Annotated in this window: 110 protein-coding genes, 11 tRNA genes, 1 pseudogene and 1 riboswitch (2 of these 123 cut by a window edge); of the genes and pseudogenes, 63 read left to right on the forward strand and 59 right to left on the reverse strand. The window is 42.1% G+C overall.

The features are described 5' to 3' along the window. The 6 genes from DXX94_RS00230 to DXX94_RS00255 form a co-directional block, all read right to left on the reverse strand. On the reverse strand, positions 1-2619 hold the 5' portion of the coding sequence (locus DXX94_RS00230) for an efflux RND transporter permease subunit (protein WP_116013100.1). 489 nt of this gene lie to the left of the window's left edge; only the first 2619 of its 3108 coding nucleotides appear in the window; it begins with the start codon at positions 2617-2619; its stop codon lies off the left edge, out of view. Beyond that, a complete protein-coding gene (locus DXX94_RS00235; RefSeq protein WP_116013102.1) occupies positions 2619-3758 on the reverse strand; it encodes an efflux RND transporter periplasmic adaptor subunit in 1140 nt (379 codons plus the stop codon). Before DXX94_RS00235 ends, DXX94_RS00230 begins: the two co-directional genes overlap by 1 nt. A 29-nt stretch (positions 3759-3787) precedes the next feature. Then, positions 3788-4513: a TetR/AcrR family transcriptional regulator gene (locus DXX94_RS00240; RefSeq protein WP_116013103.1), complete on the reverse strand. Its 726-nt coding sequence runs from the start codon at positions 4511-4513 to the stop codon at positions 3788-3790. 431 nt (positions 4514-4944) lie between these two features. Next, positions 4945-5613 (reverse strand): hypothetical protein, encoded by a 669-nt coding sequence (locus tag DXX94_RS00245; RefSeq protein ID WP_116013105.1) that lies wholly within the window; start codon positions 5611-5613, stop codon positions 4945-4947. Positions 5614-5819: 206 nt separating this feature from the next. Then, complete coding sequence (yfbR, locus tag DXX94_RS00250) at positions 5820-6422, reverse strand: 5'-deoxynucleotidase (protein ID WP_116013106.1); 603 nt, start codon at positions 6420-6422, stop codon at positions 5820-5822. A gap of 35 nt (positions 6423-6457) precedes the next feature. After that, complete coding sequence (locus DXX94_RS00255) at positions 6458-7675, reverse strand: pyridoxal phosphate-dependent aminotransferase (RefSeq protein WP_116018185.1); 1218 nt, start codon at positions 7673-7675, stop codon at positions 6458-6460. Between the two features lie 295 nt (positions 7676-7970). On the opposite strand from DXX94_RS00255, the gene DXX94_RS00260 reads away from it, so the two are divergent. Together DXX94_RS00260 and DXX94_RS00265 are read left to right on the forward strand one after the other, a co-directional pair. Next, positions 7971-8573 (forward strand): hypothetical protein, encoded by a 603-nt coding sequence (locus DXX94_RS00260; RefSeq protein ID WP_147302224.1) that lies wholly within the window; start codon positions 7971-7973, stop codon positions 8571-8573. Between the two features lie 158 nt (positions 8574-8731). After that, the gene (locus tag DXX94_RS00265) at positions 8732-10054 is read left to right on the forward strand and encodes a hypothetical protein (protein WP_116013110.1); all 1323 of its coding nucleotides are present in this window, start codon (positions 8732-8734) and stop codon (positions 10052-10054) included. Between the two features lie 185 nt (positions 10055-10239). Here DXX94_RS00265 and DXX94_RS00270 read toward each other — a convergent pair whose 3' ends face one another. After that, complete coding sequence (locus DXX94_RS00270; RefSeq protein WP_116013111.1) at positions 10240-11949, reverse strand: proline--tRNA ligase; 1710 nt, start codon at positions 11947-11949, stop codon at positions 10240-10242. 210 nt (positions 11950-12159) lie between these two features. Beyond that, positions 12160-13218 carry a Kelch repeat-containing protein gene (locus DXX94_RS00275; RefSeq protein ID WP_374188842.1) on the reverse strand — a complete coding sequence of 353 codons (1059 nt, stop codon included), beginning with the start codon at positions 13216-13218 and terminating at the stop codon, positions 12160-12162. A gap of 442 nt (positions 13219-13660) precedes the next feature. Between DXX94_RS00275 and DXX94_RS00280 the strand changes: the two genes are divergently transcribed. The 4 genes from DXX94_RS00280 (at position 13661) to DXX94_RS00295 (ending at position 16028) form a co-directional block, all read left to right on the forward strand. Further along, positions 13661-14149 (forward strand): GFA family protein, encoded by a 489-nt coding sequence (locus DXX94_RS00280; RefSeq protein WP_116013113.1) that lies wholly within the window; start codon positions 13661-13663, stop codon positions 14147-14149. A 121-nt stretch (positions 14150-14270) separates the two neighbouring features. Further along, positions 14271-14696: an HIT family protein gene (locus DXX94_RS00285; protein ID WP_116013114.1), complete on the forward strand. Its 426-nt coding sequence runs from the start codon at positions 14271-14273 to the stop codon at positions 14694-14696. 74 nt (positions 14697-14770) lie between these two features. Beyond that, complete coding sequence (locus DXX94_RS00290; RefSeq protein WP_116013116.1) at positions 14771-15157, forward strand: tautomerase family protein; 387 nt, start codon at positions 14771-14773, stop codon at positions 15155-15157. 34 nt (positions 15158-15191) lie between these two features. Next, the gene (locus DXX94_RS00295; protein WP_116013117.1) at positions 15192-16028 is read left to right on the forward strand and encodes a PhzF family phenazine biosynthesis protein; all 837 of its coding nucleotides are present in this window, start codon (positions 15192-15194) and stop codon (positions 16026-16028) included. 20 nt (positions 16029-16048) lie between these two features. Here the strand turns inward: DXX94_RS00295 and DXX94_RS00300 are convergent, their stop codons facing one another. Further along, positions 16049-16942, reverse strand: a complete 894-nt coding sequence (locus DXX94_RS00300) for a LysR family transcriptional regulator (protein WP_116013119.1) — start codon at positions 16940-16942, stop codon at positions 16049-16051. A 192-nt stretch (positions 16943-17134) separates the two neighbouring features. Between DXX94_RS00300 and DXX94_RS00305 the strand changes: the two genes are divergently transcribed. The 3 genes from DXX94_RS00305 to DXX94_RS00315 all read left to right on the forward strand — a co-directional run bounded on the left by DXX94_RS00305 (position 17135) and on the right by DXX94_RS00315 (position 19843). Then, entirely contained in the window at positions 17135-18283 is a 1149-nt protein-coding gene (locus DXX94_RS00305) for an S-(hydroxymethyl)glutathione dehydrogenase/class III alcohol dehydrogenase (protein WP_116013120.1), read from the forward strand. A gap of 137 nt (positions 18284-18420) precedes the next feature. Continuing rightward, positions 18421-19257 (forward strand): S-formylglutathione hydrolase, encoded by an 837-nt coding sequence (fghA, locus tag DXX94_RS00310; RefSeq protein ID WP_116013122.1) that lies wholly within the window; start codon positions 18421-18423, stop codon positions 19255-19257. Between the two features lie 100 nt (positions 19258-19357). Beyond that, the gene (locus tag DXX94_RS00315; RefSeq protein WP_116013123.1) at positions 19358-19843 is read left to right on the forward strand and encodes a GNAT family N-acetyltransferase; all 486 of its coding nucleotides are present in this window, start codon (positions 19358-19360) and stop codon (positions 19841-19843) included. Positions 19844-19894: 51 nt separating this feature from the next. Here the strand turns inward: DXX94_RS00315 and DXX94_RS00320 are convergent, their stop codons facing one another. Then, positions 19895-20500, reverse strand: coding sequence for an RNA-binding S4 domain-containing protein (locus tag DXX94_RS00320; RefSeq protein ID WP_258872053.1), 606 nt, complete (start codon positions 20498-20500; stop codon positions 19895-19897). Between the two features lie 109 nt (positions 20501-20609). Beyond that, positions 20610-20721, forward strand: a riboswitch (cyclic di-GMP riboswitch). A gap of 73 nt (positions 20722-20794) precedes the next feature. Between DXX94_RS00320 and DXX94_RS00325 the strand changes: the two genes are divergently transcribed. After that, positions 20795-21142, forward strand: a complete 348-nt coding sequence (locus DXX94_RS00325) for a DUF3718 domain-containing protein (RefSeq protein WP_116013125.1) — start codon at positions 20795-20797, stop codon at positions 21140-21142. A 98-nt stretch (positions 21143-21240) separates the two neighbouring features. Here the strand turns inward: DXX94_RS00325 and DXX94_RS00330 are convergent, their stop codons facing one another. From DXX94_RS00330 to DXX94_RS00380, 11 genes are all read right to left on the reverse strand, one after another. Next, complete coding sequence (locus DXX94_RS00330) at positions 21241-21678, reverse strand: YeeE/YedE family protein (protein ID WP_116013126.1); 438 nt, start codon at positions 21676-21678, stop codon at positions 21241-21243. Positions 21679-21733: 55 nt separating this feature from the next. After that, positions 21734-22171, reverse strand: a complete 438-nt coding sequence (locus tag DXX94_RS00335; protein ID WP_116013128.1) for a YeeE/YedE family protein — start codon at positions 22169-22171, stop codon at positions 21734-21736. Further along, positions 22147-22515, reverse strand: coding sequence for a rhodanese-like domain-containing protein (locus DXX94_RS00340; RefSeq protein WP_220347999.1), 369 nt, complete (start codon positions 22513-22515; stop codon positions 22147-22149). Before DXX94_RS00340 ends, DXX94_RS00335 begins: the two co-directional genes overlap by 25 nt. 8 nt (positions 22516-22523) lie before the next feature. After that, entirely contained in the window at positions 22524-22835 is a 312-nt protein-coding gene (locus DXX94_RS00345; protein ID WP_116013129.1) for an ArsR/SmtB family transcription factor, read from the reverse strand. 217 nt (positions 22836-23052) lie between these two features. After that, complete coding sequence (locus DXX94_RS00350; RefSeq protein ID WP_116013131.1) at positions 23053-23973, reverse strand: LysR family transcriptional regulator; 921 nt, start codon at positions 23971-23973, stop codon at positions 23053-23055. 204 nt (positions 23974-24177) lie between these two features. Beyond that, positions 24178-24600 carry a hypothetical protein gene (locus DXX94_RS00355; RefSeq protein WP_116013133.1) on the reverse strand — a complete coding sequence of 141 codons (423 nt, stop codon included), beginning with the start codon at positions 24598-24600 and terminating at the stop codon, positions 24178-24180. A gap of 549 nt (positions 24601-25149) precedes the next feature. Then, positions 25150-25225, reverse strand: a tRNA-Val gene (locus DXX94_RS00360). 46 nt (positions 25226-25271) lie between these two features. After that, a tRNA-Val gene (locus tag DXX94_RS00365) sits at positions 25272-25347 on the reverse strand. A 46-nt stretch (positions 25348-25393) separates the two neighbouring features. Beyond that, a tRNA-Val gene (locus DXX94_RS00370) sits at positions 25394-25469 on the reverse strand. Between the two features lie 46 nt (positions 25470-25515). Further along, positions 25516-25591 (reverse strand) — tRNA-Val (locus DXX94_RS00375). 75 nt (positions 25592-25666) lie between these two features. Next, positions 25667-25742, reverse strand: a tRNA-Val gene (locus DXX94_RS00380). Positions 25743-26026: 284 nt separating this feature from the next. On the opposite strand from DXX94_RS00380, the gene gltX reads away from it, so the two are divergent. The 3 genes from gltX (at position 26027) to DXX94_RS00395 (ending at position 29662) form a co-directional block, all read left to right on the forward strand. After that, complete coding sequence (gene gltX, locus DXX94_RS00385) at positions 26027-27439, forward strand: glutamate--tRNA ligase (RefSeq protein WP_116013134.1); 1413 nt, start codon at positions 26027-26029, stop codon at positions 27437-27439. 195 nt (positions 27440-27634) lie between these two features. Beyond that, positions 27635-29002 carry a DEAD/DEAH box helicase gene (locus tag DXX94_RS00390; protein WP_116013135.1) on the forward strand — a complete coding sequence of 456 codons (1368 nt, stop codon included), beginning with the start codon at positions 27635-27637 and terminating at the stop codon, positions 29000-29002. 36 nt (positions 29003-29038) lie between these two features. After that, positions 29039-29662: a hypothetical protein gene (locus tag DXX94_RS00395; protein ID WP_116018193.1), complete on the forward strand. Its 624-nt coding sequence runs from the start codon at positions 29039-29041 to the stop codon at positions 29660-29662. A gap of 74 nt (positions 29663-29736) precedes the next feature. Here the strand turns inward: DXX94_RS00395 and DXX94_RS00400 are convergent, their stop codons facing one another. Further along, positions 29737-29964 (reverse strand): hypothetical protein, encoded by a 228-nt coding sequence (locus tag DXX94_RS00400; protein ID WP_116013137.1) that lies wholly within the window; start codon positions 29962-29964, stop codon positions 29737-29739. 304 nt (positions 29965-30268) lie between these two features. Here DXX94_RS00400 and imuA point away from each other — a divergent pair, with 304 nt between their 5' ends. The 5 genes from imuA (at position 30269) to DXX94_RS00425 (ending at position 37126) form a co-directional block, all read left to right on the forward strand. Further along, on the forward strand, positions 30269-30997 hold the full coding sequence (imuA, locus tag DXX94_RS00405) for a translesion DNA synthesis-associated protein ImuA (RefSeq protein WP_116013139.1): 729 nt from the start codon (positions 30269-30271) through the stop codon (positions 30995-30997). Positions 30998-30999: 2 nt separating this feature from the next. Then, the gene (locus tag DXX94_RS00410; RefSeq protein ID WP_116013140.1) at positions 31000-32406 is read left to right on the forward strand and encodes a Y-family DNA polymerase; all 1407 of its coding nucleotides are present in this window, start codon (positions 31000-31002) and stop codon (positions 32404-32406) included. Between the two features lie 15 nt (positions 32407-32421). Then, positions 32422-35547 (forward strand): error-prone DNA polymerase, encoded by a 3126-nt coding sequence (locus tag DXX94_RS00415; protein ID WP_116013142.1) that lies wholly within the window; start codon positions 32422-32424, stop codon positions 35545-35547. Next, positions 35547-35963: a hypothetical protein gene (locus tag DXX94_RS00420; RefSeq protein WP_258872054.1), complete on the forward strand. Its 417-nt coding sequence runs from the start codon at positions 35547-35549 to the stop codon at positions 35961-35963. Before DXX94_RS00415 ends, DXX94_RS00420 begins: the two co-directional genes overlap by 1 nt. A 191-nt stretch (positions 35964-36154) precedes the next feature. Then, positions 36155-37126 carry a S8 family peptidase gene (locus DXX94_RS00425; RefSeq protein WP_116013143.1) on the forward strand — a complete coding sequence of 324 codons (972 nt, stop codon included), beginning with the start codon at positions 36155-36157 and terminating at the stop codon, positions 37124-37126. 35 nt (positions 37127-37161) lie between these two features. Here DXX94_RS00425 and DXX94_RS00430 read toward each other — a convergent pair whose 3' ends face one another. Next, complete coding sequence (locus DXX94_RS00430) at positions 37162-37578, reverse strand: DUF1801 domain-containing protein (RefSeq protein ID WP_116013145.1); 417 nt, start codon at positions 37576-37578, stop codon at positions 37162-37164. Positions 37579-37631: 53 nt separating this feature from the next. Further along, positions 37632-38060, reverse strand: coding sequence for a VOC family protein (locus DXX94_RS00435; RefSeq protein WP_116013146.1), 429 nt, complete (start codon positions 38058-38060; stop codon positions 37632-37634). A gap of 69 nt (positions 38061-38129) precedes the next feature. On the opposite strand from DXX94_RS00435, the gene DXX94_RS00440 reads away from it, so the two are divergent. Then, positions 38130-38396: a hypothetical protein gene (locus DXX94_RS00440; protein ID WP_116013148.1), complete on the forward strand. Its 267-nt coding sequence runs from the start codon at positions 38130-38132 to the stop codon at positions 38394-38396. A 239-nt stretch (positions 38397-38635) separates the two neighbouring features. Beyond that, on the forward strand, positions 38636-39001 hold the full coding sequence (locus tag DXX94_RS00445) for a DUF1496 domain-containing protein (RefSeq protein ID WP_147302225.1): 366 nt from the start codon (positions 38636-38638) through the stop codon (positions 38999-39001). Positions 39002-39040: 39 nt separating this feature from the next. On the opposite strand, the gene DXX94_RS00450 is transcribed toward DXX94_RS00445, so the two are convergent. Further along, on the reverse strand, positions 39041-39697 hold the full coding sequence (locus DXX94_RS00450) for a Crp/Fnr family transcriptional regulator (RefSeq protein WP_181901444.1): 657 nt from the start codon (positions 39695-39697) through the stop codon (positions 39041-39043). Positions 39698-39845: 148 nt separating this feature from the next. On the opposite strand from DXX94_RS00450, the gene DXX94_RS00455 reads away from it, so the two are divergent. After that, positions 39846-41870: an alkyl/aryl-sulfatase gene (locus DXX94_RS00455; protein ID WP_258872055.1), complete on the forward strand. Its 2025-nt coding sequence runs from the start codon at positions 39846-39848 to the stop codon at positions 41868-41870. Positions 41871-42255: 385 nt separating this feature from the next. Next, the gene (locus tag DXX94_RS00460) at positions 42256-43122 is read left to right on the forward strand and encodes an AraC family transcriptional regulator (protein WP_116013153.1); all 867 of its coding nucleotides are present in this window, start codon (positions 42256-42258) and stop codon (positions 43120-43122) included. A gap of 316 nt (positions 43123-43438) precedes the next feature. Here DXX94_RS00460 and DXX94_RS00465 read toward each other — a convergent pair whose 3' ends face one another. Continuing rightward, complete coding sequence (locus DXX94_RS00465; protein ID WP_116013154.1) at positions 43439-44995, reverse strand: amidohydrolase family protein; 1557 nt, start codon at positions 44993-44995, stop codon at positions 43439-43441. 131 nt (positions 44996-45126) lie between these two features. On the opposite strand from DXX94_RS00465, the gene DXX94_RS00470 reads away from it, so the two are divergent. Both DXX94_RS00470 and DXX94_RS00475 read left to right on the forward strand, forming a co-directional pair. Further along, on the forward strand, positions 45127-46941 hold the full coding sequence (locus tag DXX94_RS00470; protein ID WP_116013156.1) for a winged helix-turn-helix domain-containing protein: 1815 nt from the start codon (positions 45127-45129) through the stop codon (positions 46939-46941). A 394-nt stretch (positions 46942-47335) separates the two neighbouring features. Further along, positions 47336-49570 (forward strand): TonB-dependent receptor, encoded by a 2235-nt coding sequence (locus tag DXX94_RS00475; protein WP_116013157.1) that lies wholly within the window; start codon positions 47336-47338, stop codon positions 49568-49570. Between the two features lie 134 nt (positions 49571-49704). On the opposite strand, the gene DXX94_RS00480 is transcribed toward DXX94_RS00475, so the two are convergent. The 4 genes from DXX94_RS00480 to DXX94_RS00490 all read right to left on the reverse strand — a co-directional run bounded on the left by DXX94_RS00480 (position 49705) and on the right by DXX94_RS00490 (position 51083). Then, on the reverse strand, positions 49705-50106 hold the full coding sequence (locus DXX94_RS00480; RefSeq protein ID WP_181901445.1) for a thioesterase family protein: 402 nt from the start codon (positions 50104-50106) through the stop codon (positions 49705-49707). A gap of 107 nt (positions 50107-50213) precedes the next feature. Then, positions 50214-50498, reverse strand: a complete 285-nt coding sequence (locus DXX94_RS19370) for an HAD family hydrolase (protein ID WP_258872216.1) — start codon at positions 50496-50498, stop codon at positions 50214-50216. 3 nt (positions 50499-50501) lie between these two features. After that, entirely contained in the window at positions 50502-50684 is a 183-nt protein-coding gene (locus tag DXX94_RS19375) for a hypothetical protein (RefSeq protein ID WP_220348003.1), read from the reverse strand. 33 nt (positions 50685-50717) lie between these two features. Beyond that, entirely contained in the window at positions 50718-51083 is a 366-nt protein-coding gene (locus tag DXX94_RS00490) for a VOC family protein (protein WP_220348005.1), read from the reverse strand. Between the two features lie 403 nt (positions 51084-51486). Here DXX94_RS00490 and DXX94_RS00495 point away from each other — a divergent pair, with 403 nt between their 5' ends. Further along, on the forward strand, positions 51487-52689 hold the full coding sequence (locus tag DXX94_RS00495) for a serine hydrolase domain-containing protein (RefSeq protein ID WP_116013161.1): 1203 nt from the start codon (positions 51487-51489) through the stop codon (positions 52687-52689). A 100-nt stretch (positions 52690-52789) separates the two neighbouring features. Here DXX94_RS00495 and DXX94_RS00500 read toward each other — a convergent pair whose 3' ends face one another. From DXX94_RS00500 to DXX94_RS00530, 7 genes are all read right to left on the reverse strand, one after another. After that, positions 52790-53293 (reverse strand): nuclear transport factor 2 family protein, encoded by a 504-nt coding sequence (locus DXX94_RS00500; RefSeq protein WP_116013162.1) that lies wholly within the window; start codon positions 53291-53293, stop codon positions 52790-52792. 90 nt (positions 53294-53383) lie between these two features. Beyond that, positions 53384-53803: a VOC family protein gene (locus tag DXX94_RS00505; protein WP_116013164.1), complete on the reverse strand. Its 420-nt coding sequence runs from the start codon at positions 53801-53803 to the stop codon at positions 53384-53386. A 107-nt stretch (positions 53804-53910) separates the two neighbouring features. Then, entirely contained in the window at positions 53911-54747 is an 837-nt protein-coding gene (locus DXX94_RS00510; RefSeq protein ID WP_116013165.1) for a 23S rRNA (adenine(2030)-N(6))-methyltransferase RlmJ, read from the reverse strand. A gap of 9 nt (positions 54748-54756) precedes the next feature. Beyond that, a complete protein-coding gene (locus DXX94_RS00515) occupies positions 54757-55611 on the reverse strand; it encodes a class D beta-lactamase (RefSeq protein WP_116013166.1) in 855 nt (284 codons plus the stop codon). Between the two features lie 76 nt (positions 55612-55687). After that, positions 55688-56260 carry a tRNA-(ms[2]io[6]A)-hydroxylase gene (locus tag DXX94_RS00520; RefSeq protein WP_116013168.1) on the reverse strand — a complete coding sequence of 191 codons (573 nt, stop codon included), beginning with the start codon at positions 56258-56260 and terminating at the stop codon, positions 55688-55690. A gap of 129 nt (positions 56261-56389) precedes the next feature. Next, entirely contained in the window at positions 56390-56965 is a 576-nt protein-coding gene (locus tag DXX94_RS00525; RefSeq protein WP_258872217.1) for a sulfotransferase, read from the reverse strand. A 319-nt stretch (positions 56966-57284) separates the two neighbouring features. Next, complete coding sequence (locus DXX94_RS00530) at positions 57285-57752, reverse strand: methyltransferase family protein (protein ID WP_116013170.1); 468 nt, start codon at positions 57750-57752, stop codon at positions 57285-57287. A 299-nt stretch (positions 57753-58051) separates the two neighbouring features. Here DXX94_RS00530 and DXX94_RS00535 point away from each other — a divergent pair, with 299 nt between their 5' ends. The 5 genes from DXX94_RS00535 to DXX94_RS00555 all read left to right on the forward strand — a co-directional run bounded on the left by DXX94_RS00535 (position 58052) and on the right by DXX94_RS00555 (position 64896). Further along, complete coding sequence (locus DXX94_RS00535; protein ID WP_374188843.1) at positions 58052-59647, forward strand: M28 family metallopeptidase; 1596 nt, start codon at positions 58052-58054, stop codon at positions 59645-59647. Between the two features lie 245 nt (positions 59648-59892). After that, entirely contained in the window at positions 59893-60546 is a 654-nt protein-coding gene (locus DXX94_RS00540; RefSeq protein WP_116013173.1) for an ABC transporter ATP-binding protein, read from the forward strand. Beyond that, a complete protein-coding gene (locus DXX94_RS00545) occupies positions 60539-63157 on the forward strand; it encodes an FtsX-like permease family protein (RefSeq protein ID WP_258872056.1) in 2619 nt (872 codons plus the stop codon). The genes DXX94_RS00540 and DXX94_RS00545 overlap by 8 nt, the downstream gene beginning before the upstream one ends. Before the next feature lie 45 nt (positions 63158-63202). Continuing rightward, a complete protein-coding gene (locus DXX94_RS00550; protein ID WP_258872219.1) occupies positions 63203-64360 on the forward strand; it encodes a lipocalin-like domain-containing protein in 1158 nt (385 codons plus the stop codon). A gap of 113 nt (positions 64361-64473) precedes the next feature. Then, positions 64474-64896 (forward strand): BLUF domain-containing protein, encoded by a 423-nt coding sequence (locus tag DXX94_RS00555; protein ID WP_116013178.1) that lies wholly within the window; start codon positions 64474-64476, stop codon positions 64894-64896. Positions 64897-65125: 229 nt separating this feature from the next. Here the strand turns inward: DXX94_RS00555 and DXX94_RS00560 are convergent, their stop codons facing one another. Both DXX94_RS00560 and DXX94_RS00565 read right to left on the reverse strand, forming a co-directional pair. Continuing rightward, positions 65126-65491 carry a hypothetical protein gene (locus DXX94_RS00560; RefSeq protein ID WP_116013179.1) on the reverse strand — a complete coding sequence of 122 codons (366 nt, stop codon included), beginning with the start codon at positions 65489-65491 and terminating at the stop codon, positions 65126-65128. A gap of 42 nt (positions 65492-65533) precedes the next feature. After that, positions 65534-66181, reverse strand: a complete 648-nt coding sequence (locus DXX94_RS00565) for a hypothetical protein (RefSeq protein WP_147302226.1) — start codon at positions 66179-66181, stop codon at positions 65534-65536. A 558-nt stretch (positions 66182-66739) separates the two neighbouring features. Between DXX94_RS00565 and DXX94_RS00570 the strand changes: the two genes are divergently transcribed. Both DXX94_RS00570 and DXX94_RS00575 read left to right on the forward strand, forming a co-directional pair. Then, positions 66740-68068, forward strand: coding sequence for an aldehyde dehydrogenase family protein (locus DXX94_RS00570; RefSeq protein ID WP_116013183.1), 1329 nt, complete (start codon positions 66740-66742; stop codon positions 68066-68068). 64 nt (positions 68069-68132) lie between these two features. Next, positions 68133-68903, forward strand: coding sequence for a 2OG-Fe(II) oxygenase (locus tag DXX94_RS00575; RefSeq protein ID WP_116013184.1), 771 nt, complete (start codon positions 68133-68135; stop codon positions 68901-68903). Positions 68904-69000: 97 nt separating this feature from the next. On the opposite strand, the gene DXX94_RS00580 is transcribed toward DXX94_RS00575, so the two are convergent. After that, positions 69001-69618: a DsbA family protein gene (locus DXX94_RS00580; RefSeq protein ID WP_116013186.1), complete on the reverse strand. Its 618-nt coding sequence runs from the start codon at positions 69616-69618 to the stop codon at positions 69001-69003. A 107-nt stretch (positions 69619-69725) separates the two neighbouring features. After that, complete coding sequence (locus DXX94_RS00585; protein ID WP_181901447.1) at positions 69726-70568, reverse strand: substrate-binding domain-containing protein; 843 nt, start codon at positions 70566-70568, stop codon at positions 69726-69728. Positions 70569-70791: 223 nt separating this feature from the next. On the opposite strand from DXX94_RS00585, the gene DXX94_RS00590 reads away from it, so the two are divergent. Together DXX94_RS00590 and DXX94_RS00595 are read left to right on the forward strand one after the other, a co-directional pair. Beyond that, positions 70792-71013: a TA system antitoxin ParD family protein gene (locus DXX94_RS00590; protein WP_116013189.1), complete on the forward strand. Its 222-nt coding sequence runs from the start codon at positions 70792-70794 to the stop codon at positions 71011-71013. Next, a complete protein-coding gene (locus tag DXX94_RS00595) occupies positions 71006-71185 on the forward strand; it encodes a type II toxin-antitoxin system RelE/ParE family toxin (protein ID WP_116013190.1) in 180 nt (59 codons plus the stop codon). The genes DXX94_RS00590 and DXX94_RS00595 overlap by 8 nt, the downstream gene beginning before the upstream one ends. Positions 71186-71218: 33 nt before the next feature. On the opposite strand, the gene DXX94_RS00600 is transcribed toward DXX94_RS00595, so the two are convergent. Continuing rightward, positions 71219-72259 carry an IS481 family transposase gene (locus DXX94_RS00600; protein WP_116013192.1) on the reverse strand — a complete coding sequence of 347 codons (1041 nt, stop codon included), beginning with the start codon at positions 72257-72259 and terminating at the stop codon, positions 71219-71221. Between the two features lie 111 nt (positions 72260-72370). Here DXX94_RS00600 and DXX94_RS00605 point away from each other — a divergent pair, with 111 nt between their 5' ends. After that, complete coding sequence (locus tag DXX94_RS00605) at positions 72371-72508, forward strand: type II toxin-antitoxin system RelE/ParE family toxin (protein ID WP_258872220.1); 138 nt, start codon at positions 72371-72373, stop codon at positions 72506-72508. 106 nt (positions 72509-72614) lie between these two features. Here the strand turns inward: DXX94_RS00605 and DXX94_RS00610 are convergent, their stop codons facing one another. Further along, a complete protein-coding gene (locus tag DXX94_RS00610; protein ID WP_116013195.1) occupies positions 72615-73064 on the reverse strand; it encodes a DUF7832 domain-containing protein in 450 nt (149 codons plus the stop codon). A 179-nt stretch (positions 73065-73243) separates the two neighbouring features. Here DXX94_RS00610 and DXX94_RS00615 point away from each other — a divergent pair, with 179 nt between their 5' ends. From DXX94_RS00615 to DXX94_RS00630, 4 genes are all read left to right on the forward strand, one after another. Continuing rightward, positions 73244-73480 (forward strand): type II toxin-antitoxin system ParD family antitoxin, encoded by a 237-nt coding sequence (locus tag DXX94_RS00615; protein WP_116013197.1) that lies wholly within the window; start codon positions 73244-73246, stop codon positions 73478-73480. 2 nt (positions 73481-73482) lie between these two features. Beyond that, a complete protein-coding gene (locus tag DXX94_RS00620) occupies positions 73483-73782 on the forward strand; it encodes a type II toxin-antitoxin system RelE/ParE family toxin (RefSeq protein WP_116013198.1) in 300 nt (99 codons plus the stop codon). A gap of 89 nt (positions 73783-73871) precedes the next feature. Further along, on the forward strand, positions 73872-74897 hold the full coding sequence (locus tag DXX94_RS00625) for an IS110 family transposase (RefSeq protein ID WP_116013199.1): 1026 nt from the start codon (positions 73872-73874) through the stop codon (positions 74895-74897). 593 nt (positions 74898-75490) lie between these two features. After that, positions 75491-76441 carry an IS110 family transposase gene (locus DXX94_RS00630; protein WP_116013201.1) on the forward strand — a complete coding sequence of 317 codons (951 nt, stop codon included), beginning with the start codon at positions 75491-75493 and terminating at the stop codon, positions 76439-76441. Between the two features lie 84 nt (positions 76442-76525). On the opposite strand, the gene DXX94_RS00635 is transcribed toward DXX94_RS00630, so the two are convergent. The 3 genes and pseudogenes from DXX94_RS00635 to DXX94_RS00645 form a co-directional block, all read right to left on the reverse strand. Beyond that, on the reverse strand, positions 76526-77566 hold the full coding sequence (locus DXX94_RS00635) for an IS481 family transposase (RefSeq protein WP_116013192.1): 1041 nt from the start codon (positions 77564-77566) through the stop codon (positions 76526-76528). A 160-nt stretch (positions 77567-77726) separates the two neighbouring features. Beyond that, positions 77727-78206, reverse strand: a pseudogene (locus DXX94_RS00640) (helix-turn-helix domain-containing protein); the annotation flags it as partial. Between the two features lie 135 nt (positions 78207-78341). Beyond that, positions 78342-79697 carry a Fic family protein gene (locus DXX94_RS00645; RefSeq protein ID WP_116013202.1) on the reverse strand — a complete coding sequence of 452 codons (1356 nt, stop codon included), beginning with the start codon at positions 79695-79697 and terminating at the stop codon, positions 78342-78344. Positions 79698-80224: 527 nt separating this feature from the next. Here DXX94_RS00645 and DXX94_RS00650 point away from each other — a divergent pair. Beyond that, the gene (locus DXX94_RS00650) at positions 80225-81181 is read left to right on the forward strand and encodes an IS110 family transposase (RefSeq protein ID WP_116013204.1); all 957 of its coding nucleotides are present in this window, start codon (positions 80225-80227) and stop codon (positions 81179-81181) included. Between the two features lie 33 nt (positions 81182-81214). Here the strand turns inward: DXX94_RS00650 and DXX94_RS19230 are convergent, their stop codons facing one another. Then, positions 81215-81547, reverse strand: coding sequence for a hypothetical protein (locus DXX94_RS19230; RefSeq protein WP_181901448.1), 333 nt, complete (start codon positions 81545-81547; stop codon positions 81215-81217). Positions 81548-81660: 113 nt separating this feature from the next. Continuing rightward, positions 81661-82221, reverse strand: coding sequence for a hypothetical protein (locus DXX94_RS00660; RefSeq protein WP_116013207.1), 561 nt, complete (start codon positions 82219-82221; stop codon positions 81661-81663). Between the two features lie 272 nt (positions 82222-82493). Between DXX94_RS00660 and DXX94_RS00665 the strand changes: the two genes are divergently transcribed. Beyond that, positions 82494-83456 carry an integron integrase gene (locus DXX94_RS00665; protein ID WP_116013209.1) on the forward strand — a complete coding sequence of 321 codons (963 nt, stop codon included), beginning with the start codon at positions 82494-82496 and terminating at the stop codon, positions 83454-83456. Between the two features lie 112 nt (positions 83457-83568). On the opposite strand, the gene DXX94_RS00670 is transcribed toward DXX94_RS00665, so the two are convergent. Beyond that, positions 83569-85158, reverse strand: a complete 1590-nt coding sequence (locus tag DXX94_RS00670) for an ABC-F family ATPase (RefSeq protein ID WP_116013211.1) — start codon at positions 85156-85158, stop codon at positions 83569-83571. Positions 85159-85260: 102 nt separating this feature from the next. Beyond that, positions 85261-87675, reverse strand: a complete 2415-nt coding sequence (locus DXX94_RS00675) for a YgiQ family radical SAM protein (protein WP_116013212.1) — start codon at positions 87673-87675, stop codon at positions 85261-85263. A 368-nt stretch (positions 87676-88043) separates the two neighbouring features. Here DXX94_RS00675 and DXX94_RS00680 point away from each other — a divergent pair, with 368 nt between their 5' ends. The 4 genes from DXX94_RS00680 to DXX94_RS00695 all read left to right on the forward strand — a co-directional run bounded on the left by DXX94_RS00680 (position 88044) and on the right by DXX94_RS00695 (position 91548). Continuing rightward, positions 88044-89255, forward strand: a complete 1212-nt coding sequence (locus DXX94_RS00680) for an EAL and HDOD domain-containing protein (RefSeq protein WP_116013214.1) — start codon at positions 88044-88046, stop codon at positions 89253-89255. Positions 89256-89554: 299 nt separating this feature from the next. Then, positions 89555-90283 (forward strand): substrate-binding periplasmic protein, encoded by a 729-nt coding sequence (locus DXX94_RS00685; protein WP_181901449.1) that lies wholly within the window; start codon positions 89555-89557, stop codon positions 90281-90283. Between the two features lie 99 nt (positions 90284-90382). Beyond that, complete coding sequence (locus DXX94_RS00690) at positions 90383-90847, forward strand: CidA/LrgA family protein (RefSeq protein WP_116013217.1); 465 nt, start codon at positions 90383-90385, stop codon at positions 90845-90847. Next, positions 90844-91548 carry an LrgB family protein gene (locus tag DXX94_RS00695; RefSeq protein WP_116013218.1) on the forward strand — a complete coding sequence of 235 codons (705 nt, stop codon included), beginning with the start codon at positions 90844-90846 and terminating at the stop codon, positions 91546-91548. Before DXX94_RS00690 ends, DXX94_RS00695 begins: the two co-directional genes overlap by 4 nt. Before the next feature lie 99 nt (positions 91549-91647). On the opposite strand, the gene rrtA is transcribed toward DXX94_RS00695, so the two are convergent. Beyond that, positions 91648-92274: a rhombosortase gene (gene rrtA / locus DXX94_RS00700; protein ID WP_258872057.1), complete on the reverse strand. Its 627-nt coding sequence runs from the start codon at positions 92272-92274 to the stop codon at positions 91648-91650. Positions 92275-92317: 43 nt separating this feature from the next. Here rrtA and DXX94_RS00705 point away from each other — a divergent pair, with 43 nt between their 5' ends. Next, a complete protein-coding gene (locus tag DXX94_RS00705) occupies positions 92318-92929 on the forward strand; it encodes a tRNA-uridine aminocarboxypropyltransferase (RefSeq protein ID WP_116013220.1) in 612 nt (203 codons plus the stop codon). Between the two features lie 105 nt (positions 92930-93034). Continuing rightward, positions 93035-94792: a gamma-glutamyltransferase gene (gene ggt / locus DXX94_RS00710; protein ID WP_116013221.1), complete on the forward strand. Its 1758-nt coding sequence runs from the start codon at positions 93035-93037 to the stop codon at positions 94790-94792. 90 nt (positions 94793-94882) lie between these two features. Here ggt and DXX94_RS00715 read toward each other — a convergent pair whose 3' ends face one another. Both DXX94_RS00715 and cysK read right to left on the reverse strand, forming a co-directional pair. Further along, positions 94883-95311: a hypothetical protein gene (locus tag DXX94_RS00715; protein WP_116000067.1), complete on the reverse strand. Its 429-nt coding sequence runs from the start codon at positions 95309-95311 to the stop codon at positions 94883-94885. A 136-nt stretch (positions 95312-95447) separates the two neighbouring features. Continuing rightward, a complete protein-coding gene (cysK, locus tag DXX94_RS00720; RefSeq protein ID WP_116000068.1) occupies positions 95448-96416 on the reverse strand; it encodes a cysteine synthase A in 969 nt (322 codons plus the stop codon). 161 nt (positions 96417-96577) lie between these two features. Between cysK and DXX94_RS00725 the strand changes: the two genes are divergently transcribed. From DXX94_RS00725 to DXX94_RS00745, 5 genes are all read left to right on the forward strand, one after another. Next, the gene (locus tag DXX94_RS00725; RefSeq protein ID WP_116013223.1) at positions 96578-97423 is read left to right on the forward strand and encodes an AAA family ATPase; all 846 of its coding nucleotides are present in this window, start codon (positions 96578-96580) and stop codon (positions 97421-97423) included. Positions 97424-97426: 3 nt separating this feature from the next. Further along, positions 97427-98599: a vWA domain-containing protein gene (locus DXX94_RS00730; RefSeq protein WP_116000070.1), complete on the forward strand. Its 1173-nt coding sequence runs from the start codon at positions 97427-97429 to the stop codon at positions 98597-98599. Positions 98600-98725: 126 nt separating this feature from the next. Next, positions 98726-100195, forward strand: coding sequence for an RDD family protein (locus tag DXX94_RS00735; protein ID WP_116013224.1), 1470 nt, complete (start codon positions 98726-98728; stop codon positions 100193-100195). A gap of 96 nt (positions 100196-100291) precedes the next feature. Further along, positions 100292-100792: a hypothetical protein gene (locus tag DXX94_RS00740; RefSeq protein WP_116018203.1), complete on the forward strand. Its 501-nt coding sequence runs from the start codon at positions 100292-100294 to the stop codon at positions 100790-100792. Between the two features lie 82 nt (positions 100793-100874). Then, positions 100875-101621, forward strand: coding sequence for a hypothetical protein (locus tag DXX94_RS00745; RefSeq protein ID WP_116013226.1), 747 nt, complete (start codon positions 100875-100877; stop codon positions 101619-101621). A gap of 115 nt (positions 101622-101736) precedes the next feature. On the opposite strand, the gene DXX94_RS00750 is transcribed toward DXX94_RS00745, so the two are convergent. From DXX94_RS00750 to DXX94_RS00760, 3 genes are all read right to left on the reverse strand, one after another. Next, entirely contained in the window at positions 101737-102246 is a 510-nt protein-coding gene (locus tag DXX94_RS00750) for a prepilin-type N-terminal cleavage/methylation domain-containing protein (protein ID WP_116018205.1), read from the reverse strand. Positions 102247-102528: 282 nt separating this feature from the next. Next, positions 102529-103398, reverse strand: a complete 870-nt coding sequence (locus DXX94_RS00755; protein ID WP_116013227.1) for a substrate-binding periplasmic protein — start codon at positions 103396-103398, stop codon at positions 102529-102531. A gap of 89 nt (positions 103399-103487) precedes the next feature. Further along, the gene (locus DXX94_RS00760) at positions 103488-105800 is read right to left on the reverse strand and encodes a carbohydrate binding family 9 domain-containing protein (RefSeq protein ID WP_181901450.1); all 2313 of its coding nucleotides are present in this window, start codon (positions 105798-105800) and stop codon (positions 103488-103490) included. Between the two features lie 166 nt (positions 105801-105966). On the opposite strand from DXX94_RS00760, the gene DXX94_RS00765 reads away from it, so the two are divergent. Together DXX94_RS00765 and DXX94_RS00770 are read left to right on the forward strand one after the other, a co-directional pair. Further along, positions 105967-106722, forward strand: a complete 756-nt coding sequence (locus tag DXX94_RS00765) for a DUF599 domain-containing protein (RefSeq protein ID WP_116013230.1) — start codon at positions 105967-105969, stop codon at positions 106720-106722. Positions 106723-106752: 30 nt separating this feature from the next. Then, positions 106753-107241 carry a DUF2919 family protein gene (locus tag DXX94_RS00770; RefSeq protein WP_116013232.1) on the forward strand — a complete coding sequence of 163 codons (489 nt, stop codon included), beginning with the start codon at positions 106753-106755 and terminating at the stop codon, positions 107239-107241. 17 nt (positions 107242-107258) lie between these two features. Here the strand turns inward: DXX94_RS00770 and rnhA are convergent, their stop codons facing one another. Next, positions 107259-107723, reverse strand: a complete 465-nt coding sequence (gene rnhA, locus DXX94_RS00775; protein ID WP_116013233.1) for a ribonuclease HI — start codon at positions 107721-107723, stop codon at positions 107259-107261. Positions 107724-107927: 204 nt separating this feature from the next. On the opposite strand from rnhA, the gene dnaQ reads away from it, so the two are divergent. The 9 genes from dnaQ (at position 107928) to DXX94_RS00820 (ending at position 113484) form a co-directional block, all read left to right on the forward strand. After that, positions 107928-108653, forward strand: a complete 726-nt coding sequence (gene dnaQ, locus DXX94_RS00780) for a DNA polymerase III subunit epsilon (RefSeq protein ID WP_116000077.1) — start codon at positions 107928-107930, stop codon at positions 108651-108653. After that, positions 108641-110092: a TIGR03503 family protein gene (locus DXX94_RS00785; RefSeq protein ID WP_116013235.1), complete on the forward strand. Its 1452-nt coding sequence runs from the start codon at positions 108641-108643 to the stop codon at positions 110090-110092. Before dnaQ ends, DXX94_RS00785 begins: the two co-directional genes overlap by 13 nt. Positions 110093-110244: 152 nt before the next feature. Further along, a tRNA-Asp gene (locus DXX94_RS00790) sits at positions 110245-110321 on the forward strand. A gap of 28 nt (positions 110322-110349) precedes the next feature. Continuing rightward, positions 110350-110426, forward strand: a tRNA-Asp gene (locus tag DXX94_RS00795). 69 nt (positions 110427-110495) lie between these two features. After that, positions 110496-110572 (forward strand) — tRNA-Asp (locus tag DXX94_RS00800). 74 nt (positions 110573-110646) lie between these two features. Beyond that, positions 110647-110723, forward strand: a tRNA-Asp gene (locus tag DXX94_RS00805). Between the two features lie 73 nt (positions 110724-110796). Beyond that, positions 110797-110873 (forward strand) — tRNA-Asp (locus DXX94_RS00810). Between the two features lie 114 nt (positions 110874-110987). Then, a tRNA-Asp gene (locus DXX94_RS00815) sits at positions 110988-111064 on the forward strand. 386 nt (positions 111065-111450) lie between these two features. Continuing rightward, positions 111451-113484: a methyl-accepting chemotaxis protein gene (locus tag DXX94_RS00820; RefSeq protein WP_116013236.1), complete on the forward strand. Its 2034-nt coding sequence runs from the start codon at positions 111451-111453 to the stop codon at positions 113482-113484. Between the two features lie 264 nt (positions 113485-113748). Here DXX94_RS00820 and DXX94_RS00825 read toward each other — a convergent pair whose 3' ends face one another. After that, a complete protein-coding gene (locus DXX94_RS00825) occupies positions 113749-114693 on the reverse strand; it encodes an acyltransferase (RefSeq protein WP_116013238.1) in 945 nt (314 codons plus the stop codon). Between the two features lie 264 nt (positions 114694-114957). Next, positions 114958-115343 carry the end of an acyl-CoA dehydrogenase FadE gene (gene fadE / locus DXX94_RS00830; RefSeq protein ID WP_116013240.1) on the reverse strand. It continues 2077 nt past the right edge of the window, so the window shows 386 of its 2463 coding nt (coding positions 2078-2463); its start codon lies beyond the right edge, outside the window; it ends in the stop codon at positions 114958-114960.

A 115343-nucleotide genomic window follows, 5' to 3' on the forward strand; every position in this document is an offset into this window, starting at 1 on the left:
ATTAAACTGAATCGTTAAGACAAAGTACACTACCACCATGGAAATCAGCAGTACACCAACCATAGTATTGCCTTCTTTGCGCAGTTGACGAGACTCGCCCGCATAATCTACCGAGTAATTCTTTGGTACGATATTAGTAGCAATTTGTTCAATGCTCGCTAGTCCTTGCTCTTTGGTTACATGCGGTAAAATACCAGCAAAAATACGGAATGATTTTTGTTGGTTAAAGGAACCTAAAACACGCGGCGCAGTAATAGCGCGAATACTGGCAAAGCTAGCAACAGGGACAAGTGTGCCATCGGCAGTCGCGATCTGCATACCTAACACATCTTCTGGGTTAAATTTCTGCTGATTGCCAACTACCGGGATAACGCGGTACGCCTTGCCTTCGTTGTTAAAACGATTAACATAGTTATTGCTCATTAACACGCTAAGCTGATCGTTTACATCCGAGAGGTTTAAACCGAGATCTGCCACTAAGGTTTTATCAATAACTAACTCAGATTGTGGCAAATCGATTTTTAAATCGGTATCAACAAACATAAAGTTACCCGATTGATAAGCTTGACCAATAATTTGCTCGGCGTAGTTACGCATTGTGCCGTAATCGTCGTTAGTGCGGATCACCACTTCTACATCGAACTGGCCAGCCGTTGGCAACGCCGCTGGTAATACCGGCAATAAATTTAGCTCTGAAATTTGACCGAGCTGGCCATACAGTGCTGGCAAACTTTCATGCACGCTTTGCTCTCGCTGTTCAAAGCTTGCCAATTCAATACCACCAAAACCGGCATTTTTAGTGAGGATTTGCCAAACAAACTTACCACCGTCGGTTGCTTTTAAGGTATCAACCACTTGGTTCATATTGTTAGTGGTGTAACTCATTGACGCTTCTGGCGGCGCTTCCACCACCACGTTGATGCTGTTTTGATCTTCCACAGGCGCTAATTCTTTTTGCGAAAACAGGTAAAACGGCACCACTAATAAACTAAAGACAATGGCGACAAAGATGATTGGGGCTTTGAATGCAAAAATGCTGTCCAGTAGTTTTAGATACTTGGCTTGTAAGCGCTCAAAACCACCATTAACATTCTTCGTCAAGCGTCCTTCTTTACCACCTTCTGGCGATACATAGGCGCTCATCACAGGTGACAGGGTAATTGCCACTAGGCCAGAAATTAAAACGGCAACTGCTAGGGTAAAAGCGAATTCACGAAATAGATAACCAGTTAAGCCAGATAAGAAACCAATCGGCGCGTAAACCGCTGCGAGCGTAAGTGTCATGGCAATTACCGGCACTAATAATTGACGTGAGCTAATCAGTGCGGCGTTGAATCGTGATTTACCTTCCCGCATATGGCGAGCGACATTTTCTACAACGACAATAGCGTCATCAACCACTAACCCCACAGTAAGCACAATTGCCAGTATGGTCAGCAGGTTGAGGGAAAAGCCCATCAGCGACATAACGGCAATAGCACCTAAAATTGAAATAGGAATAGTGATCAGCGGTACTAGCGCGGTTCTAAATGAACCCATCATGGCGATCACAACAATACCAACCAGTAATACGGTTTCAATTAATGTTGTGAAAATCTCTTTAATGGCATCACGCATATACAAAGTACCATCGTAGCCAATGTCGATGCTCATACCATCAGGTAAAGTGGTATTTACGCGCTCTAGTTTTTGATAAAGGGCATCACCAATGGAAATTTCATTAGCTCCCGGAAGCGGCCATACTGCTAAGAAAATCGTATTTTGGTGATCTAAACGCGCGGTGACAAAGCCTTCTTCTTCACCCAATTCTACATAGGCAATATCGCGCAGGCGAATGGTAGCGCCATCCATTTCTTTGATCACTAACTGCTCGAAATCTTCAACTGTTTGCAAGGTAGTGTTGGCCAGTAAATCAATACGTTGGCGACTATTTTCACTATAACCTAAAGTGGCAATGGTATTGTTACCTTGCAGTGCTCGTTGCACGTCGTTGGCGTTAAGGTTAAAAACCGCTAGTTTGTCGGCATCTATCCAAACGCGCATGGCTGGGTTTCTGCCACCTTCAAGGGTGACTTTTTGCACGCCGGGTATATCGCTTAATACTGGCGTGATATTACGACTTAAATAGTCAGTGACTTGGCTACGAGCTTTACCTTCAGCATGCACATTAAGGTAGAAAATTGCGTATGGACTATCAGCACGGCGCACGGAAACAGCCGGATCTTCAGCACCTGCTGGTAATTCAAAGCTGATTTGGCCAAGGCGTGTGGTCAGTTCAGCCAGTGCGTCTGTCGTATCGTGATTGAGTTGCAGCCACGCAGTAACTTTACTGCTCCCAGCTAAGGTTTGCGAGTCAACATAATCAACGCCGGGCACGGTGGAAGCAACACGCTCAATTGGTTCGGTAACATAGCCTTTAACCACTTCAGCAGAAGCGCCTGTGTAGGTGGTATTAATTTCAAGCGAAGCACTTTCAATGCGCGGAAATTGCTGCACTGAGATTTTATATGCGGAGTTAAGACCAGCTAAAACAATCAGCAGTGATAGCACAATAGCGAGCGCTGGGCGGCTAACGAAAATATCCATTAGCGATGGTTTGTTTTCATGCAGAGCGCTCATTAGTTTAGCTCCACAGTGTTTCTTGGCATTTTTATGAGGGCAGCACTGAGCGAGTTGTCATCGGTCATTTCTGGATACACCAATAGACCCGGGCGTAGCTTAAACGAGCCTTCGGTGGCGACTAAGGTGCCAACCTCCAAACCAGCAAGAATCACTTGTTCATCACCTAAACGCTCACCTAAGCTAACCACTAATTTTTGTGCACGGTATGCCTTGTTATCATCTTGCACTAATTGATAGACAAACGACTCTAGTTGATTGCGAACAACGGCAGAATTTGGCACAACGACGACTTGTTGTGCTTGTGCGTTAATAGTGATTTTCACTAGCTCATTATGGCGAAAATGGGTGGCACCATCGTTGATCTCTGCGCGGTAAATCATATGGCGCGAGCTCGCTTGCATTTGAGCATTTTGGCCGACGATTTTGGCAGCAAAACGCTGAGTTTGACTGCTTTTGCCAATGGCGGTGACCACGACCGTTTCATTTAAATTTAAGCGGCGTTTTGTTTGCGGAACCTGAAAATCTACCCAAATATTGGCATCGTCACCGACGATAGTAGTAATAGCAGAATTGCTCGGTAAAAACTGGCCGACTTGGTAGGTATCTAGGCCAACCACACCGGTAAACGGCGCGAAAATTTGCTTTTTCGCGATAATACTTTGCAAGTTTTCTATGTTGGATTTGGCGATATCCATTTCTGCTTCGGCTAAATCAAATTCTTGCTGGCTCACCTTATTTTGCTTCACTAAGGTGGCCATACGGGCAAAATTACTTTTACGCAGCTTTAAGGTCGCTTTAGCAGAAGCAAGCTGTGCTTGCTCTTCACTGGTGTTCAGTGACAACAATAGGTCGCCTTGATTAACTTTATCGCCGCCAGCATAGTTCACTTGGTAAATAATACCCGGTAGTTCGTTTTGCAATTGCACGATCTGCTTAGCAACGATTTGACCATTGACTTGATAGCTTGGCACATACTCGCGCGATTGGGTGATATGGGTTTTTACTGCTGCCGATGGCTCAGGGAAAGCTTCAGCCATCGCCATTGCCGCTTGAATTTGTTGGAATTTGAAAAAGCCAAGCCCGCCTATGGTAATAACGATAATTAGCAGGGCAGTTAGCCAGGATTTAATATGCATTTTGTCTCTTCCTAAAAACTTTGTGTTCACTATCTCAGACCGAGTTTGACTAATAAGGCGCTGGCTTTATCAATGCCTTCAGGCGTCAGTGGGGTTTGCCATTCATAGCTATTCAGTAAACGAGCAACACTTTTAACAATAAGCGAGTCAGTTGGGGTGGGTTCGCGCAAGGTGTCGGTACCCTCTGAAATAAGGCGAGTTTGCGTAACACGTTGCACATATTTGTGGCCTTCCATTAGCGCCCAACAGCTTAAATTGATTTCTTCAATCATTTGCTCTGTGTTGCCATTAAGCTTTAGCTCGCCACTAAATGCTGCTTTGTGCATACATTTACTAAAAATAGCTTCGCATCGCTCGTGCTTACGTAGCATGCGCTCGGTCCATAGTGGGGAAGCGCGGCGTATAACGACTTCATTTGCAGCGAAGCCATCAAGGTCGGTATCAAATGGGTAAACTTGCACTTTTACTGGGTCGAACAAACCAATCGCGACAATTTTCTCAGGTGTTGTCAAAGGCAGTTCGAATACCTGTTCGAATAGGTTACTCCAGTGCTCAAATAGGCGAGTAGCGAGGGCAAAGATAATGTCTTCTTTACATTGTACATGCTTGTAGATTGAGCCCATTGAAAGTCCGGCAGCTTTGGAAATTGCCGACATGGTAAAATCTAAAACTGACGTTTCGGCAATACAATTTGCCGCCGCATTGAGAATTAATTCTTCTTGCTCTTGCGGGCTATATTTAGGTGCTGGCGCCATAAAATTCCTTAAATGTTAGCAAGCTATCAAATTAGCTTTGCCGTCGAAATTAATTATGTGTTGAGCTTAGTTTTAACTGCTCAAAATAAACGAGAACACCAAGCTAATCCTTAATCACACTTCTTTTGACTTGTATTCGAATAAAGTTCGAATGCGGTTATTTTAGTTGGTGTCGGTGATTTGTCAATTGAAAGAATTGCTTTTAAGCGCTCACTAATCACAAGGGAATAAATAAAAAGACAACTATTTCAATTGGTTAACTGATTAGCTATTAGTTGGAAAAAGTCTATCGCCAATTAATAGCGACAGTGACTGTCACTGACAGTAAAGAAAGTGTTTTAGCTTAAACTACAAAGTCATTAACAAAGGCAAAAGCTCAGCTTTTGGGAGGCAATTATCGCTGAGCTTGTTCGGTAGGCTAGCGGGATATTTTATAGGTAATTGGTGTTATTAAGGGTTTTAGCAATCAATTTACTTTTATGGCATGTCGTTAACAAGGCAAGCAGTGCCAATAGAAAAATCAATGAAGTTTTGGGTTCGGGTATATCTGTTGGTGGCGCAGTAAATTGCAGGGCATCAATACCAAATACGGCATTTGCATTTGATGAGGTGGTAAAGCCGGTTAAGGTAAATGAAGTTAAGGCAACGTCACTCGTTACGCCAAAGAAGGTACTGGCATTCCAAATATCGGTAACTGTTAAGGCGTCAGCTAACTCATTACCAAGGCTGTCGGTATAGTTTAAGTTGGTTGAATTGAGCTCGTTGACAAATAACCCAAAAGCAAAAACTTCGTGATCAAATTGAAACGTCACCGAGTTTTTCTCCTTTAGTGTGAGTGCACGGTCACCTTCAGAGACTAAACTGCTGTTTGTTCGATAGCGAATATAGCCAGATTCCACGTCAACCAGCTCTAAGGCATTATCGTTAAAGCCCTCAAAGGCAAGTGGTGAACTCACTGCCGACTCAAACACCTCTTGGTCGGAATAAATGATTAAGCCGGCATTAGCGCTTAAAGAAAAAAGGGTAGAGACAAATGCCAAGATACGCAAAGAAGCACGTAACACTTTACTTGGCATTAAACGGTTAAACATCGACAACATAAGTCCCTCTATTTACGAAAGCTTTAAATAAGTTACCTGAGCCACGGAATCTTTAGCTGAAGTAGCACAAGCCCCAGCAAAAGAAATAGGTCAGATAAAATTGATAACACTAGGGTAGCGTCAGATTGTGAGGAAAATATGAGTTTAATGAAGGTGTTAATAAAAAATGTTGCCGTTAGCGTTAAAAATAATTACGGAACGGAGGGCTAGTGATCGTCTTGTGCTAACTTATCAACACTGACAAAGCAGTGCTCTTCAAAGGTATCTAAGAAAAACGCAACTTCTGGTAATTCTTGCTTGTATTGCTCGAGCATGCCCAACAACCGAGTTTTAACATGACTAAACTCTTTGTTGCCATAAGAAATTTCATCATTTGCTTTGAGATATGCGGAGATCAAATCAGCGGCTTTCACTAACTTTTTATAGTCGCTGTCTACTTGCGATTGCACCAGCAGCGGCTTGAAGGTTTCGCGCAGTGGCTCAGGTAGGCTATGTAAACATTCAAGCTCTGCTAATTCTTCTAACTTTTTGAATTCTTTGGTTAAGGCTGGGTTATGGTATTTCGTGACATGATTAATGTCTTGCAGTTTGGTTTCTGAAACTTCGTGGTAGAGTGCAATTGTGGCAGCACGCTCTGGGCTGAGCGTACCGTTGAAGTACTGCTTGCGGATCACCGCCAGTAAATGGGCAATAACGGCCACTTGATGAGAATGCTCAGCGATATTTTCTTTCTTCACTGAATGCATTAGTGCCCACCTTTTGATCAGCGGCATACGTAAAATCCAAGCTAAAAAAGTACTTTTGATCATCAGTTCTCTTTTCTCCCGAATTGAAACTTGTATTGCTAGTCTTGGCGATAAGTATTGAAAAAGTGCCCCATGCGCTCAATTGCTGGCACAAGTTCATCTACATGTGGCAAAAACACTAAGCGGAAATAATTACTTTCTTCAATATTGAAAGCACGACCATGCACGAGCAAAATTTTCTCTTGCTTGAGTAAATCTAGCACCATTTTTTCATCGTCTTTGATATTGAACTTTTCCATATCTACTTTTACAAAAAGATAAAGAGCGCCCATGGCAGGTTGGCAAGACAATCCGTCAATGGCGTTGATCATCTCGTAGGCGGTATTGCGCTGTTTAAGTAAACGCCCATCACCGTTAATTAGCTCGTTAATACTTTGATAACCACCTAATGCGGTTTGAATCGCATGCTGACAAGGCACGTTTGCACACAAACGCATACTAGACAGCATATTTAAGCCTTCAATATAATCTTCAGCGAGTAGCTTAGGGCCTGAAATTACCATCCAGCCCGCGCGAAATCCGGCAATACGATAGTTTTTTGAAAGGCCGCCCATGGTCATAATCAGCACATCTTCCGCTAAACGAGCTGTCGGTGTGTGAACTGCACCATCGTACAGAATTTTATCGTAAATCTCGTCACTAAAAACAATCAAACCATGTTTGCGCGCCAGCGCTAAAATGCCTTGCAAGATCTCTTCTGAATACACTGCGCCCGTTGGATTATTCGGGTTGATTAAGACAATGGCACGCGTTTTTTTGGTAATTTTGCTTTCCATATCTTCAAGATTGGGAAACCAATGGTTTTCTTCATCACATTTGTAATGCACGGCTTTACCGCCAGATAGCGATACCGCTGCTGTCCAAAGCGGGTAGTCAGGCGCTGGGATCAACACTTGATCGCCATCTTCTAACAATGCTTGCATTGCCATCACAATAAGTTCGCTAACGCCATTGCCGATAAATATATCGTCTACGTTAACGCCTAAAATGCCTTGTTGCTGGAAGTACTGCATTACGGCAACGCGCGCAGAATAAATACCTTTTGAGTCGCTGTACCCTTGCGCGGTTGGAAGGTTGTGAATGACATCTTTTAAGATGTCGTCTGGTGCTTCAAAGCCAAACGGGGCAGGGTTACCAATGTTGAGTTTGAGAATTTTATAACCTTCATCTTCTAGACGCTTGGCTTCGGCGGCGATTTGTCCTCTGATCTCATAACTGACATTGTTGAGCTTTGAGGATTTAGTCACTGTTTTCATGATTACTGCCACCGAATAATTAATGTTGTTAGAAAATTGGGTAAGGCAGTTAATGTAACAGTATTTGTGGTTTTTGAAACAGTTACTTGCAACTTTTTTATCGCTTTTTAACAGGGTTTCAATCACATTGTGTATAAGCGCTCAGCGACTTGATAAATCAGGTGTGGGCTTGGCTATACTCAAGCCAAAGGTCAGTCATTAATTTAACGAATGAGTGTTTAACAAAAGCAAGTTTAGACAATAATGGGTGATACTGTTTTTACTTATTTTTGTTAGCGGTATCAGTGGAGGTGTTATGCCAATTCCTTTTTTCTGGTTAGGTGCGGCGGCAGTGTCCGCTTTAGCGGTAAAAGAGCTAGTGAGCGACGATAGGAAAAAGCAGCAGCTAAAGCGCAGGCAGTCTCCTAGTGCTAAACGACTTGATGAATACAATGAGCGCGGCGAAAAGTCTTCTGCAGTTGCAATCTACCCATCTGAGCTATTTAATACTGACCAAGTTGCTAAGCCTGCGATTGGTGCAATAGTGTGTTGCGGTATAGGCGGGGTGTTAGACCATACCGGTATCTGGGTCGGCGATGATACTATTATCGAACTCGGCGGAAATGGTTTAATTAAACCTGTCTCACCTGCGCGGTTTACGCAGGAGCGCTCTGGTAAAAGAGTTTTTATTGCGTGCGATTCTACTGCAATGCCGCTCGTTAGCGAGCTTGCGGCGCAGCGAGCAATTGAACAAATTTACCAATACCGCGACTATCATCTAATCGAAAATAATTGCCATCAATTTATTTGGCAGTGTATTGAGCCTAATAGTGAGCCACTAACCACGTTTAGAGAACTCAACAAGCGGCTCGCTAAGCGCCACAATAAGCAAGTGTATTGGGATTTATGCTTGCTTTGATAAACAGCTTGGCCAACTGCTAAGTCTTACCAACTGCTTTTTTTTTAACTAACACCAATGATTTTTCGTAACTAATAACGACAATACCGCTGTACTCCAAGCCCAACAACCGCTATAAATTTAGCATTAAAAAATTTTGTAAATCGGTTATTCCCTTCTTGAAGCAACTCGTAAAATTTATTCTCTTGCTACCTTTACTATTGCTAGTCGGCATCTTTTCCTTGGCGCTGCTGTTAGTTGATAGCGAACCTTTGATTTACCAGCAACACCAAATTTCTGCTAGCCATGCTGATAACAGTAAGCGCCTTGCTAAGCGCATAGCTGATACCTGGCGTAATGGCGAGCAACAAACCAAGCTGGTATTAACGCAAGCCGAAATAAATGGCCTAACAGCGCTTTTTCACCGCGCGGTACCAAATTCAGCGCTTAATATTACATTGTCTGAACACGGCGCAGTGCTGCTTGGTTCCGTTGGTTTACCTAAGCCGCTAAATCAACAGTTTGTTAATGTTAGTGCGACGTTGTTGCCATCGGAAACAGGGCTTGAGCTGGCAGGAGTTCAGTTTGGTGGGTTGTCGCTAAGTGGTACTAACACCATTCGTTTAATGCGCTGGCTAGTTGATTATTATGTTGGTGAGGGAGCTACAGATAAGCTCCTAAACACCGTTACACAAGTTGCCATATCACCCAATCAGTTGGTGGTTGGTTTAAATGTTGATAAAGAAGTGCTTGCGCTGCGTCAAGATGCATCTTTACTTGCCAAGGTGCGCGATGAGCTAGCGCTATTTGGCGATAAAGCAATGATCACCATGTACTATCAAGAGCTATTGACATTCGCCAATCATCAACCCATTAATGGCAAAGTTCATCATTATATCAATCATATTTTTAACTATGCCAACGAGCAAAATCAGCTAGCGTTGCCGACATCATATATTGAGCAAAACAAAGCGCTTTTAGTGGCATTGGTGCTGTATTTCGGTGATGACCGAATGGCCTTGCTAGTAGGTGATATTGCTCAGCTTGATTGGCGACAACGGGTTAGGCAGGCGCGCCATCGCCAAGTGATTACCTTAGCGGGTCGGGGTGATTTACAGCAGCACTTTATTTATTCGATAGCACTGCAATTATTAAGCAATGACCAGGCAAGCGACGCGCTGGGCGAGTTCAAAGAGTTTTTGGATATCAACCAAGGGGGTAGTGGTTTTAGCTTTGCCGATCTAATGGCTGACCGAGCAGGTACACGCTTAGCAATGATGGCAACTTACTCAGAGGCACAAGCTCAACAGTTACAGACTGTTTTAGCTAAGGTCGGCGATCAAGAGCTGTTACCAACCATTCAAGGCTTAGCTGAAGGGATGGACGAACAACGTTTTAGCAAAGATTACCAAGGAGTAAGCTCTAGTAACTATCAGCAAATGCTGACACATATCGATAGCCGACTAAAAACCTTAAGCCTATACCAGCATCACTGGCGTTAAAGGTTGCTAATATAAAGAAAAATTGAAGGCATTAAAAAGCCAGCATTATGCCTTATAAAAAAAGTAAGGCTTATGCTGGCTTTGTTTGCCCAGCGTATTTGCTTCGCTAGTTTGTATTAGTCAGAAATTCTAACTATGCAAACTCACTATTCAAGCGAACTACTCAAGCTCACTATGCAAAGTCACTACGCAAAATAGGACATCACATCTGCAATCGCAACCATCGTTTTTTCACCAGTGATACGGTTTTTCACTTCGATTTCTTGATTGTCTAAGTTGCGCTCACCAATAACCAGTAATAATGGTGTTCCCATCAGCTCATGATCGGCAAACATAACACCTGGGCGCTCTTTGCGATCATCAAATAGCACTTCGATACCAGCTTGTTGCAATTGGCTGTAAAGCTGCTCAGCAGTTTCTTGTACGCGTGCTGATTTGTGCATATTCATCGGAACGATTGCCGCTTGGAAAGGCGCAATCGCTGCAGGCCATTTAATACCGTATTTGTCGTGGTTTTGCTCAATAGCAGCCGCAACAATACGAGAAACACCAATACCGTAACAACCCATGGTTAATGTTTCGTGCTTGCCATTTTCTGTTAGTACGCCACAGTTCATGGCATCAGCATACTTCTTACCAAGTTGGAAGATATGACCGACTTCAATACCACGCTTGATCACTATGTTACCTTGGCCACATGGGCTAGGGTCGCCTTCAACCACGTTGCGAATATCTTCAACTGTGTAGTTGGTTGCGTCGCGATCCCAGTTAGCGCCAGTGAAGTGGTAACCATCTTCGTTTGCACCACAAACAAAGTCAGCTAGGTGAGTAGCACTGTGATCAACAATCACAGGAATATCAAGGTTAACTGGGCCAATTGAACCAGCATTGCAACCTGCTGCCGCTAAAATTTGCTCGTCTGTAGCAAACGTTAATGGCGCAGCAATTTGCGGTAAGTTTTCTGCTTTAACTTCGTTAAGCTCGTGATCACCACGCAAGACTAATGCGATAACAGGTGCTTGTTCGCCTTCTTCTGCCGCGCCAAGTACCAATAAGGTTTTCACCGTTGACGTTGCTGGAACCTTTAAGAATTCCGCTACTGCTGCAATAGTTTTTGCATCAGGTGTTTCTACCTTAGTTAATTCTGCGTTTGCTGCTGGGCGCTCGCCCGCAGGCGCTAATGCTTCTGCTTTTTCAATATTGGCCGCAAAATCACTAGCATCACTGAACGCGATATCGTCTTCACCGCTATCGGCAAGTACGTGGAACTCGTGTGAACCTTCACCACCAATTGAACCGTTATCAGCAATTACTGGGCGGAATTCTAAGCCTAAACGCTCAAAAATGCGGCAGTATGCATCAAACATTACTTGGTAGGTTGCTTTTAAACACTCATCTGTAGTGTGGAATGAGTAAGCGTCTTTCATTAAGAATTCGCGGCCACGCATAACACCGAAGCGAGGGCGAATTTCGTCTCGGAACTTAGTTTGAATTTGGAACAAGTTCAGTGGTAATTGTTTGTACGAAGCAATCTCGTTGCTAATCAGCTTAGTGATCACTTCTTCGTGCGTTGGGCCTAATACGAATGGACGCTGATGACGGTCGTTCAGACGCAGTAGCTCTGGGCCATAGTCGTCCCAACGGCCAGATTCTTCCCATAGATCCGCTGGCTGTACCATCGGCATTAAGGTTTCAATAGCGCCAGCACGTTCCATTTCTTCACGGACGATATTTTCGACTTTGCGCAATACCTTTAAACCTGTCGGCAGCCAAGTGTATAAGCCAGAAGCAACGTTTCTGACTAAACCCGCTCGTAACATTAATTGATGACTGACCACCTCAGCGCTGGCTGGGGTTTCTTTTAGTGTAGAAACTAAATATTGACTGGTACGCATTGAAAATTTTTCCGAAAAGCGAGGGTAAAAAAAGTGGCGTTATTCTAGCAGGGCAAACAAGGAAAAAAAATGCCGATAATCAGATTTATCGGCATTTCTGTGATTTATGCTAACGCAGGCTAAAGCTTGGGCAAGTGATTGTTGTGGCTATTGTTTAACCTGCAATGTTTAAGCCGTTGTTGCCTGGCCTTTACAATACCTAGATAAACATTATTTACTTAGGTTTGCCTGCACAATCACCTTATCGGTAACTTCCTGGCCTTTAAGCATGCCGCCAACCGTTAGCAATTGACCTTGATGTTTCACTAGCATGCGATGGTCCATGGTCGCGGTTTTCGTATTGCTAAGCTGCCATTGTTTATCGCTAAACTTAAACTGCCAAACTTTGCTATCTGGCTCACTTGGTACGCCGTTATAGCCAATACCTGAATAATTGTAAGGATTGTCGCTTCCACCGACAAAATACGCCGAATTCGTAGCATCGTCACCAATGGCAGCCATACGATAGCGAGCAGTTCCTGTTGGGTGCTCAACTTTACGCCAGTCAATTTTATAAGGGGATTTGTCACCGATTTTGCCTAGATAACACGCTGGTTCGGCAGCGTATGAGCGGCGTTTTTCTAGGTGGACATCAACTCGCACGCCATCACAAACAATCATCTGATTGTTGGCAATTGCACCTGCTTGACCAAATACCGGGCGGCCAGGATACGGGCTCGCTTGTTGCCATGTGTCGTTTTTAACATCATAAACTTGTACTAAATTAACATTGCCATCGTTATGCCAACCACTGACTAAATAGATGTAACGATCTTGATAGGGCAGTGCGACGCTATCATCAACAGGTACTGGCATGGGGGCTAATTGACGATAGGATTTACTTAGTGGGTTAAATGAATAAACATCCGGCACCGACACTTCACTGTGATCTTTTGCCACCGTATAACCACCGAACACGTAAGCTTTACCGTTAATACTGGTCGCGACCGATGCTAACCGACCAACTAAGCCATTCACCGGCGTTTCAATTGGCACAGGCTTAATGGTTTGCCAGTTGTTATCGCCAACTTTAAGCATAAAGGCTTTATTGGTGACCGCTTGATAGTCTTTACCAGAGGTTAGCCCATTAAACGAGAGAAAATAGTCATGGCCTTTAGCGGTTATTTTAGTTACGGCATTATTGGCAATAGGCTCTGGCAGGCTGGGTAAATTTGCAGCACTAGCAGTAAACGATAAACTCCCTAAGGCAAGTGCTAAGGCAGAAAAAATACCCGAGCTGCAATTAGGGTGAAAAGTTAATGAAGTAGAAATCGGTAAGCCGCTTTGAATAGTTGAGTTTTGACTAGTTGATTTTCGAATAGTTGATTTTCGAATAGTTGAGTTTTGTTTAATCACGGTATCGTTTTATCTTTATTCTTTTCCGTAATTTAAGTTAAGTTTTAGTGAAAGTTAAACTGACTTAAATCGGCTAGCGTTTAACGCTACATTAATAATTATCTGCACCTTACCATTTTTCCCTTGAAAATGCTTATCTTGACAACTTGTATGACTTGTTTTCAGAGACTAGTCATTGCACCAGAACTATTGTCAGCCACTTTTAATATTGCTAACGTACTCAAACTACTAGCAAAAGTGATAGCCATTTCGACAAGCCCCAAAAATATGGTAACAAATGTAGGGTATGTAAAGCGATGCATCATGGAAGTGTTAAATGCAAACTGAAAATCAAATAGGCTATCAATACGGATGCCAATGCGGGTGCCAATGTGGTGAGGTTAGCTATCAGGTAACTGGTAAACCTTTGCTGAGGGCAATTTGCCATTGCACAATTTGCCAAGCGGCGAATAAAGCCGCTTATTCCGATATTTTGCTTTTTCGCGTGCATGATGTGACGCAACCAGCAGAAGGGACAGTGGATTACCGCTCAGTGAAATTCCCTCCTATTTTGCAGCGTGGCTACTGTCATGCGTGTCAGCAGTTATCGATTGAGTACTTGCAGCTTTTTCCCATTCCTAAAACGATTTTTGTGCCAACGAGGCGTATTGCTGATCAAAGCATAGTGCCAGCGCCATCTTTGCATATTTTTTATGATAAACGCGTCGCGGATATTGATGACGCATTACCTAAATACCAAGGATATCTGGCTAGTCAGCTAGCGTTTGCAAAACATCTGATTCCCGCACTCTGGCGCGGACAATAGTGACCGAGATAAGGCGGCGCAGATAAGAGCGAAATAAAAGCCTATGCTAATGGGCGAATCTTCATAAGCCAAATTAAAGCGACAAAATTTAACGCTATTAATTCAAACAGAGAAATTTTCAATGAGCTACGACAATAACAATATTTTTGCCAAAATTCTTCGTGATGAAGCGCCGTGCATCACGGTGTATGAAGACGATAAAACACTGGCATTTATGGATATTATGCCGCAAATGCCCGGCCATACCTTGGTCATTCCCAAAGAAGCTGCAATGACAGTGCATGAATTATCGGATGAAGCATCACTAGCCTGCATGAAAACCGTGCAAAAGGTAGGCAAGGCGGTAGAGCAAGCAATGGGCGTAACTGGCTTTACCTTGTTCCAATTAAATGGCGCGGAAGTAGGGCAAACGGTGCCACATTTCCACTTTCATATTTTACCGGGCTCAATTTTAAATGCGACCGGGATTAAAGGACATGCGGTAGAGATGGGCGATCAGCAAGAGCTAACTACAATTGCTGATAAAATTAAACGTTTTTTAGCGTAGCTAGCGTCGAAATCGCCCAAATTTTATCTACCGTAATTATTCAAAAGCATGACTATTTTTAATCGGTACAGAGCATGATTGTTATTTATGGCATTAAAGAGCGTTTGAATCCAATCAAAGCTGAGCTTTCAGACATTGTGCATCAATGTATGCAAAGTGTGCTGGGTATGCCGGAAGATAAACGCGCACAACGTTTTATTCCATTAGCAAAAGAAGATTATTACTATCCTGCTGGCCGCAGCGATGCTTACACTGTTATTGAGATTAATATGATGTCGGGTCGACAGCCAGAGACACAAAAACGATTAATCAAGACGCTGTTTCACCTGTTGGAAACTAAGCTAAATATTGCGCCAATCGATATTGAAATTACCATCAAAGAACAAGCGCCTTACCAATGGGGCTTTCGCGGTATGACAGGTGATGAAGTGCAAGATCTTTCCTACAAAGTACAAGTGTAATAAAAAGAATTTAAGGTTTTAGGAGAAGTTATTTGTGAAGCTTACTATCAACATTGTCGATGCCTTTGCCGAGCAACAGTTTGGCGGTAATTCAGCGGCAGTGATCATTACTGATAGCTGGTTGTCAGAAGAACTAATGCAGTCGATTGCCGCGGAAAACAATCTCTCAGAAACTGCCTTTTTAGTGCCAGAATGCAAAAATTCGGGTAAGCACAATCATTATGCCATTCGTTGGTTTTCACCACTGATGGAAATCGACTTTTGCGGTCATGCCACCTTAGCATCCGCTTGGGTGATCTTCTCCAAAAATCCAGAATTTACCGAATGTTCAATTTCTGCGCCTGCAGTTGGTGCTATGGTGATTAGGCAAGGTGCAGACGGTTATATTGATATGGACTTTCCAAACCGCATGCCAACGCCTGTTAGTGAAGTACCTGATGCATTGCTTAATGGCCTATCGCTCGCGCCTGAGAAAGTATTAAAGAATCAACAAGCTTATATCGCAGTTTATAAGACGGAAGCAGAGGTTAAAGCGGTTAGCCAATACAGCCCGTTGATTAAACAACTCGCGCCATACGATGTGGTGGTAACGGCGCCCAGTGCCGATAACCTAGCTGACTACGATTTTGTCTCACGATATTTTTGGCCAGCCAATGGCGGTGACGAAGACCCAGTGACTGGCTCAATTCATACGGCATTGGCACCGTTTTGGGCGGAACAGCTGGGTAAAACTGAGCTTATTGCTTATCAAGCGTCGAAACGGGGCGGCATATTAAAATGCCGACTAGAGACGAATAAGTTAACAGGTGAGCGAGTCATTATCTCAGGTAAAGTCGTACCTTATCTTGAGGGGACAATTACTGTTTATTAACCGCTTCAAGCTTAGGGGTGCTATCCTATTGGTGTTGTTACGGGCTTTCCAATTTGCTCGGCAAGAAAATCAATCAGCAACCTGACTTTAGGTGATAAATTTCGATTTTTGGGATACAGCGCCCAGATGCCTTCTTTGTCGTCACGATACTGATGCAGCACTTCAATTAATTCACCAGATTGTAATGCGTCTTTTATGTAGTAATCTGGCAGTTGCACTAACCCAAGTCCTTGCTTAGCCGCATCAAGTAGTGCGTTGCCACTGTTACATTTTAGTCTGCCAGCAACGCGAATTGATTTTTCCCTAGCGTTTTCCTGAAAGCGCCAATGCTCAACGGAGCCAACCAAACACTGGTGATGTGCCAGTTCAGATAAACTATGGGGTTCACCATGGCGCTCAAGGTATTTTTTACTGGCACAAACATAAAGCTGGCGAGAGGCGAGGCGTTTGGCAATCATAGTGGAATCAGTTAGCCGACCCAAACGCACTGCTAAATCTATCCCCGCTTCCAGCAAATCTAATCGTTGATTGGTTAAGTTAAGATCAATATTAACTTGCGGATAACGGGCTAAAAACTGGTTAAGCAATGGTGCTAAGTGTTGCTCACCATAAGTGACAGGAGCGGTCACTTTAACTAAGCCTTTTGGGGAGGTTTGCATTTGCGTGACGGCTAGCTCTGCCATTTCTAGCCCTTCCACTAAGTGTTTACATTGCTGAAAATAAACTTGCCCAGCTTCACTTAGTGTGACTTTTCGCGTGGTTCTGTGTAGCAATTTTACTGCTAATCGCTCTTCTAACGCCGATACTCGTCGACTAACCTGTGCGACTGAGGTTGAGAGTTTATTGGCTGCCAAGGTAAAGCTAGCTGTTTCTGCCACGGCAACATACTCACTTACTCCTTCCCAATTTGCCATATCAATGATTTCGCCTAGCGTTTATTTAGCAAAAGCTTAACTGATTATTACAAATGCGTAAAAATAAATTGTGAAATAGGTGGATTATTAATAAATAAGAAATAGCTATACTATGCAATATAGACTGAGCTTTAGTTAGCAAAGCACGTTAGCTCGCACATAGCGTAAGCAAAATATTAAAAGGAAACCCTTATGGCACTTGATATCAAACCTGGACAAGAATTTATTAAATCTAAAGCCGCAGTCGCTTGGGCGGCAGGCGAACCGCTAAAAATGGAAGAGGTGGATGTGCAGTTGCCAAAAGCGGGCGAAGTGTTAGTGCGCATTGTCGCCACGGGCGTTTGCCATACCGATGCCTTTACGTTATCAGGTGAAGACCCGGAAGGTATTTTTCCATCAATTTTAGGTCACGAAGGTGGCGGTATTGTTGAAATGGTCGGTGAAGGTGTCACTAGCGTAGCCGTTGGCGATCACGTTATTCCACTGTATACCGCAGAATGTCGTGAATGTAAGTTCTGTAAATCAGGTAAAACTAACTTGTGTCAGGCGGTGCGTGAAACTCAAGGTAAAGGCTTAATGCCAGATGGCACCACACGTTTTTACATAGATGGTGAGCCAATTTATCACTACATGGGGTGCTCAACCTTTTCTGAATACACGGTATTACCTGAAATTTCATTGGCGAAAGTGAATAAAGATGCACCACTGGAAGAAGTATGTTTACTTGGCTGTGGTGTTACCACTGGCATGGGCGCTGTGCTGAATACTGCCAAAGTAGAACAAGGTGATACGGTGGCCATATTTGGTTTAGGTGGTATTGGTTTGTCAGCGATTATTGGTGCACGTATGGCGGGCGCAAGCCGCATTATTGGCGTCGATATTAACGACAGTAAATTTGAGCTGGCAAAACAATTGGGCGCTACTGATGTGATTAACCCGCAAGAGTTTGATAAGCCAATTCAAGAAGTAATTGTTGAAATGACGGATGGCGGCGTTGATTATTCATTTGAATGCATCGGTAACGTTAACGTGATGCGCCAAGCGTTAGAGTGTTGTCACAAAGGCTGGGGTGAGTCAGTGATTATTGGTGTGGTGGGTGCTGGTCAAGAAATCTCTACCCGCCCGTTCCAGTTAGTCACTGGCCGTGTATGGCGTGGTACGGCATTCGGCGGTGTGAAAGGGCGCACTGAGTTGCCAGAAATTGTTGAGCGTTACATGGCTGGCGAATTTGGTTTACAAGAGTTTATTACGCATACCATGGGCTTAGATGAAGTCAATCACGCGTTTGATTTAATGCATGAAGGGAAAAGTATTCGTTCGGTCGTTCATATGAATAAATAAGATGAATAAAGAAGGTGAATGGACAATCGAGCCATATAAATCGATGGTTAATATGATTTAGATTTATTAAAAACTCAGATGTTAGCGATTAGCCTCTGAGTTTTTTATTACAAGAATTCCATCTAAGGACATCAAAAATGATTGAAAATATCAGTCAAAACAAAGTATTTAACGGTTGGCAAAAACAATATACGCACGACTCGAACAGCCTTAATTGCGCTATGCGTTTTGCTATTTACTTGCCGCCACAGGCAAGCGCAAACAGCCCTGTTCCTGTGCTTTATTGGCTATCGGGCCTAACTTGCACTGATGAAAACTTTATGCACAAAGCCGGAGCGTTTCGCAAAGCCGCAGAGTTGGGCATTGCCATTGTTGCCCCTGATACCAGCCCGCGCGGTGAAAACGTGGCAAATGTTGACGGCTATGATTTAGGGCAGGGGGCAGGTTTTTACCTCAACGCCACACAAGCGCCTTGGTCTGCACATTACCAAATGTATGATTACGTCACTCAAGAGTTGCCAGCATTAATCGAAGCGAACTTTCCAGTTACGTCAGTGAAATCAATCTCTGGGCATAGCATGGGGGGCCATGGTGCACTTACCATAGGTTTGAAAAATCAATCGGCCTATCGCTCAATTTCGGCATTCAGCCCAATTGCTAACCCAATGCGCTGCCCTTGGGGCCAAAAAGCGTTTAGTGCTTACTTAGGCACTGATAAATCAACTTGGCAAAACTATGATGCCAGTTACTTACTCACCCAAGATAAAGCTGAACTGCCTATGCTAGTGGATCAAGGTGATGCCGATCAGTTTTTAACTGAACAGCTAATGCCTGAGGCACTAAGTGCTGCGGCTGAACAACATGGCTCCAAGTTAACCTTGCGTATGCAGCCGGGCTACGATCACAGTTATTACTTTATCGCCAGCTTTATTGATGACCATTTAATATTTCACGCCAAGCATTTGCAAGGTTAGCAGTTGGTTTAGTCGCTGAGTTAGCCTAGTGAAGGGTTGACAATCTGTGCTAAGCAGGTAGCTTATTTGCGATAATATTACTGTTTTTAAATAGAAATTTATGACAATCGAAATATGTAAGGTCGATTATCACAACGCACAGCAAATGGCAGAGCTGATAGCATTACTAGATCAATATGCTCAAGACCCCATGGGGGGGGGTGAAGCGTTATCACCGGATACTAAGCAAAATTTGGCGGCAGCATTGCAACAGCGCAACTTTATGACCAGCTTGATCGCCTATGTGGATGACCAGCCAGCGGGCTTAGCCAACTGTATTGAAAGCTTCTCTACCTTTGCTTGCAAGCCTATCCTTAATATTCACGATATGGCGGTAAATAGCGAATTTCGTGGTTTAGGCTTAAGCCAAAAATTATTGGCTGCGGTTGAAACACTTGCCAGAGAAAAAGGCTGTAGCAAAGTGACACTCGAAGTACTTTCAGGCAATAAAGTGGCGATGAATGCCTATGAAAAGTTTGGCTTTACTGGCTATGAGTTAGATCCTGCAATGGGCAAAGCCGAATTTTGGGAGAAAAAGCTTAAATAGCTTATTTTGCAATTTAAGCCTAGCCCATTGGAGCTTTAAATAGTTGGCGTGTTAAAACGAAATAGCGCGCCTTTTCCCTGAGTTTTTATCCGTTTTTTGGTCTGGCTCTTTCGCTGCTTTTTTCTTATTCCCTTTATTGTTAGCGGAACTTTTTGGTTTAGTTGCTTTTGATTTAGGTGCTTTTGATTTGTCGCCGCCTTTTTTATTGCTAGATGCTTGCTGTTTAGTTACTGCTTGGTGTGGTTTAGGCTCGTTATTTTGATAGGCAAATGGTTCATCTCCGTCGCTGGTTTTTTGCTCGCTTTCTGCTAGCTCATTTTCTTGCAAAGCAGATTCAACTAACTGTGGTTCATACTCAGGCGCAACATATTGCACTTCAATGATGTTATCGCCCAGTTGGATATAATCACCATCGTAAACTTTTTTACGCTTTTGAAATTCCACTTCATTATTTAGCAACACGTAACCTTCTGCGATCAATACTTTTGCTTCGCCACCACCAGACACTAAATCGGCAATTTTTAGGAGTTTATAGAGTTCGATAGGTTGTTGATCAATTTCAACTAAGTAGACGTTTGCCATATTTTTATCAGCGATATAAAAAATTTTTCGCATTTTATCACAGGGGTCAAAATGCTGCATTGCTAATAAACTCATGAGGTTGAGTGAAAAGTAGACAAGTTTTTTGGTAAAACATTGAGATAAAACAGTAAAAATATGTAAAAAACTGCTTGCTAAATAAACTACCTTGCGTATAATTGCGCGCCGCAAGAAACGGCAAGGTATCTGAAAGGGTGCTACGCAAAGTTATCGGTCTAAGGTTTTTATTTAAAAGGCTTTTTTGTTGAATAAACTACTACGACAGCGGTACTACCTAATGCAGCAGGGACCTTTTGTGCGTTTCAAGTACTTACTTATATTTTTGACTTGTTGTGTAAAGGTTTTTAATCCATGAAAAAATTATTGCTAGTTCCTGCAATCGCGTTAATCTCTTCTGTATCTGTTACTCCAGCGGCAAACGCTTCAGACGTTGCTCAAAGCCTATGTGAGTATGTGTCAGCAGATAACAAAAAGCGTTTACGTTCTTTCCTAAAAAGTAATAACCTTAAAATTCGTTCAGTATTTGACGGTGTTCAGTGTAACGGTCAAAACCTATTAGAATTTGCTTCATCAAAGAATGCTGTAAAAACAGGTGCTTTAATGATTAGCAAGTTACCAAAATCAAAAGTAAAAGGTACAATGGCATCAATTACTGACGCTACTTTGATTGAAGCTGCTAACAAGCGTGTAAACGGCTAATATCAAAAAAAAGATTCTAAAAAAAGCGAGCTCAATACTCGCTTTTTTTATGCCTAGAGTTCTGCCGCGTATTTGCATTTGGGAATTTAGCTATGTGACTACTGGGCTATTTTAACTTTACGCTGAGTTTCAACGCTGAGGTGATGAGCTTTAACGCCGACGAACATGGCCAGTATAAAAATGAGGCTTTCTCTTGGGTTAATTGTGATTCCTGCTATCGCTGGCCCTGGACAGTAACCACTTAACCCCCAACCCACGCCGAACATTATTGAACCTATGATAAGTTGACTGTCGATGTTACTTTTATTGGGTAAACGAAATTTAAGCGATAGCAAAGGCTTATCGAGTTTACTGAATAAAATACGATAGCCAACTAACGTAACAAGTAGTGCCGCACACATAACAAAGGCAAGTCGAATATCCCATTTTCCTGTGATATCTAAAAAGCGAATAACGGCTAGTGGGTTGGTCATTTGTGCCAGGGTTAAACCAAAGCCAAATAAGACTCCAATACTTAGTGCAATGATCGGTTTCATTCTGCTGCTTCCAAATCAAATATTTTTAGTAGTATTTTTCTAGTTAAGTGTCCATTTAGAGCTTAACTAAGTACACGGTAACTATTGAGCTTCCCATAAACAGACAAGTGGCTAGGATAGAACGTATCGATAATCGGGCGATGCCACAAACGCCGTGACCGCTGGTACAACCGTTGCCAAGTTGTGTACCAAAACCGACCAATATTCCTGAAAGAATAAGCAAGCTAGTGGAGAAATTTTCTCGCATGTCGAAGTTAATACCGAAAGCTTTACTATACAGCCAGCCACCAAGTGCCAAACCAATAAGAAAGTAGAACTGCCAGCTTGATGCGGCCGTTTTCAATGAGCCTTTGCTAATCGTTATCAGTTGACCAAATGCACCGCTAATTCCAGCTATTTTTCCAAATAGCAGCATCATTAAAACGGCGCTTAAACCAATGAGTGCACCACCAGAAAGAGCGCTGACGATTACTTGGCTGTTAATTTCAACCATTCGTTATAGCCTCCCGCAAGTGAAGTTACATTGTTAAAGCCCATATTCATAAGTGATTGAGCAGCAAGCGCTGAGCGCCCACCTGACTGGCAATAAAGTAAAATATTTGCTGCTGCTTTTTCTATATCGTTTAACTTAATAAGTTTTGGATGATTCAAGATTTGAAATTCCAATAGACCTCTAGAAATATGACTGGCGCCTGGTAATTGTCCTTTGTCTAGCTCGTTTACATCTCTAACATCGATGACTAGAAAGTCTTCTGCATTTTGTTGCCATTGCTCAATACTAATTTCATTGATTGCTTGGCGAGCTTGGTCGACAAGGCCTGCTGGTGTCATTTTCATAAAGTTACTCATTCGCTTGTAGGACAAAAAATTTCGTGGAGCACATCAATTATTTTGATGCAGTGTTTATCTGCTAGTGAATAGAAAATGGTTTGAGATTCACGTCTTGTGCTCACTAAACCATGTTCGCGTAGTACCGCGAGGTGCTGTGAAAGAGCGGATTGGCTAACATTGGTAAGTTCACTTAACTCACTGAGCTCGCTAACTGAACGTTCACCTTCTACCAGCGTACATAGCACCAGCAACCTGACGGGATGACTTAAACGTTTTAAATAGCTACTTGCAAGAGTAACTTGTTGGTGCAATTGTTCAGGGTTCATTTTCATACCAAAGTTTCATATTAGTGGTTTCTATTGTTAGAAATAACTATGTTAGGAAAATATAAATTAGAAAAGTCTAAATTAGATATTACTAATATAGTAATGTATAAAATTGGTTAGTGCCAACGTAATCTTTGATTTAAATTGGCACTATTGTGTAATTGGTCAAAAATTATTTTTTAAATATTTCAAACCTAGCTAAGTTGGCGATAGTTGGTTATACGAGATGGCCAGAACTGCGCAATTCGTCAAGTAATTGCTGGCATCGCTGGGTAATGTGGTCACGAAGTAAACGCACTGCAGGTGTAATTAATTGGCGAGAAGGGCAGATCAGCCAAAGCTCTTTAGGGCTTGGAGAATATTCAGGCATTAAATTGACTACTCGACCAGTAAGTAAATCGGTCGACATATCTAACACCGATTTCGTCGCAACGCCATAACCTGCTACACACCAGCGTCTAACTATTTCGGCGTCATTGACAACACGGTTACTAGGGACTTTAACTTTAAAGGTCTCGTCACCTTTAGAAAACTCCCATGTATTGTTAACTAAATCTCGAATTTGGTAGCACAAACCATTTAGTTTCGTTAGATCGTTAGGGTGCTTAGGTGGTGTAACTTTGTTGAGATATGACGGGGCTGCACATAATATTCGTGGCACGTCACATATTTTAAAACCAAACATGTTTGAATCTTTTGGCACGCCGTAACGTAGGGCAACGTCTACTGGATCGCGATAAAAGTCTGTGTTTCGATCCCCGATATTTAGTTTAATGCTGAGTTTTAGGTGTTCCTCAATAAACTCATCTAACCACGGCAGTAAGATATTACGACCCAAATCTGAAGGCACAGCAAGGCGTAATTCGCCATCAACGAGATTGAGTTCATCCTGAGCGCTTTGACCTATTTGATTTAGGGTTATTACCGCTTGTTCGATACGCGGAATATATTTTTCACCGGCGGAAGATAAACGCAATTGTCTTGTCGAGCGCACGAACAGTTCAATGCCGTAATGTTTTTCTACTCGTTTAACTGCTGTACTTGCAGTCGCTACGCGGATATCTAAACTGTCGGCAGCCTGTTTAATACTTTGAAATTCAGCAACTTTTAGTACAACTTGTAAATCGTCTACTAGCATATTGTTTAATACTATTTGATAATCTTTGAATAATTATCTGGCATTATAGACTTAAACTAGCCATTTACTAAGCGAGATATGGTGTTTACTCAGCATTTGGGAACAAATAAAGGAGTACTCTAAAAGTAAGGGCGAACTTTACGCTATGGAAGGCTTTTTAGTAACAAGGCTATAGTTGTTAACCTTCCATAGTATCGATAGTGATCAAGCTTGGTGAAGAATGCTGAAGTTTTTTCTCATCGCACTCACAATGAAGCCAACTAATAACTTAAAAATTTTAGCTTCTATGATTTCTGGGATGTAGGGAATATCAAACTTCTTGTTAAGTCTTTCGGTTAAGGTAGCTTCAAGCTCTTTGGCTTCGTCATCAGAGATGCCGTCTTGTGAGTCTTTAACTAAACCGTACAACTCATTTGGCAAGTTTCTATAGAGCAGGCGATCAAATTTTTTCACCGTTTTGACTAAGATCATTTGTTCCTTTTTCTCTCTAACGAAGGGAATATTGACCTTGTCATTGATCTTACTTGCGAGTACCTCAACTTCTTCGTCACTCAGCATTTCTACTTGGTTTTCAAAATCCTGCTTAATTGCTTTGCGCTGTTCTTCGGTTAATGTGATTGTAGCCATTGGATATTTCCTATACGTAAGTGTCCCTTACAACTACTAGGTAGAGATGGGAAGTCTACCTAACCACACATTTTATTTAATCAAAATAAAGTCATTAAAAAATAACGATAGCACATATTTGGGCGAGTAATTTGAAGCAAGTTTTGATGAATAGACAGAAGTAATTACGAGTCGTAATAAATGAAGTTTGGAAAACAGAATTTATTATGGAATAAGAGCGCGTGACAACTCATTTAGTTTTGACGATCGCGTACAAAATTAGAATGGTTTCTGTGCGTTTAAGTCCTTAGCTAGAGGGCTATTAGTGTTGGTAACGTAATAGCGTAGTGTGTTGGCAAACCGTACAAAGTGTTTTTAGAACAAAGTAAAGCATTAAGAAGAAAATTAAAAGCAGCTGAAAGTGCAGGGCTTGAACTAATGCATTGGTATAGGTTTTAAAGAGTAAAGAGTTCTCTTTGCTTACCAGTATTTAAAGGAATAAAACTTACAGGACTAGATTAAGGGATAAACGAATAAATGGATAAATTAAGAGGATATAACTTTAAGAAGTGGTGGACGGTACTGGGCTTGAACCAGTGACCCCCGCCTTGTAAGGGCGGTGCTCTCCCAACTGAGCTAACCGTCCGGGTCGTTGAGTTATCTTTGTTTAGCCACTCGTTTCTCAAAAGAAGTGGTGGACGATACTGGGCTTGAACCAGTGACCCCCGCCTTGTAAGGGCGGTGCTCTCCCAACTGAGCTAACCGTCCGGGTCGTTGAATTATCTTTGTTTAGCCACTCGTTTCTCAAAAGAAGTGGTGGACGGTACTGGGCTTGAACCAGTGACCCCCGCCTTGTAAGGGCGGTGCTCTCCCAACTGAGCTAACCGTCCGGGTTATTGAGTTATCTTTGTTTAGCCACTCGTTTCTCAAAAGAAGTGGTGGACGGTACTGGGCTTGAACCAGTGACCCCCGCCTTGTAAGGGCGGTGCTCTCCCAACTGAGCTAACCGTCCGGGTCATTATTTACTTATTTAGTCACTGAGTAATAAAGTGATTGAGACCTAACACTTAAAACCTGATGTGAGAAGTGGTGGACGGTACTGGGCTTGAACCAGTGACCCCCGCCTTGTAAGGGCGGTGCTCTCCCAACTGAGCTAACCGTCCGTCTCTGTGGGGGCGTATTATAGGGAGCTTTGATTTACTGTCAACACATAAAAGTCGATTTTTATGAAAATCGCCAGCATTTTAGATGGTTTGCGGGAATATTCGGCAATGTGTTGGTTTTACATACTTTTCTTAGCACTTAAACAGTATTCACCACAATAAAAGCTAGTATATAAGGCTGTTATATAAGGCATAGCGCTGATAAAATAGCGCGCAATTTTTTAAGAATAACGAATAGGCAAACCGCGCTTTGTCTGTTCGCTCAATTAGTTGGTGAATTACTTATGACTTTAACTACGCGTTTTGCGCCAAGCCCAACCGGTTACCTTCACGTTGGCGGTGCTCGTACTGCTTTATATAGCTGGTTATATGCAAAGAAAAATGGCGGCGACTTTATCCTACGTATCGAAGATACCGATTTAGAGCGTTCAACTCAGGAATCGGTTGACGCCATTATGGATGGTATGAACTGGTTAAAGTTAGATTGGACCAAAGGCCCTTACTTCCAAACTGAGCGATTTGACCGTTATAAAGAAGTGATTGCGCAGTTAATTGAATCTGGCAATGCTTACCGCTGTTACTGTACACCAGAAGAAGTTGAAACGATGCGTGAAGCAGCGCGTGAAAAAGGTGAAAAAGAAAAGTACAACGGCATGTGGCGTGAGCGCACAGATTGGCCTGAACATAAGCCTTACGTAATTCGCTTTAAAAACCCATTAGAGGGTGAAGTGGTGATCAAAGACTTGGTTAAAGGCGAGATTGTGATTGCTAACCAAGAGCTTGATGACTTAATTATCGCACGTTCAGACGGCAGCCCAACGTATAACTTAACGGTTGTTGTTGATGACTGGGATATGGGTGTAACTCACGTGGTTCGCGGTGACGATCACGTAAACAATACGCCGCGTCAAATCAACATCTTAAATGCGTTAGGCGCAACCTTGCCTGAGTATGCGCACATCCCGATGATCTTAGGTGATGACGGCAAACGTCTATCTAAGCGTCATGGCGCTGTTAGCGTAATGCAATATCGCGATGAAGGTTACCTACCAGAAGCGTTATTAAACTACTTAGTGCGTTTAGGTTGGTCACACGGCGACCAAGAAATTTTCTCAATTGATGAAATGATTGAGCTTTTCGACTTAACCGGTTGTAACCGCGCACCATCGGCGTTTAACACAGACAAGCTTATCTGGGTAAACCAGCACTACATGAAAACCATGGATCCAGAATATGTCGCTGAGCACTTAGCATGGCACATGACTGACCAAGGTATTAGTACTGACAATGGGCCAGCACTTGCTGAAATCGTTAAAGTACAAGCAGATCGCGTTAAGACCCTAAAAGAAATGGCGCAAATTTCTAGCTACTTCTACCAAGATTTCACCGAGTTTGATGCCACAGCGGCGAAAAAACACTTACGCCCAGTGGCGGCCGAGCCGTTAACTTTAGTGAAAGAAAAGCTAGCTGCGCTTGAAAACTGGGTAGCAGCAGACATTCACGCTGCGATTAACGGCACAGCAGAAGAGCTTGGTTTAGGCATGGGTAAAGTGGGTATGCCACTTCGCGTTGCGGCAACGGGCGCAGGTAACTCACCATCGCTTGATATCACACTAGAGCTTTTACCAAAAGAAAAAGTATTAGCGCGTATTGATATGGCGTTAGCGGTTATTGCTGAGCGCGTAGCAAACAGTTAATTAATTGTTTATTTGAAGGCTACGATGGCCGCAAACATGTAGTCATTATCTTTTTGAATGCTGAGCTGCTAGTTCTATAAATGTGGCAGCTCAGCATTTTTAGTTTTATTAGTTACATCGACTTTGTTAGTTAAGTTGTCGCGGTCAGAGCAACTATAATGAGGTCATTCAAGATTTTATTTTTAGGAGACAGTATTGAATTTTAGCAATTTTGGTTTAGATAAACGTTTAATGGAAAGTATTGAACATCAAGGGTTTACTGAACCTACCGAAATTCAAACTAAAGCCATTCCGGTTGCAGTGGCAGGTCACGACTTAATTGCGTCTTCTAAAACTGGCTCGGGTAAAACCTTAGCCTTTATTCTGCCAGCCATTCAACGTGTCAGCACCCAACGCGCTTTGTCAAAGAAAGATCCGCGTGTATTGATTTTGGCGCCTACGCGTGAATTAGCGAAACAAGTGTATGGACAACTGCGCTTATTTACCGCCAATACCCAATTTAAAACGGTATTAATTTTAGGTGGTGAAAACTTTAACGATCAGGTCAAAACCTTAAGTAAAGATCCTCACTTTATTGTGGCGACTCCAGGTCGATTAGCGGATCACTTAGACCAAGGGCATTTCTACCTACAAGGCTTAGAGCTTTTAGTGCTCGATGAAGCCGATCGCATGCTCGACTTAGGTTTTGCTGAGCAATTAGCGAAAATAAATAAGGCAGCCGATCACCGTAAACGCCAAACCTTGCTGTTTTCAGCTACCTTAGACCATGCGCAAGTCAATGACTTTGCTGCTGATTTGCTGAAATCACCAAAGCGCATCGCGATTGAACACGGTCACACTGAGCATCAAGGTATCAACAAACGTTTTTATCTCGTCGATAATCTAGATCACAAGCAAGCTATGCTGAGCCATGTGCTGAAAAACGAAGACATTCAGCAGCTAATTATCTTCACTGCAACTCGCAGCGATACTGAACGTTTGGCAGGTGAGCTAAGCGAGCAGGACATAGACGCCATTGCCCTAAGTGGTGATTTAAATCAAAGTAAGCGCAACCAGATTATGGAAAGCTTTGCCAAAGGTCGCCATAAAGTATTGATCACAACAGACCTTGCTTCGCGTGGCCTAGATTTAATGAATGTTTCGCATGTGATCAACTTTGATATGCCAAAGCATACCGAAGAGTTTGTCCATCGCATTGGCCGTACAGGTCGCGCGGGCAACAAAGGTGACGCTATCTCCTTTGTCGGTCCTAAAGACTGGTTAAGCTTTAAAAACGTGGAAGGCTTTTTACAGCAAACCATCAGCTTTGATGAGATTGATGGTTTAAAAGCCAAGTTTAAAGGCTTAAAACCTAAGCCGAAGAAAAAGCCAGTGAAAAAAGCGCAGCCAAAAAAAGCTGCTAATAAAGCTACAGCGCCAAAAGCCAAACGCGTGAATAAGAAAACCATGTTTACGCTGCAAGATGCGGGTGATATGCCAATTATGCGTAAAGGTCCTAAGTTAGCGCCCAACGAAATAGATCGCGAGATAGCTCAAGAAATAGACAAGCAGGACGAAGAATAAGGCTAGGTATTTTTGCGTGTTTAAGGGAATATGCAGGTGACGATAGTACTGGTAAGCGATATCTTCGGTCGCACACCTGCGTTTGAAGCGCTTGCTAATTCACTTGCCGATATAACAGGCTCACAAACAATCTTGTTTGATCCATACCAAGGTGAAAACCTTAATTTCACGGACGAGCAAGCTGCCTACCAATACTTTTCTCAGCATATTGGCGTTGAAACTTACGCTGATATGCTGGTTAAATTTCTAACCTCATTAAATCAAGATGAACAAGCAAAGCCTTTAACAGTGTTAGGTTTTAGCGTTGGTGCATCTGTCGCTTGGTTACTGGCATGCCATTCGAGTAACACGGGTTTGTTGCCTGACAAAAAGCTATCTAATAATAATCTACCGGAAATAAAGCAGGTTATCGGTATTTATGGTGGTCAAATTCGCAACTATAGCGCGCTAGAACCTGATGTAGAAACAAGGCTAATTTTTCCTCAATCTGAGTCTCATTTTGAGGTAACCGCACTTACTGAAAAGTTAGCCACGAAAGAAAATGTTAGCGCCTATCAAGTGCCGTATTTGCATGGTTATTTAAACTCACATTCAAAAAATTACAATCAGGTTGGCTATGATAGCTTTTTAGCAGACTTTAATTGTTTAATCAGTGAATAAAAAATAAAGTGTGCCTTGTGCTAGACCTATTTAAAAAAAGCGCTAAGTACATAAGCAATTTAAAAATTAATAAACTAGTTTTTGTCACTATCTGACTTAGTTGATCCTACAACGGCTTCTCTCTCTTTTTTGTATTCTTGATAAGGCTTTTCTGCTTGATGACAAGCCTGATATTCTTCACCTGACTGGGCGTTATTAACACATTCACTTTTTTGGTAGCCTTGGCCAAGCTCATAAAGCGCTTTGTTGCTGCAACCAATAGCAACTATCAGTAAAAATACGACTGTAAATAGTCTTAACATGTTCTTCCTCTTTATTTTTATTACCTTCTTTACTAATCGCCTAATCGCCTAATCGCGTTCAACAGTTAGTATGACTATCACCCTAGGTTTTAGTTCGCCATGCTCTTAAAGCATTTGTGGTGGTGCTGAAATAAAATATTCAAAAGTAAGCTGATTCAAGATTCATAGGTACCTAAAAGCTTTTAACTTGCTTATTGGTTGCATTGTAGGCAGACATTGCTAATGGATTAGATGTCTACAAGCTAATTTCCATTGGTAAATTATCATTTAACTATTATACTGTAAAAATATACAGGCAAAAGAAATGAATAATTTAATCGACTTACTCCAAAACCAAGATTTAGTATGGCAAGGCAATGCCAAAAAAGCTCATTCGCCAGTGTGTTTGCCATCTGGATTTGCCCCCCTTGATCAACAGCTAGGTGGTGGTTTCCCGCAAGGTGTTAACGAAATCCAAAGTGTTAGCGGTATTGGCGAGTTGCGTTTGTTAATTCCTGCATTAATGGCTGCGGCGGTAGAACAACGTTTAATCGTGTTTATTGCCTCCATGGGCACTATTTGCTCAGAAATGCTTACTGAGCAAGGGATTGAGCTTGAGCAGGTGCTAGTTCTCTCTTTAGATGAGCACCAACAAGCATTATGGGCTGCTGAACAATGCTTACGCAGCGGTGCTTGTCATAGTGTTGTAATGTGGACCCAAGCGTCGTTAGCGATACACCAAGTTAAACGGTTGCAAGTTGCATGTGACGTTGGCAACAGCTTTCACTTTATTTTACGTGAAAAAAAGTTAGAGGGAGTTACCTTACCTTTTGATTTAAGTTTATCCCTAGTACCTCATCAACAAGGAGTGTTAGCAAAGATAAATAAACGCAAGCGTGGTTGGCCTTCTGCACCTTTTCTCATTGATATGAGTGACTTATGGCCTGCATTAACCTTTGCTGACTCCGCTGTGGATTCATCAAATTCTGTGCCTTATTCTTCATCAAACAACGTGTTGCCATTTTCTAGTGGTGGTCATGTGCAAGTTGTCTAGCTATGTCACTTTGGCTTTATTTACACTTTCCTCAACTACAGTTAGATACTATTTATCAGGCGGCTGAGCATCAACAGACCCCATTAATTATTGTTAACGATAAAAACAATGAGGTTCTACAACTTAATCAACTTGCTAAGAATCAGGGGATAACTCTGGGCATGGGGCTTGGTACGGCAGCATCTTTGACCGACAATATACAAGTTAAAGTATATGAACCAGATATAGAAACACAGCGGCTTAAGCATATTGCTCATTGGCTTTATGCAGTAAGCGCAGATATAGCGTTATATCCGCCTAATGGCTTATTACTCCGGGTAAGTAATATGCTTAGTTTGTACCGTGATCTGGCTCATTATTGGCAGGAGCTATCAGCGCAATTAAGAGCATTAGCCGTTAATTTTCACTATGCAACGGGTTATTCTCCTAATGCAGCACGTTTATTAGCACGACAGCAATTAGATCAGCTCTCTGATAATAAACCTTGGTTGCTTGCTCAGCTAAAACAGCAAAAGCTAATTAATAGTGATTTAGATAAACAAATCATTGTGCGATTACAAAGAGTGGGCGTGCATAAGTTAGCAGATCTACTTAGCCTGTCTTTACCTGAATTGGCGAAACGCTTCACTATTGAAGTAGTTAACTACATTGGCCAGTTAACCGGAGATCTGCAACATCAGGTTGTTTTTTATATTCCGCCAGAGCAGTTTGAACAATATTTAGAGTTGTATTTCGAAGTTAGTAACCAGCAGTATTTAACGAAGCCACTAGCTAAGTTGTATGGGTTATTAGAAAACTATTTAGTACGTAGAGACAAGCTGGTAACTGAAGTTAGGTTATTACTACACCAACGTGATCATGCAGATCTCTGCATACAAATAGGTGCAGCCCAAGGTGAATATAAAACCGACAAATGGTTACAGCTTACACACCTTAAACTAACATCTATCGCTTTAGCAGCGCCTGTTATTGGCATTAGTTTAACCGCTAAGCAGATTGTTAATAAATATGGACAACATCAGGATTTATTTAAGGGGTCACAAGGAAGTACTACAGCAGCAGAGTTAGTGTCTGTTCTTAGTGCGAAATTAGGAGAAGATAAAGTAAAAGGGCTGGGTATTGAGCAAGATGCCAGACCTGAAGTTGCTAATCGGCTATGTCCACCATTCACTGCATTGAAAGAAACCACAGTAGCCTTAAAGCTGCGTCCGAGTATCCTATTACCAGTACCGTTACCGCTCCAAGAACAAGTAAAAGTCATGTCACCGCCAGAGCGTATCGTTACCGGTTGGTGGGATGATGCCCCTATAAATCGTGACTACTTTGTTGCCTGTAGTAAACAAGGTCGATGGCTATGGTTGTTTAGAGATAAACAGCAACGCTGGTTTGTGCATGGCTTATTTAGTTAGTGGGACTTACCGCAAATGAGTTATAGCGAATTATTTTGCCAAAGTAACTTTTCTTTCTTACAAGGAGCATCGCATCCAGAAGAGCTGATACTCCAGGCTCGCTTTCTTGGTTATGAAGCGCTGGCGATAACTGATGAGTGCTCGGTTGCAGGAGTAGTTCGTGCATATACGGCGAGTAAAGAACATGAACTCAATATTAAGTTAATTGTTGGCAGTATGTTTTGGCTTAATAGCGAGCTACAGCTTCTTTTATTATGTCCTAGTCGTGTCGCTTATGCTGAGTTATGTCGAGTTATCACTAACGCTCGTCGACGCAGTGAAAAAGGTGAATACGATCTACAGGAATGGGATCTAATGTCACTTAAGCACTGCTTGATTATCTGGCTACCAACAGGGCAGGTATGTGATCAACATTGGGGGAGTTGGCTAGTAAAATATCACGGTAAAAGACTTTGGTTAGGTGTACAGCGTCATTTACTTAACAATGAACAAGCTTACCTTAGTCATTGCGAACAACTCGCCGATAAGCTCGAACTCTCTATCACAGCTTGCGGTGGTGTGCTTATGCATACATCAGAGCGGTTGGTTTTACAGCACACGTTAGCGGCAATTAGCGCAGGTACAACTGTCAAGGAATTAGGTGATAAGCGCTTGCCTAATTGTGAGCGGGCAATGCGCTCTTTAGCCAAACTTAGCAAGTTGTTTAAACCAGAATGGCTTAGAAGTTCATTAATTATTAGCGAACTATGCCAATTTAACTTAAGTGAGCTTAGATACGAGTATCCGGCAGAATTAGTGCCTAAAAAGCAGAAGCCTATGGATTATTTAAGATCACTGGTAAAGCAAGGCATAGCAGGGCGCTTCCCAGAAGGTATCAGCACGGAGATCAGTGACACTATTGAAAAAGAGCTGACTCTGATTGAAGAGCTTAATTATCCCTATTACTTTTTGACCATTCATGATGTGGTCATGTTTGCTAAACGCCAAGGTATTTTGTTCCAAGGACGTGGCTCGGCAGCTAACTCTATTGTTTGCTATTGCTTGGGCATCACCTCGGTTGATCCTAGGCAAATTAGTGTTCTATTTGAGCGCTTTATCAGTAAAGAGCGTGACGAACCGCCTGATATTGACGTTGATTTTGAGCATGAACGACGTGAAGAAGTTATTCAGTACATTTATCAAAAGTATGGACGCGAGCGTACTGCTATTGCTGCAACAGTGATCACTTACCGTTTAAAAAGTGCCATCCGCGAGGTAGGCAAAGCACTTGGTATTAATATTACGCAACTCGAATTTTTTATTAAAAACATAAATCGCCGTGACAGAGGACTTAGCTGGGAATCTCAGGTGATTGAGCTTGGTTTAAACCCGAAATCAACTAAAGGCCAACAATTTATTAGTCTAGTAAATGAAATCAGAGGGTTTCCAAGACATTTGTCTCAGCATGTTGGTGGTTTTGTTATCTCAGCGGGCCCTCTGTACGAACTCGTACCAATAGAAAATGCCAGTATGACAGACCGTACAGTAATCCAGTGGGATAAAGACGACTTAGAATCACTCGGTTTGTTAAAAGTGGATGTATTAGCGCTTGGTATGCTGAGCGCGATTCGTAAGTGCTTTGATTTAGTAAAAGATCATTATCAAAGATCGCTCAGTATTGCTGAGATTACTAAGCTAAAAGACGACCCCAAGGTTTACAAGTTAATCCAGCAGGCAGATACAGTTGGCTTATTTCAAATTGAGTCAAGGGCTCAAATGAGTATGTTGCCACGACTAAAGCCTGCTAATTATTATGACCTAGTCATTCAAATTGCCATTGTTCGCCCTGGGCCAATTCAGGGAGATATGGTTCATCCATTTTTAAAACGACGTGATGGCGTTGAAGCCATTGAATATCCATCAGAAGAAGTCAAAGAGGTGCTCTCTCGCACCTTAGGTGTGCCGATTTTTCAAGAACAAGTTATCAAATTGGCAATGGTGGCTGCAGGTTTCACGGGGGGCGAAGCTGATCAGCTACGCCGTGCAATGGCTAGCTGGAAGAAAAACGGTAAGCTACTGCAATTTAAAAATAAACTAATCAGTGGTATGCAAGCACGTGGCTACCAAGCTGAGTTTGCTGAACAAATTTTTAATCAAATACTCGGATTTGGCGAATATGGCTTTCCAGAAAGTCACTCAGCATCTTTTGCCGTATTAGCTTATGTTTCTGCTTGGCTTAAATGCTATTATCCGGCGCTTTTTTACGCCTCATTATTGAATAGCTTGCCAATGGGCTTTTATTCCGCTTCACAACTTATCCAAGATGCTAAGCGGCATAAAATTACAATTTTGCCAGTGTGTGTTAATCACTCGTACTACGACCATAAAGTGGTTGACTATTTAGGTGAGAAAGGATTGCGCCTAGGACTACGTATTGTTAAAGGTTTTTCTCAGCAATCAGCTAATATTTTGCTATCAAGTAGGCCTGAACAAGGCTTTAAATCGATCAATCACATCAAAAAGTTAGGACTAAATCGTTATTCCCTTGAGCAATTGGCGAGTGCCAATGCTTTTCACTTGCTAACAGGTAATCGCTATCAAACTCGCTGGCAATTGATGAATCAGGAAGACGAAATGCCATTGTTCTCCAGCCTACATTCAGAGCCAACTCGTACAGAAGAAATAGCAGTAAGTTCAATAGCGGAAAGCGCTCCAGAGCAAGTCAGCTTTGAGTTTACGCCAAATGAAATTGATGATCTAACTGAAGACTATGCTGCTACTGGATTAACACTCGGCAAGCACCCCATTACCTTGCTAGCGGAGTCTGGCAAGCTACCCAAATTCACCCGAATGGTAGAGCTTACAAATAAGGCTCATAAATCTATGATCACCGTTATTGGCGTAGTTACAGGTAAGCAGGCTCCGGGCACTGCTGGAGGCGTCACTTTTGTTACCCTTGAAGATGATACTGGTAATATTAACGTAGTGGTCTGGGCCGCCACCTCTAGAGCACAAAAGCAACCCTATATCACGGCTAAAATATTAAAAGTTACTGGCATATTAGAGCGCGAGGGAGAAGTGATTCATGTTATTGCTGGTAAGCTAACTGATCTGACTCATGAGCTGGCCAATTTAGATACTAAGTCGAGGGATTTTCATTGATGAGCAGCTATTACAGTAAAACCAGCAAACGCGATAGACGCCGAAATAAACTTTATTCAATAAAGAAAACAGGCATAAAAGATGAAAATATTGACCGTCAAATTATCGCTATTCATAAAGCAATAGCCATTAAATTGCTGGCGAGAACGGAGTTACTTGAACAAGTTAAACAACGCTTAAAAGATAATCGAGAGTTGGGAAAAATCAATTATAGCCAGTTCATTAATTGGTATAGCATTATTGAAATGATCGATGATCCTGAAACTTTTATAAATGCTATGACAGAAGATACCCCCTATATGCGTAAAATACGGCGTAAAACACCTTTCATTGGCATACTCACAGAAGAAGAACGGCGAATTGCTATCGAACAAGATGCAATTGGAGTAACTGCGTCAATAGAGACATTGCTATAGCAATCTGCCAACACACCCTAGTAAAAGAGGGACAAAACACTAGACTTACTAAGGCATTATCAGGACATGTGATGCTGATGTAGCGTCGGCTTTGTCAAGGTTAACTAACAAAGCACCGCGAGTAATAGCATGTATTCACACGTACATACGTCAATTACACATCATTTACTTCTAATGAGAGGGAGGTCACTATGGCTGATAAAAACTTATCCAAGCCAACACCAATCACCCAAAAACCTTGTGCGATTCCTAAGCACACCATATCGCGTGTTGCCAACAGTGAAGCGGAATTGAAAACCGTGGCTGATGCTCAGCGTGAACGTACTAATTGGGCAGGTTCAATCTTAGGTATTCCACAAGTTTGGCAAGTCACTCAAGGCGAGGGCGTTAAGGTCGCCGTGCTTGATACCGGTATCGATACCGACCACCAAGATTTAGCTGCGGCAATTACCAATACGGCCGACTTTACTGGTGACGGTATTGAAGATGCTAATGGTCATGGCACCCATTGCGCGGGTGTTATTGGTGCAAGGCTAAACGGCGTAGGCTTTGTTGGGGTTGCACCAAAATCAGAATTATTAGTAGCGAAAGTGCTGGCTAATAATGGTAGTGGAGCGTACGAATGGATTGCCAATGGCGTTTATTGGGCAGTAGATAATGGCGCTGATATTATCTCAATGTCTTTGGGCGGCCCTGCTTCAGACCCTGAACTTTATCGCGCTATTCAGTATGCTCTATTTTATGGCGTGCATGTGATCTGCGCGGCGGGTAATGACGGTGGCTTGGGAACCAATACCATAGGCTACCCTGGCCGTTATGGCGGCGTGATAACTGTTGCTTCACATGATCGCAATGGTAATCCATCAGGCTTTTCATCAAAAGGTGGCGAAGTGGATGTGATGGCACCTGGCAGCGATATTTGGTCCACCTATAAAAACGGCAGCTATGCGGAGCTTTCTGGTACCTCAATGGCAACGCCATTTGTCGCGGGGCTAGCGGCATTAATCGTTGCCAAGCATAAGCAATCTGGTAGCCACAATACGCCATTGCACAACAATGAAGACTTGAAAAACCATTTATTGTTTATGGCTGCACACCCAGGATATCACGATAATCGCGCTGGCTATGGGCCATTAAATCCATTTAGCTACTTTGCCCAGTAAAGCAAGCAATGTTTTGGTGACAATGGATCACGGCGCTATTCGCAAGGGTAGCGCTGCTCCATGATTCGAATAGATTTAGTGACAATGGTTTTGAGCACGTCGAGGTCAATGTCTGCCAGCTTATTGATATATAAACAAGACTTTCCCAACTTATGTTTACCTAAGCGTTTAAGCTCCTCTGAAAACTCATCAAAGCCCGGCATAATATAAACACTGAGTGCTGTTTTACGTGGCGAAAAGCCAGTTATCGGCCATGCTCCGCCGCCACTGGTATTTTGATAGGTATACTTGCCAAAGCCGACAATACTATTGCCCCACATTTTGGCATGTTTGCCCGTCATTTTTGTCATCAGTTCAAGTAGTGCTAAGCCATCGGTAACTTTTTGAGGGTGTCCAACACTTTCTATAAAGGTTTTAACATCCGCATCATTTTCTTGCGTTTTTAATACCATTTATCCTTCCTTGTTATTTCTAATATTGCTGCCTTTATTGCTACAAGTAATAGCTATAAATTTTCCTGTTTGGCGCCGGGGCCGAGTGGCTGACCATAACTAAATTCAACAAAATTGCCATCGGGGTCTTTAATACCGCAATAGTAACCAACAGGGTAGGGTTCTTGTTTGCACGGCCACACTAAAATACCTTCGCAACTGGCTTGTTCGGCAATGTTATCGACTTCTGTTTTACTAGCTAGGGCAAAACCTAAGTGAGAAAAATCATTTTCCTGTTGGGCTTTTTCTGGTCCACCGGGCAGCACCACAATAATAAACTCATTAGCCTTGCTTGGCTCTGCTAACCAAACAATGCGCTTGCCGTCTGGCCCATGTGGTCGACGATCACGGACTATGCTAAGTCCAGCGTAGCGCTGATAAAAATCAATACAGGCTTCTAAGTTTGCCACATGCAAGGCGATATGGGTTAGACTGGCGTTCATAGCAGCTCCGAAACCATAATTAACGGCACTAATTTAGTGTATTTGAATTGATATTAAGTATAGAAACGAATGCCTGATAACCTGAACTATACCTTTAAAATACTTGCTCGAGACTGGCATAAAAGGCGCGCCCCCAATCTGAAAACGGTTGAACCAGTGACGGTTGATATTCCCAATTTTAAGCAAGAGCACAATCATATGTGCACTATGATTGTTACCTACAGTGATAATTCCACCAAAGAGCTAATCGCACGAGTGATACATAATCAACTGGCCAAGCGGTGGACGGTTGATGGTATGGAGCTAGCAGTCGAAGTGGTTATCAATGAAGTGTAAATCACACTGGAAAAATAATGACTGATTGCTATCTAAGCGCAAAGCTATCTACAATAGCAAACTGATTGATTATCAAACTGTTAAGGACGACTGTGTTGAATTTGTTAAATTGTGACTTTAAAAGCCGTTTGAGTTACTACCTTTCTGTTTTTTCTACCCGCTCAATTATTAACTTTTGCTTTGGCAATTCAAAAGCAGTGCTATTCGCTATATGGGTTAGTAGTTATTGTAATACCTCATTGGCAACAGACTTTGTTGAGGCAAAAGACGGCGTAAATTTAACGGATAATAACTTTCCTTGGCACTTAGTGATGGATCGCGGCAAAATTCTCGGCTGCATTTATGATAATAAACACTACTCACTTGGCTCCATTTTAGTACTTGAATCCTTGCCTAGAAAGTGTGGGCAAGCCTCCGATCGCAATGGTGTTTGGCAACAGTTGTCTGAATCTGAACTAGCACTGTTTAAGCAGAATATAGAGTCTCAACAACAACTTGAGCGTGAATCCACCTATATTGGCGCAGAGCCAATAAATCGCGAAGAGGCACGATTAATTCGTTATTTGCGCCGAGTCAAAGAGTTCGCTGAAAAGTCGCAAGAGTAGTTACGCACTTTTAATTATTCGAATTGCTACCGGAGCGCTTTAGGAAAGCGACAACGTTTGGCTTTGCTGTTCAAGCCATTTAGCTAAATTTTTAGCATCCAGAATATGTACAGTGTGATAACCGGGCTTAATAAAGCCTAACTTGGTTAATTGCTTAAGGCTTTTGGAGACAGATATTCGACTGACACCCAGCTGTGCGGCAATTTGCTCTTGGGATACCGCAACGTAACTGGTGTTATTAGTTTCGTTGGCCATAATCAGTAATAATTTAGCCAACCTTGCTGCTAGCGGTAAGCGTTTAAGATCGTCAATTGCTTCTAAACTTTGATGTAGTCGCGTTGACAACGACACCAGCAAATCATAAGCAATGGTGGGGGATTGTAGTAATACCTTATTGAGCTTTTCCGAGGAAATATAACCTAGCTCTGTTTCGCCTACAGCCTCTGCCGTATGGGTTCGAGGTAGATTCGCAAAAACAACAAACTCGCCAAAGCTTTCCCCAGGGAACAGTAGTTTGCTCAGAAAATATCGCCCATCTCGACCATAGTTCCCCATTTTTACTGCCCCAGAAAGTATGATGCTCAGTCCATCTCCGCTTTCACCACGTTGATGAACCACTTCGCCATCACTAAAGCACTGTCGTAATTGCACTGACGCAAGCTGATTTAAGGTACGCTCAGGCAGGGAGCCCATCATGAGCTGCTCATCAGGCCTGCTTCTAGCTTTAAGGTTCGTCATTTGATCACGTTATATAAATGTAAACTAGTTAACATTTATAAGTCAGTATGCCTGCTATAACAAGTCACATATCTTGGATTACCTGCAAAATTTACTAGGAATAAGCATGATAAAGCGAAAGGCACTTGAATTTATCCCAAATTGGCGAGCTGTTGAGGCAATGCCCTCAATGTGTAAAACATTATTGCTTTCAACACTATTACTTGCGTCACTAGCGAGTGGCTGCGATAGCTCTGGCAATGACGAGCAAGCTGCAAGCTCGTATACTCAAGAGCATAACGATGCAGTGCTTGATAGTTTGCCTTTTGACGATGTGACTGATTTTAAGCAAGCAGAACGTGGTTTAATTGCCCGAGATCCGCAGTTAATGATTAAAAGCGACAGTGGTGAAGTGCTTTGGCAAACAAGCGACTATGATTTTGTACATGGTGAAGCGCCAGATTCAGTTAATCCTAGTTTATGGCGGCAGGCCAAACTTAACGGTATGCATGGACTCTATAAAGTCACGGAAGGGATTTACCAAATTCGCGGCTATGATATTGCCAATATGTCGCTGATCAAAGGGCATACTGGTTGGATTATTGTTGACCCGTTAACCGCCTTTGAGTCTGCACAAGCGGCGATGGCAATGGCGCAAAAACACCTTGGTGAGGTAAAAGTCACGGGCTTAATTCTTACCCATAGCCATATTGATCACTTTGGCGGTGCACTGGCAATTATCAATCCGGAACAACAGCCAAACGTTCCTGTGATCGCGCCTAAACATTTTATGGCGGAAGCGACATCAGAGAATATTCTTGCTGGTGTTACCATGGCGCGTCGTGCGGGTTATATGTATGGTCGTAACTTAGCGAAAAGTGTAACGGGTAAAGTCGATTCTGGCCTAGGTAAAGGCTCTGTATTTGGGCGCATGGGCGTGGTTCCGCCGAATCAGTTAATCGACCAAACTGGGCAAACATTAACGATTGATGGGGTTGAATTTCAATTTCAATACACGCCAAACTCGGAAGCGCCCGCAGAGCTAACGTTCTACTTACCTCAGCACAAAGCCTTTGCTGGCGCAGAATTAGTCTCTCGTCATATGCATAACCTTTATACCTTGCGTGGTGCGAAAGTTCGAGATGCGCTTTCTTGGAGTAATCATATTGAAGACGCGCGCAGGTTGTTTGGTCATGCGGAAGTGTATTTTGGCAGCCATCATTGGCCAATTTGGGGCAGTGAGGCAATCGACCAATTTTTGCGTGGTCAGCGAGATATTTACAAGTTTATTCACGATCAAACGCTGCGCTTTAGTTATAAAGGTTTTACCCCTAGTGAAATTGCCGAAGAATTAGCATTGCCACCATCGCTTGCGCAATCGTTTTCCAACCGAGGTTACTACGGCACGGTTAGCCATAATGCGAAAGCTGTCTATCAAGCTTACTACGGATGGTACGATGGCAACCCTGCCAACCTAAATCCGCTGCCACCCAAAGCAAGTGCACAAAAATATATTGCGGCGATGGGGGGCGAGGAAGCTGTGCTCAAATTAAGTCAAACAGCGATAGACAATGGCGAGTATCGCTGGGCTGCAGAGTTGCTTAATCACTTGGTGTTTGATCAAGGCAGTGCTGAGGCAAAAACAATGTTAGCACAAGCTTATCGTCAGTTGGCATATCAAGCAGAATCAGCACCTTGGCGTGACTCTTATTTAAGTGCCGCACAGGAGCTTACTCAAGGTAAAAGCACAAATATTATCAGTTTATCCATGATGCGAGACCTGCTTGAACATGCACCTGTGCCAAGATTTTTTGATGCGATGGCGGCGACATTAAATGCTGAAGATGCGCGGGGTGAAGTACTAAGCTTTGTTTTCGAACTAACCGATCGCAACGAAAAGCATGTGCTATGGCTTGAAAATTCGGTATTGCATCATCGCCCTTATGATGGGCAAGAGGCGCTAGAATTCGAGGTAAACGCGCAAATTAGCATTAGTCATTCGCTGTTTATGGACATTGTCTTGGGCGAAGCTAGCTTGTTAGGTTTAGCGGGGTCAGACGAATTGGCAATTAAAGGCAGTACCATAGATTTAGTGGGCTTTTTAGCTATGCTCGACAAGCAAAAAGACGCCTTTGATATTGTTGAGCCATAACGGTTCTACGTTGCCAGCACTAGGCTGCTGGTTCTATGCTAATGGTGAAACCTTTATTTAACCATTAACCCAGCATTTCAATAACACTTGGTTAGTTAATGCTTATAAATTAGAGCTGATAATTTCAGCTCTAATTTTTTAGTTAGCCAAAGCCTTTTAATACATACCCCTTTCAATACAAATGCCTTCCCATCTCAGGCTAATTTTCGCTTTTACATCTTATCTCTGTATTTTTTATATGGAAATAAGTATGTTATCGCGTCATTTGGCTTTAAGCTGTTTGCCCCTAAAAAATAGCGCGAATAAACTTGGTAAAGCGCAATTTCGGTCAAGAATTACTTGCCAGCGAGATTTAGTATGTCAGCGTTAAAGAGAGAAAAGTACTATGTCTAACCATCAACATCGTTTTATTGAAGTCGTGCGCTATATCGAAGCAAATCTTGATACCGATATCAATATCGATAAGCTTTGCCATTTGGTACATCTGTCGAAATTTCACTTTCATCGACAGTGTTCTGCGTATTTTGGCATGTCGGTGATATCGCTTGCTCGGCTATTGCGATTAAAACGAGCCGCTTATCAATTGGCTTATCGCGATGAAAAGAATGTGTTAGATGTTGCGTTGGCGAATGGCTATGAGAGTCATGAAGCATTTTCTCGGGCGTTCAAAAAGCACTTTGATATGCGCCCGTCCCAGTTTAGGAAAACGCCTAATTGGGATCTTTGGCAAACTCAATATGAACCTATATTAACGCTGAGGAATAAAATCGTGAAAAAACAACAAGCATTTCAAGTAGATATCGTCGATTTCCCCAAAACTAAGATTGCTGTCATAGAGCATCGTGGTTCGCCAAATTTATTGGGGGCAACTATTCAGCGCTTTATCGAATGGCGAAAGCTTAAAAGACTACCGCCAAGCAAGAGTAAAACTTTTAATTTAGTTTATGACGACTCACGAATTACGCCTCCCGAAGCTTATAGATTTGATGTTTGCTGCCAAGTAGACACTGACATTCAAGCCAATGAACAAGGCGTGGTCGGCAAGGAAATACCTGCTGGGAAATGCGCGAAAATACGGCATGTAGGATCTGAAGATACGTTAGGAACAGCCATTGATTATCTATACGCTAATTGGTTAGAAGCATCTGAATATGAACTACGTGATTTCCCCATTTTTCTTGAGAGAGTGAGTTTTTTTCCAGAAGTTGCTGAGCATGAAATGACGACGGATGTTTATTTGCCGATTCTCTAGCGTAATGCTTAGCGTGTTTTCTCGTGTATCACGAAGTAACTGCGCGGATCGCCAAGCGAGAGATAGCTAATTTTGTTAAAAAAGCTCAAAATATGACAGAAATATTTCAAAAATGTCTTGCTGTCTTTTTTTGTCGTTTAATATTGTTGAGCCTTAAATTACTTTGTTTTCATTAGCCTCAATTTACTTTAGGTCAATCATCTCATGGCCAACTAAAGGCCACTAGATTATGTGGCCTTTAGTTTTTATGTGCGTTACCAAGTGGAATTACTTTATATAACACAGCTTGATATAACACAGCTTGGCGGCATGATTATTAAGGGGACTTGTCAGCAGGTGCACGTTGCTCAAGCTTATTAATATGCAGATTGTCTCGGTCGAACACTTGTCCTCTGAGAATAATCTTATCGATATCGTCGTAGGCATTAACAGTTTTAAGCGGATTACTGTTTAACAGCAATAGGTTTGCACGTTTGCCTTTTTCAACGGTGCCATAATCCTGCGATAAATTATACAGGTTGGCATTATTTATCGTCGCAGCCGCCAAAATACCTTTTAAATCAACACCTGCCTTGTGCATATCGGCTAATTCCCAATTGGTTGCTAGCCCAGGTTGAGAAGCAAAAGTTGGTGCTGGCGGTGTATCAGACCCCAGCAAAATGGTTGCACCATGGTCATATAAATACTTGAGGGCTCGCTGGCCGTTGATTTGCTTTGCACTGAATCGCTCGATGATCAGTTCGACAGGTGGCTTGCCCCAGTCTTTGTGCATTTCAACATTAAACCATTGGCCTGCGTTTGATTGATACCAAGCTATTTGCCACGGAGGTAATACGGTTTTGTATTCAGTTTGGTCGATATGGTCTTCAACCATTAGATCGGTCAAGGATCGGATAACATTTAACGTCGGCTGATAGGCGATATCGTGGTTAAGAATTTTGGTAAGAACACCGCTAACTTTAGGGGGAAGCGCTGCTTCAGTTGATAACTTTTGCTCTTCTAACCAATTCCATAGTCCATGTCCCATCACTGAAATCTCGGCGTTTGCCGCAATATCCTGCATATCGGTTGCATTGGCATGTGCCATGGTTGGTAAGTTGAGTGTTTTTGCGTACTGTGTAAGCTCATTTAATGTCGCTTCACTTACCATTGGTATGTTGTCAGCCAAATCAAAGCCGTTTTCAATATACACTTTTGCACACACAGCGCCGTCGTTTTTTAATCTTAACAAGCTTTGTTTGGCTTGATGCGCATGAGTTATCGCCTCGGTCGTTTTAGGATCTGTGTCTTGGGCTAGGTAGTATGGACGCTCATGATGTAGATGTTTATGAAGAATGCCTTGAGCGTTATAGCCATTAAATACAGGCATAGCACCACAGAAAAATGCATCGGGTGTTAAACCACTTTCATGAAACCGCTTAATACCGTCTTTAGTATTTGACGGGTCGATAAGTTGCGTAACGCCATAATACAAATAATTAGTACCTTGTCTGGCTAGAAAAGCTGATTGCATATGCGCAGCATTGGCATCCGAAAAATCTATCCCCGGCATGGTTTTTAAGTGCACATGGCTATCGGTTAACCCCGGGATAAGGTATTGATCACTACCATCAATCACTAATTTTGCTTTTGGCGGCTTTGTTAAACTACCTATTTGGCTAATGCGATTTCCTTCAATTGCAACCCAATGATTGGCTTTGACACTTATTTGATGCTTATCAATAGGTGAAATTATTGTTGTACCTTCAATTACCAAATCAACGTCAGGCAAACTGGCTGAGCTTATATGAGTTGAAGCAGCGCTAACTGAGCTAGAAAAAGCTGAGCAATAAAAACACGCTAATAATCCATAGCCTAAAACTTGTTTTTTCATGAAATTCTCCTGTTAAAGGCATGACCTTAATAAAGGAGAGAATTCTGTATCTAAGTTATCTATAATAATTGTCTAAAATTTTTCTAAAATAATTAAAAAACAATACTATTCAGTTGCTTAAGTGGTCATCAATGGAATCTTTTCAGCTTGGGAATTGGCGTGTTTCACCAAGGTTAAATCAACTAACACTCGAGAATACCGAGCAAAAACTCTCCATTACGCCCAAGTTAATGCAACTTCTGCTGGTGCTTGTTGAACACAAACATCAACCTATTGGATTAGACGCACTAATTGAAAAAGTATGGCCGCAGCGTGTAGTCGCAGATAGTTCGGTTTACCAAGGTATTGCTCAGTTACGTAAAGTGCTTAGTGCGGACGACCAACACCAACAATACATTGAGCGCATTTCAGGGCAGGGCTATCGAATTGCGCCAGATATCGCGATTGAAGTCTATGTCGATGAGTCAGGCACGTTAGACTTAACGCCTGATTCACAGAACACTGCTCAACACAATAAGAACTGGTTGCTCGGCATTTGCACACTGTTGGTTGTGGCTGCATTGTTCATCGCCATCAATATTCAGAGTTATAGCCCCAAAAGAGAGGCTGACTCATCGCAATATTTTGAGCAGTTTACGTTAGCAAGTCACTTACTCTCTCAGCAAGATGTCGCACAGCTAGAACAAGCTAAACAAATTTATTTAGAGGTCATTGAGCAAGACAGAAAGAATGCCGAAGCACTTAACGGCTTGTGTAATAGTTATCGAATGTTAGCGATATATGGGAGTGTTACTGAGATTGAGCGAGACACCTTGTGCCAACCCTTGTTAGAAAAAGCATTTGCTCATGCTCCCAATAATGCACAAGTATTGGCTTCTGTGGCTCGCCAGCATTTTGAGCAAGGCCAAACCAGCCAAGCGGAAGCCTTGTTCGAGCAGTCTTTGGCAATAAACCGTAATGACGCCATGACTTGGCATTGGTATGGTCGCCTGAAACGCAATCAAAATCAGGTAACTGACGCGCTTGCGGCTCATCAACGCGCATTTAAGCTTGCACCGAATGATCCCATTGTGCTGCGCGGGCTAGCATATGCTTATTTAAACAACAGAGATTTAACTAATGCGCGAAAGTACTTTGAACGCAGTGTTGTAATTTCCCCTTACTTTAAGCACAAAGCACTGTATGAACTAGATTTTTACCCATTGAATCAATCGCGAGCTGCAAATTATTTAAATTGGTACAGGCAACATCAAGAAAGCTACGTTAAAAAATATCCTGCACACAAACTTAGTCACATTTTGTTCTTGTTAAGCGTAAATCAAGGGGCGTTAGCACAAAAGATTTTTGATCGGTTTGATGATGTTAATAGCGTGCCGCAACACTTTTTATTTTATGTAAAGGCATCATTGGCTTGGTATTATCAAAAACCAAACGAGGCGCTTGCTTATTTGCAGCAGCGCTATCAACTGGCGCCTGAGCAAAATCATTTTGTGATGCCTTATTTATTCGCTTTAGTTCAGCTTAATCATGCTGAAAAAGCATTAACGTTATTTAAAAAGCACTTCCCAGAAATAGTCGCACTCAAGCAGGTGACACACGAAAATATAGGGCAATATTTATTGCTTGCTAGGCTATATGAAGCGACAGAAAAAAGGCGTTTGTATCAAGACGCCTACGAGCGGCTACTAGCGTTTGAGCAAGAATCTACGCTTAGTATTGAGCAACAGCTACTTTGGAATGCGTTAAATGGCGATGATGCTAACAATGTCGATTTGCTCAACAAGTTACTGAATAATGGCTGGTTGCCTGATTTTAATGACAATATGTTCTCAATTGAGCGCTATCCAACACTTGCTGGCTCGAATAACAGTGCAAAAAGCTGGTTGGCTAAGCTAAGTAATATTCAACGTTGTATTTGGCAACATACGCAGTGTGAAACAAATTGATGTCTGCGTGCGGCGGTAAGACGGGGTTCTAAATTTATAATTGAACCAACTGTATTTAGGAAAAAATTTACTAATACAAGTTTGAGTTTAAACAGCCACATTGCAAAAATATGACAGAAATATTTCAAATTCAGCTTTGTGTCTCTAAAGTTTTGTTGTATCATGCCCGCCCAATCGAATAGCAGCAATGCTGTGCATTTCAATTAACTCATTTTATTTATTTCTCGCCCATCTGCTTATGCAGTCGGCGGTTTTGCGCGCGCATAATTTTTATGAGCTGAAATTATAAAGTGGAGTTGATGAATTGAGTTGCTGCATTCATCAAGGTTGGTACTCAACAGGAAGAGTTAAAACCTCACGAAAAAACACAACAATTTTTTTATTGAGGACAAACATGAACACCACTAAGTCGCCATTAAATCTGCGTCGTACTTTAAACCCTATTTCAGCCGCAATTACATTAGCCGTAGCCGGATTTGCTGCTACTCCTGTACTAGCGGAAGAAGCTGATACTGATTCAAACATTGAGTCAATTACCGTAACAGCGACCAAACGCTCTCAGGTTATTTATGAAGTACCAATTGCCATCAGTGCTTTCTCTGGCGATGCATTAGCCTCTCAAGGTATTAGCGACATCACCGATGTTGGTAAATTTGTTCCAAACCTAAACATTACTGGCTTCTCTGCAGGTCATAACTCATCTGCTAACCCGTTTATTCGTGGTATCGGCTTGCAAGATCACTTGATCACTACAGACCCAGGTGTAAGTGTTTACGTTGATGGTGTTTACTTAGGTCGCCAAGTTGGTCAAAACTGGAACCTTCAAAACATCGAGCGTATTGAAGTATTACGCGGTCCTCAAGGTACTTTATACGGTCGTAACTCAATTGGTGGTGCAATTAACATCAACACTAAACAGCCAGACGAAGAAGCAATCACCAAATTTAGCTCAGAAGTTGGCACACGTGGTCGCGTTAAAGCAAGCGTATTTACCAACCAAGCAATTACTGACAACTTAGCGATTAACTTTAACCTTGGTTACAACCGTCGCGGTGGCTTAGGTGAATTCATCAACCTACCTGATGCTAAGTATGATGTTGGTGAAAACCGTGAATACTACGGTCGTTTCTCTGCAAAATACACAGTAAATGAAGATTTATCATTCACGCTAACTGCTGATATGAATGACGGTGAAGGCGGTACTCGTCCTTACACTACGTTAATTGATGAACTACCAAACGGCCGTTACTACCAAAGTGGTCTGCGTAACTCTGATGTAGCGGCTGATCGTTACGACAACGCAACTGGCACTATTGAAACGTCAGAAGTGAGCAATGAAGCTGACGGTTTCTCATTAACTGCTGATTACAACATTACTGACGAGTTAGGTTCTAAGCTAATTTTCAGCAAGCGCTCTTCTGAGTATAAAGCGGGTCTTGATGATGACGGTACAATTGTCGCACTAGACCACTTCCCTGAGCGTGGTGAAGCAGACCAAACCTCTGTTGAACTGCAGTTCAATGGTTATGTTGGCGATGTCGATTTCGTAACCGGTTTATACTGGTTCGAAGAAGAAGGTAGCAACCGTCAAGATGCTGCAGAAGCAAGCTTTAACGGTGGCCCAACTAAACTTGAGTTAGACCAAAAAACAACAAGTAAAGCAGTATTCTTGAACGTTGGTTACGACTGGACAGATGAATTACGCGTTACAGGTGGTATTCGTTACACTGAAGACGAAAAAGAAGCTTCGGCAAATGTATTCGACCCAGTGGGCACTGTGTACTCTGAGCGCGATTGGGATGAATTCTCTTGGGAATTAGCGGCGAACTACACATTTGATAATGGTTTAAACTGGTACGGTACCATCCAAACAGGTTATCAATCAGGCCAGTACCCAGCGCGCCCATATTTCTTAATTGGTCAGTTTTTCGCTGAAGGCGGTTTTGACAACCTTGACCAAGCCGCGGCAGCAGTTCAAGCGAACAATGACTTCTTAGCAAGTGACAACATCAGCGCGATTAACTACGAAACGGGTTTCAAAGGTCAGCTTACACCTGATTTCAGCATGAGCGTTGCATTCTTCAATACTGAGTATGAAGATTTACCATACCAAGTAAACACAGCAACAGACTCTGGCTTTGACACGAACAACTTAATTGTTGAACAAACCTCTCGCGGTATTGAATTTGAAAGTACTTACTCAGTAACTGATAACTTCACGCTACACACGAGCTTTGGTTTTATGGATGTTGATGTAGATGAGCAAAACGGCATTAAGCCAGTTGCGCCATTAACACCAGACTTAACGGCATCAATTAGCCCATCTTACGAGTTTACGCTTGAAAACGGTGCGTTAATTACTTCGCGCATGGACATTTCATACCGTGACGAAATGTACGGTGAGCCAACTTCAGATGCACGTCGCATGACTGAAATTGAAAGTCGTACAACGGTTAACTTTGATATTAAGTACGCGCCAGCAGGTGCTGACTGGGATATCTCACTTTACGGTCGCAACATTTTTGATGAGCGCTACGAAGACGCACGCTTAAACACAGGTGATTACATCCTAGTGATCATGAGTAACGATGCGAGCGAGTTTGGCTTACGCTACTCATCAACATTCTAAGCTTGCTTATTAAAGCGTAATAGAGCAAGTTAGCTCTCAAAATGTAAAGCCAGTTAGCGGTAACGTTAACTGGCTTTTTAATGGGTAGCTTGTTAAAACTTTTGCTAAAGAATAAGTCAGCTTATTTAGGCTAGCTAAGGCTTATTGACTCGGGTAATTGCGCCTTGTAATAAGCGTTCGGTTTTAACAATAGCTCTGGTATGCGTTCCGCTACCAGCGATCCCTCCTTTATCATGCAGCTCCACTTCAAACTGATAAAGTTTTCCTGCCATGCCGATATAGGTTGCGATAGCTTTGACTTCTTGATTATTAGGCGTTGCGGCAAGATGATTAACGTTAACATTAACGCCAACAGATAATTCGTCACTTTGCAGCATAGGTTTCATTAGGCGAGCAGCTGATAATTCCATTAATGCAATCATTCTTGAGGTTGCGAACACTTCAGGAAAATTATCATGCTCATCAATTGGCAGGTCACTGGCAAGATCTTTCGATTGAACAGTGTAAGTTAATGCTAGGCTATCCTTAATTTCCATGGTCAATTCCCTATTATAGAAGTGGCTTTAAGTCCAATGCTTTGAGCATATCAATATAAGTTAGCTTATTTAATTAATTTCAGCATAGCTAATCTCAGTAAAGCTAACTAAGCGCTGAGCTCAATTAATGACGAAATCACACGAACGCCACTAGGTGCAAGTTCAGACGAATTTCTTCTGAACCAAATCGATTGAATGCCAGCATTCAGAGCGGGCATTACGTCTTTGGTTAAACTATCTCCTACCATATAAGTGGATGATTTATCGGCATGAATTTTAGCCAGTATCGCAGGAAGAAATTCAGGTTCGCCTTTAGCAATGCCAAGGTTAGCTTGGCAAAAGTAACCGCTAATAAATTGATTCAAGCCGACTCGCGCAAACGCTTGTTCGATTTCTTATGCTGAAGATTCCGCTGCACCAGTCGCAATATAAATTGCAGCATGACAGGCAAGCTGTGAGAGTAGTTCATACGCACCATCTAACGCTTGAACGTTTTCCCATTCACACATTTTGCCCTGCGCAGTGGGAAAATCTACCATTAGGGTATCTCCCCAATCAAACAGATATATTGGTTTCATATTGCTCCTTATTGAGTGCGTATAGGTTTATCTTCAAATACTTAATGCTAAATAGTACTTATCAGCTATGTTATCGTTGCAATTGAAACATAGGATTATAAATAACTCCCAAGGGGTTCCGAATGGGTCTTGGACGACGCCAAGTTTGACACCACCACCAACATCAGTGATCGGGTTAAGTTGCTTGGCAACTAGATCGAGTAGTTTTTGGTAAGTGGCTTCAACGTTGTTAACTCCCCAATAAGCGATGACAATTGAGCCTTTTTGTTTCTCGGCAGTCGGTATTAAACCAAGTGCTAAGCCTCCAATATTAAAGCCAACATAGTAGGGCTCGTCAAAATATGGGTCAATGCCGAATGCTTCAGCATACCAGTGCTTGGCTTTATCAACATCGTCCACCGTATAAACGCTTGTTCTTAGACCCAGAATTTGAGCATCCTTTGAATCAGGTTTTAAGCCCTCCGAGTTAGATTGACTATTGGCAGAAAAAGATAAATAAGGAAATAGCAGTAGAATACAGATTAATTACTTCATTAGTTTTTTATTCTTTTTGATAAATTGTGATGGTTTTTTCACGTTAAGGCAGGGGTACCTAATCCATAAAATCTACCTTTAATTGGCGAATCGATGCAGTATTGAAGTAAGTTAAAGCAAATTAAATAGCATGCGTGCTGTGAAAGATGACGCAGACTTATCGTTAGAGGTTGAGGGGGGGCTGGATATTTGAACGATTTACAAACAAAGTGCACAAGTTTATCGTAATTAATCAAAACAAAAATAATTAAAATGGTAAGGATAAAGTATGTGGAAATGGATAGGGGTTGTAGTCGCGGTTATAATTGCAGGTGTTACAGGCTATTGGCTTAGCCTTGATAAAAACATCCGATATTTGATGTTAAATCAGCCGGAAAGTACCAATGTTTTATTTTGGACAACTGCACAGCGCGATGCAGGCTTTCAAACATTGGAAAAGTTAGATGTTATTCCTTTTAATATTATTGAAAAGGGTAAACTGTCTCATGAGCTAGCTATTGAGCAGCCATTAGTCGTAGCTGATGACGCTATCGAGAAGTTTTTCAAAGAGCAGCGAATTGCTGGCCTAGTGGTATTACAAAATGGCGAGCTTCGCTATGAAAAATATGGGCTCGGCTTGACTAGCGATGATAAGTGGACCAGCTTTTCTGTGGCTAAATCGGTTACTTCCACATTAGTCGGTGCTGCCATCAAAGATGGTTATATCAACAGCCTAGAAGATAAGATCACTGACTATATTCCAGACTTAAAAGGCAGTGCCTACGAAGATGTTACTTTGGCACAGGTATTGACCATGACATCTGGCGTGGCGTGGGACGAAGATTACGAAGATCCAAATTCTGACGCGTCTAAATTTAACTTTCATACCCCTGAGCCCGGCATAGATGCAACCGTTAGTTATATGCATCTGCTTGGCCGTGCTAACCCAGCAGGTACAACATTTGTGTATAGCACGGGCGAAACGGGTTTAATTGGCTTACTGGTGAGTAATGCCACGGGCAAGTCATTAGCTAGTTATCTGTCTGAAAAAGTCTGGTCAAAATTGCCAGTTCAACAAGACGCTTCTTGGCTACTTGGCCCAACAAATCAAGAAATAAGTGGTTGCTGTATTCAAGCAACAACACGAGATTTTGCCTTATTTGGTGATTTTGTGCTTAATGGCGCGCAAGTCAATGGTGCTTCTATTGTGCCTGAAGACTGGTTTGCTTCAGCCACCACTAACCAAGTTGAGCTAGGTGAAGGAGACGGCTATGGCTTCCAATGGTGGACTTCAGCAAAAGGACATTTTGAAGGCAAAGGTATTTTTGGCCAAGGGCTATATATCGATCCTGAGCACCAACTAGTGATTGCTGTTAATGCCAACTGGGAAGGGGCGATGACGCCTGCGAGCTACCAATCAAGAAAAGCCATGTATCAGTATTTTGCTGAGCTTTTTGCAAATAATAGCGATAATAAAGTGGCAAGTAACTAACTGAGAAAGTTGGCTTATTGCAGCTTTTAGATGAGTTGTAAAAATCCAAAATAAGCGCTGACAGCAGTTATCTGTCGGCGCTTATTCTTTTTGACACGCACTACTTGGCAGGAATTTTTGTTGCTTGCCATGCTACCACTTGCCAGCTGCTATCGCGTTTTAGCAAAGTACCGGTATTAAAGTAGGTTTGTTTAACAGCGTTAGCCTTGGCATTTTCTTTGTGCATGAGTTTAAATGCGACAATAGCAGTATCGCCGTAGACGCGAATATCAGTATCTTCTGCCCAATAGACAGGCGGTAAAGTATCGCTATTTTCACTAGCTGCTTTGTCTGCTTTGTCTGCTTTTATTCCCTGAATAATATAGCTTTTATCAAAGCGCGTACCAGACGAGCTAGTGTAGATAAGATCATCGGCCCAAAACCTTTGATGATTAGCTAAATCGTCATTAACTGAATTGGCTAAAAAGTCATTCAGTAATTGGCTGATTACTGCCTTTTCGTTGGTTTTTATATTTGTTGTTTGATTGTTAGTCGCCGCGGCAAAAGCGATGCTGCTAAATTGGCTACAGGCGATAAGTAGAAGGGCAATACTGAGTTTGTTCATTGGTAACCTTATTCTTTTTATTTGTTTGTTCTATATGTTGAATGGCTTTCTTGTGCCGTACTTATGAGAAATTAGCGCTTAATACGTTACTTATTCACCATTTGATGGCGGTTTTTCTTCCATGATGCCAATCAAATTCTCGTCGGGATCACGAATAAAACCAATCCATAAATCGTGATCAGGCATTTTGGCGGCAAACGCTGGTGGACGTTCAATATTGACTCTTTGGTCGCGTAATTGCTCGAAATACTGCTCTATATTAGTGGTGTGGTAATAGATTACCGAGGTGTGATGATCTTGCTCGCTTCCTTGCAGCGTTGTTAGCATTAAGCGAATATCGTCCAGCTCAAGAAACGCTAAGTTAGGTGGCACTTCAAAAGCCAGTGGGATATTAAGAATCTTGTGGTAAAAATTAACCGCTTTCGGTAAGTCGCTAATCGCGATAGCAATTTGTTTGATTGATAGATTATTGTCAGATAGCTTACTGGCGTCTTCTTGTGTTGGTTCCATCGCCGATATTTCCTAAGGCACTTATACTTAGTAATAGCATAGTTAGTATTATCAAAAGTATAAATGCTTGGTTTAAATGCTTGGATAGGTATTTATCTTCTTGTGGCTTATTCAGGTACTATCATCTCTAATGTGTAGCTTGACTGCTCGGTTCCCAATAACTTTTTCAACTGTGGTAGGGCGCTTTCTAGCTCACTGTTTAATTGCCATGGTGGATTAACAATAAATAAGCCAGTTCCTGTCATACCGTATTGCTCAGAATCTGGGGTTAAACATAGTTCAACTTTCATTACATTTTTTAGTTGGCTATTGGTGATACTGGCTTCCATCGCATCAATAAAATGACGTTGCACAACGGGGTACCAAATCATATAAGTACCCGTGGCAAATTTTTTCTGAGCTTTGATGACTGCATCTACTGCTTTTTGATAGTCGTTTTTAATTTCAAATGGCGGGTCGATCAGCACCACAGCGCGGCGTGTCGGCGGTGGCAGCTGCCTTACCAACCCGGCGTAACCGTCTTTTTGAAACACATTGGCTTGTTTCCAACCCTGACAAAATTGCTCCAGCAGGGCGATATCCGTATTGTGTAATTCGAACAAACGGGCGCTATCTTGCTTTCTGGTATGGTATTCGGCAACCGCTGGCGAACCGGGATAAAGGCTTAAACCTTGCTTGTTAAAGCTTTTGATCAGCTCCACGTAGTTGGCGAGTAGTGGGGTTAGGTTAGGCGCATCGTAAAGCTTGCCAATACCTTGTTTATACTCGCCTGTTTTTTGTGCGTATTCATCTTGCAGCTTGTACATGCCAGCGCCAGAGTGAGTGTCGATATAACTGAACCCTTTTTCTTTTTCAGTCATATAGTTCAGCACATAGTGCAACACACTGTGTTTTAGTACATCGGCGAAATTGCCGGCGTGAAAGGCGTGGCGATAACTTAGCAAAAGAATTCCTTACTGAATGGTATGTGGTAACTGATAATGGGCAAGATAGGCTCTGGCGATATCTTTGCGATGCTTAATCACATGTTTGAACGTAGTTGACTCGCTGTGAGCGGCGAAATAATGGTACTGGCCACCTTTTTCAACTACGCCAACAAACCAGCCTTGTGCCATCGTTGGGCTAAAGGTTCCTGCCCCAGTTTTACCGTAAATTTTATAATCAGGTGTGTCGTGATTAAGCATTAATGGCTTAAGTAATTCAAAGGTACTGGCTTTTAGCGGCAGTTGTTTAGTGTACAGTCGCTGTAAAAATTGCACTTGTTCGATAGGGGAAATTTGTAAGCTCACGCCCAGCCAGAATAAATCGAGACCAGCGCTGATATCGCGGTTACCGTAATCGAATGCATTAAGGTAATTCTTCATGCGCTCACTACCTACTTGTGTCGCAATAGCGCGATAGATAGGCACATTGGAAACCTGATAAGCTGAGCGCAAGGTATGCTCGCCTGCCGTCCAACTGCTCGGCCACCATTTTTCTGGTGGGTAAGTGGTGGTGTCAGCGCGCATGGTCTGCTCGAGGTCGCGAACAATACCTAAATCCAATGCGATCAACGAATTCGGAATTTTAAAGGTCGAAAATGGACTAAAGCGAGTGTCAGCCCATTGTTTGTTACGAACTATTAACTTGTCTTCAGCCGTAAGCAGAACGAAAGCACATTTGCTGTCTGCTTGTTCACAAGGCAGACTCGCTGGTGTGTTCGCTTTTTCAGGTGCAGCTACGGTAGCATTTACACCTGTTAAATAAACAACCGTACTTAGTGCAACGCTTGATAGTGCCTTGCGCAGTTTTTCCATCTTTATCGTCATTGTCTTCCTTAAGTTACCCTTATCCTTGCTTAAACTAATTGTGTGCCTAGCTCATTTTATTTAATCGGACTAATAATTAGTGAAGTGCCGCACGAAATGGCAGTTTTTCACAAATAGCCGCTTCAGCAATTAATATTTCTTCCAAGCGCACGTCTACCTCGGCTTTGTCGAAGTATTCGTACGCCAGTTCAACAAATAAGTTTTTATGTTTTTCTTCCGATTTGGCAATAGCAACGTAAAAATCTTTGTCTTTACCTGCTGGTAATGCCTCGGCTACTAGTGCAAAACGCTCATGACCACGAGCTTCAATAACACCTGCTACTAACAAACGATCCATTAAAAATTCATCGCGACCACGACGAAATAGTGCGCGAATTTCTTTGATGTAATTGTCTTTTTTATCGTCAGCCAGTTGTACATCACGGGCGATTAATAGCTTTAATACTTGTTTAAAATGAATCAGTTCTTCAAGCGCTAAATCTGTCATTGCCTTTACCAATTTCAGGCGATCAGGATAGTGAGATAGCATTGACATGGCCATGCCTGAGGCTTTCTTTTCTGCGGCAGCGTGATCTTGCAAAAAGGCATCAAAATCTGCCATTACAGCTTCGGTCCATTCGAACGGGGTGTGGTACTTCAATTCAAACATAGCGATATCGTCTTCTAGAACGTGAATTACAGGAGTACTAGCAGGTTATTTTACTAGCACTATAAAGGGCGGAGATTTTACCAGTGTTAGCGCTTTTGGCAAAGCATTAACAGGGCTGCTTGCCTGCTTTTAAATGGTTAAATGGGCGAGTTGGCTATCAATGCGGCCATTGCGGGTTGATGCTATTTTTAGCGGATGAGTAATTTTGTTCCAAGCAGTGACTTTACCTTTCATATTAATCAACGGAAATTCCCCTTGCGTGTCACTGGGTAATCCTAAAAACGCAATAAGCTTGGCAAAGCTATCAGGCGCTGCAATATCTAGGGTTAATAAGTCTTGTGGGCGATTGGCAAAATAGTGAGTGACACCTTGTTGGTGGTTAGCGTAACAAGCCTGTAAAAATTCATCGCTGGCGATATTTTCTTGCGTGAGCGGCGCAAACACTTGGTTAAAACATCGCTTTAAATGAGGGTTAAAACCGCCATCTTCACGTTGCAAATTGTGAAACATGCGGCTTAGCAATTGGTGAATCGAGGGAAGCCACTTATCAAGATCACGGGTTAAATAAATAAACTTGCTGTTAGGGTAGTGTTTATCTAATGCTTGGTAATCGCAAAATACTGGCGTATCAGCAATCACTTGGGCTTCGTCAAGACAGCTTTGCAAATAGGCAGTATGTGCAGTTTTATACCCCAGTGCTAACATAGTGACACATATGCTAGTCGTTGCAGTGCGCGGCAAACCAATGATCCAGATTTTCGATGGCGCTGATAAATCCTGAGTAAGAGAAGCCGCAGGAAAGCGTTGAGTTGATTGCGGGTTGTTCATAAACAGCAAAATTGATCAGAGTGAAAAACAAATAAGATGATAAAACCGAGAGATTATAGCAAATCAACTTAGCTTAACTAAAGTAGACTCTCAAACTGGGTTCTTAAAAGCAGACTTTTCTATAGGCACTCTCTCCAAAGACATCCTCTCCAAATACGCAGAAACAGAAAGGAGTCGTTCGCCTTGCCAGTTGAGTCTATATCCAGCGACGCACTTGTGTGCAGTAATCTTGGTAAGGCTCACCAAATAGTCGGTTAAGCATTCGCTCTTCCGGTTTAATTTGAAATTGCGTCATATAGCCAACAAATACGCCACACCAAATAAGCGTGAAGGGATGTTGTAAATACACGGCGTAAGCGATGAGCATCAATAAAAATCCTAAGTACATGGGATTACGTGTAATACGGTAAATGCCTGTGTTAACTAGGCTTGAAGCATCACTTGGCGTCATCGGGTTTACCGTCGTTTGGGCTTTTCTAAATGCATAAACGCCAGCAAAAATAACGAAAGCGCCAAGTAACAATAAAGTGCCAGCAAGTTGAACGCCATAGTGGTTTGTAGAGGTAAAGGCAAAGTGCGGCAATAGTTGTTGAGTTAACCACATCAGAAGCAACGATATTACGACCAACAACACTGGTGGTATTTTAAGTTCGAGTTTTTGCATATATCCCTATTTCCTTCTTGTTTTATTCTTTTTATTTCATTTGATAAGCAGATCAACACGGCCTAGCCGTTGCCAATAAATGTGTACGCGGTTCAAGCCTAGTTTTGTCGCTAAACTCACCGGGCTAAACTAGCGCGTATCAATCGCTTAGGTATATACTGCCAGTCCCGAATATTCTAATAAATATTATTTTCATGAAAAAATTATCTTCTGTAATGCTAGCCAGTGCAGCTTTGCTGTCGGTTGCTGGCTGTAATGATAAGCCTGCAACTGAGGCGGAAAGCGCGACTAAAGCCGAAATGACAGCCGAAATGGCAGCAAAAGCTGCGATGATCAATTCACCTGAAGTGTTTAATCAAAGCTATAACAGCATCAATGGTGAACAATTAGCAGAGCATGTCAAAGTGCTAGCGTCAGATAAATTTGCTGGTCGTGCGCCATCAAGCATTGGTGAAACTCTAACACTGGAATACCTAACTGAACAGTTTAAAGCCTTAGGGTTAGTGCCGGGTAATGGTGATAGCTTTTTACAACAAGTACCTTTAGTGTCAATTGAAGCGTCGACTGATATGGCGTTATCAATAGGCGGTAAAGACTACAAATTTAAAGAAGATATGGTAATGAGCTCAAGCCGCATTACTGAGCTGTCTGAGCTAAAAGATTCTGAGTTAGTTTTTGTTGGTTACGGTGTGAACGCGCCTGAATATAACTGGAACGATTACGAAGGGTTAGACGTTAAAGGTAAAACTGTGGTCATGCTTGTTAATGATCCGGGTTTTGCCACCAAGAACCCTGAGTTATTTAATGGCGAAGCCATGACGTACTACGGCCGCTGGACATACAAATACGAAGAAGCCAGCCGCCAAGGCGCAGAAGGTGCAATTATTATTCACGAAACGGCACCAGCATCTTATGGCTGGAACGTGGTGAAAAATTCATGGACTGGTGCGCAATTTGGCTTCCAGCGTGATGATAACAACATGGGACGCATTGCCGTTGAAGGTTGGATCACCAGTGAAGTTGCCACCGAGTTATTTAATAAAGCGGGTTTAAACTTTGCTGAAGCGAAAATGGCCGCAGCAAAAGGCAGTTACCATGTCGATATGGGTGATTTAACGGCTTCTGTAACCGTGAAAAACACCATTAAAAAATCCGTATCCAATAACTTTATCGCGACCTTACCGGGTACTAAAAAATCAGATGAGCACATTATTTACAGTGCCCATTGGGATCATTTAGGCACCGATACCGCGCTTGACGGCGATCAAATCTATAACGGCGCAGTCGATAACGCGACAGGTACAGCAGCACTGATTGAAGTGGCGGAAGCTTTCACTAAATTAGATGTAAAGCCAGAGCGCTCAATTACTTTCTTAGCAGTAACAGCTGAAGAACAAGGATTATTAGGCTCAAAATTCTATGCTGCGAATCCTGTTATTCCAGCCAACAAAACCGTTGCCAACATCAATATGGATGCACTGGGTGTTAATGGTAAAAGCGCAGATGTTGCGGTTTATGGTTTAGGTCAATCTGAGCTAGATAACTACTTAACGAAAGCGGCGGAAAAACAAGGGCGAGTCATTTCAGGTGATCCTCGTCCAGCGGCGGGTATTTACTACCGCTCAGATCACTTTGCCTTTGCTAACATCGGTATTCCTGCGTTATACGCGAAAAGCGGTGCTCAGCCTGCTGATGAAGCAACAGCGAAATTACGCGAGATGTTAGATCCAAAACTGAAGAAGTGTTACCACAACCTGTGTGACGAATACTCAGATGAGTGGGATTTATCTGGTGCGGTGCAAGATATGCAGGCATTTTTTGAAGTTGGCTATGAGTTATCTAGCGAAAACGTATGGCCAAAATGGAGCGAGAGTTCTGAATTTAAAAGACAGTAACTACCGTTTTTTAATGATTTAAACGCCTCGCTTACACCATGAAGGCATACCATTAAAGCATGCGATTAAAACCAGTGATTAAAAGGGAGCCATAGTGCTCCCTTTTTTGATTCTATTCGTTAATTGTAAGTGAGCATTATTAGTTAGCCGTGCGTTATATTCAATCTCATAGGGATGCGCACTGGTCAAGACTAGGTTCGCATAGTAAACTTTTATTGAAAAGTTAGGGAATACAAGGAGTTGTTTTGATTGCCGTAGACAATTTAAGCTTTAGTCGTTACCAAGGTGGTCGTGAGTTTCCAATTTTGCGAGAGTTAAGTTTGTCGCTTAGTAAAGGCGAACAGCTTGCTTTACTAGGCGATAGTGGCTCAGGTAAAACAACATTACTCCATATTCTCGCGGGCTTATTACCTGCAGGCAAAGGCTCGGTGTCTATTGACGAGCTTGAGCTTACCGAAATGGGGGATACGGAGCTTGCCTTATATCGTCGTCAATTGGGGCTTATTTTCCAACATTATCAATTGCTTGATTGCCTAACGGTTAAACAAAATATTCAATTTCAATTTCAACTAAATTTTCCAAAGCAAACTGCACACGAATTTGACGCACTTGTTGAAGCACTTGGTTTAGCGTACAAGTTAGATGCTATGCCGCATGAGTTATCAGGTGGTGAACAGCAGCGCGTAGGCATTGCTAGAGCATTGCTTAATCAGCCCAAATTAGTGCTTGCCGATGAACCCACAGGCAATTTAGACCAAACCCGCTCTCATCAGGTGGTTCAGCTACTGACTAAACTTTGCCGAGAGCGCAACATTAATTTGGTAATGGTAACGCACAGTCAGCAGCTTACTGACTATTTTGATCGCGTTGAAATTTTAAGAGACGGCCAATTTGCTTAGCTCAAATACAATGCATGCGATTGATGTGAATGCCATTTGGCGAATTCTCATCACGCATTTCGCTTTTTATCGCCAGCGCCCGTGGTTAATGGCGTTATTCGTATTGGGCTTTAGCCTAGGTAGCGCGCTACTTACGGCAATTACAGGGCTGAATCAAGAAGCTAAAACCCGATATAGCCATTCTTCGACGCTTATTGAAAACCCCGTTACGCATATTATTCAGCCGCTAATTGGCCAAGAACACCTCCCCGGTGAACTATGGCTTAATCTTCGAAAAAACGGATTTACCAGTGCGCAGCCAATTTTACGTGGCAGGTTAACGACAACAACAGGGCAAACGCTCAATATTCAGGGTATAAATTCACTGCTCTGGCTGCAAGCAGGAACCAGCAGTCAGCAACAAAAGCAGCAACAAGAGCTGGTTAGCCGTTTATTTGATTCAACTAGTACCAGCAATTCAAATGACGCAGATTACGATGACATGAGCTTTGCTAATAATGTCGCGTCACCAAGCATTTATTCACCGCTTACAACCTTGTTTGTTGATAGCCAATTCAAGCAAAGGTTAGCAACCAAAACAGAAAACGGCGACGCGGCAGCAAATGGCGAAGTGGCAGTAAACACAGACGAGGCAAAATTGGCACCTGTGTTTACGCTCAATGCGCAACAGACTCAGCCACTAATCAAATTTGTTGAGGGCATCGGGCTATGGGCAATTACCGACTTAGCACTTGCTGATCATTTGCTCGGTGCACAAGGTCAGTTGAGTTTTATCGAGCTTAGCGAGTTAACACGCGATCAAGTTGGCATTATCAAAGCGTTAATTGATGGTCAAGCGAGGTTAGTTCAAGCAGATCAACAGAATTTTGATGTGCTTTCCGGTGCGTTCTTTTTCAATTTAACGGCGCTGGCACTTTTGGGTTATGTTGTTGCCGCGTTTTTAAGCTACAACGCGATTAAACTCACGCTGTCGGCGCGCAAAAAATTACTCAATCAACTGTATTTACTGGGCTGCTCGAAAAAAAGCATTCAAATGAGTTTAATCATCGAGCTTGTCGCTGTGAGTGTGATCACCGCCTTGATTGGCGCTTGGGGTGGCTACCTCATTGCCAATACGCTAGTACTCGATGTAAATCGCACATTAATGGGACTTTATCAGCTAGAAAAAGCCTTAGTGGTTAACTGGCAATGGACAAATGTTGCTATTGGCTTTTTACTAAATGTTTGTGCGTTAGCCTTTATGTTGATTAGCCAAATTAAGAGCTTAAAACAATATCGCCAAACACTATTTATTGCCTTGCTGTTGCTGACGAGCGTTAGTTTTTTGTGGCTGTTTAAATTTGCCGACACTAAGTTTCAAGCCTTACTGCTGTGTTTTACTATTTTGGTGTGGTTTATTCTATTGGTGCCAAGGTTGCTTAATGGTTTATCCAGTATTCGCTTAAGCGCCAGTAAAACGGGCATGCAACACCCATTAATTCAGTGGCTACATGGTGATACGAAACAACATATTAGCGATCTCACCATCGCAATTGTGGCGATATTAGTCGCGTTGGGCAGTGCGATTGGCATGCAGATTATGGTGACAAGTTTTAGCAAAACACTGAATGCCCATTTGGAAAAGCAACTAAGCGCTGATATTTATTTACGCACAGATAAGGTAACTGCGGAATTTCGAGCGATGCTGAGTTCCCAGCCAGAGGTTAAGCAGGTGAGCGTTTATTTCCAAAGTGATGGTGAAGTGCAAACGCTACCTGCCAAACTCGCTAGTTTTGGCGATAGTCACTTAGATTACCAGCATATTTCACTAACCAGCGGCAAGCCAGTAAATATCAGTCACTTTGCTGAAAATGGCTGCTTGGCTAATGAACAAGCAAGCATTAGATTTGGCATCAAACTTGGCGATATAGTGCTCTTCAAACAGAACGCGATAGACTTTCCGTGTCGTATTTCGGGCTTTTTCTACGATTATGGTAATCCACTAATGTCACTTTTTACGCTTGAAGCTCGCCATCAATTAGCAAAGCTGAGTGGCCGTCATTATGGTTACTCGATTCGATTGGCTCAGGAAGATACATCGGTTGAGCTTTTTAGTGAGCGCTTAATCAACGAGTTTAATCAAGACAGCAGCAAAATCTTACCCAATAAGCGCTTTAAACAATTTGCCAATGCACTGTTTGAAGACACCTTTGTTGTCACCAAAGCCCTCAACGCCTTTATTTTAGCGATTGCATTGCTCAGCCTTTGCACCAGTTTATTGAGTTTAGGCGCTAACCAACGCAAACAGCTCGTAATATTGAATCATCTGGGGGTAACGCAGCGTCAGCTATTGATAATGAAGCTTTTGCAAACCAGTATTATTGTGGTGTTTACTGTGTTATTTGCTTTACCGTTAGGGCTTGCGCTTGGCGTAGCATTGCTAAAATTTGTGATGCCGATTGCATTTGGCTGGACGATACATTTCCATTTGGATATTCCGGCAATTATACAAACATGTTTGCTGCTAATGGTTGCCGCTATGGTCTGTGCCTATCTTCCCCTGCGGCGATTGGCTCATCGCCATGCAATTCGCCGTTCATCTAGCCGTTCACCTAAGCGGCTAAAGAGTTAGTCAAAAATCATGGATAGAATCACCGTGAAATCTCAATCCCTAAGCATGTTAATGATAGTGGCTATGTTATTCATACTTGGCTGCCAGCCAGTGAATAAGACAAATAATAAAGCAGGCGAAAGCTCTGCATGGCAAACGGCAAGCGGTGAACCGGTTAAAAAGGGAGTGCCCTTGGTGTTTCCTCAAGACCATGGTGCTCACCCAAATCAAGGTATTGAGTGGTGGTACTTAACCGCTAATTTAACCGCAACCAATGGCGAAACCTTTGGCGTTCAGTGGACGTTATTTCGAACCTTAATGCCTATGCATAAAACTGCTGAAAAGTTAACGGAACCTTCAATCAAAGATCATTCCACTCAAACACAACTCAACTGGTGGGATAACAATCTATATTTTGCTCACTTTGCTGTGCAGCACCAACAGCAGCACGTTGCCTTTGAACGCTTTGCACGGGCAGGGCAGGTAAGTGTGCGCCACACACCATTTATTGCCGAAATTGACAATTGGCGGTTGGCCAGTCAAGGCCGTTCATTTTTACCACTGACACTCAATGCCGCTCATGGTGATTATCAGCTCAATATCTCATTAAGTGATAGCCCGCGCGTATTGCATGGCGAACAGGGATATAGCCAAAAAACGGGCGCAGGACATGCGTCATATTATTACAGTTACCCATTTTTAGCGGTGAATGGTGAACTGACCTTTGCGGGTAAAAAATACCAAGTGTCGGGCAATGCTTGGTATGACCGAGAATGGTCTGCGAGCTTGTTAAGTCAAGAACAGCTCGGTTGGGACTGGTTTAGCTTAGTGCAAGATGAAGCCAGCCAAAATGCACATGAAATGATGAGCGCCAAGGTTCACAACAAAGAAAGTACTGACAGTGTAAAAGGATTAATGGTTTTTTGCATTCGAGGCGCAACACAAACTTATGATTATTGTAGCGGTAGTAAAATTAGTAAACACGGCAAGGTGAGCCAAATCAACCAAGGAGATGTTGATATTATCGTCGTCGATACCGTTACTATGGATGGCCGTAAATATCCTCGTAAGTGGCAAGTCAAAGTACCTGATTTGCCAGCCATATCAATAGAATCGGTCACGCGAGATTCACGCAATCAATTAACGTTTCCTTATTGGGAAGGACGAGTAAAGGCCAGTGGTGGCTTTAATGGGTTAGGTTATGCAGAGCTAACCGGCTATTAATTTGCTTCGTGTAACATGATAAAAACAAAATGATTTTATTGTTATTTTATTCAAATCGGGTGCTAAAATCTAAAGCATATACAACAGGATAATTAATAAAAGGAGGCTGTACTATGTACTTAGTACGCTTGATTTATGCGAGTCGCAAACCAAGAGATATTGTCGATGACAGTATTAATGATATTCTAGTCTCAGCTCGAAAACACAACAGTGCTAATAGTATTACGGGCTTATTGTGTTTCAACCGCAAATACTTTTTACAGTGCATAGAAGGCTCTCGTAAGAAAGTAAACGAAACCTACCAGCGAATATTAAAAGACGAGCGCCATGAAGACATTATCATGCTCGATTACTGTGAAATCATAAAGCGTGAATTTACTGACTGGAGTATGGGCTATATTCCCGATTCTTCATTAACTCACGATATCAATTTAAAATTCTCTGGTAGCTCTGAATTTGATCCATTCGAAATGTCAGGCGAAAGTGCGCATCAGATGATGTTGGAGTTAAAAGAACAAGTGCCTGTGGTTGATTAGTCAGTACGTTGAATGATAGTGCAATAAAGCTTAACAAAATGTAATCGGTCGATGGCTTTTATCGGCCTTTAGCAAAAGCCTATGCATATGTTGTTCACTACTTTATATATAAGCGTTTAATTTGAGTTGGCTGAGCTAAATAAAGTACCGCAGACAAATAACAGGTCAATATTGAAAGCGATGATTGAATAGCTGCCTTATATCAAATGACTGGTGAAGCAGGTGATTGTTAGCCCAGTTCTAACATGAAAAAATAACAGCCAAATACCATAAGAGTAAACAAATAAGAAAGCATGGCTATTCGTTCGGGAATCGCATGTAAAATTAGCTGAGGCATTATTTTTATTGATGTTAAAGAGGGAATAAAGAAATTCGAATACCGTTCAAATTTTACAACCATACTGTACGGTTTATTAACGAGTAACTTAACCCCACTCCAATAGGCAAGGATAAAAGTTGAAGCGCCTAATACTTCTATTGTTGCCATAAGTTCCATGCCAACCACTATTTCTGGCCCCGCTAGGAAAAGTGCAATGACTACGGCGATACCTTTCCAACCTGCGTTCACTATTTTATGCTTTAATTGGCTAAACATACTTACCTTCCTGCTTAATAGTCTAGTCAACTAGCTGTGCTTTTATTCCACCAGCGTTCGTCCTACCCATTCCCAATCGGGTGACTGAAAACTACTGAGATCGACAGGATAAATATCTAGGTTTACCGTGCCTATAATATGCGTTGAAATACTGGCAGGTGGATTTTTAACAAATATCAATACAGAGCTCTTTCCTTTGGTTTTAACGATGTGCTTGTATTCTTCATCAGTATTTAATGGATCAAATGTGATCGGAATAGTCAGGTATTGATAGCGATGAGGAGCCCTCCAGCCTTTAGTAATACGATAGATGTAATCAGGTTTAATGAATTGAAAGCTGTGCTTTATATCATCAGGAATATCGTTAAACGGAATAATTTCCGCAAGCATAATGGTTTCTGCCTCACTCTGTCGTGAGGCAATATATTCTTGTAGCGCTTGTTCATTCTCTTTCGCTAGCTCACCTTGAGTAAGTAAAGGTTGCGTGATTGGCTCGTAAAGTTCTAGGTTAAACTTAGCGATGTCGTAAGAATCGTAAATATTTGATAAAAAATCAGTTATTTCAATTTTCTCGCAATTAACTTTATTCAACTGCTCATACAGTGCCCCATTTAGTGCCTCGTTTTCTTCAATCCATACTTCTAGTTTCTCTAGGGTAATCTTAAGCTTGGCTTTAACTAAAATGCTCAATTCTTCTCTTGGCGCCAGTTCGGCGAACTCGAAATAATCACACTGTTTAGACACGGCATGCAAAAATTGTAGCCATTAGAGGCTTTCAACACCGGCTTTAACAGTACGTTGTTCTAAGTTGAGAAACTGCGCTGTTACTTGAAAAGAAAGGAGAAGTACAAGGACAGAGGCGACCACAAATCTCATTGTTACACCTCAATTGAGCTAGAAAGTTTGGAGTTGTTGAGTCGGGTTAACGGTAGAAATACCATTGTAAATCAAGTCCTTTTGACGCGAATTGCAAGTGCTAGCGTAATAGAATAGCCATGTTAATTCAATGGCTTATATGTACTTATAAACCTGTAGTTAGCACCTTATCTATTATTAAAATCAGCCACTGCGTTAAAAACCGTATTATTGCAACCTATGTCCAGTTACCAATATTCCATGTAACTGATACAGTTTAATACTGTTTTTGTTTGTAGCTTGGTTTAGCTAATATCCATCTCTTATTATTGCCAGCAAGCCGTTTTGTGCTTGCTGCGAGCACTGACATTCATCTGCAAAACACAGGTATTTATGAAACTGACGTCTTTTGACCCTAGCAACCAACAAGCTTTAGGTGAGGTAGAAGTTGCCACTAGTGAGCAAATTCACGAGTACATTCAAAGTGCAAAAGTCTATCAAAAGCAATGGCGACAATTGCCACTGGCTGAACGCGTTGAAATCGTATACAAGGCATTTATGTCGTTATCGCCGTATAGTGATGAGCTTGCAGTATTGCTGTCAAAAGAAATGGGTAAAGATATTGATCGCAGTACTAGCGAGGTACGCGGCGCTATTTTTGCGGGTAGTCATTATGCCAAAGAGGCAGGCGCGGCATTATCACCAAGAAATGATGGCAGTAATATAAGCTATCGAGCATTGGGTGTATGTGCAGTTATATCACCGTGGAATTATCCGTTGGCAATGGCTGTTAACTTAATAGTGCCTGCACTCATTGCTGGTAACACTGTGGTGTTCAAACCATCAGAGCAAACGCCATTAATTGCCGAGCAGTTCATCGCGCACCTAAATCATCACTTACCTAAAAATTTAATAACCATCGTTCATGGTGATGGCGCGGTGGGAGAAGTGCTAGCTGGGCATCAAGATATTGCTTTAGTTGCGTTTACAGGCTCGCAAGCGGTGGGCAAAAAGATTATGAAATCAGCTGCATCAAGTTTAAAACGCTTAGTAATGGAACTTGGTGGTAACGATCCAATGATCGTTTTAAAAGATGCTGATTTAGATGCCGCTGCACGTTTTGCCGTGGCTAGTAGCTTTGAAAATGCCGGGCAAATGTGTACATCAACCGAGCGCATTTATGTTGAAAAAGCCGTCGCTCAATGTTTTATAGACCGAGTTGTAACGATCGCCAGGTATTACCAAACAGGTGCCTGGGATGAACCAAACGCCCATATCGGCCCTATTGTGAGCAAAAAGCAACTGGCTAAAATTACAGAACATATGGAAGATGCGCGAGAAAAGGGCGCACATGTGCTACTGGGTGGTGATGTTAAGCAAGGCAACTTTTTTAACCCAACAGTGTTAACGAATTTGTCGCCAAACATGCTAATGGAACAAGAAGAAACGTTCGGGCCAGTTGTTGCTATTGCTGAGGTAGATTCCGTTGCTGAAGCCATTTATCGCGCGAACGACTCTGATTACGGCTTAGGAGCGGTAGTATTTGGTCGCGAACAAGTAGCAGAGGTTGCCAATCAATTAGAAGCCGGCATGATTGGTATTAACAAAGGTGCTGGTGGCGGTGGCGCTAGCCCTTGGGTAGGGGCTAAACAAAGTGGTTTTGGCTTTCACGGCGGCTTTGACGGTCATCGTCAATTCGCGCAAGTCACCGTCATTAGTTAGTGCCCCCAGCTATTAAATTAAAGCTAGTTAGAGAAAAGCTAGTTTGAGTAAAGGTTATCATTATATGTTAGGTAAAGGTTTTTATGTTGTTGAGCACGAGCAGGGAGCCGAGAACGATAATATTCAGCTTTGGGGCAATAAAGGGGAAAACCCTGCAGAGCTCAGCGCTAAAGCTTCAAATCAAGTAAATTTGGTGCCTGTACCTGAAGTGCCAGGTGCATTTCAATTGCTCAATGTATTATCGCATGAGGAATGTCATCGATTGATTGATATCGCTGAAACACTTGGCTTTAATCAAGATGCAGCGGTTTCACTTCCTAGGCATATTCGGCATAACGACAGTTTAACTTGGCTTACCGACAACACTACAGAGTCACTTATTTGGCAGCGTTGCCAAGCTGCAATGTCGGCTGGTATAGAAGTGATTGGTGGTATGGCGCCGCTTGGCATTAATCAACGCTTTCGTTTCTACAAATATGGCGAAGGTGATTTTTTCAAACCTCATACCGATGGTTCATGGCCAGGTAGTAAATTGATTGATGGTGTACACGTGCAAAACGCGTTCGACGATCGCTACAGCCAAATGACCTTTTTAATACTGCTTTCTGAAGACTTTGATGGTGGCGACACTCAATTTTGGATTAATGATGCAGAGCCTAGCAGACCTGCACAACGCGGTCAGCCAGCTAGGCAAGTGAATGTAAGAACCCCTGCTGGCAGTGTATTGTGTTTTCCCCACGGTATGCATCCATTGCACTGCGTGCACAGTTCAGAGCCAATCACGCGGGGAACGAAATACATTATTCGCACTGATTTACTGTTTCCACTCGATTAATAGCGTGGTGTATTCGTTTCGATAGCGCTGCGGTTTAACCAAAAATTTAGCCTAGCGCTCAACGTTACATTTTCTTATATGAAAACAGCAATGCCGATTATTTGCGGACTTCGAAAACTCGCGTTAGCTGTTGCTCTAGATCTGGCGTTTGGCAAAAGCCCAACGCCAGAGGGTAAGCCTGATTCTCTTCAACAAAAAACAAAGCAGGGAAGCCTTGAACCTGCAATTGCTGACTCATGGTAAGGTGCTGTTGTAACCTTTGTTCGATCTCTGGTGATAACAGCACTTGCAAAAATAACTGGCGCTCTAACCCTATCGCCGCAGCGCAATCTGCCAATGTATCGACTAACGCTGGATTTTTGGCTTGCTGGTAGTAGGCGGTTTGAATGGCTTTTACCATCAGAGGGGCATTGCCTTGCTGAATATGTTCAGCGCTAAGTACAGCGCGACAAGCAGGGTAAGTTGAGCGATAGGGCGTATTAAGCTGCCAAAAGTCGTGATTAAATTTTGCCTGTGATCTTGCTTCGATTTGGTGCCAATATTGAGCAATGGTTTGTTGAAGCTCAGCGGGCATTGGCATTGTGCTATCGGGAGCTAACCCACCCATGATCCACTCAACCTCTGCCTCTGGATGATTCGCCAGAAACGAGGTTAATTCAGGAGCAAATCCGTAACACCAACCACACATAGGGTCCATTACGTAGACTAGTCGCACAACTACCTCTTTTTATATCGGGTTATTTTATAGTACATATTGTTTTAAACATTTACTTTTTAATACATGCACAATTGCAAGCTAGCAACAATGCTTTACCATATATTCTATGGGGTCAAGCGCGTTGATGAGTTTACTATAAGTGGAACAGCATGATTTGCTTTGATGACTTCTGCTCCCTGTTGACTTCGAACAAAACGTAGAAAACTTTTTACTCTTTCTTTTGGTTTATCCGATGTTATTAAATACAAATTGCGAGTTAGCCCGTATGTGTTGTTAAGCACATTATCCGTTGTCGGTAAAATACCATTAATGCCGATCGGTGCTATTTTGTTATCGCTTTGTGACACTCTCACGAGTGTTGTCATCCCTATCGCGCCACGTTCATTTGCAATCGCTCGCGCCATTTGCCCAGATTTTTTCTTAATTTGAACATTTTTCGCAAGTGTTAACTGAGCAAAGCAGGACACTTTGGCCAAGAATACCTCAGAATCTACTTCATCCGCGGGCCTAATAAACGGTGCTATTGCAATGTCTGCGCCTCCAAGTTGTTGCCAATTCGTAATCGCGCCACTGTATGTCGCACATAACTGTTGCTCAGAAATCGAATCAACCTTTACGGTGTGATTCACTCCCATTACAACCGCAACTTTAGCAAAGGGATGCACGCGCAAATTTAGTTGAGCTAGTTGGCTCACGTCAAAACCATGGCTAGCCATTGCGATATCAATTTTATTGTTTTTCAACGCCGCTATACGTTTTTTAGGGCTTAAGCCTTGACCTATTTGAATATTAGGTGAGCTAGCACTTTCTAAATAGTGTTGAGCCAATACTTCAATAAGCGGCTTAACGCCGGTTGAACCATCAATCACTAAAGCTGCATTATTTTTTGAGTGGGCTGCAAAATTGACAACAGCAAGAAAAAATAGACTTAGCGCTAACTTATACAATTGGAAATCTCTTGGTGTAATTGGCATTTATCGTAATTAGACTGCCTATTTTAAAAACGAAAAAGTCAATCGCTTGATGTATCGAGGCATAATGGCCTCCTCATTGAGATAAGAAGGTGTCCACTAAAACGGGGGAGCTAAATTGTCCGTTTCAACGCCTTGTTACTCACTACCACTATAGTTGCAACATGCTACAATGAACCCAAATAATTAGGAGGAAATTATGGCAACAGCAAGCATTAGATTAGACCAAGACTTAGTTGAAAAAGCTAGCATTATGGCTAAAGCCTTGAACCGTACGACCCCCAAACAAATAGAGCATTGGGCTAAAATCGGTGAAATGATGGAAGACAACCCTGATTTGCCCTATGAGTTTGTACGGCAAGCAATTATTGCCAAGGCCGAAAAAGAAGCTGGAAAGCTAGAGGCTTACGAGTTTGGCTAAAATTACTCAAGTTTTACAAACCGCTAGCTTTAAGAAAGCAGCTAAGAAATTACACAAAAATCAAAAAGCAGATCTTGATAACGCTATACGTGAATTGATGATAAACCCTGAACTAGGAGAGCAAAAGAAAGGTGATTTATCATTTATGTGTACTAGTTCAGACTTGATCTGACAGTTACCCGTTTTTCAATCGGTGACTGTCAGTTTAGATTTGAGCTAAATTCTTCTCAGCCCAAATCGATTTTCCATCAAGTAATGTTTCAAGTGGCGTTCTGCCACAGCACATTTTGCCCTGATGAGTTCGATCATTATTGTAATAAACCATCCATTCGTCCAGATCCTTTTGTAATTCCTCTAACGAGCCATAGAGCCTCTTACGGAACGTAACCTGATAAAACTCCTGCAATATTGTTTTGTGGAAACGTTCACAGATACCATTTGTCTGCGGTGACATCGCTTTCGTTTTTGTATGATCGATATCATTTATTGCTAGATAAAGCTGGTAATCATGATGTTCAACCTTGCCACAATACTCAGTGCCTCGGTCTGTGAGAATGCGTAACATTGGTAGCTCGTGCTGCTCGAAGTAAGGCAAAACCTTGTCGTTGAGTATGTCAGCAGCAGTGATTGGCGTTTTCGTTGTGTAGAGCTTGGCAAATGCAACCTTGCTGTAAGTATCAACGAACGTCTGCTGGTAGATACGGCCAACACCTTTTAGATTACCCACATAAAACGTGTCCTGTGAGCCTAGGTAGCCCGGATGAGCCGTTTCTATCTCGCCACAAGCTTCATCATCGTTCTTTTTCTTCTCAAGTGCAGCAACTTGAGCATCGGTGAGAATGATGCCGTCGTTAGCGACTTTCTCTTCAAGCGCTTTCAGCCGTTTTTTGAAGTTTTCTAAGTCATGGCGCAACCAGATTGAACGCACGCCACTGGCAGATACAAATACGCCTTGCTTACGAAGTTCATTGCTGGTTCTGACTTGGCCGTGCGCGGGGTATTCAATGGCATAATCCATTACTGCTTTTTCGGTTTTTTCATCAACACGATTTTTTATATTTGGTTTTCGGCGGGACTTATCAATAAGCGCATCAATGCCGCCATCTTCAGCCAGCTCTTGATAACGATAAAATGTATCTCGTGATACGCCCATCACTTTGCAAGCTCTGGATACATTACCAAGTTCTTCAGCTAGGTTGAGCAAACCTGCTTTGTGTTTAATGATTGGATTGTTAGTATGAAGCATGAGAGTTACCTCTTTGTTTGTTTTGATTAAAGATTCAGCACCTTTATCAAAACGGGTAACTCTCTACTTTTCAAGAAGATGTGTCAGATCTTGTCTGAACTAATTCAATTTATGCGCGTATATAAGTTCAAGATGGTAAAGCAATTAACTTTGCTAGGGTACAGCTACGAAGATGGTGCCGTTGTACTTGAACTTCTCACCTTTGGCTCCAACGAAAATTTCTATCGGGATGCAAAGAGACTATTTTGAGTTATAACGCTTTAGTTAAACGGCTTGTAATGGTTGGCTTGTGTTTTTGCGTCTTTTGCAAAAACCGAGACAAGCGTTACAAGTCCGATTGAACTACTTGTATGCTTTACCAAAATCTCCACCAAGGCTTACCGTTGGAATTACTAGAAAATTCCTGATACCTTCTCTCGACCATGGCTGAGAAATGACTGAAATCATGCTCACTCTCGCCTTTAACATACATGAGAGCACCAAATGAATCTGCGTAATCCGGTAAGTAGAGCGCACCTTCCTTTCCATAGTATTCTTTAAGGAATTCATTGCCTTGATCGTTGAAATCTTCATCCGTTAACTTACTGTCGCACCAGCGCATAAAAAAATCTGTTGCGCTTATCTCATTGGCAATAACTTTTTGTAGATCACTATTACTTGATTCATCTTCAGTGTGAATTTCACCAGCCCATCCCTTTTGGAAGCACCACTTCATTATTAAAGCTATGTGAGTAGCTCCATATTCCTCTGGCGACCCCTCAGGAAATTCACCTCCATAGTGCCAGCTTGCATCGTCGTACTTCATAACTCTCCTTGCATATAACGCTGCGTTAAGCGGCAAATAACTGTTGGCTATAATGTTAAGCGAAGCGAAACCGAGACAACAGTTATTTGTCCGTTTGAACGCCTTGTTATAGGCCCAATACTTGAACTATACTACAGAAATACCATTTTTAGGTATATTTTGGTATCAGGAGCAAGTTTATGGCTAAAAACACTAGTATCACACTCGGCGATCATTTTGATGGCTTTATCGCAAACCAAATTCAAAGTGGCCGCTACGGCTCTGCAAGTGAAGTTATCCGCTCTGCATTGCGCTTGCTAGAAACACAGGAAACCAAATTAAACACTTTACGTCAACTACTAGCTGAAGGTGAAGAAAGTGGTATGGTTGACTATAACATGGATGATTTTATTGCAGAGTTAGATAATGAGAAGTAAACGTGAAGCCATTTCAACTTACTGCAAAAGCTAAGTCTGATTTAAAGGACATCGCTCTTTTCACACAGCGACGTTGGGGACGAGAGCAACGAAATATTTATATTAAACAATTTGATGAATCTTTCTGGCTTTTGGCAGAAAACCCTGATGTTGGTAAAAGTTGTGATGAAATTCGTTTAGGTTACCGAAAATTCCCACAAGGTAGCCATGTTATCTTTTATAAGCAGGTTGATAGTCAACACATTCAAATCATAAGGATTTTGCACAAAAGCATGGATGTGACTCCTATCTTTAGCACATAACGAATGATATGGACTCCCCGCTCGGCATCTTTCTCTAGCGAGTGTGCCATAGTGAAGTTGATTATTTGCTTCAATTGAGGAGAGTCCATATGTCACTAATTAAAGCAATTGGCATCGATTTAGCCAAATCTGTTTTCAGTATCCACGGTGTCGATAGTCATGACAAGTGTCAATTACGAAAAACCGTTAAGCGAAACAAACTGTTAGCTGAAATTGCTAAGTTGCCAGCGTGTATCATTGGTATGGAAGCTTGCTCTGGTGCACATTACTGGGCAAGAGAGTTTGCTAAGCTTGGCCATGAAGTACGCATCATGGCTTCAAAGTTCGTCATTCCATATCGCCAAAATGAAAAGAACGATGCCAACGACGCTGAAGCCATTTGTGAAGCGGTGACCCGCCCCAAAACGCGTTTTGTCACCATCAAAAGTGAAGAGCAACAAGCTGTATTGTGCTTACACCGTATTCGCCAAGGGGCTATCAAGGATAGAACGGCACTGATTAATCGCCTACGAGGTTTGCTCGCTGAGTTTGGCATTGTCATGCCCAAAGGGCGGTATCCAGCACAACATGCCATCACAGGTATTTTAGCAGATGCTGACAATGGTCTACCGCTGCTCGCTAGAGAGCTACTAAGTGACTTATGGCAAGACATTAAAGCATTAAACCAGCAAATTCTTAAACATGACCGAAAGCTCTACCAACTCGCGAACCAAATGAACGCGGCAAAACGCTTGATGAGTATACCTGGCGTTGGAGAAATCACGGCAACGGCGGTTGTTGCGACGGTGAGTGACGCAAAAGATTTTGATACCAGTCGCGCCTTTAGTGCGTGGATAGGGCTAGTCCCTAGGCAATATACGACAGGTGGGCAAGTGAAGCTTGGCCGAATATCTAAACGTGGCGAAAAACACATTCGCACCTCACTCATTCACGGTGCGCGAGCTGTAATAGCCAACTGCAAACATAAAACAGACAGAACGAGCTTATGGGTGAAAGAGCTGATTGAGCGACGAGGGTTTAAACGAGCAACCGTCGCGCTTGCGGCCAAGAATGCACGGTTGATATGGGCATTGCTGCGAAGTAAAAACGAATACCAAATAGATTATGTAAAATAGAAAAGATTGACGTTGTAAAGGTAACCCTAACGGTTAACCCCACCGCGTCTTAGCATGAGCGATTGACGATAACACGGTCAGACCGAGAGCATGAAAGCCTGTTTAGCCGGGAAGCGCATTTCTTGAAAGAGAAGACGCTGTCTAACGAATGAGGCCATGCTCAAGCGCAAATCATCAGGGCGATAGCACAAGCTGTTACGGCAGTATGCTAATAAACGCCGAATGTAGAGCTGCTGTCAGACTTTCTTGTTTTCAGAGACTGCTTGTGCTTGACAAAGGGGAGTCCATGTAGCCTTACTAAAAGGCGGAAAATGCTTGGCTAAACTTTGCGACGAAGGAGCACAAGCCAAGCGTTTTGCGTCCTTTTGAGTAACTTGTATGGATAATTACCCACCTAAATAACTATTTTCGGTAAAGAGAGACCCAAGCCTTAGCGGCAACTAAGGCCTTCTTTTACAGTAGTTCGATTGATTAATGGCTCCTCAATCGAGAGACCGATAACAAGAACGAACGCTGTAAAAGACTCCAAGCAACATACTCGAATAGTCTACTGGGTCTCGAACCCGCATTATGCAAGCAAGGGTTAGCTTATTATGAAAACAGTCATCAATCAAAAGATTCACGTTGGGGTAGATACAGGTAAGTACCAACTTGATATATATCTTCGTCCTTTGGACATTTACTTCACCGTCCCCAATGACGAAAAAGGGATTGCAGAAGCCATAAATCAGCTCAAGCAATACCCTGTTGAACGCATCGTCATTGAAGCGACAGGGCGGTTAGAAATGCCGTTTATTATGGCGTGTGCGAACAGCAAACTGCCGTTTGTTATCGCCAATCCTATTCACATCAAACGCTTTGCAGGTGCGATTGGACAGCGCGCTAAAACAGACAAACTTGATGCGCAGCTTATCGCTCATTATGGGGAAGTGATTAAACCAGCACTATCACAACTCAAACCAGCCACTATGCAAGTCATGAGTGATTTGGTCGCCAGAAGAAATCAGTTACTTGTGATGCAAACGATGGAAAAGAACCGCCTTCAGTCTTTGCCAAAAAGCTTATCAATGACCATCAAGCCGATACTTACCGCGTTTAAACATCAAATCCTAAAAATTGAAAAGAAACTCGTTGAACTCATCGAATCTTGCCCTGAATACCAGAAGAAAAATACGATTCTGCAAAGCATGACAGGTATCGGCAAAATAGCGGCCGCATCAATCATCAGTAATTTACCAGAGCTTGGCTATGTAACGGGTAAACAAGCGAGCAGCCTAGTTGGTGTTGCGCCGATGAATCGAGAAAGTGGCCGTTATAAAGGACAACGGAGAATCCAAGGTGGGCGGCACCAAGTGCGCACGGTGTTATATATGGCGATGCTGTCAGCGATTCAAAGTAATCCGGTGTTTAAAGATACCTATCAACGATTAGTTGGTGCAGGCAAACCTAAAAAAGTGGCGATAATTGCCTGTATCAGAAAGATGGTGGTGATATTAAATTCGATGCTCAGAGATGAAGTAATGTGGGAAGCGCCAAAAGCTTAAAAATTAGCTGTACTAGTTCAGATAAAATGTACTAGTTCAGACTTGATCTGACAGTTACCCGTTTTTCAATCGGTGACTGTCAGTTTAGATTTGAGCTAAATTCTTCTCAGCCCAAATCGATTTTCCATCAAGTAATGTTTCAAGTGGCGTTCTGCCACAGCACATTTTGCCCTGATGAGTTCGATCATTATTGTAATAAACCATCCATTCGTCCAGATCCTTTTGTAATTCCTCTAACGAGCCATAGAGCCTCTTACGGAACGTAACCTGATAAAACTCCTGCAATATTGTTTTGTGGAAACGTTCACAGATACCATTTGTCTGCGGTGACATCGCTTTCGTTTTTGTATGATCGATATCATTTATTGCTAGATAAAGCTGGTAATCATGATGTTCAACCTTGCCACAATACTCAGTGCCTCGGTCTGTGAGAATGCGTAACATTGGTAGCTCGTGCTGCTCGAAGTAAGGCAAAACCTTGTCGTTGAGTATGTCAGCAGCAGTGATTGGCGTTTTCGTTGTGTAGAGCTTGGCAAATGCAACCTTGCTGTAAGTATCAACGAACGTCTGCTGGTAGATACGGCCAACACCTTTTAGATTACCCACATAAAACGTGTCCTGTGAGCCTAGGTAGCCCGGATGAGCCGTTTCTATCTCGCCACAAGCTTCATCATCGTTCTTTTTCTTCTCAAGTGCAGCAACTTGAGCATCGGTGAGAATGATGCCGTCGTTAGCGACTTTCTCTTCAAGCGCTTTCAGCCGTTTTTTGAAGTTTTCTAAGTCATGGCGCAACCAGATTGAACGCACGCCACTGGCAGATACAAATACGCCTTGCTTACGAAGTTCATTGCTGGTTCTGACTTGGCCGTGCGCGGGGTATTCAATGGCATAATCCATTACTGCTTTTTCGGTTTTTTCATCAACACGATTTTTTATATTTGGTTTTCGGCGGGACTTATCAATAAGCGCATCAATGCCGCCATCTTCAGCCAGCTCTTGATAACGATAAAATGTATCTCGTGATACGCCCATCACTTTGCAAGCTCTGGATACATTACCAAGTTCTTCAGCTAGGTTGAGCAAACCTGCTTTGTGTTTAATGATTGGATTGTTAGTATGAAGCATGAGAGTTACCTCTTTGTTTGTTTTGATTAAAGATTCAGCACCTTTATCAAAACGGGTAACTCTCTACTTTTCAAGAAGATGTGTCAGATCTTGTCTGAACTAATTCAGATAAAACCTATTTTATGAATCAAGAAAACGTCTAGGGTAGTCTGGTCGATTCAGTTTCTATCTCGCCACAAGCTTCATCATCGTTCTTTTTCTTCTCAAGTGCAGCAACTTGAGCATCGGTGAGAATGATGCCGTCGTTAGCGACTTTCTCTTCAAGCGCTTTCAGCCGTTTTTTGAAGTTTTCTAAGTCATGGCGCAACCAGATTGAACGCACGCCACTGGCAGATACAAATACGCCTTGCTTACGAAGTTCATTGCTGGTTCTGACTTGGCCGTGCGCGGGGTATTCAATGGCATAATCCATTACTGCTTTTTCGGTTTTTTCATCAACACGATTTTTTATATTTGGTTTTCGGCGGGACTTATCAATAAGCGCATCAATGCCGCCATCTTCAGCCAGCTCTTGATAACGATAAAATGTATCTCGTGATACGCCCATCACTTTGCAAGCTCTGGATACATTACCAAGTTCTTCAGCTAGGTTGAGCAAACCTGCTTTGTGTTTAATGATTGGATTGTTAGTATGAAGCATGAGAGTTACCTCTTTGTTTGTTTTGATTAAAGATTCAGCACCTTTATCAAAACGGGTAACTCTCTACTTTTCAAGAAGATGTGTCAGATCTTGTCTGAACTAATTCAAATTAGCTATTGACGCCATAGTCTCTTGTTATATTTTCAATTTATCTCTTAGCCCTTGAGGGGCTAGATAAAGAATAGTTTTACCCTTTTTACTCTTAGTAGAAATAAGCAAGTCTTCGTCAACAAGTCCATTTAAATATGTTCTAGCCGTACCCTCGTTAATATCAAAATCTGTTGATACCTGTTTTGAAGTAAATATTTTGCCGGGTTCTTTTACAGCGTCTTTTAATAATTCCAACTGAGCACGTTTAAGTTTCTTGGACAGTGGGCTTTTTTCAATCCATTCCATGAACTGATAAAACTCACTTTTCTTAGCTTCAATATGGTTTTGAAGAGCGTCTACAGCCTTTCTAACAATTTCTGTTTGATGATAAATAAAATAAGTTAAATCTAAGTCATCTGTCTCCGTATAAATATATGCAGTATCGTAATCACTTCTTTTTTCTTGTATTAGTTTACTAATAGAAACGTATTCAAAAAGCCAATACCCACTTCTTAACATAAACCAATAAAACAATGCTCTCGCTGTTCTACCATTTCCGTCACCAAAAGGGTGGATAAAACCTATCATAAAGTGAAGTATGATAGCTTTCACAAGAGGATGAATGAAACTATCACTGTTTTCACCGTCATTACATTGGTTTGCAAATTCACATAGAAGAGTTAGCCGTTCTTTTAAAGATTTATAGCAAGGAGGTTCATGCGCGATTTCGTTATACATATCTTTAACTGTAATATCGTTATCGTTACGAATTTCACCAGGTATTGCATTATTATCAATTGCATTGTGTGTAGCTATTTCATGGAGTTCCAATAACAAAGCTATACTTAATTCTTCATCTTTTCTTTCAACTACCTTTTTCATCAGCAGATAATTATTAAATATCATTTGTTCTGACTTGTCAGAGGGTTTTCTATTATTCTCCAACATGTCTTTTGCCACTTTTCTTGTGGTGGATGCTCCTTCGAGTTGTGATGATGTTATCGCTTCTTCCATCATCAAGTTCTTTACTAAATACCGATCTTTTTCTCGTGCAGTAATAAATGAACCATCACCAATTGAATGACCACCACCAGTTAATTTATCAATATGATGTAGCTGAGAGAATAATGAGTCAGGCACACAATAACTAAATAATTCTCTTTCTTTTTTTCCTTGTAAGGCCTCTATGTATTTAGTAATAGTTTTTCTAGAAAGCTTAGTTGCTATCCAAGCAGCAGTTTCATCATCACCTTTTTCAACCTTCCACTTAAACTTATCCCAGTGAAGATAGTTACCTTTAGGATCTGTGGCTTTATATTTTGCCAATAAATGAATAAAGTTTTGCGGGAGCGTCTCTTCCATTAATTTATTAAATGGAATGGGAGTTCTTATCCGTGCCATAAAACACCTGAAAAAACAAAATTGATAAATCGAGTTTATATTAAATTAAGAACAATTCAACTCAAATATGATTTTTTGTGTTTTTATGCTTATGTAAAAAAGTAAAAAAGTAAAAAAGTAAAAAAGTAAAAAAGTAAAAAAGTAAAAAAGTAAAAAAGTAAAAAAGTAACAATTAAATTTTTATACTTGAGTTTAGTTTCGAGCGGAATAGTTGAAAATATAACGCTTAAATAAACGGCTAAAAATGCTTAGCTATACTTGTGAGTGAAACGAACCAAGCCAAGCATTTTTAGTCCGATTTAATTTTCTTGTATGGATAATTACCCACCTAAATAACCATTTTCGGTAAAGAGAGACCCAAGCCTTAGCGGCAACTAAGGCCTTCTTTTACAGTAGTTCGATTGATTAATGGCTCCTCAATCGAGAGACCGATAACAAGAACGAACGCTGTAAAAGACTCCAAGCAACATACTCGAATAGTCTACTGGGTCTCGAACCCGCATTATGCAAGCAAGGGTTAGCTTATTATGAAAACAGTCATCAATCAAAAGATTCACGTTGGGGTAGATACAGGTAAGTACCAACTTGATATATATCTTCGTCCTTTGGACATTTACTTCACCGTCCCCAATGACGAAAAAGGGATTGCAGAAGCCATAAATCAGCTCAAGCAATACCCTGTTGAACGCATCGTCATTGAAGCGACAGGGCGGTTAGAAATGCCGTTTATTATGGCGTGTGCGAACAGCAAACTGCCGTTTGTTATCGCCAATCCTATTCACATCAAACGCTTTGCAGGTGCGATTGGACAGCGCGCTAAAACAGACAAACTTGATGCGCAGCTTATCGCTCATTATGGGGAAGTGATTAAACCAGCACTATCACAACTCAAACCAGCCACTATGCAAGTCATGAGTGATTTGGTCGCCAGAAGAAATCAGTTACTTGTGATGCAAACGATGGAAAAGAACCGCCTTCAGTCTTTGCCAAAAAGCTTATCAATGACCATCAAGCCGATACTTACCGCGTTTAAACATCAAATCCTAAAAATTGAAAAGAAACTCGTTGAACTCATCGAATCTTGCCCTGAATACCAGAAGAAAAATACGATTCTGCAAAGCATGACAGGTATCGGCAAAATAGCGGCCGCATCAATCATCAGTAATTTACCAGAGCTTGGCTATGTAACGGGTAAACAAGCGAGCAGCCTAGTTGGTGTTGCGCCGATGAATCGAGAAAGTGGCCGTTATAAAGGACAACGGAGAATCCAAGGTGGGCGGCACCAAGTGCGCACGGTGTTATATATGGCGATGCTGTCAGCGATTCAAAGTAATCCGGTGTTTAAAGATACCTATCAACGATTAGTTGGTGCAGGCAAACCTAAAAAAGTGGCGATAATTGCCTGTATCAGAAAGATGGTGGTGATATTAAATTCGATGCTCAGAGACGGAGTAATGTGGGAAGCGCCAAAAGCTAAAAATTAGCTATTGACGCCATAGTCTCTTGTTAGAGTTCAATTACACAAAATGCTCTGGTTTTACTGCGCCAACCGCAATAGAAAGCATAAATACTAGTGCTACCCAACCGAACCAAGCATACTTTAAAAACATCCATGTGCTCGGTTTGGATGCTGATTTAGCTCTTTTGATCATAATGTTGTAATTTCGACCGAGCGATACTGCCCAACAAAAAAATAGAAGCGAAGATAACGCAGCAGCTTTTCTCGGTTCAGGAAATTGAAGCAGAGTAAAACAAACCCCAATACCTACAGCGCCAACCATATCCGATAGCCGAGAGAAATATTCAACAGCAATTCTTTCTTCTTCCGAATTGTATATAACACTTTGCATGCCTCTGTTCCTCGATGAACTCTAACGCCCGCATAATGGGCAAAAAATTGTTGGCTAAAATCAGCGACGAAGGAGCAAAAGCCAACACTTTTTTGTCCCTGTTAATGCGCTTGTTAGCTTTTCAATGCTATGAATTGCAAAATAAAACTAATAAATAAGATACCATACCCTAGAAACCTTGGAGCTTGATCCTCTCCAAGCCACTTCTCTTCTGTTTTCATTGCCAACTTTATTGGAAGTTGTAGCACCGACAATAAAGCTGCATAGGTAAATAGAAAACAAAAAATTAATGGGGTAACCATGTAAGTACCAGTCGCGATGAGCCAGCCTCCTATACGCACATTAGGTAAATAATATCCAATAACCATCAAGCCAATAGAACTGGCAGGGTAATAGGAAATTCTCTGAATGAGTTCATCACTTGGCTGATACACAATGTAAACTGCAAAAAGAGACAGCAAAGAAACGTAAAAGCCGATAGCTTTTATTACAGATATGGCTTCGTGATCCTTTTCATCAAATTCAGACTTGAATAAAATCAACGGGCTTAAGTCATGCGATGCAACTCTGGATAGAAGATCCCTAGACTTACGAAGGAACTTCGGTTTAACTACATCCAAAGCTAGGAGACCCGTACCAAACGCACCAAGAAAAATAGCAGTTTCACTTATCATATCTAAAAATTAATACCGTACTTTCCAAAAAAAGCTAACAATTTATTATGCGACAAAATGTCCAATTTTCTCCTGACGTTTTGTCCAATAATATTCTTCATATTTATTAACCATACCTTAAGCTTATAATTTTAAATAGTATTTCTCCCGATGTTTTTATAGCGCAGGCGAAATTGGACAAAATGTCCACGATCCTGAAATCTTGCAAAATTCACCGTTGCTGTATATAAATACAGTTAATGATTTTGAATCACTATTATTGAGGGACAATAATGAAATCGCAGTTTTTAATGTCTATTCATGACTATATGTATCAACGTCGATACGCAAAACGGACGATTGCTTCTTATCTTAAAGTGATTGCTGACTTTATTCGGTTTCATGAGTTTACTCACCCTAAAGATATGCATGACAAGGAGGTTGAGGCTTTTCTTACATATATTGTCATTCGTAAAAATGTAGCACCAAAAACGCAGGCATTGGCGCTAAACGCGTTAAGTTTTTTATACCGCGAAATTTTGAACAACCCGCTTGGAGTAGAGCTAGCATTTGTGAAAAGTCAGCGGCAAACCAAATTGCCTGTGGTGTTAACCAAGGGAGAAGTTAAGCGGCTAATGAGCTTTATTGCTGCAAAACATCATTTGCTGGTAAGTTTACTCTATGGCAGTGGACTACGTTTAATGGAAGCCGCGAGGCTAAGGGTGATTGATGTAGATACCGACTATCAGTGTTTACGTATTTTTAACGGCAAAGGTGGCAAACACAGAGTGGTTACCTTAGCGCCTGAATTAATTCCGAAGCTTACTGCGCAAATTGACCAAGTGAAGTATTTGTTGTCGTGTGATGTTGAAAATAATCGCTACAGTGGGGTTTGGCTTCCACACCGTTTACGTGAAAAATATAGTGGTGCAAACAAAACTTTGATTTGGCAGTATGTTTTTCCTGCAAGTAGGCTAAGCACAGATGCTGAAAGTGGGTTACTTAGGAGGCATCATATCAATGAAAAGCAGATCCAACGAACGATAAAACAGGCCAGCGCAAATGCACAAATAAACAAGCATGTAACGCCACACACATTGCGACATTCTTTTGCTACACATTTGTTACAATCAGGTGCCGATATTCGTACGGTTCAAGATCAACTCGGGCATAGCGATGTGAAAACAACACAAATTTACACCCACATATTGCAGCAAGGCGCAAATGGGGTACGAAGCCCTCTTTCTGACTTATAGAAACCTAATTTATCAAAACAAGACTTACAAAATCAGTTAAAAAAAAGCCGCTAAGTTGCGCAAAATAGGGCAGTTCAGCGGCTTTTAATTCAGTTACTTAGGCAGTAAATGATTATTTGCTTTGCGAAGCTAAGTATTCGTCGTAAGTACCAGCAAAATCGGTATAACCATCAGCGGTGATTTCGATAATACGCGTTGCCAAGCTAGAAACGAATTCACGGTCATGCGATACGAAAACTAAAGAGCCTTCAAATTGCTCCAACGCCATATTTAATGACTCGATCGACTCCATATCTAAGTGGTTAGTTGGTTCATCCATCACTAAAATATTTGGCTTTTGCATCATTAGCTTGCCGAACAACATACGCCCTTGTTCACCACCAGATAGCACTTTCACTGACTTTTTAATATCGTCAGCAGAGAATAACATACGGCCTAAGAAGCCGCGAATAGTCTGCTCGTCGTCACCTTCTTTACGCCATTGGCTCATCCAGTCGAATAAGTTCATGTCCTCTTCAAACTCGTGAGCGTGATCTTGCGCGTAGTAACCTATGTTGTGATTTTCTGACCATTTCACTTCACCCGAATCTGGGGCTAATTCGCTCATTAAGGTACGTAAGAAAGTGGTTTTACCGACACCGTTCTCACCAATAACCGCAATGCGCTCACCCACTTCTGCCATTAAGTTGATGTTTTTTAGCACGTGTAAATCGTCGAAGCTTTTGTTTAAGCCTTCAATTTCAATCACGTTTCTGAACAAGGGCTTTTCTTGTTCAAAGCGAATGAATGGGTTAACACGGCTGGAAGCTTTTACTTCATCTAATTGAATTTTATCAATTTGCTTAGCGCGTGACGTGGCTTGCTTTGCTTTAGAAGCGTTAGCCGAGAAGCGCGCTACGAATGTTTTTAACTCAGCAATTTGTGCTTGCTTCTTAGCGTTGTCAGCTAATAAACGAGCGCGGGCTTGCGTAGCCGCCAGCATATATTCGTCGTAGTTACCTGGGTAAACACGCAGCTCGCCATAGTCTAAATCTGCCATGTGGGTACACACTGAGTTTAAGAAGTGACGGTCATGGGAAATAATGATCATGGTTGAATCACGTTCGTTTAGCGTGTCTTCAAGCCACTTGATGGTGTGAATATCCAAGTTGTTGGTTGGCTCGTCGAGTAGCAGAATATCTGGATCAGAAAATAGCGCTTGGGCAAGTAACACACGTAATTTCCAGCCCGGTGCAACTTCACTCATTTTGCCGTAGTGCTGCTCGGTAGGAATACCCACGCCAAGTAGTAATTCACCGGCGCGGCTTTCTGCACTGTAACCGTCCATTTCTGCGTAAAGTGATTCCAAATCGCCAACACGCATACCGTCTTCTTCGCTCATTTCTGGCAGGGCGTAAATGCGATCGCGCTCTTCTTTAACTGCCCATAACTCGGTGTGACCCATAATAACGGTATCAACAACTGAGTAGTCTTCAAAAGCAAACTGGTCTTGGCGAAGCTTACCAATGCGATCGTTTTGATCTAGGCTGATGTTGCCGCCGGTTGGCTCCAAATCGCTACCTAAAATTTTCATAAAGGTAGATTTACCACAACCATTGGCACCGATAAGACCATAGCGGTTACCGTTACCAAATTTCTGTGAAATGTTTTCAAACAGTGGCTTAGCACCAAACTGTTGGGTGATATTGTTTGCAATTAGCACGTGATATTTTCCTTAGTGGAGCGGCTAGCGATAAAATGCCAGCGCTCGCAATTTAGATAATTTTAAATCTGTTTCGTCTTGTTTTAGCAGCCAGTGCTGTCGCTAGCGCTGGCGTCGTTTATTCTTGTTTGCTGCTGGTTTTTCGGTAGAAAACCGTGGTTTCGAACTACTTGGCTTTGAATTATTAGCTTTCGAATGATTGTGCTTATCATAAGGGCGCTTTTTACCGCTAGCGCCTGATTTTTTATCGTCACCTTGTCTATCGGTGAATTGGTCATTACTAAAGCGCGTTAACCCTTTTTTGCCATTATTGTTCGAGGTGCTTTTTACGCCTTCGCCTTTTTTAAAGCCTTGCGCATTATTTTTGCCTTTACCGCCTTTCTTATGATGCTGATAGCTGCCTTCTTGCTTGCTTTCAGCCGGCACTAAACAGCCGGGTTTATTACCAATAAGCTTGTGGGCTAAGCCCATTTTGGCTAAGGCTTCACGGATAAGCGGCCAGTTATTTGGATCGTGATAACGCAATATCGCCTTGTGCAGTCGGCGCTGACGGCCACCTTTAGGCACAGGCACGCTTTCGCTGTTTTTTCTAACGTTGCGTAGCGAGTCGATTTCCGTGTGATAAAGCGTTGTCGCGTTGGCGAGTGGTGAAGGGTAAAAGTTTTGTACCTGATCTAGCTTAAAGTCATTCTCTTTTAGCCATAGCGCCAAGTTCACCATATCCATATCTGTGGTGCCTGGGTGTGCCGAAATAAAATACGGGATCAAATACTGCTTTTTACCAACGGCTTTTGAATATTTGTCGAAAAGCTCTTTAAAGCGATAGTAGCTGCCCATACCGGGCTTCATCATTTTGTTGAGCGGGCCTTCTTCGGTATGCTCAGGCGCAATTTTTAAATAGCCGCCAACATGATGCTCAGCGAGTTCTTTCACATAAGCAGGGTCTTCTACCGCAAGGTCATATCGCACACCAGAGGCAATCAAGACCTTTTTAATGCCTTTAACATTACGCGCTTTACGATAAAGGTTAATGGTTGGCGTATGGTCGGTATCTAAATGACCACAAATGGTCGGCCAAACACAACTTGGCTTGCGACATGTCGCCTCAGCTTTCGGGCTTTTACAGCGTAGCTGGTACATGTTGGCAGTTGGCCCGCCTAAATCAGAAATAACGCCGGTAAAGCCCGGCACTTTTTCTTTAATATCTTCAATTTCTTGTAAAATCGACTCTTCTGAGCGCGATTGAATAATACGCCCTTCGTGCTCGGTAATGGAACAGAAAGTACAGCCTCCGAAACAGCCGCGCATGATGTTAATTGACGTTTTGATCATGTCGTAGGCAGGAATTTTTGCCTTGCCGTATACAGGATGTGGCACGCGTTGATATGGTAGGCCAAATACGCCATCCATTTCTGCTTCTGATAGTGGGTAAGCAGGCGGGTTTAACCAGATAATGCGGTCAGCATGTTTTTGTACCAACGGCTTGGCACTGCCGGGGTTTACTTCTTGATGGAAAATACGAGAAGCATGGGCATACAGCATTTTGTTATCGCGCACTTGCTCAAAGGTTGGCAAGTTAATGTAGGTGGTTTCCCACGGCTTACTTTTCTTTTCCCACGTTTTATTTCTAAAGTCGGCTATCTGAATAGGTTGTGGTGCTTTGGTGATATCTTTTTCTGGTTCAACTGTTTGTACGTCATTTTTTACATTAGTGTTGCCTGAACTTTTAGCCGAGTCGCAAGCGTCACTAGCCGTTGTATCAATATAAGGGCTTGGGATTGGGTCAATTTTCCCCGGTTTGTCAATTGAGCGAGAATCGATGCCTTTCCAGCCGGGTAGGGCGTGCTTGGCCAAAAACGCCGTACCGCGCACGTCAGTAATGGTGCTAACGTCTTCACCACGAGCGATACGATGGCTAACTTCCACTAACGGGCGCTCGGCATTGCCGTAAATTAAAATATCGGCCTTGGCATCGAATAAAATTGAGCGACGTACTTTTTCTGACCAGTAATCATAATGAGCGATACGGCGCAAGCTTGCTTCAATACCGCCGAGCACTACAGGCACATCTTTATAGGCTTCTTTACAGCGCTGTGAATAAACAAGGGTAGCGCGATCGGGGCGTTTACCCCCTTCGTTGTTTGGGGTATAGGCATCGTCGTGGCGTAAACGTCGCTCAGCGGTGTAGCGATTGATCATTGAGTCCATATTGCCTGCAGTTACGCCGAAATATAGATTTGGTTTACCCAGCTGCATAAAGGCTTCTTTAGAATGCCAATCAGGCTGAGCAATAATGCCTACGCGAAAGCCTTGCGATTCCAGCATACGACCAATCACCGCCATGCCAAAGCTTGGGTGATCAACGTAGGCGTCACCCGTAACTAAAATAATATCGCAGCTATCCCAGCCGAGTTCGTCCATTTCTGCCCGTGACATTGGCAAAAACGGTGCCGTGCCATAGCATTCTGCCCAGTATTTTGGGTACTCAAACAAGGTGGTTTTCGGCTGTGGAATCATTAAGTTGACCTATATGTAACCTATGTATAAATAATCAATCGCTAGTAATTGTTAGCTAATTGACCGCTAAATCGCTAGCAGGCGCGCGATTATAGCAAACTAAATGATCTGTGTTTAGCGTCAACTTTCTTTAAACAATTCGATAGCTTAGTAAATTACGACTAAGCTTTGTTTTAGTTAGAGTTTTTTGAATCTGCTGAATTCATCGGCAAATGAACGCGGTTGGTGACAACTGGTTTACATTTCCTTAACGGAAAAAATAAGGTATTTTGTGTCGCCATTACAAGTATCACGCACGATAACGTGCGCAATAACACGCAGTGCCGCGCATTAACGCACGAAAACGCATCAGGAATTTAAACACTATCATGTATAGTACCTATATTGCTCGACAGGCAATTTTAGACAGAAATGCCAACACCATTGGCTATGAGTTGTTGTTTCGCGACAGCCCGAAAAATGAGTTTCCACTGATTGACCCTGACGTTGCCAGTTCGAAACTGATTATTCAAAACCATATACATGGCGATATTGAAGCCATCACCATGGGTAAAACGGCATTTATTAATTTTACCGAAGAGTGCCTAGTTAATAAGTTTCCTTTGTTGTTTGATCCTAATTCGATTGTTATCGAAATTATGAGTAAGGGAAGCGATATCGCTCGACTGCTTAAATTAGCAAAATTGTATCATCAACGCGGCTATCAGCTAGCTTTAACCGAATACGATACCGATCCGAAGTGGGATGTATTCTTCCCGTATATTGCCTTTATTAAGGTTGATATTGACGTTATTAACCCAAAGCGCTTATTTGCTGTGACCGAGCGCATAAAGCCGCATGATATTAAGTTAGTTGCCGAAAAAGTTGAAAGTAACTTGCAGTTATTGTCGTTGGTTGAGGTCGGTTTTAACTATTACCAAGGGTACTTTTATCACGAGCCTGAAATCATTGAAGGGCAGACATTAGCACCAGTGAAAGCGCAAATGATGCAGCTAATGAATGAGGCATTTAAGACCCCGTTAGATTTCAACGCGATTGCCGATATCATTAGTCATGATGTGCAATTAAGCGTTGGCTTGCTGAAAATGGTCAACAATGTTGCGACAGGAACTCGTGTAGAAATCACTTCACTAAAACAGGCGGTTGCTTACTTGGGCGAAGAAAAAGTTCGTCAGTTTGTTTCTATTTTGGCACTGTCAAAACTTACCACAGAAAAAACAGAGGAAGCGGCAAAACAAGCGCTGGTGACTGCAAAGTTGATGGAGGCGATCGCCAGCCAAGGAATGTTTGTCGAAATCAAAGATTTGGCTTTTATTACCGGGTTATTAAGTTCGATTGATGTTGTGCTTGGTCAGCCGATTAGTGAGGTGGTTAAGCAAATTCCACTAGCGCAACAAATTGAGTTGGCATTACTAGGTAAAGATGGATTGTTAGGCGAATTATTACAGCTCACCACAAGCTATATTCTCGGCAATAGCGATGATATTAATAGCTTAATTGATACCTACATGTTAGACGCGCAGGTAATTCATCAAGAATTTGTGGCAGCGAGCAAATGGTGTCAAAGTTTTTCTAATTAACTCTCAGTCAGTTACGCTTTTATATCTAAACGAATAAATTAAGTCGAGGCAAATTAAACTAAGCCAAAAGTAATTAGCAGGCCAAAATAAGAAAAGCCTGCTAGTTATCTAAATTGGTATTGGCACTGAATTTATGAAAAGTACTTATCGCAAGTACTCATGAAAACATGCCTGATATTCATAAGTCGCTGGATAAACATCACGCATCGCGATGAAGTTTTGAACAATTTGGCGGGTTGCCTTAAAATTTAGTTACTTTAGCCCATCTAATAGCGAATAACTTGTCCATCAAAGCCTTATTGACAACTACATTTCTCACCTTCTCGTTATTTTGCACAAAAACTCCGGCACGCGAGCACATCAACATTGGCTATGGTGTGAATAACAGCCCGCCATATGCGTTAATTGAGCAGGAGCAGCTAACTGGAGGCGTGATTTACGATATTGCAGTACAGGTGGCTAAAGAGCTCGATTTAGACACTAATTTTGTGTTTCTCCCTAGAACAAGAGTTGAGCAATATTTGCTTGATGGCACATTAGATGTTTACTTTATTTCGAACCCAAAGTGGATAACGGCACCTGAAATTATTTGGTCAGAGCCAATGTTTGATGAACAAAACGTTATTGTTCAACTTAGTGGTGAACAAGATTATACAAAACTTAGTGATCTTTATGAGAAGCGCATAGGTACTGTACACGGCTATATTTATCCGGCTTTAACTGGTTCGTTCGAGCGACAAGATATTTATCGGTCAGATGTAAAGTCATTGCTAGATAACTTTCAACGTCTCGATAAGGGCTGGATTGATGGCTTTGTAGGCTCTGATATTTTGATTCACCATGCATTGCAAAAAAGTGGTGAAGACGAACGCTTTCAAATAGCCAGTTATTTGGTCAGTCACCATGAAATTCGTACGGCGATATCACCAAAGTCTAAAATTTCTGTAGCTAAACTGCTTGCGGTTATCAATCGCTTAACGTCAGACGGTGTTATTGACAAAATATTAGCGGGTTATATCGAACATTAACCTTAGGGTTAATGACAAGTATAAAATTGATTATTATCATAGGTTTTCTAACTCTTTTGTTTTATCGGCCAGCGAATATCGTGGCCTAAGTCTTCTCTTTTGCATTATAAAAATAGCTTATACAGCCTAGCGGCAATTTTTATCTGCCTTGCGCTAGGATATCTCACTTTCGCCGTATTTGATTTACTGCCAGCAAGCTTATATGGCATGTGTTACTTTGCCTTTGGTTTACATTTAAATGTATTTGATGCAAAGCGCGTCGCGGACACAGTCAGTTTTATGATCAAAAACATCAGTGTCTGCTTCGTGCCTGCTGGTGTTGGCATTATGAATTACTTTGACCTGATCAGGGCGAGCGGCTGGCAATTATTACTGTTTACCATTATTTCGACCTTTGCGTTGATGATAATCGTCGGCTGGCTTTATCAAACTGCGACAACAGGGAAAAGCCGAAAACATGGCAACTTAGTATCAAAATCAACGCCTGAGTCGGTAACGGGTAAGCCGCCAACGTCCAAGCCACGAGCACCTGAGCCAACAAGTGAAAGGGAGCAAGCCTTATGACGAGTGCGCTAATACTCGAATTTATTGTGTACTGCTTGCTGACCTTAGTGATTTATCAAGCATGTGCAAAGCTCCAGCAACGCACCAAGCGTATTTGGCTCAACCCTATGGTGTTAGCCATGTTGGTTATCATTCCGTTATTGCTGATTAATAACATCAGCTATGAGCAATATTACCAATACACTCAGGTTTACACTTTCTTGCTAGAACCGGCTGTGGTTGCACTAGGCTTTCCGTTATATCAGCAATTGCACACCATACGAGATGAAATAACGCATGTTTCTTGGGTGCTGTCGGTCGCAATTATCATTATGCTAGGTGCTAATTTGGGCATGGCGATGTGGTTGTTCCAACAGCAAGATGTGGCGGTGTCGCTATCGTTAAAATCAGTAACTACGCCAATTGGCTTAGCGTTAACGGAACAATTAAAAGGTGTGGCAGCGATTACTGCGGTTGGCATTATTGTCGCCGGTGTAGCTGGTGCTGTATTGGGTCCTAAATTGCTTAACGCGCTAGGCATTAGCGATAGTAAATCGCAAGGGTTAGCGATTGGCTGTGCAAGTCACGCATTGGGTACGGCGACTATTACGTCAATTAGTTATCAACACGGTGCATTTGCCTCGCTCGCATTGATTTTATCTGCGTTATTAACTGCGATTTTCTCGCCTGTACTGACGCCAATTATATTTAGCTTGCTTTAGCCAAAATACTAAAATGGCGAAAACACAGGAATGACCAAAATACCTGAATAGTTAAATGAATAGCTAAATAAGTAGCGATAGAACTAGGTTAATGGAGAGTCAGACGCGCTTGTTAAACTTCTTGAGGTAGTGAGCAAAATAGCTGAGTGCGAAGAATAAGGTACCGGCTATTGCACCTGAAAGATGCGCATCAATGGCGACAGAGGCATCTATTAATGTAGCGATATGATCGCTAGCCCCTTGCGTTTGTTCCATCATCACTTTTACCCAAAGCCCTAAAAACAAAAATATCCCTGTTTTTTCATTGTTTTCAACGTCTTTTAACGCCCCCCAAGCAAATAAACTATGCAGTACCCCAGATAAACCAACATAATGGCTTAAATCGCCAAAAACCAATAAATAAAGGCTAATAAATAGCATGGAGAAAATAATCAGGGCGGCATACAAAGACACACAATAAAAATGTCGATGTAACGCGGTGATAAGCGCCAAGCCCGCGATATTAAGTAGCAAGTGAATACCATTTGTGTGAAATAAATGGCCCGTGAAAAGGCGCCAATACTCGCCGCCGTGAATTGCGCTGCGATAAAAGTCGAAGTTGGCAACGTGCTGTTCAAAAAGATAGGCAATCAAAATAGCTGCAATAATTAGCAATGAGCCCGCTAATTGCTGCCAAGTTGAGCGATCAATATAGGTAGAGGAAAACAAGCTTTGTAATTTGTCCAAGCTAATTTACTATTTGCCGCTAGTGTAATGAGTTGAGAGAAACATGGCTAGAGCCACATGTGATAATTGCCAAAGACCACCTGCTCGATGTATCTGCCAATATGCCGCCAAGGTTGATAACCAAGCTGAGATTGTAATACTTCAGCATCCCAAAGAAGTTGATCACCCAAAAGGCAGTGCAGACTTGCTGTTAACGTCATTATCAAATAGCCGCCGTTTTGTGGGCGAGAACTTTGACGAACACGCTGACTTTCAAGCCTTTCTTAGAGGCATGCTTAACGAAGAAAGTAACTTACTTAGGAAAAAACTCTATGTCATGTTTCCGGGTGAGCATTCGAGCGAGATTTCCGCCAAGGTAATCGCACAGCCAGAAGAATCAACATTGATTGTGATTGATGGAACTTGGAAAAAAGCTTACAAAATGTTCCAACTCTCGACATGCTTGCACCAACTGCCGCAATTGCATTTACCGAGTGGTTTAGCGAGTTGTTACGATATTCGTAAAACACAGAAGGAAAATGCGTTATCAACCTTAGAAGCAAGTTGTTACGCATTGGGCATCCTAGAGCAAAACACGGGAAACTACGCAAGTTTGTTAGAAAACTTTGCGCAATATAATCAACATCAGTTATCGTTGAGAAAATCAGCGCGTTAATACGGGTATTGATACACGGGTTAACGCACGCAATGATGTACGCAGTGATGCACGTTCAGCGGTTTATCAAACAATTCATCAAATAATTATCAGGTAGTCAGGTTAATGAAAAAACACTTTTTACCCTTGAGTCTGTTAAGCATTGCCTTAACTTGTTCATTTAGCAGTGCAGCCTTTAGCGAAGTTAAAGTTCGTGAAACTAGAGAGCCTGAAGCGGCAACAGGGCTAACCCAAAAGCAAGTAGTGGTTGGTAGCGACTACATGGTGGCTGCTGCAAACCCTTATGCGAGCGAAGCTGGCTACAACATTCTGGCAAAAGGTGGCAGTGCGGTGGATGCCGCAATTGCCGTGCAGTTAGTGTTAACACTGGTTGAGCCGCAATCATCAGGCATTGGTGGCGGCGCATTTATTTTGCACTGGGATCAAGCCAATAAACAGTTAACAACAGTTGATGGCCGTGAAACTGCGCCAGCAAAAGCCTCTTCTGATATGTTTCTTGATAAATCAGGTAAACCAATCAAATGGATTGACGCTGTGGTTGGTGGGCGCTCAGTGGGCGTACCTGGCGTGCTAAGTGGGTTAAAAGCAGCGCATGATAAATACGGTAAGTTACCTTGGGCAGCATTATTTGACGAGGCAATAACCTTAGCCGACCAAGGTTTTATTGTCTCGCCGCGATTAGAAAAATTAGTAGCGATGAAGTTTAACCCTGGCATTGTAAAATTACCGGAAATTGCTAATTACTTTTTTCCTAACGGCGAGCCTATTAAAGCAGGGCAGCGTTTGGTGAACAAACCGTTAGCAGAAGTTTACCGCACTATCGCTCGCGAGGGCGTTGAGGCGTTTTATCAAGGTAAAATTGCCCATGACATCGTTAATGCGGTTCACAACGCAGAAATCGCGCCTGGCAGTTTATCGCTCAAAGATATGAAAGATTATCAGCCAAAATGGCGAGAAGCAGTATGTGGCGACTATCACAGTTATCAAGTGTGTGGCATGGCACCACCAAGTTCAGGTGGTATTGCGGTTATCCAAATTTTGAAGCAGCTTGAACCTTTCAAGTTGTCAAAACAGGCGTATGACACCGCTCAGCCGTGGCATTTATTTACACAAAGCTCGCGTTTAGCCTTTGCTGACAGAGATAAATATGTCGCTGACCAAGACTTTGTGACCGTACCTACACAGGCGTTGTTGGCAGACACATACTTAGATCAGCGAGCCCAGTTAATTCAAACTGAAAAAGACATGGGGACAGCGCAAGCAGGGCAGCCAGTTGCCCTTAGCTACGCGATAAATGATAGCTTTGAGCTGCCTTCTACTAGCCATATTTCAATTGTTGATGGCGATGGTAATGCAATTTCCATGACTACAAGTGTTGAAATGGCATTTGGCTCAGCGGTGATGGTGCATGGCTTTATCCTCAATAATCAATTGACAGATTTTGCGTTGTCACCAGAGCGTAATGGGCAACCAGTTGCCAACCGCGTTGAGCCGTTTAAGCGCCCAAGAAGTTCGATGGCACCTATGATGGTGTTTAACCCTGATGGTAGCCTAAAACTTGTCGTTGGCTCACCAGGTGGTAGCCGTATTATTAACTATGTTGCGCAAACGATTGTCGGCGTTTTAGATTGGCAGTTAAATCCTCAGCAAGCGATAAATTTACCGAAAATTACCAACCGCAATAAGGTGACAACACTGGAAAAGGGGACTGCCATTGCTGCGCTTAAAAGTGAGTTTGAAGCGAGAGGACACAAAGTGATGGTGCGTGACCTTAACAGTGGTGTACATGCCATTGAAGTGAAAAATGGCAAGCTCTATGGCGGCGCTGATCCTCGTCGTGAAGGTAAGGTCTTAGCCAAGTAGTTAATTCTCTGAGGATTATCAACAAGATAAAAGGGCTTCCAACTGGAAGCCCTTTTAGTATTAAAAACAATGTCTAAAGCCTAGAAGAAATTAGAAAGGATCTTTTAAAATTTTATCTATCACCCAGCGGCCATCAACTTGTTTTAAACTGATGCGCTTTACGTCTTTCACTCGCTCATTTTGAAAATAACCGTCAAAGTACAATACGATATCGGCGTTATCTTTAAATTGCTCTCGCACTTTGACACCCGTATCGTCAGGTTTAATTTCTACTTTATCAAACTGCATATTAAAAATATGGCGACTTACTGCTGTTGGCGATTTGTAGTGTAGTAAGATGCGAGCAAGCTTAGGTGTACATACCATAGCGGCTTTTTTAACGTCTTTCTGATTATAGAGGGCGTCAAAAAACGCAACGGCGACAAGCTCAGGATTGGCAAGCTCAGTGATTTCTTCTTCGCCAGTGCAACCGGTCAATAAAAATGAAAAGGCGGCGATAATGCTAACAAGTCGTTTCATAATTCCTAAAAAATAATACCTAAATAGTGTCCATGGTTTTCGCTATTGTATGCATAACTCTAAGCTTGATGCACTAAAAAAGGCGCCAAGTGCGCCTTTTTTAATCAAATCAGTGGTTTATCTAATATTCAGATAATTACTGAACTAACTCTTTGTCACTGAAGCTGTCTGAGAACAATGGGCTAGTTAAGTAGCGCTCTGCAGAGCTTGGTAGAATAACGACAACATTTTTGTCTGCGTTCTCTGGTAATTCTGCTAAACGCTTAGCTGCTACAACCGCTGCGCCAGAAGAAATCCCTGCTAAGATACCTTCTTCTTTCATTAGGCGGTGTGCCATTTCCATCGCTTCTTCATTCGAGACTTGCTCTACTTGGTCAACTAAGTCTAAATCTAGGTTGCCAGGGATAAAGCCAGCGCCAATACCTTGAATTTTGTGTGGACCAGGGGTTAAATCTTGGCCAGCTTTAGCTTGGGTAATGACTGGCGAATCTGTTGGTTCAACAGCAACTGAAATTACGTCTTTACCTTGTGTTTTCTTGAAGTAACGGCTAGTACCTGAAATTGTACCACCAGTACCAACACCAGCAACGAATACATCAACTTGACCGTCAAGGTCGTTCCAAATTTCTGGACCTGTTGTTTCTTCGTGAATTTTTGGGTTTGCTGGGTTATCGAATTGACCAAGTAAAACGTAACGCTCTGGGTCTGAATCGCGAATTTCTTGTGCTTTTTCAATCGCACCTTTCATGCCTTTAGCACCTTCGGTAAGCTCTAGTTTGGCACCAAGTGCTGCAAGTAGCTTACGACGCTCAAGGCTCATTGTATTTGGCATGGTTAACGTAATTGCATAGCCGCGTGCAGCTGCAACAAACGCTAGCGCAATACCTGTGTTACCACTGGTTGGCTCGATAATTTCTTTACCTTCGCCTAGCAAACCTTTTTGCTCTGCATCCCAGACCATACTCGCGCCAATTCGGCACTTAACACTAAAGCTTGGGTTTCTTGCTTCAACTTTTGCGTATACGTTACCGCCAGTCACACGGTTAAGCTTAACGAGTGGCGTGCGACCAATACTGGTTGAGTTGTCTTGAAAGATAGAAGTCATGTTCGGATCCTGTAGAATATTCTTGTTAACAATATAGAATTGTTGGAATTACTCCATTAGAGTAGCTAGATATTACAAAAAAAAAAGTGATATTTCGTTATATCTTATATGCAAAAATGGAATAACGAAATTACGAATTTAGATCAATTTTTGGTATTTTTATGACTCAATTTACAGGTACATCCGAATATATCGCTTCAAAAGAATTGCAGCTTGCTGTTAATGCCGCTATTGCACTTGAGCGTCCATTGCTAATCAAAGGTGAGCCAGGCACAGGTAAAACTATGCTGGCTGAGCAACTTGCTGCAAGCCTTGATACTCAACTTATTCAATGGCACATCAAATCAACGACAAAAGCACAGCAAGGCTTATATGAATACGATGCGGTATCTCGTTTGCGTGATAGCCAATTGGGTGATGAAAAAGTAAAAGACATTGGCAACTATATTGTTAAAGGTAAGTTGTGGCAGGCTTTTACGCACGAGCAACGCCCAATCTTGTTAATTGACGAAATTGATAAGGCGGATATTGAATTTCCAAACGACTTGCTATTAGAGCTCGATAAAATGGAATTCTTCGTTTATGAGACGCAAGAGCGCGTTGTCGCCAAACAGCGCCCAATTGTAATTATTACCTCGAACAACGAAAAAGAATTACCTGATGCTTTCTTGCGCCGTTGTTTTTTCCACTACATTAACTTCCCTGATAAAGCTGAGATGCAGGCGATTGTGGATGTTCATTTTCCTGGTATCAAAAAGCAGTTGCTTGACCAAGCGCTCGCCTCGTTCTTTGAATTGCGAGACATTCCGGGTTTAAAGAAAAAGCCATCAACGTCTGAATTAATTGATTGGTTAAAACTGCTACTCGCTGAAGATATTTCACCAGAAGTATTGCGTGATAGTCAGCAGTCAAAAGCCATTCCACCACTTCACGGCGCTTTGTTAAAAAATGAGCAAGATGTCCATTTATTTGAAAAGCTTGCCTTTATGAACCGCTCAGGTCGATAAATTATGCTGATAGACTTTTTTCTAAAAGTTCGTGAATACCGTGTACCAAGCACGATACGTGAACTATTGGATTTAATTCGCGCGCTTGAGCAAAACGTGGTGTTTGCTGATATCGATAATTTTTACACCATTAGCCGCGCAATTTTAGTCAAAGACGAAAGTTACTTTGACCGCTTTGATCGCGCCTTTGCTGATTATTTCAAAGGGGTAGAATCGCTGGATTTAGATTTGTCGTCTATTCCTGAAGACTGGTTGCGTAAGCAATTAGAGAAAACCTTGAGCGAGGAAGAAAAGCAAGCAATTGAGGCAATGGGCGGTTTTGACAAGCTAATGGAAACCTTGGCAGAGCGGCTGAAAGAGCAAGAAAAGCGCCATCAAGGGGGTAATAAGTGGATAGGCACAGGTGGTACATCGCCGTTTGGTGCCTACGGCTATAACCCTGAAGGGGTGCGCATTGGTCAGAATGAGTCGCGTCATCGCAAAGCGGTAAAAGTGTGGGACAAACGTCAATACCGTAATTTGGATAACCAAGTCGAAATTGGTACGCGCAATATCAAGGTGGCATTGCGTAAGCTCAGACAATTCGCACGCAGTGGCGCGAGTGAAGAGCTGGCGATGGATGATACAATTTCCGCGACTGCGAAAAATGCGGGTTATCTAGATATCAAAATGAAGCCTGAGCGCCATAACGCGGTTAAAGTGTTGATGTTTTTCGATGTTGGTGGCTCAATGGACGATCACATTCGCGTTTGTGAGCAGTTGTTCTCGGCGGTACATACCGAATTTAAACATTTAGAGTTTTTCTATTTCCACAATTGCCTGTACGAACAAGTGTGGCATGACAATGCGCGCCGCTATAACGAAGGTATGGATGTTTTAGATGTTATCCACAAATTTAGTCGTGACTATAAAGTGATATTTGTTGGTGACGCAACCATGGGACCATACGAAATCACTTACCCTGGTGGCAGTGTTGAACACTGGAATCAGGAGCCGGGCAGTGTTTGGATGGAGCGAGTAACCGACCATTTTGATAAAGTGATCTGGCTAAACCCTCAACCTCAAGAAGCATGGCATTACTATCCGTCTATCAACATTATGCATCAATTGGTTGATAAGAAAATGTACCCGATGACGATATCAGGCTTAACGGAAGGGATTAAAGCGCTGCTCTAGAGAAGCGCTTTACTTATGTTTAAACTGCTTAAACTGCATAGTTAAACAAACCAGATCAAATAATGTGATTTCAATAAGTTAATTTTGAAGTTGCTAAAACAACAGCACACCTAAAAGGAGCAATTGGTGGCTACCGATTTGCAATCATCTGACTTAGATGCGAACAAGGCACAAGTCAACGAAAACAATAGTTTACATGGTAATCTGCATGCTAATCCACAAGCTAATCCACAAGCTAATCAGCAACATAAAGCAGACAGGAACTTAAACGACCATTCACGTGATAGTTCAAGCGATACACCTCGTGGCATTTCAAGCGACATCTCCAGTCATAAGCTAATTGAAAAAACTAGCGATAATTTAAATAAGCTTACTTCTCACCAAACTACTCAAGCTACAGACGCAGTATCAGATCATCATTTAACAGGTGATGAAACTCGGCAAATATTAACTCCCTTCGCGTTTAAAATAGATAAATCATTATTCGGATTACCACTGGCATCGCCATTTAAGCGGGGCAGTGCTATCGCTATTGATGGTTTATTGATTGCAATGCTAAGCAGTGCACCAGGAGAGCTACTGGCAATTGTGATCGCGATCACCTTATATCGCTTAGGTAGCCAGCAACGCGCCGAAGAAATGGGTTACACGAAAGGTCGTAAACGTCGAAAATTTATGCGTTTTATTGCGGCATTTAGTGTTTTTGTCGTTTTACTTTCTGTTTTACCAGATGCTTTCGATGACTTAGGTTGGTCTGATAGCAATAAATACTACGATGGTGGATACAGTAGTAAAGGCTATACCGATTTGAATTCGGTAATAGACCAAGAAGAAGCAGTGTCGGTCAGTGATCAATTAATGATTAGCGTGGCCTTTGGCAAGGTGGTTTCAGAGCTTAGCGATAGTGATTGTGAAACTGTCGATTGCTGGTATCAAGCCCTATCGCCAAGTGTCACTATTTTGAATGAAACCAGCATTTACAATGAAAAGAAGCAAACCTTGATTAACGAAACTGTCACTGGGCTGGAAGTTCCTGCTGATCAACAACAAGCGCTTATTTCCAAGCTTAGTGCCTTACTTACCGAGACCGAATCAGATGAAAATGCGAGTAGTAAACAGCTCATTAGCGGCGATCTTGCCACAGTAGCAGAGCCAAGCGCTAAAAGCGCAGACCAAGCTAGCCAAGATAATCTGCGTAACCTAGATAACCCAGAACGCGAGTCATCGAGTACTGAAACCCCATCGACTACAGACAAGCCAGTGTATTCACTTGTCGAGCTCGTTAAAGGCATTATTCACGATTTAGGGCTAGGCTTTGGCTGGGCAGCCTTTTATTTTACCGCGCTAACTGCGGTGTGGGGTGGGCAAACACCGGGTAAAAAGCTATTCGGCATTCGCGTTATTCAACTTGATGGTACACCATTATCGATATGGGATAGTTTTGGTCGATACGGCGGCTATGGCGCCGGTATAGCCACGGGTCTCTTAGGGTTCATACAAATTTTTTGGGATGCTAACCGTCAAGCGATTCACGATAAAATATCAGCTACTGTCGTTATTGATACTAGGGCGTGCTCTAAGGCTAAGATTCAATAAAAATTAATCGCGTGACACATCCCGCTGACATTTCCCGTTAATATGAGGAGAACAACAATGAATTGGCGTAATTATATTCTTGCATACGTGCTAGGCATGGCATTCTTTAGTACTTCATTAAAGGTGTCAGCTGACTCACTGCCATTTATCGATGAACTAAATATATTCGAGCCTTATCTGGGTAATTGGGAAGCGGTGTTCGAGGAAAAAGATGGCAAACCGACGGTTGTAGACGTATCGCGTTGGGAGAAAGCCTTGAATGGTACAACACTGCGCACTCTCCATTCTATTAATAACGGCATGTATGGCGGCGAGTCACTGATTTTCTTTGATAAAAGTAAGCAGCAGTTAGTGTTTTATTATTTCACAACCGCAGGTTTTTACACTCAAGGAACAATTGAGGTATTAAGTGATAACAGCTTTGTTGCCTATGAAGAGGTAACCGGTAATAAGGATGGTATAACCAAAGTGAAATCGACCAGTACGATGTCGCCAGATAGACTCACCGTATCGACCAGCTACTTAAAAAATGGGCAATGGACTGAGCCAGAAAGGCGCACTTATCGTCGCAGTGAGAAACAAGTGAAGTTTAAATAGTTCTCAATTAATTACTTAGTCTCTTAAAAAAATAAAAATAAAAATAAAAATAAAAATAAAAATAATAAGAAAAGGAATTCCAATGATAAAAATAAAGTCTGTTGTCTTATTGATGTTGTGTTTGGCGCTAGCTGGCTGTTTGGAAAGTGAACTTGAAAAAAGTCAAAAAGAGCACTTAGCTCAATATCGGCAAAATATTGAAAATATAATGGATAGCTACGCTAATAGCGCTGCAGCGGCTGATAAAATCCAAGAGGTTCATCAAGCACATATCACGGTGCTCGGCAACCTAACAAAGGTAAAAGAGCACTTCTCGCAATTTGAACAAGAACAAAAGCTACAAACTATGATTAGCTTGTATGATTCGGCACTGACGCATCTGATTGTTCGCCAAATTCAGATACTGGAGCTTGGACAGCCCATGTGGAACGCCGATATTGATAAGTTTCAGCAGATCAAAGAGATAAATTACTTCCACCAGCATCAAGCTGTATTGTCCGAATTACTGGCCATGCTAGAAGAGTACAAAGACTTAATTTTAGACCACCACGAAAAGGTGAGAGTGGACTTGGTTGAATCTTCGCTAGATGAAGACGATAGGAAGCAAATTTGGCCGGCGTTGAATGGCCAAATTACCATTTATCTTTACTCCATCAAACCGAAGCTAAAACTTATTCAAAAAAGGGCAGAAGCCGAAATGGAAATCGCTGAGTTCTTACATGAACATCAGGCTGACTATATTTTTTCTCAAGAGCATGGCTTACAGTTTAAAACACCTTGGATTTTGCACACCTATCAAACCAAATTAAAAATGTTAGGGGTTTTATAGCTATCGATTGCAAGTAGGCAATAAGTGTTTCTAATATGCCTACTATTTGCTAGCTATTGCCTAATAAAGCTAAAGCTTCTTTGCATGCTGATAGGGTCTTACATGTTGCCCGTAACTAGCAGCCATTATCTTCAATTGTATAAATCGGCGGTACGGTTTCTGATTGAGCTTGCGTATATCGAAAATAGCATGAGTCGTCTTGTACTTGGTTGTCGCCATCAAAATCGTAACCGATATAAGTAAAGTCAATTCCTTGTTCTTCAAAAATAAACTCATCAGACACATCGATACGCTTGAAAATATCTGTGTTGTCCAAATGACCCCATTTCAGGCGTAAATCAATACCGTTGCTTAAATCAATTGTACCGTCATTATCTAAATCAACATCAAGTAAGTCGACACGACCAGCAACAGGCTGAGTTGCATAGCTTGGCATTTTTGATTTGAGAAAAACAAGGTCGTTTGCCACTTGCACGCTAGTGCTAATTTGGGTGAGCACATTAGCCCTGGCATCTTTAGAAAGATCTAAAAACCTTGGCAATGCAACAGCAGACAACACACCTAAAATCACAATAACCACTACCAATTCGATCAAGGTAAAACCTTGATTATTTGGCTTTATCATTAGTACCTCTTTATCTAATAACTGTTTAATGTTGGTAATATTCCGCATAGGGCGATACAAAATCAGCGCGCTAGTCTAACAAAAACGGACTTAAATGTTAAAAAGTGTATTGGTAATGCGGAAATGTGTAATAACAACTGCGTTGGTATTTGGGAGCGTCTTGTTTTTTAAAAGACTAGCGAAGGTATAAATTAAGATTGGGTGTTAATAGAAAAGCCTGATTTCATTTGCCAAAAAGTTAAAAAGTTAAAAATAAAGCCAGCTAATTGAGTTTTTAAAGATTTACTCTTGTGAAAAATCGAGGTATTTAGCAATCACAGCCTCATGCTTGTTATTGGCGATATAGCTAGCAAGTGCGCGATTAAATTCATCCCTTAATTGAGGGTCTCGAAAGCCAGCATAGGCATTAACCTCAGGAATAGCGTAGTGTTCTTGAATTTTATTTAGGCTAGCCGCACGTTGGATATTGTCTTCTGAATTAGCTGCTTGGCTCAAATAGTAATAAAAAATATAGTAGTCGAGTACGATGATATCAGCCCGATGAGTGACTAACATTGCCGGAAACTTAGACATGTCGTGCAATTCACGATAGTCAGTACTCTCAACGGCTTGAGCGAATGCTTCGCCAAAATATCCTGTTGCTCCTTGAAATGACACTACCGACAAATTGTTAGTAGCACTGTGAAGGCTCTGCGCTTGTTGCTGACTCGCTTCACTTCTTGATGGTTCTTCGTTTGGCGCTAAACTGTCTATTTGCGTTTTTGTTGGTAACAAAGACAAGCTCGCAATATCACTAAGCTTATGAATACTGAGCTTGTCAGCAAGCCGAGTGAAAATAGTTGGTTTGTATTTGATGATAGGGGCGGAAAAATACAGTTTATCGTTATCTTCTTGATAAAAGGTGGGAACAACAACATCTGCATCACCACTGATGACCATTTTTTTTGTGCGATGCAGCGGCGCATAAGTATAGGAAACACTGTGACCTAGGTTTTTCAGCACTTGTGTGACTATGTCTAAGTCTATACCACTATTGGTCTTTGCAATCATATGTGGCGGTGCATCATCACTGGCGATGACCAATGTAGCGCACAGGGCAGCCGTGCTATAAAAGCTCGTCACCAAAGCCAACCATATTACAAATCTCAACATGCTATTCCTTTTTTGTATCTAACCCGCAATATTTTAAGTGATGTCGATCCATTATGTGCTTGATTAAACTCAAGGTAATAGTTATCAGATTATCGCCAAGCGTAACTTATTTTGGTAAATATTGTGCGCCTTTCCTGTTTTAATGACCCAATAAAGTCATCTTCAAAACTATTGTCTGAATAGCCTAAGAAAAACACCGTTTGCGGGTTCAATTTATAAGCATATATCAATTGTGTTGCTAAACTGCGCTCTTGCTCGCTAAAAAAGCTCAGCGGATTATTGTCTGGGTTGTAATCAATATCTTGATAGACGAGGCTCAGTTTTAAAGAGCTTTGCACATCAAAATAATAACGCAGCCTTAAATCGGTAAGATTAGCGGTAAAAACATTTTGGCTGTCTGCATCAAGCTCGCTATAGGTGTGATATAAGTCAATTTCAAGATGAGGGTTAGGGTGCCATGTAACATTACCTATTAACTCAACGATATCACCTAAACGGTCGTTGTCGTAATCGATCTTATCTCCTAATGTACCCTCAAGTGACACGTAAGTTTTATTATTTGGCCTAAGTTGCCCAAAGAAGCGCCATTGCTGTTCGTTAAAGCGTTTAGTGTTGCCATCGATAGATAAATTACTGCTGTCTTGTCGCAAACCCACTTTATTCGCATCGACATAAATTAACTCTACACGTGACAATAGTGGGCCGTCGGCAAAAGCATAAAATGATTGCTCTCGATTAATCAATTCACCGTTTTCATTATGCTGAATGGCGTATTTACTGCCAACATCAATTGTTGACCAAAGCGCTTGCTCATCTTGGTAAAAGCTGCGAACAATATTAATTTGATCATTGACGTAATCAACGCGATTGATGAATCCTAGGTCGGCGCGAAAATCCTCACCATACCATTGACGCTGCGCATCTAACGTCCAGTATTCAGAATCGTGAAGATATTTAAGCTGGTAAGCGTTGTCTGAAAAACTTCCTTCTTTTTGACTGCGCAACACTTGTTCATTGGGTGAACAGTTGCCTCGACAAAATTGCGTGAACAAGTCTTGTGGATATTCGGTATCACTTGCTAACCATTGAAATTTCAAGGAGTTTGCTCCGTTAATGCGATAACTACCATCAAGGCCAGTGACATAGTTATGGTAGTCGTCAGCACGTCGAAACGTTGAAATAACCCCCAGTGTCACATCTTGGCTAATATCATAAAGGTAGCGTAAAGCACCTGAGTGACTTTCTGTATCCAAAGAAGCGATATTCGCGCTAAGGTTGCCAGACAAGATGAAATTAGTTTCTTCATCATGGCTAACAAATGCACCAAAGTTATGTGAACCTTGGCTGCCGGTTAACTTTGCGCCGTAATCAGGATCGGCAATATTACGGGTGTATACAAGCTCGGTAATGCTTTCAAAGTAGTGTTGATTTTCAAGAAAAAAGCTGCGCTTTTCATCAAAAAACAGTGAAAACTTGTTGTTAACTTTGAGCTGGCCAGCATCGGCTTCAACGGTTGAAAAATCAGGGTTAAGTGTCGCGTTAAACAAGGTTTTTGGGGTGATCCCCCAGCGCAAATCTAGGCTAGCTTCAACATCCGTTTCACTTTGCCAATCAGATTGCGGGTCGTAGATATCGCGTTGCTCATCATAACTGGCAACTAGCGCTGGCGTAATTTGTAAGTTTTCTCCGATTTCCGCTTGCTCAAAGCCTTCTGCCATTGGGTATTGGCATAGCCAACAGGCATTGTCACGATCGAGTTTTACACTGGAAATACGCAATCGTTGCTCACGCGGATATATGCGTACCAATTCAAATGGCCATTGCTGAATACTTTTATTCTCATCAAAATTTAAAATTTGGTAAGGGATTGCCATTTCCACTTGGTAACCAAATTCCGTTACTTTACCGTATGAATGCCAAATACCGTCCCATAATTCATTCGGTAATCCAGTAATTTCATTGAAGGTTTCATCATTTTGTACGCCGTAGGGGTTCACAAAAAAGTTATAACTTAGGCGGCGATTATTCAGCGGATCAATGATAATACCAACAACATCGTCGAACCACTTAGTGTCACGCTCACCAATTGAGCTGATCATTTTGTTTGGATTGGGATCATGTGCGATAAATGCGACAAGCAGCTCTTTACCGTTGTCGATTACGCGCGCTTCGGTCTTTACTGGACTCGGTGTGTTTTCGTAAGGGCTGGTCACATTATCGAGAAAAATAACTTTTGCTTGTTGCCAAACCGGATCGCTTAAGTCGCCGTCTATCACTGCATTGAGGTTAGTATGAGGGATGGCGATTGATTGTTTTGCTTGGTGGGTAAATGGCGTGGCAAATAGAGAAAAAGAACACGTTAACAGGGCAACTGCTAATCCCTGACGACATCTGGCGAACATCTTAATAGCCCTTGATTTTGTTATTGTTGTTGTTTTATTGGGCAAGTATTGTGTCAGAATATGTATGAATAGACAAACGTAAGTTAATGCTGTTGTTAACATTTATTTTACATGGGTTTTACTGTTAATTAGAGCGTTACTAGTAAAAATGAGGAGACTATAGGTTATGCCGTTTAGTTGGTTCGATATTTTCGCCATCATTATTTTTATTCTCTGCTGGGCTGGTTATACGGTATTTGCGCGTAAACAAGCAAAAACCACCAATTGTATTGCTCGTTGCTTGCATCAGCACAGAATTCATTGGATGTACGAGCTAATGACTCGCGATGTTCGCGTAACTGAGGCGGCACTGCTTGCCAATTTAGAACGCAATATCGCTTTCTTTGCCTCAACGTCACTGTTGGTTATCGCTGGTATATTGACTTTATTTGCGCAAATCGAAAAGCTGGAGGGAGTGATTGCGTCGCTGCCTTTTGCTGACCCGTCGAATCACCTTGCGATACAACTTAAACTGGCCTTATTGGCATTTATATTTGTATTAGCGTTTTTCCATTTTACTTGGTCAATGCGTCAATACGGTTTTTTGAACGTTATGATAGGTGCTGCACCTATTGATTTAGCGGGAACAAACCCCAACCTAAAACAATACGCTAAGCAAATGGCCGTTGTTCAAGACCAAGCCGCACACTCCTACAACTATGGACTGCGCTCCTATTATTTCTCGTTGGCAGTAATTTGTTGGTTCTTTCACCCTTGGTTATTTGCGTTAGCAAGCTTAGTTGTGGTTTACACCTTGTACATTAGAGAGTTCAAGTCGAAAGCGGTTCGTGCGATTACAGTTGCGCAAGACCTTTTATGGGTTGAACGAGAAAAGGGTGACGCTAATGCAATTAATCAAACTAAGGCATCAATTAAACGTTAAAACTCGACATGACTGGGCGGTAGTTACTAAGTGGCAGAACAATTTAAACATTATACGGTGAGCGATTTTGATCGTTTTGATTGCGTTAAACTCTCGAAAACTATTTATTTAGCGCTTGCTTACTTATTACGTGGCTACTTAGTGTGGATGATGTCGGTCACCAACTTCAATGACAGGGTAGGAATTATTCAGTGGATTTACCCAGAGCCCAAGTTATTCTACCTAAATTTGGCATCCGGTAGCTTAGGGCTATTAGTTTTGCTGCTAGTGAGCTTAAGGCGTCCTAATGCGAATTCATGGGTGAAAGCTGTGTGGCCTCATACATTAAAGATGATACTGGCGGCATTAGTGATAGATAGTGTGATTGTGTTTGCTGGCTATTATTGGTGGCAGTTAACGGATGTGAGTGTGATGGTGGCACAATTATCAATTGCCTTAATCGTCGCTGCACCATGTTTGTTGAGTAAACGCTTAAAGCTAAATTTGGTTGAATTTCCAGAGCCGTTACCAGAAAAGTAACGGCTTTCTCGCACTGACTACTTGCCAAAGCCTTGGTCAATAATCAAATTTTTTCCTTCGGCAGCTGTTCTTGCTAATTCATCGCAACGTTCATTCTCAGGGTGACCCGAATGGCCTTTAACCCATTTCCATTCAATTTCGTGGCGCTGAACTTCTGCGTGTAATTGCTTCCATAAATCAACGTTTTTTACAGGCTGTTTGCTGGCAGTTTTCCAATTGTTTTTTAACCAGTTATGAATCCAATTAGTGATGCCTTGGCGCACGTACTGACTGTCGGTCGTAATGGTCACTTTACAACCTTCTTTGAGTGTTTGTAGCGCTTTAATCGGCGCTAACAGCTCCATGCGATTATTGGTCGTTTGTTGGTAGCCTTGTGATAACTCTTTTTCGTGCGCTTTATATATAAGCAGCGCACCATAGCCACCTGGGCCGGGGTTGCCGAGGCATGAACCATCGGTATAAATATAAACGTGCTTTTGCATTAAGTACTGCCTTTTGCGGTTTAAGGCCAACAAGTATTTGATTATTGGCATTCGTACGCAGATAAATAGGGCGTTTGATGACCAATTTATTTTCGATGTACGATTTTGATTGTGCTGTTTTTATTATGCAGTTTTTATTATCCTATGAAGCTCCGCCAGAAAGCCAGCACATTTGCGCTGGTTCGTTGTTATTAAAGGTGTTAAGTGTCAAGCCCAGCTAAGCAAGAAGAGCGTTTAATCGTACTGGATACCGAGACTACCGGTATTAATCCAAAAGAAGGCCACCGTATCGTTGAAATTGGTTGTGTTGAGATGATCAACCGTCAACTGACTGGGCGAACCTACCATGCCTACATTAATCCTATGTTCCAAATGGAGCAGGAAGTTATTGACGTTCACGGCTTAACGAATGAGTTCTTGGCCGATAAGCCACTGTTTAACCAAGTTGCCCAAGAGTTTATCGACTTTATACGCGGTGCTGAATTGGTTATTCACAATGCGCGATTCGACGTTGGCTTTATGGATCACGAGTTCGGTATGGTTAATGCTGGTTTACCGATGACGGATGATATATGTACCGTTACCGATACGCTGAAAGTGTCGAAAGATGAATTCGGCTCGCCAAAAACATTAGATTTTCTTGCCAAGCACTATCGGGTAGACAAGCTTGTTGACCGTACCTATCACGGCGCTTTGATTGATGCCCAGTTATTGGCTTACGTCTATATTGAGATGACGCGCAAGCAGGCAACATTTAATTTAAGCGCGGATGAAGGTGATGGTGGGGCGCTTGCTGGTGGTATTCGCCGTTTAGCAGAAAATCGAGCGCCATTAAAGATTGTTCAAGCTTCTGCCGATGAACTAATAGCACATGAAGAAAGGCTCGCAATTGTAGAGCAAAAAGGAAGTTCACCACTATGGTTAAAATAAGTCGACTGCTGGCTGTTGGTGCGTTATCGCTAAGTTCGCTCACCCACATTAGCCAAGCTGTTGAACAACAGGAAGAAACCTCGCCGCAGTCAAACACGATGACCATGGCTGGCAACAAGGCTATGGCTAACAATATGTCAATGGACGCCAGCAAAGACAAAGCCATGGCGCAAAAGCCAAGTCCTAAAATAGATTATTACGACGTTGACAACGTTACCAACCAAATTCCTTATTTTGACAATCGTTTTCGTATTGATGCCCAGCTTGATGAAGTCACGTTATTGTTTTATCGAAAAATGGGTTCACCACCGATTATTTTAATACGACCTGACGGCAGCAAGGTCAAAGTCAATCAGCATGACAAAGAAAGCGTCGAGTGGTACGACGATCGCACGTTTGACATGATTAAAATGAAACGCCCAATGCCAGGCCCGTGGCAAGCGATTGGGCAGATTCAACCAGGTAGCCACATCATGGTGATGTCGGAAGTGCGTCTTGAGGTCGCGCCATTACCTAATATTATGCTGTCAGGTGAAACCATTAAAATGACGGGTAAGTTATTTAATGGCGAGCTTGCTATAGATAACCCTTCTTTTAAAGACGTTGTTCGATTGGATGTAGACTTCTACAGTACTAACAACTCTGCTTATAATAATTTTGGTGCTGAGCCGGTTAAGCTAACTTCGTTTCGCGACGATGGTCGAAATTTAGATGAATATGCCGACGATGGTATTTTTACCGGTGAGTTTGAACTGAACTTTTCCCCAGGTGAATGGATTCCGCTATACCTAATTAAGTTGCCGATGGCGAGCAGGGAGCTTAGACAACAGCCGATAATTGTTCATAACAACCCTATTACTTTAACCGCAGAAACAACGATGGACTCGCAAAGTAAGCATCTCCTTAATATTGCCATTGATGATACGCATGTTGATCCAGACAGTATGGTATTCCAAGGAAAAGTGACCTTTCCTGATAAACAAGTAGAAGCATTTTCAATAATGGAAGGCCAGGGCAGTGAGCGTATTCATGAAATTAGCTACACTGAGCCGGGCGTTCATAGAGTCAAGATTAGTGCATTTGGTGAAACCCGAAATGGCCGAGAGTTTAGGTTAGTCGTGCCAGACTTTTCATTTAATGTTGATCGCGATCCGAATGAACTGGTGGCAACGGTAAATGAAAATGGTGAAATTGTTCAGGTTAGCCAAGAAGAAATTGATCAGCTTGCGGGTAATGAAGAACCCAAATTATCCATTGAAGAAGAACTTGAGCTACTAAAAGAAGAACAAGCGGCGATAAAAGCAGCAGAAGAAAAAGAAACTTTACTATTTATCGGTATTGGCAATGGCATTATTTTAGTAATTGCTGCACTTGGCTACGGTATTTTTCTATTTCTTCGCAAAAGAAAAACTAAGCAAGCTGCTGAAAAAAGCGAATAAATCACCGGAGTTTGATGCTATTTCACCCTTATTGGTTGGCATTTGCGCACTTGAAAAATAATCTCAAAAAAGTGGTTGACGGATAGGGAACAGATCCGTAATATTCGCTCCGCATTCAACGAGATGTTGTTGATTAGCAGAGTTTTAAACGCGGAGTGGTAGTTCAGTTGGTTAGAATACCGGCCTGTCACGCCGGGGGTCGCGGGTTCGAGTCCCGTCCACTCCGCCAATTAAAATTCTGACTTTGCATTAACTGCGGAGTGGTAGTTCAGTTGGTTAGAATACCGGCCTGTCACGCCGGGGGTCGCGGGTTCGAGTCCCGTCCACTCCGCCACTTAATGTAAAGTATTAATCTTCAGTTTCAGCGACGCAGCAATATACAGTTTGTATAGAAGCTAAATGCGGAGTGGTAGTTCAGTTGGTTAGAATACCGGCCTGTCACGCCGGGGGTCGCGGGTTCGAGTCCCGTCCACTCCGCCAAGTCGTTAGATGAATTCAAATAAAGAAAAACCTTATCAGTAATTATTAATGTAATTGTTGATAAGTAATGCTGCGGAGTGGTAGTTCAGTTGGTTAGAATACCGGCCTGTCACGCCGGGGGTCGCGGGTTCGAGTCCCGTCCACTCCGCCAACTCTTTATCTGAATGAATACTTTGAATATTAAGAATATACATCCTTAACAATAGTTTTAAGGATATTACTGCGGAGTGGTAGTTCAGTTGGTTAGAATACCGGCCTGTCACGCCGGGGGTCGCGGGTTCGAGTCCCGTCCACTCCGCCAACTTTCTTAATCGATAAGTAACTGAAACAAAATACAAATTGTTAAATACAAAACTTCTATTAGGTTACTTATTTAAGTTCTATTAAATAGGAATACCTAAATAGTAAATGCTGCGGAGTGGTAGTTCAGTTGGTTAGAATACCGGCCTGTCACGCCGGGGGTCGCGGGTTCGAGTCCCGTCCACTCCGCCAATATTTACTCAATCTTGTTTTTCCTTTCGAAAATAATAAAAGCGCTAAGTTCGCACTCATCACAGTTTAGTCCTTTAAATTAGCTTTAATAAATAGCTATCTTGTCGCAGTTTTATTTAATACTTACTCATATTGGTATTAGCACGCTCACCAACGGCTTCTTCTTTGAACATCGGTTACTTAATAACAACGCTTTGCTCAAATTCTGCTTAGTATTTTTAGATGAATATTTGTACGCCAATGTTAACCAGTTTTTTCATTGGTTAACCTATTGTTAATATTGATGATGGTTCGTATTTAAAACGTTATTTATGATTGCAATCAATTAATAAGCTAAATATATTGCCTAGCATTTCTGACCATCTCCAGCTCTTTATAGGATATTTATGCTTACCAAATTTTCCAGACTTTCTCTGACGCTTCAATTAGCCGTTGCAACCACTATCGCCATTGTGTTACTGGTTATCGTTGCCGGTTATATTTCAATAACACAATCAGCAAGTGCCTTATTGGCAGTTGAACAAAAAACACTACGTGAAGAAGTAAACACCACGACATCGCTTCTCAGTACGCCATATAATGCCTTGACACCTGTGGTGCATAAATTTGCGCGAGAGTTAAGAACAGAATTCGATGGAGAGTTTACTTTCGATCGGCAGAGCACAGCGCGAATTGCTGGTATTGATGTGCCTATGCTCCTCAATGATGGCACAGCTATTACCAATGATTTTACTAAGCTAGACGCATTTACCAAGCGATGGGATGTACCTGCCACCGTATTTCAAAGGGTTAAAGGCGGCTTTCTTCGAGTGAGCACCTCCCTGAAAACGAATTCAGGTGAACGAGCATACGGTACTTGGCTAAGTAAAGATCACATGGGTTATCAGACCATACTAAGCGGTAAGTCTTATGTCGGTTATGCCAATTTGTTCGGCAAACACTTCCTGACACAATACGACCCTGTTGTTGTTAATGGCGAAGTTATTGCTGTGTTATTTGTCGGCGTAGATGTTTCCGCAAGTATAGAACAGGCCTTTAATGCGCTTGCTGCTGTTAATATTGGCGATACTGGCTATCTTTATGTCATCAACAACAGCGGAGACGTGGTATACCACCCAACGCTAGCTGTGGGAAGTGATTTGGTTAACACCAAAACCCCTGATGGCCAGCAACCTTTCCAACAGTTAGTCGACGACAAGCAAGGCAGTATTCGCTACCTTTGGGATAACGGTAGTGGGGAGCTTAGTTACAAACACGTTGAATTTGCTTATGCAAAAGAGTGGGGGTGGATTGTCGCTGGTGGCACTTACGAAAGCGAGTTTACTGCTGCTGCCGATGAAATGGCTTGGCGCCTTATGGTGACCTATATCTTTGGGGTGTTAGCCGTCATTCTAATTATCGTTTATTTGTCAAAGCGATTATTACTTCCTCTGCAGTTGTTGACTGACAAAATAGAAATTATTGGCGCTGGCGACTTAGTTAATCATGGCTTAGCCGTACAGCATGACAATTCGAAAAACGAAGTTGATCGCATTGAAGCAAGTATGGTTAACACTGTCGCTTCATTGAGAGCGCTAGTTAATGGAGCCTCTACTATTGGCGATAGCGTCAATGCAATTAGCGTTAGTGTATATGATAACGCTGAATCACAGCGAGTGACATCAAATCAACTCTCAGGTGAGTCGTATCAAACGGCTTCCGGCATCGAAGAAATGTCTAATTCCTATAAAGAAGTGGCCGAAAATGTCAATAGTGCAGCCGATAATGCGCAACATATAGATGACGCATCAAAAGCTTCTTCTGCGCATATGGCTGAACTGATGAAATCTGCAGATAATACAACGCTGCGCATTAACGATGTTGCGCAATCTATAGATGAGTTAAACGCTAACGTTTATGGAATTACGCAAGCTGTTGAATTAATTCGTGGGATCGCAGATCAAACAAACTTACTTGCATTGAATGCGGCAATTGAAGCGGCGAGAGCGGGCGAACAAGGGCGTGGCTTTAGCGTCGTCGCGGATGAAGTGAGAAGTTTAGCTAAGCGCACCCAAGAATCAACAGACGAAATTGAACCGTTAGTGGCGTCATTTTTGTCAGCCACACAAGTTGCAGCGAAGGGGATGTCTGTGGTGCTAACGGATATGGATATAACTAAAGATAAGGCGACAGAAAGCAACGAATTATTAGCCAATATCTCTGCGATGGTTGAGCAAATGAGCGGTGAGCTTACATCGATATCCGTTGCGGTTACTGAGCAATCTCAGCTAACGGACGAAATGGCAGGGCGCCAACAGGAGGTTAATCAAATTGCTGAATCTTCAGATACTAAAGCCTCACAAGTACTTGATTCAGCGAAAGAGCTAAACAGCTTGGCAGAGCAATTAAAAACCTCGTTAGCACAGTTTACGACCAAATAGGGCGATAAATTGTTAATGTGCTGGCTGCCTGTTTATACCGGGTTGCTAGCAGTAGGCGAAAGTTGAACTATTTCAGATAAGGCAAGTGCATTTGCTGCCTGCCTTATCTGCTGTTTCATAACTAAGAATGTTTAGCTGCAGAAGTTTAGCCTTGTCGAGCTAATTCAGCTAAACAGGGTTACCAACTATACCTAGTGTATTTGTGTATTTTTAAACTGAGTATATTAACGCTAATTACTTAGGTGGCCCGCTTAGGTTATTTGTTTAGGTTGACTGGTGTGGGCTAATTTGATTTTTTAGTGCCTCTTCTTGCTCTTGTTGGCAATATAGTCGATGAATCAACTGATCTTTATCTAGCCACTGCTGGTTCAGCCATTCTTGGAAATGGGCCTTAAACTCTGGATCTTCAAAATAATCACCGATCAGTGCTTGGTTAATGTCAATTGCCTCTATGTGAACAATCACTTTTCCCAGCTTTCCTTTAAGCATGTCCTTCATCACGTGACCGGGATTATCAGGGTAGAGCACCGTTATGTTGAGTACCTTATCAAATTGCTCACCCAGTGTGGCCAAAGTGAATGCAATGCCACCGGCTTTAGGTTTGAGTAAATAGCGAAATGGGCTTTGCTGGCGTTCATGTTTGCGCTTTGTAAAGCGCGTGCCTTCAACAAAGTTAATGATGGTTGTTGGATGATCGCGAAAAGACTGACAAGATTTTTTTGTGGTTTCGATATCTTGACCTTTCAAGTGTGGATTTTTCGCGACAAAGGCTTTGCTGTAACGCTTCATAAAGGGCATATCTAGCGCCCAGCACGCCATCCCCAAAAACGGGATTTTCTTTAATGATTCTTTGAGAAAAAATTTAGGCTCAGGTGTGTGTTGGCGGGCAACTTCGGCAATGACTAAAATGTCTAGCCAGCTTTGGTGATTTGCCAATATCAAGTACCAGGCGTCTTTACTAAGATTTTCTGCCCCTTTAATTTCCCATTCTGAGCGGTTGATTAAACGTAAAATCAGTGTGTTGTTGTATGTCCACAAACGATAAAAGGTGTGCATTGGACAATACAACAGTTGATGGAACGCCTTTACAGGGATGAGGGTTTTTAATAAACCACCAAGAAAAACTAAGGTACCGTTAAACGCTAAATTTAAACAAAATAAGGCAAAAGCAAAAGGCATTAAAATAAAGCTAGGCAATCCAGTTAGCATTTTTACTCCATCACTACTTGTTGATATCCCAATCATTATTTTAAGTTTATGGATAGTGTGAGATATCTTTCATAAAAATGTCATATTACCGATATTTATTTTAAACAGGTACCGTTATGTTTGTCACAAATGTACGCTGAAATCTTAGCTTAAAGAAATAATATTATTTAAAATCAAAGTCATAAGTTACTTATTTGTTTTTCACAAAGCATAAAAAAACCTGCCGAAGCAGGTTTTTTATTCATGTTTTATTAGCGCTGATGATTAAGCAGCATGCTCTTGGCTATCAGCCATTTCTGCTAGTAATGATTTTGCCGCAGGTAAATCCATTGGGTCAAAGTCATCTACATCGATTACTGCTTTACGACCTAACTCAGTCTTACGCAGGTGCTCGGCTTCACTTTCTGTGATGGCATTTGCTGCCAGACCTTGCTCAGCCACTTCATTTAAGCGGAAGAAAGGTAGCTTTTTACCAACAGCACGACACACTTTATCGTAAATTGGCTCGGCAGCAAGAATGTCGTCTAACGTTTGCTCAAGCATACCTACAACATTTTCTGGCTCGCGAGTTAAGTACTGGCCTTGACCAATACGGTTACGCGTTTCACATGGCGTTTGTAGGATTTTAGCGACAGCATGGTCAAGTTTGT

The sequence above is a fragment of the Thalassotalea euphylliae genome (genome assembly GCF_003390375.1).
Lineage (GTDB): Bacteria > Pseudomonadota > Gammaproteobacteria > Enterobacterales > Alteromonadaceae > Thalassotalea_F > Thalassotalea_F euphylliae_A.

Coding starts and splice junctions, on each gene's coding strand:
- DXX94_RS00330 (WP_116013126.1), bottom strand. CDS start 21,678: ATGAAACCGATCATTGCACTAAGTATTGGAGTCTTATTTGGCTTTGGT.
- DXX94_RS00560 (WP_116013179.1), bottom strand. CDS start 65,491: ATGTTTAGCCAATTAAAGCATAAAATAGTGAACGCAGGTTGGAAAGGT.
- DXX94_RS00730 (WP_116000070.1), top strand. CDS start 97,427: ATGCTGATAGACTTTTTTCTAAAAGTTCGTGAATACCGTGTACCAAGC.
- DXX94_RS00240 (WP_116013103.1), bottom strand. CDS start 4,513: ATGGCGCCAGCACCTAAATATAGCCCGCAAGAGCAAGAAGAATTAATT.
- DXX94_RS00755 (WP_116013227.1), bottom strand. CDS start 103,398: ATGTTGAGATTTGTAATATGGTTGGCTTTGGTGACGAGCTTTTATAGC.
- DXX94_RS00425 (WP_116013143.1), top strand. CDS start 36,155: ATGGCTGATAAAAACTTATCCAAGCCAACACCAATCACCCAAAAACCT.
- DXX94_RS00635 (WP_116013192.1), bottom strand. CDS start 77,566: ATGCTTCATACTAACAATCCAATCATTAAACACAAAGCAGGTTTGCTC.
- DXX94_RS00715 (WP_116000067.1), bottom strand. CDS start 95,311: ATGAAACGACTTGTTAGCATTATCGCCGCCTTTTCATTTTTATTGACC.
- gltX (WP_116013134.1), top strand. CDS start 26,027: ATGACTTTAACTACGCGTTTTGCGCCAAGCCCAACCGGTTACCTTCAC.
- DXX94_RS00450 (WP_181901444.1), bottom strand. CDS start 39,697: ATGATGGGCTCCCTGCCTGAGCGTACCTTAAATCAGCTTGCGTCAGTG.
- DXX94_RS00455 (WP_258872055.1), top strand. CDS start 39,846: ATGATAAAGCGAAAGGCACTTGAATTTATCCCAAATTGGCGAGCTGTT.
- DXX94_RS00575 (WP_116013184.1), top strand. CDS start 68,133: ATGTTAGGTAAAGGTTTTTATGTTGTTGAGCACGAGCAGGGAGCCGAG.
- DXX94_RS00435 (WP_116013146.1), bottom strand. CDS start 38,060: ATGAACGCCAGTCTAACCCATATCGCCTTGCATGTGGCAAACTTAGAA.
- DXX94_RS00260 (WP_147302224.1), top strand. CDS start 7,971: ATGCCAATTCCTTTTTTCTGGTTAGGTGCGGCGGCAGTGTCCGCTTTA.
- DXX94_RS00695 (WP_116013218.1), top strand. CDS start 90,844: ATGACGAGTGCGCTAATACTCGAATTTATTGTGTACTGCTTGCTGACC.
- DXX94_RS00245 (WP_116013105.1), bottom strand. CDS start 5,613: ATGTTGTCGATGTTTAACCGTTTAATGCCAAGTAAAGTGTTACGTGCT.
- DXX94_RS00625 (WP_116013199.1), top strand. CDS start 73,872: ATGTCACTAATTAAAGCAATTGGCATCGATTTAGCCAAATCTGTTTTC.
- DXX94_RS00320 (WP_258872053.1), bottom strand. CDS start 20,500: ATGAGTTTATTAGCAATGCAGCATTTTGACCCCTGTGATAAAATGCGA.
- DXX94_RS00440 (WP_116013148.1), top strand. CDS start 38,130: ATGCCTGATAACCTGAACTATACCTTTAAAATACTTGCTCGAGACTGG.
- DXX94_RS00705 (WP_116013220.1), top strand. CDS start 92,318: ATGGCTAGAGCCACATGTGATAATTGCCAAAGACCACCTGCTCGATGT.
- DXX94_RS00590 (WP_116013189.1), top strand. CDS start 70,792: ATGGCAACAGCAAGCATTAGATTAGACCAAGACTTAGTTGAAAAAGCT.
- DXX94_RS00300 (WP_116013119.1), bottom strand. CDS start 16,942: ATGGCAAATTGGGAAGGAGTAAGTGAGTATGTTGCCGTGGCAGAAACA.
- DXX94_RS00505 (WP_116013164.1), bottom strand. CDS start 53,803: ATGGAACCAACACAAGAAGACGCCAGTAAGCTATCTGACAATAATCTA.
- DXX94_RS00600 (WP_116013192.1), bottom strand. CDS start 72,259: ATGCTTCATACTAACAATCCAATCATTAAACACAAAGCAGGTTTGCTC.
- DXX94_RS00345 (WP_116013129.1), bottom strand. CDS start 22,835: ATGAACCCTGAACAATTGCACCAACAAGTTACTCTTGCAAGTAGCTAT.
- DXX94_RS00280 (WP_116013113.1), top strand. CDS start 13,661: ATGCAAACTGAAAATCAAATAGGCTATCAATACGGATGCCAATGCGGG.
- DXX94_RS00760 (WP_181901450.1), bottom strand. CDS start 105,800: ATGTTCGCCAGATGTCGTCAGGGATTAGCAGTTGCCCTGTTAACGTGT.
- DXX94_RS00765 (WP_116013230.1), top strand. CDS start 105,967: ATGCCGTTTAGTTGGTTCGATATTTTCGCCATCATTATTTTTATTCTC.
- DXX94_RS00335 (WP_116013128.1), bottom strand. CDS start 22,171: ATGGTTGAAATTAACAGCCAAGTAATCGTCAGCGCTCTTTCTGGTGGT.
- yfbR (WP_116013106.1), bottom strand. CDS start 6,422: ATGATCAAAAGTACTTTTTTAGCTTGGATTTTACGTATGCCGCTGATC.
- DXX94_RS00415 (WP_116013142.1), top strand. CDS start 32,422: ATGAGTTATAGCGAATTATTTTGCCAAAGTAACTTTTCTTTCTTACAA.
- DXX94_RS00235 (WP_116013102.1), bottom strand. CDS start 3,758: ATGCATATTAAATCCTGGCTAACTGCCCTGCTAATTATCGTTATTACC.
- DXX94_RS00665 (WP_116013209.1), top strand. CDS start 82,494: ATGAAATCGCAGTTTTTAATGTCTATTCATGACTATATGTATCAACGT.
- DXX94_RS00420 (WP_258872054.1), top strand. CDS start 35,547: ATGAGCAGCTATTACAGTAAAACCAGCAAACGCGATAGACGCCGAAAT.
- DXX94_RS19375 (WP_220348003.1), bottom strand. CDS start 50,684: ATGAAACCAATATATCTGTTTGATTGGGGAGATACCCTAATGGTAGAT.
- DXX94_RS00650 (WP_116013204.1), top strand. CDS start 80,225: ATGAAAACAGTCATCAATCAAAAGATTCACGTTGGGGTAGATACAGGT.
- DXX94_RS00740 (WP_116018203.1), top strand. CDS start 100,292: ATGGCATTCTTTAGTACTTCATTAAAGGTGTCAGCTGACTCACTGCCA.
- DXX94_RS00400 (WP_116013137.1), bottom strand. CDS start 29,964: ATGTTAAGACTATTTACAGTCGTATTTTTACTGATAGTTGCTATTGGT.
- DXX94_RS00355 (WP_116013133.1), bottom strand. CDS start 24,600: ATGGCTACAATCACATTAACCGAAGAACAGCGCAAAGCAATTAAGCAG.
- DXX94_RS00305 (WP_116013120.1), top strand. CDS start 17,135: ATGGCACTTGATATCAAACCTGGACAAGAATTTATTAAATCTAAAGCC.
- DXX94_RS00470 (WP_116013156.1), top strand. CDS start 45,127: ATGGAATCTTTTCAGCTTGGGAATTGGCGTGTTTCACCAAGGTTAAAT.
- DXX94_RS00350 (WP_116013131.1), bottom strand. CDS start 23,973: ATGCTAGTAGACGATTTACAAGTTGTACTAAAAGTTGCTGAATTTCAA.
- DXX94_RS00255 (WP_116018185.1), bottom strand. CDS start 7,675: ATGAAAACAGTGACTAAATCCTCAAAGCTCAACAATGTCAGTTATGAG.
- DXX94_RS00535 (WP_374188843.1), top strand. CDS start 58,052: ATGACAGCCGAAATGGCAGCAAAAGCTGCGATGATCAATTCACCTGAA.
- ggt (WP_116013221.1), top strand. CDS start 93,035: ATGAAAAAACACTTTTTACCCTTGAGTCTGTTAAGCATTGCCTTAACT.
- DXX94_RS00645 (WP_116013202.1), bottom strand. CDS start 79,697: ATGGCACGGATAAGAACTCCCATTCCATTTAATAAATTAATGGAAGAG.
- DXX94_RS00570 (WP_116013183.1), top strand. CDS start 66,740: ATGAAACTGACGTCTTTTGACCCTAGCAACCAACAAGCTTTAGGTGAG.
- DXX94_RS00820 (WP_116013236.1), top strand. CDS start 111,451: ATGCTTACCAAATTTTCCAGACTTTCTCTGACGCTTCAATTAGCCGTT.
- DXX94_RS00515 (WP_116013166.1), bottom strand. CDS start 55,611: ATGACGATAAAGATGGAAAAACTGCGCAAGGCACTATCAAGCGTTGCA.
- DXX94_RS00630 (WP_116013201.1), top strand. CDS start 75,491: ATGAAAACAGTCATCAATCAAAAGATTCACGTTGGGGTAGATACAGGT.
- DXX94_RS00475 (WP_116013157.1), top strand. CDS start 47,336: ATGAACACCACTAAGTCGCCATTAAATCTGCGTCGTACTTTAAACCCT.
- DXX94_RS00745 (WP_116013226.1), top strand. CDS start 100,875: ATGATAAAAATAAAGTCTGTTGTCTTATTGATGTTGTGTTTGGCGCTA.
- DXX94_RS00825 (WP_116013238.1), bottom strand. CDS start 114,693: ATGCTAACTGGATTGCCTAGCTTTATTTTAATGCCTTTTGCTTTTGCC.
- DXX94_RS00480 (WP_181901445.1), bottom strand. CDS start 50,106: ATGGAAATTAAGGATAGCCTAGCATTAACTTACACTGTTCAATCGAAA.
- DXX94_RS00615 (WP_116013197.1), top strand. CDS start 73,244: ATGGCTAAAAACACTAGTATCACACTCGGCGATCATTTTGATGGCTTT.
- DXX94_RS00410 (WP_116013140.1), top strand. CDS start 31,000: ATGTCACTTTGGCTTTATTTACACTTTCCTCAACTACAGTTAGATACT.
- DXX94_RS00555 (WP_116013178.1), top strand. CDS start 64,474: ATGTACTTAGTACGCTTGATTTATGCGAGTCGCAAACCAAGAGATATT.
- DXX94_RS00340 (WP_220347999.1), bottom strand. CDS start 22,515: ATGAAAATGACACCAGCAGGCCTTGTCGACCAAGCTCGCCAAGCAATC.
- DXX94_RS00285 (WP_116013114.1), top strand. CDS start 14,271: ATGAGCTACGACAATAACAATATTTTTGCCAAAATTCTTCGTGATGAA.
- fghA (WP_116013122.1), top strand. CDS start 18,421: ATGATTGAAAATATCAGTCAAAACAAAGTATTTAACGGTTGGCAAAAA.
- DXX94_RS00550 (WP_258872219.1), top strand. CDS start 63,203: ATGTTAATGATAGTGGCTATGTTATTCATACTTGGCTGCCAGCCAGTG.
- DXX94_RS00465 (WP_116013154.1), bottom strand. CDS start 44,995: ATGAAAAAACAAGTTTTAGGCTATGGATTATTAGCGTGTTTTTATTGC.
- DXX94_RS00460 (WP_116013153.1), top strand. CDS start 42,256: ATGTCTAACCATCAACATCGTTTTATTGAAGTCGTGCGCTATATCGAA.
- DXX94_RS00290 (WP_116013116.1), top strand. CDS start 14,771: ATGATTGTTATTTATGGCATTAAAGAGCGTTTGAATCCAATCAAAGCT.
- DXX94_RS00430 (WP_116013145.1), bottom strand. CDS start 37,578: ATGGTATTAAAAACGCAAGAAAATGATGCGGATGTTAAAACCTTTATA.
- DXX94_RS00605 (WP_258872220.1), top strand. CDS start 72,371: ATGCGCGTATATAAGTTCAAGATGGTAAAGCAATTAACTTTGCTAGGG.
- DXX94_RS00750 (WP_116018205.1), bottom strand. CDS start 102,246: ATGATAAAGCCAAATAATCAAGGTTTTACCTTGATCGAATTGGTAGTG.
- DXX94_RS00530 (WP_116013170.1), bottom strand. CDS start 57,752: ATGCAAAAACTCGAACTTAAAATACCACCAGTGTTGTTGGTCGTAATA.
- DXX94_RS00725 (WP_116013223.1), top strand. CDS start 96,578: ATGACTCAATTTACAGGTACATCCGAATATATCGCTTCAAAAGAATTG.
- DXX94_RS00325 (WP_116013125.1), top strand. CDS start 20,795: ATGAAAAAATTATTGCTAGTTCCTGCAATCGCGTTAATCTCTTCTGTA.
- DXX94_RS19230 (WP_181901448.1), bottom strand. CDS start 81,547: ATGCAAAGTGTTATATACAATTCGGAAGAAGAAAGAATTGCTGTTGAA.
- cysK (WP_116000068.1), bottom strand. CDS start 96,416: ATGACTTCTATCTTTCAAGACAACTCAACCAGTATTGGTCGCACGCCA.
- DXX94_RS00520 (WP_116013168.1), bottom strand. CDS start 56,260: ATGTTTGAATTGAAGTACCACACCCCGTTCGAATGGACCGAAGCTGTA.
- DXX94_RS00270 (WP_116013111.1), bottom strand. CDS start 11,949: ATGCGTACCAGTCAATATTTAGTTTCTACACTAAAAGAAACCCCAGCC.
- DXX94_RS00610 (WP_116013195.1), bottom strand. CDS start 73,064: ATGAAGTACGACGATGCAAGCTGGCACTATGGAGGTGAATTTCCTGAG.
- DXX94_RS00500 (WP_116013162.1), bottom strand. CDS start 53,293: ATGAACAAACTCAGTATTGCCCTTCTACTTATCGCCTGTAGCCAATTT.
- DXX94_RS00675 (WP_116013212.1), bottom strand. CDS start 87,675: ATGATTCCACAGCCGAAAACCACCTTGTTTGAGTACCCAAAATACTGG.
- imuA (WP_116013139.1), top strand. CDS start 30,269: ATGAATAATTTAATCGACTTACTCCAAAACCAAGATTTAGTATGGCAA.
- DXX94_RS00315 (WP_116013123.1), top strand. CDS start 19,358: ATGACAATCGAAATATGTAAGGTCGATTATCACAACGCACAGCAAATG.
- DXX94_RS00525 (WP_258872217.1), bottom strand. CDS start 56,965: ATGTTAGCACTGGGGTATAAAACTGCACATACTGCCTATTTGCAAAGC.
- DXX94_RS00680 (WP_116013214.1), top strand. CDS start 88,044: ATGTATAGTACCTATATTGCTCGACAGGCAATTTTAGACAGAAATGCC.
- DXX94_RS00660 (WP_116013207.1), bottom strand. CDS start 82,221: ATGATAAGTGAAACTGCTATTTTTCTTGGTGCGTTTGGTACGGGTCTC.
- DXX94_RS00495 (WP_116013161.1), top strand. CDS start 51,487: ATGTGGAAATGGATAGGGGTTGTAGTCGCGGTTATAATTGCAGGTGTT.
- DXX94_RS00785 (WP_116013235.1), top strand. CDS start 108,641: ATGGTTAAAATAAGTCGACTGCTGGCTGTTGGTGCGTTATCGCTAAGT.
- rnhA (WP_116013233.1), bottom strand. CDS start 107,723: ATGCAAAAGCACGTTTATATTTATACCGATGGTTCATGCCTCGGCAAC.